This is a genomic window from Chryseobacterium salipaludis, assembly GCF_022968825.1.
GTDB lineage: Bacteria > Bacteroidota > Bacteroidia > Flavobacteriales > Weeksellaceae > Kaistella > Kaistella salipaludis.
Genome location: NZ_JALHKS010000005.1, coordinates 114,934 through 216,662, shown reverse-complemented (window position 1 = coordinate 216,662; position 101,729 = coordinate 114,934). Strand labels below are relative to the sequence as shown.

Sequence of the window (101,729 nt, the reverse complement as noted above, 5' to 3'; positions counted from 1 at the left end):
TCCCATTCCGAACACAGAAGTTAAGCCCTCTAGCGCCGATGGTACTGCGAATAGCGGGAGAGTAGGTCGCCGCCAGTCTTTTTAAAAGCTCATCAATCTTTTTTGATGAGCTTTTTTTGATTGCGGGTAGTCTGTAAAGTTATTGGCTTTTAAGTTCTAAAGCGACGTTAGAACAGCCTTTTTAGGAAAGATTAAGAGAGACCTGCGTTCGTGGTTATTATCCTTTTTTCGGTGAATATTTTTTAGTTTGCTGGATGGCAGTAATGTGAACGGTTGCTCGGAATTTTTTTCAAAATCTCCATTTAAAAATGATTTGGAAATTTTGCATTTTAAAATAGCACTGGTCCAGACGTATTGGCTATAATCTAAAATAAGATAAAATGATTCCTCTCTTTAATCTTTTTATTTTTTATCCATACAGAACTGAGCCTTATACTTGCCATAAAATGCACATCTTTGCAAAAAGTATTACGTTGAATTACCGCTCTCATTTTACCTTATCGAGAAGCTCTGTGTACACAATTGCTGTAGTACTGGCTGCAATAGTCGTCATGGCGCTCGCTATTCTGAGTAGATTGATTACGGCGGAAGCCTTTCGCAGCAATGAAGAGTTTGCGCGTAAAGCTTTCCTAACTAAATACGAATTAGTAGAGCGCGAGTTTAAAGCAATACATACTTACCATCACTTGCTACAAAAAATGGTCAAGAGTAGTGCAAGTGACACTTACGAAATGCAGTTTTCCGTATTAAACAGATTGAATGACGCGCAGAATCTGGTACAATATAATTGGTACTTCCACGGTCAGAGCGATTGGGAAGCGAATAATCAGAAGTTATTGAAGGCAGCATTAAAGAAAAACGCCAGCGGTCATGAATGGCGAAAGGATTTTCCAGATGACAGTATCCGCAATTTTTTAATTTCGGGCGGTGGTGAAATAAACTGGATTTCCTATGACAGTGTGAGCTTAAGCGGTCGAAAGACGTATTTTGGGTCAACAATTAATCTTGATCAGCTGCATGAACATTTTATAAAGGTGGGACAAAATCAAAATAATTATGCATTTGTGTTTACCAAGGACGGAACTTGCATTACGCATCCCGAACAAAAGTTTATCGGCAAGAATATTTTTGATTTCACCGATATCAGACTAGAAGATTTACGCGATTTAGATTCGAATGCAAATAATGAAACCACTGCACTTTCAGAATATCTTGGTATCGACGTAACCCGATTTATCAAACCATTGAAAACTGGAAATTTCGACGGCTTCGTTGCCGTCAATTATGCCAACCTTCTCATCGATGAAAATGTGAGGCAAACAAGATTTTATACAGCGGTTATTTTCCTCTCCACTTTCCTGCTGATTCTGCTGATTTTCGTGCTTTTCTACAATGCAACAAACATCGCTTACCGCGCTAAGGAAAAAAGTGAACTCGAAAAGAGGCAGCTGCTCGTCGACAATGAAATTATGCACAAAGAGCAGGCATTAAGTCAGCTTCGGCAATTGAAAAGTCAGATGAATCCGCATTTCTTGTTCAACTCTCTCAATTCATTGTATATGCTCATCGGCTTCGATAAAAATAAAGCGCAGGAGTTTACAATGAACTTATCCAAAATTTACCGTTATCTGATGGTACCGCCCGAACATAATTTGGTAAAGCTGAAAGAAGAATTGGCTTTTGTAGAACAGTACATGGTTCTACAGCAGGCACGCTTTTCAGAAGAAATCGACTTTAAGCTAAACGTCACTAGTGACAAAGCTTTAACTAAAAAAATACCATACCTCGCGCTGCAGACTGCTGTGGAAAATGCCATCAAACATAATATTGCTACTGCGGAGCAGCCGTTGGAGATTAGCATAACCGTTGACGATTATTCCGTCACTATCAACAATACATTACAACTCAAAGATGAACTGCCGCAGGGAGAACGCTTCGGATTGCAATATTTACAACAGGCCTATCGATTTTTTGGGAAATACCATTTTAGTGCTGCGGCCAAAGACGGGTATTTCGTCTGCAAATTGCCGCTGCTGCACTGAAAGCATCCGTTCACTCCCATATTCTATCCGTTCACTCCCCAATATTTCATTTTCCCCTCGATTCGCCCTTACATTTACTCTCTGCCGACGGTGATTTTTGTCATTGTCGCAATTCAAACAACGGTAAATGAAGCAATATACATTAGCAATTTATTTCGGACTGGCGCTTTTTTCCACAGCGGTAAATGCGCAGCAGAAAGACAGCGAAAAAAGCGATAAAGAAAAAACGGAAAAGGCAAGTTCTTCCAAGAAAATGAAAAAGATGGAAGAGCTAATCAAAAAAGCGACCTACACCAAGGGGATGTTCAATACCATCGTTAAAGGAACGGATGTGTATTTCGAGATTCCCAATTCGCTAATGAATCGCCAGTTCCTGATTGTCAACAAAATTTCGCAGGTGCCGATGGAAGTGAACGAAGCCGGCTTAAATAAAGGGATGAACTATGAAAACAAAGTCATCACATTTCATCATGATGAAGTGGCGAAGAAAGTTTGGGTAAAAACGTCCACACCAAAAGTTTCGTCGCCTGAAAAAGATGCCATCACCCAATCCGTTAGAGAAAATTTTGCGGAATCAATTATTGAAGTCTTTGACGTCGAAGCCAAAAATGCGGATTCCACCTCAGTTGCCATCAAGGTCAATAAGATTTTTGACGGGAATAAAAAGAGCTTTAACGATGTCTTGGCCAGTACCGGCTTAGGCGGATCGGTAAAATCTGAACTTTCCTACATTGAGGCGGTAAAAACTTTTCCTGAGAATATTGTAGTTAAATCACAATTGACGACTTCAGTCAATGAGGGCGGAGTAGATCTGCCCGTGACTTTAGGGGTGACCAGCAATATCGTTCTGCTGTCCAAAACACCGATGCAACCGCGCTTCGCCGACGACAGAGTTGGCTATTTTACCGAGAACCATTGGTTTTTTAACGACAGTCAACAGCGCATGGAGGAAAGGAAGCTCATCACGCGCTGGCGTTTGGAGCCAAAAGATGAAGACAAAGAAAGATATTTGAGAGGTGAATCGGTAGAACCGAAGAAACCAATCGTTTACTATATCGATCCTGCTACGCCGCCGCAATGGCGTGATAAAATTATTGCAGGCGTTTACGATTGGCAGGTTGCTTTTGAAAAAGCAGGTTTTAAAAATGCGGTCATCGCCAAAATGCCGACCGAGAATGATAAGGATTTCGACATTGACGATGTGCGTTACTCCGTGATTACCTATGTTGCCTCTCCGAAAGCCAATGCTATGGGACCATCAGTTGTGGACCCCCGAAGCGGCGAAATTCTGGAGTCAGATATCGTTTGGTGGCACAATGTGATGACATCGTTGCACGACTGGATGCGCATCCAGACAGGCCCGATCGATCCAAAAGCGCGTGGCAATAAATTCAGCGACGAACATATGGGCGAGGCCATTCGATTCGTTTCCTCGCACGAAGTGGGCCATACTTTTGGACTCAAGCACAACATGGGCGCATCTTTCGCGTATCCCGTGGAAGCTTTGCGTTCGAAAGAATTTACCGATAAAATGGGCGGCACCGCACCATCCATCATGGATTATGCGCGTTATAATTATGTGGCGCAGCCGGAGGACGGTGTTACCGCCATTACACCGAAGATCGGTGTTTATGACAAATACGCCATAGAATGGGGCTACCGTTGGTATCCCAATATGTATACAGAAAAAGCGGCGCTCAAAAAGCTAATCGCCGACCATGAAAACGACCCCAAATATTTTTACGGCGAGCAACAAAGCTATCTGGATACGGTGGACCCGCGCTCGCAGTCAGAAGACTTGGGCAATGACGCTGTGCTGGCCAGCCAATATGGTGTAATGAACCTGAAAAGAGTGGTAGATAACCTGCTTGCGTGGACTTATGAAAACGGCAAAACGTATGAAGATGCGGGTAGATTATATTATGGTGCGGTAGGACAATGGGACTTATACAGTCATCATGTGATGGCAAATGTGGGCGGGATTTATCTGGACCGTCTGGTATTCGGAAATAATAAAAAAGCCTACGAACCTGTGCCTGCGCAGATGCAGCGGAAAGCGGTGGATTATCTGAACAAAAATGTCATTAATCTGCCGAAATGGTTGTTCTTCAATCCGATTTTGGAGAAAACTTATGCGGTGAAGAAAACACCTGTCGGGCCGTATGAGCAGTCCCCGTACACGCTTGCGCGCGGAATGCAATATGCCGTCATTTATTACCTCTTTACCGACGACCGTCTTTTGCGCATGCTGGAAACCGAACTGAAGCGCGAAGAGTTGGGAACAAACGCAGAAATTTATACCGTTCAAAATCTGTTCAGCCAAGTGCGCGATGCAGCTTTCGGCAAGAAAGGAAACCTGGGTATGTTGGAACGGATGACCCAGAAAAATTATGTTGATGCACTGATTGTATCTACCAATAAACTGTTCGAGAAAACGGCCGTTAAGGCGCTTTCGGTACAGCAGACTTTGGGCGTGCCGATGCTCTGCAATTATCTGAGTGAAGACCAAATGTTGCGCAACATCAACTATTCATCGATGAAACGCGTCTCCGAAGTAACGACCTACAAAAGGGCCGAGCTGCAAAATGTTTTAAACCTCATTCGTAAGAGGAAAAACAGCGGAGATTCGGCAACGCGTGCGCACTACGCGGACCTGATCATCCGCATTGAAGAAGCTTTAAAATAAACCGTATTTAAACATAAGAAAGAACAGCCGTCAAAGTAACCACGATCACTCGTACAGAACAGGGAACGGCTAAAAAATACAGACCATAGTAAATGAAAAAATCATTAGTTCTTTTACCTCTGCTGGCTGCAAGCATGGCCTACGCCCAGCAGAAGAGGGTGATCACAGGAACTGTGCAGGACGTAACCACGGCCAAAGGCTTGGTAGGTGCTTCAGTGAAAATTGATGCACAGTCGGTTTCTTCTGCCACCTCGGAGGCAGGCATTATCGAAAGTGTTTCGGTAGGTTCCATCACGACAAAGGAGGGCCACTTCTCGCTGGAAATCCCTGCCGAAACCCAGTCCGTCACCATCAGCTTTCCCGGTTACGAAGCTGAGATTTTGCAGCTGTATCCGGGCCAGGTGCAGTACACTGTAAAACTGCAACCTGTCAGCACTTCAAATAAGGAATCGAGCATTCAGGAGGTAGTGCTTACTGGTTATCAGAGAATCGAAAAGCGCAAACTGACTTCTGCGGTGAATACCGTGAAGATGAACGATATTCAGCAGGCAGGTGTAGCCAGTGTGGACAAACTGTTGGAAGGTCAGGTGGCGGGTGTGGTCGTCACGCCCGAAACGGGAGCGCCAGGCAGTCCTGCAAAAATCAGAATTCGTGGTACGGCTTCGCTTTCTGGACCGCAGGATCCATTGTGGGTCATTGACGGTTTGCCGCTGGAAGGAAATGATGTGCCGGACTTCAGCGATAAAGACAACCTGGATCAGTTACAGAATTTCTCTATTGCGGGTTTAAACCCCAACGATATAGAAGATATTACGATATTAAAAGACGCCGCGGCTACGGCTATTTACGGCGCCAGAGCAGCCAACGGTGTGATTTCTATTACCACCAAAAAAGGCATGAAAGGTGCGATGAAGGTAAACTTCAGTGCCGATACTTTTGTAAACCTTCGCCCTGATTTCTCAAAACTAAATCTGCTGAACGCTTCGGAAAAAGTAGATTTGGAACTGATGCTCGCAGGCAGATCTGAGCTTACTTTCCGCGACGACAAAGGCGAAGTGATGCGCATCCTAAACGCTACCAATCAACTCAATGCATTCCGTGCAGGCGGTTGGGAAGCACTGAACCCGGAGGCACAAGCACAAATCAGTGCGCTGCGCAGCAACAATACCGACTGGGGCAAACTGCTGTACCGCACCGCCATTAACCATCAGTACGGCGCCAGCGTTTCGGGCGGCACCAACAATTCGGACTACTACCTGTCGCTGGGTTATTTCAACGAGCAGGGAACGACCATCGGTACGGGCTTCGAGCGTTTTAACCTGACTTTAAAAAACAATTATAAAGTCAACGATAGACTGAATGTTGGTATTTCCGTTTTCGGTACCGAGAGCGAGAGAAAATCCTTTGTGACCGATGCCGATGCGTCCATCAATCCCGTCAACTATTCCAGAAATGTGAATCCGTATCTAACGCCGTTCAATGCGGATGGTTCTTACCGATACGATCGCGACATCGACGGTTTCGACGATCGTTACATTCCGTTCAATTTCCTCGAAGAAAGAGAGAATACACATTATTCGCTGAAGAATAAATCGTTGAAAGCCATCCTCGATATTGACTATAAGCTGGCGAGAGGACTGAAGCTCGCTTCACAATTTGGTATTCAATACGATGTGAACGATAGCGAAAAATACGCTGCACAAAACACCTACTTCACCAGAAAGCTGAAAGAGGCTACGCGTTATTACCAGAACGGCGGCTATAAATATTTCCTGCCAGAGGGCGCCATTAAGCAAAATTGGGACAATGATTTCTTTCAATACAACTGGAAATTACAGGCCCTCTACAGCACCAAAATTGGCAGCCGTCATGAAATCGATTTGATGGCAGGTTCTGAACTGCGAAAAACCATGGACAATACGACGGTGACCAAAGCTTTCGGTTATAATCCCGTGACCAAAAGAGCGACCCCGATTGTCTTCCCAAGCTCCAACTATGCTTCGGATAAGCGATTCGAAGCTTACCGAGAAATCGCGCCGATCGAGAATGCATATGCTTCTTTCTATGCCACGGCATCCTACACTTTTGACCGGAAATATACCTTCTTCGGAAGCGCCAGATATGACGGTACCAACCTTTTCGGTGTAGATAAGAAATACCGTTACCTGCCGATTTGGGCGGCTTCGGCATCTTGGCTGGCTTCGCGCGAAGAGTTCATGCAGAATGTGGATTTCATCTCTAATCTGAGATTCCGTGGTTCCTATGGTTTGCAGGGCAACATCGACAGAAATACCTCGCCGTATTTCATCGGTGAATACAGCGACACGAGCATTTTGCCGGGAACGAAGGAAGACATCATCAATGTCATCAGTCCGCCAAACGGTAAACTGCGCTGGGAGAAAACCACCAACACCAATGTGGGCGTAGATCTCGGTTTGTTCAACAACAGAATCAACCTTACTGCAGACGTTTATCACCGAAAGGGTACCGACATGATCAGCATGAAGGAAACTCCACTGGAAACGGGTTTTGAATATACACTGGTGAACTGGGGCAGCCTGACTAACAAAGGTTTTGAACTTGCACTGTCCACAAGGAATATCAATAACGACAATTTCAAATGGAGCACCACCATCAACTTTGCGCACAATAAGAGCACGGTATTAGATGAGCAGGTGCGGGACAATTCTACTTTGCCATCCAGAGTCGGTCTTCCTGTGAATGCGGTTTTTGCGTTGAAAACGGCAGGAATAGATTCAAACGGCAACCCGCTGTTCTGGAAAGGCAACGACAAAGTCAGTGCTTCGGAATTCTTTCAATTGTTTGATGAGTGGGACGATTTTTACCCGGGTCAGCTGGTCGGCACGAAATTCAGCAACTCCGAAATCCGCGGGCTGTTCACCTACATAGGCGACCGCGACCCGAAGTATACGGGCGGTATCATCAATAATTTTAAATACAAGAATTTTGATCTTGCTGTTTCTGCCGCTTTTAATCTGAAGCAAACCGTGATGCGCTCACCGTCTTTCCGCGGTATGGAACTGGATCGTGGAAGAAACTATACTCAGGACATTTGGCAGGCGGGCAGTACATTGCCGGGCATCACCGGCGGTGATATCGACGCAAATCCTGACGGCTGGATGGCCAACAAATGGTTTGCCGACAACCGCGCCAACACCTATGCGCTGCTGGACATCTGGGCGAAAGAGATTTCATACCTGCGGATTTCCAGTATCCGTCTGGGCTATACGCTGCCGAAGAATTTTACCGATCAGGTAGGCGTTTCATCACTGCGGTTGAATGTGGAAGCCCGCAATTTGTTTGTTTTCAGCAACGGCTACGACGGTTATTTCGATCCTGAAACTTACGGGAACATCTACGCACAACCGATCCAGAAATCGGTGACGGTAGGACTGAACCTTTCATTTTAACACATTTTAAAAAGGCGACGGCTGTTCTGAATTTTTTAAAGACCGAACAGCAGTGGCCAAAAAAGCATACATCAGCAATGAAAAGAATATTCACCATAGCAGCCGCTACCGCGCTCAGTTTGAGCACGGTAAGCTGCGACCGCTTCCTCGACATTCAACCCGAGGGAAAAGTGATCCCAACCTCTACGGAAGATTACCGCGAGGTACTTACTTCGGCTTATGCCAAATATCCTGCGCACAAATCGCTCTCAGCACTGCGCACTGATGAACTGAATCTGGATGAATACAGCATGGATTTCCCTAACTACCGTGAGATCACCATGTGGAAGGATTCCAACCTCGACGCGGTAACCACACAGTTTCCGTGGGTCAGCTTTTACTCCACCATTTTTTATCTCAACCAAACCATCAATGAGGGAGTCAAGACCATGGCTGCAGGAGATGAAAAAAATCAGATTCTAGCCGAGGCTTATGCGTTAAGAGCTTACTCTTATTTTGATTTGGTAAACCTTTATGGCAAGCCATACAACGAGACAACGGCAGCTTCGGACAACGGCGTTCCGATCAGCCTTGAGATCGATCTTGAGCAGGTATTACCCGCTTCCTCGGTGCAGCAGGTGTACGATCAGATTCATGCAGACCTTACACAAGCTGAAACTTTAATGGTGAAAGCAAAGCAGGAGCAGTCTACGCGTTACCGTTTTTCAAAAGCGGCTCTCGAAGCATTGCAGGCGCGCGTGGCACTGTATCAGCAGAATTATGATGCGGCGCTCACTTTTGTCAATGCCGCTTTGTTCATCCAAAACGACTTGGTGGATCTGAATGCTACGGCTGCCACCGTGCCGAGCCGTTTCGACTCAAAGGAATCGATCATGTCACTGGATTATGCGTTTAACAATGCGGTGCAGAATGTGTCTTTTGCTTCGCCTGAACTCATCGGCAGTTATGACCAAACAAATGATAAGCGTTTTGGACTTTACTTTGAAAAATCGGGCAGTAAATATAAATTGAAAAAAGGCGGAAGTACTGATTTCAGAGTATCATTCAGAACGGCTGAACTGTATTTCATTAAATCGGAAGCGCTGCTGAAACTCGGACAGCTTTCACAGGCCAAAGATGCGCTAATGACGGTTCTGTCGAAAAGGTACACTGCAGCAGGATTTGCGAACATCCAAACCACGGTAGCCGCGATGAACGCCACAGACTTCATGAAGTTCATCCTCGATGAGCGTTTCCGCGAATTTACTGCCGAAGGGCACCGGTGGTTCGATCTGAGAAGAGCCGACCAGAAACAAATTACCCATACCGTTAGCGGAATGCAGTATGTGTTACAGCCAAACGACGTGCGCTACACCATTGAAGTGCCGCCTGCTGCGAAGGCAAACAACCCCAACCTGTAAATTACTTCATATCATTTTTTTTACAGCAACCGCTCAGACGAAAGTTTGAGCGGTTTTTATACTTTTGCACTGTATGAGAGTTGCAATTGTAGAAGATGAACTGCTGGCGCTGAACTATCTGAAAGAGATTTTAGAAAGTCAGGACGTCATCGGGTTTTCCACAATCACCAGCTTACGGTCGAAAAAGCAAGCTATTGAGTTCTTCAAGGAAAATATGGTGGACCTAATTTTTATGGATATTCATTTGGGAGACGGTAAGAGTCTTGGCATTTTTGAAGAGGTGGAGCTTCGTACGCCAGTGATCTTCATTACGGCTTATGATGAATATGCTATCAAAGTATTTCGCCATTTCACCATCGACTATATTCTAAAACCGTTTGAGCCTGAACAGCTCTACGCTGCCCTGGAAAAATTTATAACAATCCGACAGAGCATGAAGCCCGCAAATACACTGCAAGCCTTGGCGAACCTGAGCAAAACAGGGGAGAGCATCATCCGGAAGTTTGTGGTGACAGACGGTCATAAAATAAGGTCGCTGGACGAAAGGCAGATCGCGTACTTTTTTGCATCAGGTAAATACTTATTCATCACATCGACGGACGACCACACTTATCTCTACGACGATACGCTGAAAGATATCATCACCAGAATTGACCCAAAGCTTTTCTTTAAAGTGAACCGCAAGTTCATTGTAAACACAGCATCCGTCAAGGAAGTCATAAAACATTCAAGCCAAAAAATAGAGCTCGTTCTTCAACCAGCGCCCGAAACGGATGCAGAAGTCTTCATCAGTAAATTCCAGATTGCAGAATGGAAGCAGCGAATGCAAGGATGAGAAACAACAATTTTGCAAGATCGATTTTAAAATCTGCTCACCACACCCCAGTGTATCTTCGTGTCTGCAAATCGCAGCGTGTTGCCGAATTCATTGCCGTTAGAAATCTGAAGGTTAAGAATACCAATAGGTATTTTAAGGTTAAAGCCAAGCCCGAAACTGTAGAGTCCGGTGGATAAATTGAACGCTGCATTTTGCAAATAGCCTGATTGTATAAACAAATCAAAAAAGGCATCTTGATTCGCCAAATATCGGTATTCTGCGCCACCGTATAAATATGTATCGGCGAAAAGTGACTGTTCGTTAAAACCGCGCAGGGAGTTCCAGCCACCGAACCGCAGCATTTCATTTCGTCCGGCGTTTTGTGCAGAAGTAAGCAGAGCGCCTTCAGCCTTTAACTGCAGAAAGTGTGGAGTGCCAAGCGAAATTATATGTTCTCCATGAGCTGAAAAATTCCCCTGGTGAGAAGTTTTAGCGTCATCCGCCGCATAACTTGTTAATAGCCAGTCGCCCGACGCAGTAATTTTTGTTGAATGTATAAACAGCGGCACCTCCGACGGAACTTTATATTCATACCAGATACCCACACCTGCACGTGAAAAGTCTCTGGCCTGGGTATATAATGAATCTAAAACGGCTGATGTCTCAAAGATTCCGCGTACGCCTGTTTTCTGCTTTAATCCGCGCAACAGGTACAGAGAAGGAATAACTTTCACATTAGCATACGTAGAATCCTGTCTGAAAATTCGCACATCCAGCTGCCCGCCTACATTCGAGCGAAACAGGAACGGAACATCTGTTTTCAGATCGAAATTCTGTCCGCGGTCCGGGCTCCGCTGCCAGTAAATATCAATACTTTCGAAGCTGTTAAAAACATTCCGGAACTGCAGATTCAGGCTGCCGTTGAACGTGAACTTTTCGTTCTTATCATTACCAAAGCCGACAATACCATCGAAAGTGTTGGATTTCTTCTTTTGTAGAGTTAAAAATACCTGGGTGGAATCTTTAGTAAAAAGCGTTTCCGGGCCTTTGATTAAAGCAACAAACGGATGGTTGCGCAATTCATTTTGCAGACGTCGCAGTGTATTCGTCTGATACGGCTTGCCGAGATATTGCAATTCCAGATTTCTGCGAAATCGCCAGGGAACTTTTTCATATTCTTTAAAAACAAGCGCATCAATAGTCCGACGGTCGTTTTTTTCCACCGAAAGATGGATTAGCGGCGCTCCGTTTTTCATGCCGTCGTAATCGCTTTTAACACGGTTAAAGAGATACCCCTGATCTGCGAAGTAACTGTTGATGGTGCTTCGGAGCGAGTCAATGTTCTTTGTATATATTTCTTCCGGCCAGGAAAAAGTTTGCTGTAGTTCCTCATCCGGTTTTATATATCCAGTGTTGAAACTTTTGCCTTTATCATATATAATAAGAGTGCCTGTATCTGTATTTTCGACGGACAGGACTTTAGTAAGATAATATCTGTTCTGCGCCAGTGAATCCAGAAACTGAACCGCAGCCGCAGAATCTTTTTTAACGACCTCTTCGCCCGACGAAGAATCCCGCAGTCGCAGGCCTTGCTGTGCGGCGCAGAAAAACGTAATCCAAAAAAGAAAAAAACTGAAGCGAAGTTTCATTTGCAGGCTGTCTCTATCAAACCGGTAAAAGTACGGTTTCGTATGTATCGTTTTAATTATCTTTATAAAATTATAATTAATTGTTTCAGCTGCAGGTCAGCAGATTTCTTTCTATGAAAAAAACCGGTTTATTTTTCGGCAGTTTCAATCCTATTCATATCGGTCACCTCATTCTTGCCAACTATATTTTAGAAAATACAGATATGGAAGAACTGTGGTTTGTGGTAAGCCCGCAAAATCCTTTTAAAAATAAAAAATCGCTGCTTAATGACCATAACCGGCTGGATATGGTACAGCTCGCGGTGCGCAACTATCCGAATATGCGCGCCTCCAATATTGAATTTTCGTTGCCGGTGCCGAGCTATACGATTGATACGCTGACCTACCTGAAAGAAAAACACCCTGATCATTCCTTCGCTCTCATCATGGGTGAAGATAATCTCAACAGCCTGCACAAATGGAAGAACAGTGAGCAGCTCGTCAGCAACCACCAGATCATTGTGTATCCGCGGCTGTTTAGTGAAGCAAAAGAAGACCATCCTTTGAGTAAGCATGCCAATATTTCGGTGATCAGTGCGCCGGTAATTGAACTTTCTGCCACGGAAATCCGCAATATGATAAAGGAAGGTAAGAATGTGCGGCCCATGTTGCCTCCGGAAGTTTTTGAATACCTGGACGGCAGCAGCTTTTACCGCTGAAACGAGTTTTAATTTCCGTACTTTTGCAGGGTCTTAATCATCGGATATTATGAAGTTTATCGAAGCGTTTTTCGCAAAGTATTCCACGGAAAAAATCATAAAATGGTTTAAGCAGATCTGTCTTGCCGAGGCGGTCTCCTGTTTTCTGCTCTACTGTGTGGCCATGGTTTGGAAGCGTTATGACCCGGATGGATTAGCTTCCACCATCTTCATTATTGTTATCGGCAATATTCATGGTTTGTTCTTTACACTGTATTTGCTGCTTTTAATTCCTGCGCGCAAAATTTTTGAATGGGATGATGAGGATACCGTTTTCGCGTTGCTGGCTGCATTTTTCCCCTTTGCCACCATCTGGATTGATAAGAAGCTTGCACGCTTCGACAGAGAATAAATTTTAAATTTCAGAAAAACTTTTGATCCGGATGTAACATTCCGGATTTTTAATTGTCTTATTAAGTAAGAGCAGAAATGCTAGCTGTTGTACATATGTACTTTGTTTAACATACTACTGTGTTATAACATTAAATTAAAATTAATAAAACTTAAACCACTGTTGCCATGAAAAAAATAATTGTTTCTCTGATTGCCCTTACCTCGGCGCACTCGGTCGCACAAACCAAAACCGATACGACCAAAACGCAGACGATTCAGCAAGTCAAAATGACGAAAAAAGTCCTTCAGCGTAAAAGTGACCGTTTCGTGTATGATGTTGCTTCCACACCCGTAGCAAAAGGGAATACCGCCTTTGGTCTTCTAAAAGAAACGCCGCTTGTTTCGTCCACCGATGATAAGACACTGCAGATTGCCGGAAAAGGCAATGCCATCATCTACCTGAATGGCCGGCCGACACAGATGGATGCGGATGCGCTGGAACAGTTCCTGAAGAATACACCCGGCGAAAATATTCAGAAAATTGAAGTCATTACCACGCCCGGCAGCGAATACAGGCTTGAGTCATCCGACGGTATCATCAATATCGTGCTGAAAAAGAAATCTTCTGACGGGCTCAACGGAAACTTCCGGATGTTCAACAAGCAGAACTACTACAACAGTACCGGTGCCAGCACCAGCTTGAATTACCGCAAAGGGAAACTGGGCATCAACGGCAGCATCAATACCAGCGAGAATATCGAGCAGCAGTTTTATGAACTTGAAAATGGAAATGCCCAGGCGGCTACCCGCACCCAGGGTTTCATCACGGACCCTAATAAAAACCTGGGCGGATACCTTAACATAGATTATGAGCTTAATGACCGCAGTTACCTGGCGCTTTCCTACAACTCCTGGGCAAACCGCAGCTACGGAGCAACCAGCAGTTTATTTAACACGGACAAAAACCTGGTGGACAATACCACGCGTTATACCTGGACTGACAATAATGAAGATGCAAGAAGCTATAATAATTCACTGAACCTGAATTATGAACTGAAGATTGACTCCCTGGGCAGTAAATTAAATTTAAATGTGGCCGGGCTGCTATACCGCCGCTTCCAGGTTTCTGACAATATTACAACTGCTGCAGATGCCACCGGGAACAGGTTCGGGAGACTCCGCCTTATCGAGCAGGACCAGCCTCAGTATATTGATAACTTTTCGGCCACGGCAGATTATATTAAAAAGTTTAAAAAAGATTTTACCGCTTCAGTTGGCTTAAATTATAATAAGACAAAAACGGACAACGACACAAAATACCTGGCATACAACTATATGTTGGGTACCGAGCAGGATAATCCAAACCATTTCGTATACGATGAAAATATTGCCGGTGCGTACCTGACGCTGGAAAAAGTCTTTTCACCTAAGTTTTCAGGAAAGCTCGGTTCCAGACTGGAGTACACGCAAAGTGTCGGCACGTCCGACAATGCGCAGGATGAAAGTTTAAGAAAAATCACACAGGAATATTATAAAGTGCTTCCGTACGTGAGTTTCAATTATGCCATCAACGATCAAAATAATGTGTCTTATGCTTTTTCCAGCAGAATGCGGCGGCCGCGTTTCTGGGAACTGAATCCGGTACGGCATATTCTCACGGAGAATAACTACATTCAGAATGATCCTTTTGTGAAGGCTTCCTCCATCTATTCCCATGAGTTTACGTATATGTACCGAAACGCATACTTCCTGATTCTGCAGCACAGCCTGGTAAAAGATAAGATTACACAAGTGCCGCTTCAGGGTGTGATCAACGGGAAAAACCAACTGCGTTATATCCGGACCAATTTTGGTGATACGCAGGAAATGTCTGCCATGCTGGGCACCAAGAAAAGTTTCTTTAAAGGTATCTGGACTTTAGGGTTGAATGCAGGTGTGCAGCACAATATTAACAAAGGCAGTCTGAACCGCGATCCACTGACCGGCGATATTTTCCCGATGTATGAAAACTACCGCGAGTCTACCTCTTTTGTCCTGCAAACTAACCACAACATTCAGCTTGATAAAAAGAAAACCTGGTATCTGGGTGCCAACTACTTCTATGTGGACAAGCAGCAAATCGATCTGGGTCAGCTGGAAAGCCTGATGCAACTGGATCTGAATATCAAGAAAATATGGGAAAACTGGACTTTCTCGCTGGAAGCCACGGATGTTTTAAACACATTCAAGACCAACATTTATGATGTACAAGATAATGGCAACTACAATATTATCCGCCAAAACCAGTATCGCCGCGGTCTGCAGTTCACGGTAGTGTACAATTTCGGCAACCAGAAAGTAAAAAGAATCCGCAAAATCGACAGCGCTGCGGATGATATAAAATCACGTACTAATTAATTTTTTTCATTCAACAGAACTGCCCGCACCATTTGGCGCGGGCAGTTTTATTTGGAAGTTGAAAATTTATTGTGCAGCAACTTCTTGTTGAACTTTTTCTTTTTCCGCTGATTCTGCTTTGGGCAGGAAGACTTCCGCCAGCATACAGCGCGCGCTGCCGCCGCCGTTGGTTTCAATCGTATGCAAATCTGCATGCAGGATTTCGCAGTACTTTTCAATACGGCTGATTTGGTCCTGTGTTAAAGACTTATACGCCGTTTCACTCATCACCAGGAATTTTTCTCCTTCCGTATTCTGTACCTGGAGCATGTTCCCAGCGAACTGTTGCATTTGCGCTTCGGAAATTTCGATCACTTCTTTGCCGGAAGATTTAATCATTTCCTGCACTTTTTGGCGTTCCAGTTCATCATCAATACAATCCAGGCAAATCACGGCGAATTTGTCGGCAATGCACATCATTACATTGGTATGATAAATCGGCAGGCGCTGGTCTCCCACATGCTGATAGGAGTGAAAAACAACAGCCTGATATCCGTAATCTGCACAGAATTTGCGAAACAGTTCCTCATCTAAACGAAGAGAAACCGAGCCGTAGGCGATTTTATTCGCGTGGTCAAAGATCATACTGCCGGTTCCTTCCAGAAATTTTTCTTCCGCTTCACTCCCGGAACGGTCATCAATTTTAGATAGGGTAAAACCAGCCTGGCGCACTGCTTCCAGAATATCATCACGTCTTTCTACCCGGCGGTTCGGGGCAAACATCGGATAGGTGACTGCCGTACCGTTCGGGTCAAAACTCACCCAGTTATTTGGAAAAATACTGTCGGGCGTATGCGGTTCCACTGTATCTTTCACGGTGATTACCTGAATTCCCTTGCTGCGAAGTTTCGCCACGAAATTATTGAACTCTTGCAGGGCGCGCTCCTGAATGTTTTCTTCTTTCTGTTCTACCTGGAAATAATTATTTTCTGCCGTTTGTGCATTGTACCCGAACGCAACCGGTTCGATCATCAGCACGGTATCAGCTGTTTGCATGGTTAAAGGATTAAATAAAGTTGGTTTTATATGTACACAAAATTACTTAAATTTAAGCATAATAAAAACCTGTTATGCTCGAGATCTTGTGTGCTGAAATTACCTCTGCTGAAATTGCTTTACAATCCGTGGCAGACCGCATTGTCTTTGCACCCCAGACCGGCACAGAAGCTCTGGTGCCGGATTTCTACGAGTTTCAGTACCTGAAAAGAAATTACCGTAAGCCCATCCATATTTTCATCCATCCGCGCGGCCGTTCTTTTTATTATTCCGATGAAGAGTTTAAAAGAATGAAAAATGAAGTCATCACCTTTGGCCAGGCAGCGGCAGATGGTTTTGTTTTTGGCCTGCTGACTGCACAGGGCAAAATCGAAGTTAGCCGTTGTCGTGAGATGCTGGAACTTGCGGGTGAGCTGCCGTGCAGTTTTTATCTTGCCGCGCACCGCTGCGATTCTTTAGAGGCCGAAGTGTATGAGTTAATCCGGCTGGGTTTTCGGTCGGTCGTTTTGCCGGCGCGGCATTGCAGAACCGAAGAATTAAAGGAGATTATTAATAAATATCAGCACAGAATTCAGATCATTATCGGTGGCATTGACAGCGCGGAAGAAATTTCCTACCTGGCTGAAAATGCAGATGCCCGCTGCTTTCAGGCAACAGGCATCAGTAAATATGACTCGTATGCCACAGCCGATGAAATCAAAAGACTGAAGCAGTACAGCAGTGTGAACTATTAATCGCGAACCAGCGGCATGGTAGAGCAACGAAGCAAACCGCCCATTTTAGAAATTTCACGGTACGGAATTTCTTCAACCAGGATTCCCCAGTTTTCACGTAAGTGCTGATTCAGTCTCGTGAAGGCGCTGTCGGATACAACGATATCCGGCGCAATGGAAAAGATATTCGGCACCATCTCAAACATTTCCTGTCTGGTAGCATGGAAGCAGTTTTCCTCACCGAAGATATCCAGGATTAAATGGTAATCACTTTCATCCACGAAACCGTCTTCGTAAATAATACACTTATCTGTTCCGACCGGGTTGAACGTGCAATCCAGATGCAAAATTCCTTCGAACGGATCGCGGTCGTTTTTATTTAATTCAAAATCCAGGATACGCTTTTTCGGAAAATATTCTTTCAGAATTTCGATGGCGTATTCGTTGGTACGCGCGGTTTTAAAGTTTCGGTAATCTTCAGAAAAGCAAGTGCCGATAAAAAGGAAATCATTCCACACAATCACATCACCGCCCTCGATATGTGCAGTATCCGGCAGGTTGATAATGTCGCGCCATTTCACCTGTTCAAAAATCGACTTGTAGGCATCCTGCTCGTCAGCGCGGTCAGCAATAACATTGGAGATAATCATTTTATCTTCAATCACAAACGCTACATCACGCGCGAAAACCTGGTTATAATTTAAAATAATTTCCGGCCGGAATACTTCCACACCGTGTTTTACCAGAACCTGCTCGAAGATATCCATTTCGCGGACCACCTGTTCTTCTGTCGGGTAATTTCCCTGCAGTAAGGTATGGTAGGATTTTGCATCGTAACTGTCTTCCAGTGCGGGTACGCCACCCAGCGAACCCGGCTGTCCCAGTACGACGGAGCGCAGGCGGCCGGTTTCATTTTTTATATTTAATTTCATAAAAACGTTTTAGTCACTGCCAGCAAAAATGACCTTTTTGGCAGCTTTTGCAAAGATACAAAATCGCGCAGCGCTGTTAAAATTTGAGAATTTAATGAGTCGGTTTTCTTTATTACAGTTGATCTTCTTAAAAATAAATTAAAAAACGGCAGGCTGCTGTTAATTAATAGTTAAACTTGAAACAACCTGTTTTATCCTTATACTTATTTAGCATTAAATTTGTGATACAGAGAGTATCCAACTAATGTTTTAAATTATTTAATGACGATGAAAAATACTTTTAAGAAGCTGGTTCCGTACGCAGTAGTGGGCGTAATGTCGGGTGCCACCACCTTTGGCGCTATTCATTACTATGGCGAAAAAGCGCAGGATTCAGAATTTTCGTATTTCGCACCGAAGAATACGGACGCGAAATATGCTTCCTTTAATATGACAGGAGTGGGTGATGATTTCGTGCAGGCTGCCAAACTGACAGTTCCTGCCGTGGTGAGTATTACCAACTTCTCCAACAGAACGCAGCGCGGACGCAGCGAAAGCGATTGGTTTGATTTATTCTTTGGTCCCCGTGGCGGTATGCCGCAAAGACAACAGACGCCACAGGACGCACCTGCCATGCCGAGCGGGATGGGTTCCGGTGTGATTATTTCTCCGGACGGCTATATTATTTCCAATAACCACGTGGTGGCCAACGCCAGTAAGCTGGAAGTAGTGCTTTCCAATAAGAAAACCTACGTTGCCAATTTGGTGGGAACCGACCCGACAACTGATATTGCGCTGCTGAAGATTGAAGATAAAGGATTGCCTTTCCTGAACTTTGCCAACTCTGATAATGTGGAAGTAGGACAGTGGGTTTTGGCTGTCGGTAACCCGATGGGACTGAACTCCACCGTGACCGCGGGAATTGTTTCTGCAAAAGGACGTTCCATTGATTTGCTGAGCCAGCAGTCGCGTACGCCGATTGAAAGCTTTATTCAGACAGATGCGGCGATTAATCCCGGGAACTCGGGTGGTGCTCTGGTAAATCCGCAGGGTGAACTGATTGGCATTAACTCCGCGATTTCTTCCAAAACAGGATATTACGAAGGCTATGGTTTTGCCGTACCATCCAACCTGGCGAGAAAAGTGGTGGAGGACCTGAAGAAATTCGGTTTGGTACAGCGCGGCTTCCTGGGCGTGGTTCCGTTGGATTTATCTGATCAGCGTGCCGTGGCGGCTTATAACCGTGAAAGAAATGCCAAGATAAAAGGCGGAAACGGTGTACTGCTGTTGCAGGTGAGCGAAAAAGGAGGCGCAGAGGATGCAGGCCTTCGCACAGGTGATATTATTACCAAAGTGGATAACGTGGAGATTGGCAGTTATTATGATCTTTCCTTCGTGGTTGGCAGCAAGCGTCCGGGCGACAGAGTAGCGGTAACCTATAACCGAAATGGTAAAACATATACAACCAACGTAACACTGAAAGATGAAAAAGGGGGAACTTCCCTGAGAAGTAAAGCAGACCTGACCGTAACGGAAAAAATCGGTTCGGAATTCGAGCCACTGAGTGAGCGGTATAAAACCGACTATGGACTGGATTCCGGCGTAATTGCCAGAAATGTGGTGGGCGGCAGCCTGATGGCGGAGATCGGTGTAGTGGACGGATATATTATTATTGAAGTAAACGGAAAACCGGTGAATTCCCAGAAGGATATTGAAAAACTCCTGAAGTCACATACAGGAAATGTCCAGATTAAATATGTGGATGCCTATGGCCGGATTAACACCCGGGGATTTAAAATGCCTTAAGCGATATAATTGATAATAAAAAACGCAGCACTTTTTTAAGATGCTGCGTTTTTCTTTTGTTAAAGTTTAACCGAGTATTGTTTTATTCAAATAGTATTTAGATATTTGTCTAAATAACTAAGTAGATGAATGCGCTTTTTAAAGCCTTAAATGATGAAACACGCAGGAAGATTGTCGAGTTACTGAAAGAAAATGATATGACGGCAGGCCAGATTGCGGATCACTTTCAGATTTCCAAACCCAGTATTTCACATCATCTGGATTTGCTGAAACAAGCAGGACTGATCACCAGCGAGAAAAAAGGACAATTCGTACAATATTCACTTAACACCAGTATCCTGGAAGATATCCTTGCCTGGATTTTAAATCTTAAAAATTAAAAGTATGAAAACAAAAAAAGAAATTTCGTTACTCGCCGTTGTTCTGCTGCCCTTCATTTATATTAGCCTGATCTGGCACACGCTACCGGAAAGCGTACCCATTCACTGGAATATACATGGTGCTCCCGATGGATACGGAAGCAAAATGACTCTGCTGGTTTTGTCTGGTTTGTTACCGGTTTTCACCTATGTCATCTTTTCCATTTTGCCGGTCATTGATCCAAAAAAGCAGATAAACAGTATAGGATCAAAATATTACGCTCTGAAATTTATAGTTACCTTGTTAATGTCAGCATTGGCTATTCTCATTATTTATATGTCAGGCAACAAAAATACGGGGGAGCAAAGCCTGATATTCCTGCTGCTTGGCGTGTTTTATACAGTACTGGGAAATTATTTTAAGACGATTAAACCCAACTATTTCATCGGGATTCGTACGCCGTGGACATTGGAAAACGAAAATGTTTGGAAGAAAACCCATGTGCTCGCCGGAAAGTGGTGGTTCGCGGGTGGATTGGTGGTAATTATATTGACATTAGTATTAAATGAACAGATGATCAGCATAGCTTTTATATCAATCACTGTAATTATTGCTGTTGTCCCTGCGGTCTATTCCTATATTCTTTACAGACGCGAAAATAAAGTGATCGACACTATTTAAATAATAATCCCAAACTGCTAGAGATTTTCAGCAGTAAAAATCTTTAAACCGTTTAATATGCTATAACTGATTTAACTAACAAAAAAACGCAGCACTATTTTAAGATGCTGCGTTTTTCTTTTGCAATAATTTCTTCTCCCGTCTTTTCTTTCGGAGGTAAATAACCTCGGTAATCTTTCCGCCGATCCAGGCAAAGGGAAAGAAAGTGAGGAAAATCAGGATTTTATAAAAAGTAGGATGATACGGGAAAATGATGATATCCAGCATCGCCATAAACAAGAGGATAAATCCAATCAGAATTGCGTACGCTACCTTCGCATATTTCACAATAATCGCTGTAACCACCCCGCCAACCGTGGCTGCAATTCCGGAGGAAATCAGAAGCGCCACAAAAAAATAGGGTTTGTGTTCCATTGATTTTAGCAGTGACTCCCACCGCTGGAAAGGCGCAAACTCATCATAGGTAATCCATGATGAATTGAGCCGGATCCCCAGCGAAATCAGCAGGCCTGCAACAGCCAGCCCGGTGAGGACCGCAAAAGTATTTCGCAGAAAATTCATTTAGAACTGATGTGCAATCATCGAAATCTCGATATCTACATTGCGTGGCAGGCAGGAAACCTGCACCGTTTCGCGCGCCGGAAATTGTTCCGGATCCAGGTAAGAGGCATAGATTTCATTCATGGCTGCAAAATCATCCATATTTTTCAGGAAGATGGTAGCTTTCACCACATTGCTGAAAGTCAGGCCGGCGGCTTCCAGAATAGCCTGCAGGTTTTTCATTACCTGATGCGTGGCTTTCTCGATGCCTTCCACTACTTTTCCGGTTTCGGAGTTAAACGGAACCTGGCCGGAGATATACAGTACGCCGTTAATCATATTTCCCTGAGCATAGGGACCAATAGCGGCAGGTGCATTCTGAGTAGAGATGATTTTTTTCATAACAGGAATTTGGGCAAAGATAAAACTTCTGTGGTACACCTTAAAATTTAAAACGGTGCATTCGGCTGTGTAAAACTGCGGTCGCGGTATTTCAGGGCATCCCGCAGGATATTGGCTTTAATACCGATAAAGAAGTCATAGACTTTATACTGGCCAAACGGGATCCAGTTGAAATTAATAGTAAAGCTCCGCTGGTCCCGGGAAAAACCGAGTTGTGTATTGGCAATTTCCTTGGTGATAATATCATAATACAGATTGCCGGTGAGGCTCCAGTAGGGCGTGAGTTTCAAGGTCCCGTCCAAACCGAGCGAGGCCACCTGATTTCCGAAGCGTGTCAGGTTCCGGGTGTAGCCATATTGAGCATTAATATTCAGTGTCCACGGCTGCTGGAAGTGTGCATAATCATCATCATCAAAATAATAATTTTCATTCCGGATTTCTCCTTTTTTGGAATATTTTTTCGAAGGGTCTTCGCGCTCGCCAAAAATAGCTTCACTCAAAGGATAAGAGAGTTGCGCATTAAAGCCTTGGATGCTAAAATAGCCAAACCGATCTGTCCGGATGCCGCGCTCTTCGCCGGGCGCAAATAAAATCTTGTATGGTTCCAGTGTCAGGCTGGTGTTCAGGTTCAGCTTGTCAAATAAAGTGGTTTGCCCGTTGAAACTGAAAATCGACCATTTGTATTTCGGTGCTGCGAAGTTATAGCTGGTGTTGAAATTCAGGCTTTCAAATATTTTAATTTTCTTAATACCGGTAGAATCTTTTTTGCTGCGCACTTTCATTTCTAGGTTATTGTTCACACTGAATGTCAGCGCCTGCACCAGTCCCGAATTCGGTGTGCCGATAATGCCGCGATCGAAAATGGAATACATCGTCATCTCTCCGCGCTCATTATAATAGTTGCGGTAATAGCCAAACGACGGCGCAGAAAAATCCGGCGAGTAGCTAAAGCCTACCTGAGGCGTCATCATGTGGCGAATGGCCTGTACGGAGGAACCACGTTTAAAATTCATCTGCCCGTATAAAACCGTCTGCAAGCTCGTGCTGGTTGAAAAAGAAGAGTAGCCGGCTATTTTTTTATTTAAAATATCTTCGGTCGTGTTGGTCACCGGGTTGTAGGTCCGCGTAAGTGTTTTGGTCGTTAAGGCATTATCAATATTTGCTGAGAGCGAAAACGTGAAATATCGCGCAATGGTTGTATTGGTCCCGAGGGCAATATTATTTTTCAGGCCGGTCTGCATTTTATCCCACATGGCGCTGGTGAACAGTTCGCCTTCATTGGTCTGCACATAGTTATTTAAATTCAGTCCGGTATTTACGGTTATATTTTCCAGCAACCCTTCGCGGATGCCGTTTTTAGGTTTAAATAAATAAAACTGATTGATCGCCACATTCAGTACCGGCAGTTTTAAATCTGCCAGACCGGTGGAAAAGTTCTGTGAGTAAGATGAAGTCCCGGTGATGGTTACCGGCAAGGTCAGGAAACGCTTGACTACACTGATGGTAGAATTCTGCTGCGCATTCAGGTTATTCTGATTGAAGGCGTAGTTGTTATTAACTGTGTTATTATAGAACCGGTTGCTCACCACGTCCACTGAGGCAGAAAAAGTCAGGAACGGATTGGCTTTCGGATCCTGCTGGTGGCGCCACGCGATGCGATAGGTGCCCGTCTTGGAATAATCATCCAGCCCTTTGATGCCCCGCACCGTTGTTCCGATATCGGCGGAGAAGTTTCCGGTATAGCGGTAGTTCTTGCGGTAGTTCATTTCCGGCCGCAGGTTCCAGCTGCCTTTGGTGTAAATATCAGCCAGCACTTTCAGGTCAAAGTGTTCGCCGATCGGCTGATAATACCCCAGCGAGTTCAGGAAAAAGCCCACATCTTCGCGTTCGCCGAAACTGGGAATCAAAATTCCGGCACTTCGCTTATCCGAAAATGGCAGAATGGCAAACGGCATAATCAGTGGAGTCGGGACCTGCTCAATATACATCTGAATCGGGCCGGTAATGACCTGGGATTTATTCTTTCCTTTAACCAGTTTAATATTGGGTGCCAGCAGATAGTAATCAGCGATGGTGTCTTTCTTTTGAATGAAATATTCATCAGTCGTGTACTTCCCACGGCGCATAAAAAAGACCGAGTCGTTGTATTTCTTGGTTTTCTCCGCTACGATGACTCCTTCGCTTTCTTCCGTTCTGGCATTGAAGGCAATCGCCTGGCGGGTCTTTATATTATAAGTGAACTCGTCGTATTCATAAGTCTTTCCGCCTTGCAGGGCAACGGCCGGTTTGCTGATGCGCCCCAGCGAATCCAGTTCGCCACGTGCAAAAACCAACGATTTATTCCAGTCAATCGAAATGTAATCTGCATCAATCTGCATGTCCTGATACTTCACCTGTGCATTGGTGTTCAGGTACGTCATTTTTTTGGGAATATCGTTGCGGATACGGTCAGCCTTGCTGTACACAACGGCTTGCAGCTGCTCAGGTGTGCGCAGCGTATCCGGGCGGATAACCGTATCTTTAACTGCCTTATTTTCAGACAAATTTTGAGCCTCAGCGTGTGCTAAAAAATTGTTAAAAATTAGGATAATTAAAATGAGTGGTATATTTTTGAAGCCAATTTTGACCAAAGTGCTCTGTATATATGGGGCTCAAAATTAGCATAATTTTTAAAATCAGAAGATGACAGCGGACAGTTTTTACCTTAAAAAATATTTCCTACTTTTTTTCTCTTTATTCTTCTTCCTTCCTTTTGCTCAAAAAAAATTCACCATCGTTCTGGATGCCGGCCACGGCGGCAGTGACCATGGTACAAACCGAAAGTACAGCGACTTAGGACATGTAAGGGAAAAAGATATTACATTGGCGATTGTTCTTAAATTAGGACGCATGCTGGAAAAGAATAAAGACTTTAAGGTGATCTATACCCGAAAGATTGATGAGTTTCCATCGCTTACCCAGCGGACTACGCTGGCGAACCGCAGTAAAGCGGATTTATTCCTGTCGGTGCACGTGAATGCCTCGCCGGCCAACAGCACTTCCACCCAGGGAACCGAAACTTTTGTTCAGGGACCGGCGCAAAACAGAGCTAACCTGGAGGTGGCCAAAGCGGAAAATGATGTGATTTACCTGGATGAAAAAGACCGGGAAATGTTCGCTTCTTATGATCCGAAATCACCGGAGTCATTAATAGCACTGAAAATGCAGCAGGCAAAATATCAGGAGAGCAGCCTGCTCATCGGTAGTTTCGTCGAGGAGAACTTCTCGGTTAAAAATAAAAGAAATTCACGGGGCATCAAGCAGGCGGATTTGCACGTACTGCGTATGAACGCCATGCCATCCATCTTAATAGAAACCGGCTTTGTGAACAATTATGAAGAAGCCAGCTATCTTTCCTCGGACCGCGGCCAGGCTGAAATTGCTGAGAGTATTTATGATGCGGTGATACGGTATAAAAAAGCACTGGAAAGAAACGGCAACGCTCCGGTGGCTGCACGCGAGCCTGAGAAGCCGGCAGAAAATCCGCTGAAAAATGATTTCCGTATCCTGCTGATGTCAGCACCGAGCAAATATGTGGCAGGTGATCCGGCACTGAAAGGACTGAACTACATCCTGACGATTAAAGAGAACGGATTATATAAGTATTATTATAGTGTAACGAATTTCGCTTCCATTCGGGATCAAAACCTACGTACGGCCAGAGATGCAGGCTTCCGGAATGCAGCAGCGGTTTCCTTTATGCCGAATCAGCGGCTGGGAGTAGGGTATTATACACTCGAAGTTGCTGCCACGGATCAGAAGCTGAGTTCCAATTCACCCATCTTGAAAACGCTCGGCAACGTAAACCGGGTTAAAGAGCGCGGCCGTTTCTATTACACGTACGGAAAATTTGCCAGCCTGGAAGAAGCGGTTAAAACTCAGAAAGAGCTGGAAGCCAAGGGGATTCTGCATACGGTGATACAAAAAGTGACGCGCTAAGCGAAAAACGCTTGTGGGAATAGAAAACATTTTCTATTTTTGCAGTCCTTAAAACAAAGGCCTATTCGTCTAGTGGTTAGGACTCAAGATTTTCATTCTTGCAACAGGGGTTCGATTCCCCTATAGGCTACCAAAGGATTGAAAGTTTTAAAAAAAAGTTTTTGAAAAAAGATTTTGTAATTAAAAAAGGTTTTATATCTTTGCACTCAAGTTTTAGAAAAGGAAATGGCAAATCATAAATCAGCTCTGAAGAGAATCAGACAAAACGAAAAGAAAAGATTACGCAACAGATACTACCACAAGACTGCGAGAACAGCTCTGAAGGTATTGCGCAATGAAGAGGATAAAGCTGTAGCTACTGAGCAGTTGCCAAAAGTAATCTCTCTGTTAGATAAGCTTGTGAAGAAAAACATTATTCACAAAAACAAAGCTGCTAACCTGAAGAGCAAACTGACTAAGCACGTTAACAAGTTAGCGTAATTATAAAAGGAATGGCCCGTTCGTCTATCGGTTAGGACCTCAGATTTTCATTCTGGTAAGAGGGGTTCGATTCCCCTACGGGCTACCAATAAAAGTACCAAATACTTTACTCATAGGCACTTACATATTTTTGTAGGTGTCTATTTGTATTATAAATGTATTATTTATTCAAAAAGCATATATTAGGACTATACGTATAAGGCGTAGTACGCTAAATACACTCTTAGTATAAATCTCCCTAAAATTAAACACTTGTTTAAATTTTATAGACTCTTATAGGGAACATTTTATTTCTGAAATTCTATAAATATAAACTCATAGTAGGCGTATAACGCGTATAATGCGTATAATGATATTTAACCTATTAATAATCAATACTTTGCGCTTCAAAATTTAGGCGTATAATAGGCGTACTGGCGCGTATTTAGGGCGTATTTGCAGCATTTTACGGCTAAATCTCTACTTCTGAAGTCAAAATAAAAGGTTTTGTTTTAGGGTCGCTTTCGTCACCTGCGTCACCTTTCCCGAAAATCTGTATCTTTGATCTGTGGCTATATGCTAAACCATTCTACTCATTGGCCCGGTCTTTTTTGGATCGGGTTTTTTATACACCAAAATTGGCTATGAGGAATATTTTAAAAGTGCTGGCACGGCACTTTTAGAACCGACCGCCGGAATTCCGACCTCGCTGATTAGCAATGGATTAAATACCGCCAAAAACGGCATTATAAAAGCCAAGCGTGGTAAAGGTGTTCCATAATTCTGTGGAGCAGGTTTTCAACAAATTCATGAAAGCGGAAGTAATACAGGGTGTAAAGTTTTTTACGGCCTCGTTCACATTCCCAAAGGTGATTAAAACTAACCTTTCAGGTTTTCGACTTAATGTCGAACGTGCACAAAAAAAGCCCTAACGTTTCGTTATACCTAACTTTCCACACCCTCAACTTCATGTTGAACGTTCACAAAAAAGCCCTCCGTATGGAAGGCTGGAAGTGCTGTAGTAGCACTACTCTTGGAAGTGGTTCAGGGCCACTTTGCTATAATGCATTATAATTTACATCCATTTTAAATCTTCTAGGTTCCTAGAAGATTCTCTACTTTGCTATAAAGCATTATAATTTACCTCTTGCTTCTTCAATATAAAATCCTTATCGTACTGAAAAAGGCTCACAAACGTAGCGCGTGGGGCCGTTCCCTTAATCATCGCCATAATTTCGCTGACTTTCTCAAAGGCTTCTTGGTGCAGATCATACAATTGCTTTGCTCTTGGGGTATCCAGGCTTTCCTCAAACTTACTTCTCAGTGCTTCCAGCGTTTCCGGCAATACCGCTACCGCTCCTTTTTTTACGCTGAATTTTTCCCGCTGATAGGTAATGCCGTGCAGTTCCTGAATGTGCCGCAATTCGGCTGCTGCTGCTTCCTGCGCTATTGCCCTGATCGTGGGCGACTTGGTTTCAGGATAGAAAGTTGCAGCCAGCTGCGCCACCGGCTCGCTGTCAATAAAATGTGCATGGATCTGTTTATCTGTCAGCTTCAGTTCGTATTCCTGCTGGAAGTCCTGGAGGGCATTGTTCAGATTATCGGCTTTTTCTTGCAGTTCCTGTACCGCATCCATGTAGCCGGCTTCGTTAAATTTTAAAATTATTCTTTCCATGTTTTTACTGTTTTTTAATTAATCCGTTTTCTTTTCTGATATCTGCGAACTTTCTGTCGAGAATATCTCCGATTTGCAGCCAACTGCCGGTGATGACGTCTTTGCCATTATCTTCGACAAATCGCGCGTAACTCATTCCAGCGACCAACACGCCTATGAAACCATTGTTTCCCGCGTCCTGAGCGGCTTGTCTCGCTATCTCCAAACCATCCTGCTTTCCTTTCGCGCCATCACCTTTCGTGCCTTGACCATCCTGTGAAAAATGACTACCAACTATTTCACCATTGTAATACAGCACGTAGCCTATTGAAGACCGCAGGTTATTGGTTTGATCTTTATATGTATTGGTCTTTTTCGCGAGAATAACCACTTCCATAAGCGACTGTTCTATCGCTTCCTGTATGCTGGTGATTGCGTTTCTCACGATATTTTCATGGTTCTTTTTGAAGTCAGGATATGTTACTTTTAATGCCATGACTTAGTGTGTTTTTCTCGTTGTAACCTCGTTGTAATCTGGGTCGCTGCTTTTATCAAAAAACGCCTGCAATTCTTCCAAATTTAAGTGCCTGGCGACTGGTGCTGCTGGCCGGTGGGTGATACGCTGCTCCGGCTTACCAAATACAAAATCTCTCATATCTGTAATTACATGGTGGCGGCGTTTCGGATCGCTTAATTCTGTGAGTATAATCCGTAGAACGTACGGCGTGGAAGGGCTCTTTGCGAGTGCTTTAATCTCGCTCTCTGTTGCGTTCATGATCCGGGTCAGCAATTCCGTGTACTCGGCGCGGTCAAGGTTATCAAATCCGTTCTCTGCGAGCTGTGCATTTACTTTGCTGAAGGTTTTTCTTGGCCGTCCTTTCCGGTTGATATTCTCCGGCTTGGCATCGAAGCCCTTACCGATTAAATTGTGTTCGTTTGCCATGATATTAGTTTACGCTTGGGTTCATGTATGTTTTCAGGGTGTTGCGGACAATCTTCATTTCCTGTTCGGTCGGCAGTATCTCTTGGGTAAACACAAGACCACTCTGCAAGCCTTTTTCAGTTGGCGCAAGTTCGTCGTCAATCAAGCCGTTTTTCATGAGCAGCAAAAGAAAAGTGGGATAGTTTAACCCGAATACCACGCAATAAATAAACAGTGATGCCAGCGGCGGGAAATTATCTCTTTCCTCTTGGGTCCACTTACCTACGATCTGCGCCACTTTTTTCAGTTCCGCTTGCAGATCCTCTGTGTAGGTTGGGAACTGCTCCTCTAAATAAAGTTTCATTTTTACTTTTTTTTTCGTTGTTAATTGCTAAAATACACCGTTATTCCGCGTTTTTTTCGTTGCAAAAAATAAAGTTTTGATAATTTTTAAAGACCTCCGGCGCGTCTACCACCGTCGTCTGACATTTTACTGTTGATGCTGGAAATATCTAGTGCTATTCCGTGCAACTTACTGGTGTTATATTCGATTTTAGCGAGCATCATCAGGCTTTCTCTGAGTGTATTGTCATTTGACATCGCAATCTCAAACATCTTACCCTGTATAATTCGCATAGCATTAAACTGCGCTACCAATTCCCCGGCTTCCTGGCTGGTGATACTTTTAACCGCGCCTTCCATTCCTTTGTTTATCGGCCCTGCTTGGTCGCCCCCAAGCATAGGCTCTAACATCGTTATAAGATCTTGTCCGGCCTGCCCGATGCTCTTTAGCCAATTTTTATAAAACTCCATTTGCTCAGGAGTTAAAGGCGTGAACGCACCAGAACCGTTTTCATTAAATCCGATATCAGCCATCAATTCGTTAAGGAATTTATCAATGAGTGGCTGTAACTTCATAGCAACCGCCTGTTTGACAATTCTCTTAAATAGATTATTGGTAAAGTCTTCCAGCGCACTGGCTGCATCTTCTCCACGAGCGAAGGCTTCCACAAGCGCATCACCTAACTCTCTGGCTGCATCCTTAGCGGTGGTTTGCAAAATAGTTTCTGCAATATTGTCTTTTATATTTTCGATTTCCTGATCGATACCCTGAAGCTGTCGCGTCCACTCGTCAATTTTACCCTGATCTGCTTTCTTCTTGCTGCCTTCCGCATTGATGGCGTTTTGCAGTGCTACTTTCTGCTGTTGCAGGTTCTTAATCATATCAGTCTGGCCGCTATACCTTTTATCTCCCAGCGCCTTATTTGCGGCGTGTGATAATCTGTCATAGGCGGCTGTAAGTTGCGCTAATTGTTGCAATTCTCTTTTAACATTGCGCTCTTTTTTCTTATCGCCGTTTATGGCTTTCCAGAGTGATCCAATCAGCTGAACGCCTGCTTTAATCATTCCGGCAATGTCGCCTTTTGCGATTGAGGTTCCCAAGTCAAGTGCTGCATTTCCGACTTCCATAATGCTTTCAATCGCATCATTTGCCGCATCATCAAAACCGCCGAACATTTCGCCAATAGTCATCACGCCCTCGCCTACAGCGTTGAAAATCTCTTTTGACTTATTGAGGTTGTCAGTGAGTTTTTTCTTTTTTGCGGCTGCCTCCATTTCGGCCTCACTCAATCGTTTGGCTGCTGCCGCTGTTTTGTCAGTAGCGTTGCCGTTGGCATCTAATGTGGCGTTATATTCTTCCGTAGCTATACGAACCGCATTTACAGCATCTTTGAGGTCGTGATATGAACTGATCACATCTTTGAAAGGATTTCTTAGTTGCGCATCCTGCACTCTGTTGATAGCTTGTTCCAGTTCGCGCATTTCGGTAGGCTCCAATGTTTCGCCCATGGTCCGCTTAAACTCCAATAAACTTGCTTCAATTCGCTTTAAGGCAGCCTGAGAAATATATTCCATATCACCGAATGCCATTGACCAATCAGCCGAACCCTTGAAGGCTTCCATCATTAGCTTGGAGTTTTCTTCGGCTTGCCTGCGCATCGCTTCTGCTGATAACCTCGCTTTTTCTTCTGCTGTTGTACTTGCATCAGCTTCAATCTGGGCCCTCAATAAGGCGTATTTTTCCGCAATGGCTGTTTGTTGTTGTTCCAGGCTTTCCGCTTCTTTTACAAATGCCTGATAATCCTGTTTACGCTGCTCCAATATTTCGCGCTCACGTTCTGCAATTGCCGCAGCATAACCGTTGCTTTTGTCGTCTCCGGAAAGATTGCCTCGCTCTGCTTCCAATTCCTCCGGTTTTTTAAGGGCGGCAATTTTCTTGGTAAATTGACTGAGTGCAGATTCTTTACCCAATAGTTCGTCTGACTGCTTAATTGCCACACCCAGTAAAGTGCGTTCTTCATCTGTCAAACTGTCTTTGCCTGACAATTCAGCTATTGTTTTCTGCAAATTATCGAACATTGATCCGTCCGGAAGCAATCCCTTATAAATCTCGTCTGCTTTATCTTTGCCCAAACTTTCTACTGCCGCGTAATAATCAGCCCACAAAGATTGCTCACGGTCAAAGGCTTCTTTCAGTGAGTCGATGCGGATTTTTGCTTCGGCGGCGGCTAATTCCTTGACAGCTGCCAGTCGTTTGGTCTTTAAGGCTGCAATTTGTTCCGCACCGGTAGCCTTTGAAAGTGCCTTGTCGATTTCCGATAAGCGTTTTTGAATTTCGGCAACAGATCCGGGTGGTAAAAACTCGTCGGCCTTTTTGGGTTTCGGTCCTTTTTTCTCCTTTTCCTTTTTTGTGGTGCCGGGCGCTCTAAACCCTGCTTTAGCGAACGCTTCATCTGCTTCTTGCGTCGCTTTTACTGCAACTTTAACCATGCTCTCATAGCCGTTTTTCATGGCATTCATCTGAGCGGTGGATTTTGGGCCAATGCCTAAAATATTCGCACCAAATTCATTTACGGATTTGTTTATTTTTCCAAATAACCCATCATTTGCGTATTTCTGCTCGCGCTGTTGGTGTTCGTCAAAGTTCTCTAAATATTCCTTATACTTTTCAGATGCAATTTGCATGGCGGCGGCGGCTTTCGCTCGCGCCATCATAGACTTTTCAAAGGCTGCTGTCTTATCTCGTAATACGTTTTCGGCATCATTTACATTATTAACCTCAACACCCAGCTTATTAAATTCGTCTTTATTGTCTTTAATAAACTTTTCCTTGGCTTTCAGATCACTACCGAGCGCGTTCCATTGCGCTTGCAGCATCTTATATTGAATCATCGGTTCAGCTACAGAATCAGCGACTTGCTTATTCATTGCCTTCATATCTTCCGCTGCTTGCTGTGACTTTTTAGTCATCAGCGCAATAGCACCCACGACCGAAATAATTGCGGCGGCCAGTAACACATACGGATTGGCTTTTGCGACCGCGTTAAATGCTCTTTGCGCGATTGTCGCCTTTCCGGTGCTTGCTGCCGCCAGCGCGTCAGCTTTAGCCTTAGCTTTAGCTTGCAGCGCCTGAATACCTTGGATTAATGCGCCCTCTTTGTTTACCGAATTATGTAACTGCTCCACTCCAATTGCCGCCGCCATGACTCCCTGTAAGTTTGTCATGATTTTAGTAAGGTTCTCGTTTTTGTCGGAAAGCAAGGTTATTACCCCCATAAACGTAGATGCTGCCCCCGTAGCTGCGCGAAGACCGCCAACCAACACGTCTAACCCACCACTCCGGTTTATGGATTTCATGTCAGCATTGACCGCGTTTATTGCTCTTTGGTATTCGGCTGCTTTCGTGGCCAATTCATTGTACTGTGCGCTATTTTTCTGACCGTTAGCGACTAATTGTGCCATTTCGTTGCGTACAGCGAGGAGTTTCGTGCGAAGCGTGTCGTGCGCGGCGCTGCTGGATTTCACATACACCTCAAGTTCTGCAAGCGCGTTTTTTTCACCTTCAATCTCCGTTTTGATTTTTGCCGCTTCCTGCATCATCGCTGCTTTAGCGTTTCCAGGTGCTACCTTATCCAGCTGCTTTTGCAATTGCTTATACTCGCTTTCAAGGTCTTTGATGACTTGCTTTTGAATAACTAAATTTTCTTTAGTCACATCCATTAAATTGTCAACACTGCCGGCTTGTCGTGAAACTACCTCCGAAAACCCGCGTAATTTCCCCTCGCCGTCACGAAGCGCTGATTCCAACTCGCTTTTATCAATGCCGATTTTATATCTTATATCTCCTCCGTTGTTATCAGCCATGATCTTACAGTTTTATTGGTTAAATTGTTTTTCCTCCTAATCCGCCTCCACGCAATTTTTCTTCAATGTACTGTCGAACGCCTACACTTAATTGCTCTTTGGTTTCCGGTTTCTTCTTCGGTTCGTCCGGATACAGGAAATCCCGCATTTCTTTTTCGATCTGCTGTTTCACAGCTTCCTCAATATTTCCGGTAGAATAAAATTCTTTGCCGTTGAGGTTGTATTTCTTCAAGCCTTGAACTTCAAAATACTCTTTTCCGTTAATCGTTACTTTTTCCATTTTTACATTTTTTTTAATTGATTTTTAATATTCTCCAAAGTTTCCTGAAGGATCGCCACTGCTTCACTTACTGTGCCGGCTGCTTTCGCTTTTTTGTCCGCGTATGAGTTTAGGGCGTGCGATAATGTGTTGAAATACCATTCGTTGCGGCTGGTGCTTTCCTTTCCGGTTTTCTCATTCAGGTATTTTTTTTCGTATCTCAATACCCATTGCTGCTCCGTAGCTTCCAGGCTAAAATATTCATCTAATTTCATAATCTGTCGTTGTTAAGTGTTAATTTACAGCGAGTTTCACTACTTATCACGTTGTAAAAAATAAAGTTTTGATAAAATTAATTCTGTTCACCTGGAGGGCGAGGGTACGCGCCTTAATTCTGTGGAGCGTGAAAAATATAGTACGGATATTCCGTTGCGGTGATAATCCCTTGCAAGACCATTACATCCATCAGATCCGGCACATCATCGCCGATAAGGCCGCCAGCTTCAAGGGATTGCCGTAACTGTTTGCCGGTGGCTCTGCCTTCCGTAAATGCCGGATAAATCATCTCTGCGACTTCCTGTACCGGAAACTGCATTCCGACTGAAATACGCTGCTCCCGGGTGTGCTGGTGATCTTTACTCCGGAGTAAAGATTGCGGAGGTGTGGCTTCTTGTGCCCGGGCACAAGATTCCGGCTGCTGCAATTGCTCCAGAATAAAATCTGCTACATCGTAACCGGCTGCCTTTTGTTCTTCTGTGGCCGTACATTCCAAAAAGTCCAGCATCTTAATTTGAAGCCCTTTGTCTGCTGCCTGCTGGCGTACATAATCCCAGGTGTCAAACGCTACATTATTTACTGAAGTATCAGGCAGTAGTAATATTTCCCGCCCTTTCAGATTTTGCAGTTTGCGTACGTTTAACGTGCTTAATGATCCTGAAGCCAGCCAGAGGTATTCCGGCATAAATACCGCGCCCAAAATGGCGTTTTTCGGACTTTCCGCAATTATGATCTGTTTGTCCGGGTGTTCCTCCAAAAGGTGTTCACCGAAAAAACAGCGGGTCTTAATTTCATTCTGATAATAATCTGCAAGCCATTGGGGTACTGTTTTGTTTTTGGCTTTACGATCCTGGTATATTATAGAATGCAGCCAGGTTGTGTGTGTGGTCTTACATTCACTGTTAAATGTCTTCACCTGCACGGAATGCACTCTGTCAAATCTGTCAATAAACGGAAGGCAAACTGCATCTTTAACCGCTCCGATCCTGTATATCTTTAGCACCTTATCCAATTGCTCCGCCGGTGCGCCTAATGCCGTTAAAATAGCCTTCAGTGGGTTATTATCCTTTAGTGTGCGGTGAAATACTTCAGCAGGAAAATAGACCTGTGGTTTAGGTGGTGGCGGTGGTGTGTACGCTGTTGGCGTGTATTCGCTCTCCGGGTAACGTAGGTAGCCACAATTGTCTGCGCGGTCGCATCTGCCATACTCTCCACTTTGCAGCGTTCCGCCCTGATCCCGGTACAGGACAAAGGTTTTCTTTCCACATTGGGGGCATGGGTATTTCTTTGGCGACTTATCCAGCGTATAACGGAAATTATTCGTCTTCGTCATCGCTCAGTATTTTACGATAAACACCTTTGCTGACTTTGGCAAAAAGTCTTTTATTTTTCAGAAAGGTACTAAACGCCGTATGCTGGAGCAAATTGTTTTCTTTGCTGATTGCCGCGCCCTCTGCGGTGGTAAATTCTTCAGGCAGGCGGCTGTATAGGTCTAATTTTACGCCTTCCAGCCCTTCCAATGGATCATCCAGATTAAGCCGCTGAATGAATTTCAGGGCATTTTTTCTGAAGTAGGCGGCCAATGCCAGCGCGTCCTCTGCCGTCTGCTTATCAATCTTATCAGCATGGTAAAACGTGCCTTCTGTGGCTCTCCGTAAGGTGTGCAGAATGAGCGCGAACCGTATGGCGTAAATTTGCAATTTCGCATCAAATAGGCGCGTAGTGTAATTGTTAGACCGCTCCTGGTTATTCCGCCAACTGACCATGACCTCCGCCGCTTCTCTCTCAAATGTGATAAGGTTATTCTCTACGTGTGTATTTTCCAGGGAATTAATATGCCGGATAATGGTATCCCACCGCTGCATCATGCTGTTATCTACCGGCTCCAGGCTCCACCGTCCGGGCGGTACTTTGTCGGCCAGCACGTAAAGGAAACGCGGCGCAAATCCGTCTGTAATCATATTGCCGAATACCTCCCGGGCTTCCTCTTTTTGGATCCCGCCCAGCATCGACAAAAAAGCATTTTCAATAAAAATACTGTGGGTTACGCGGTCGATCATGGCTGCGCTGCCATTCCATACCTGAAGATAGAACTGCCGGTCGTTACCTTTGCCGCCTTTGTACTGTCCTTGCCCCGCTACAAATCCCTTTATTTCATCAACGAAGGCGATAACGCCGTTTTTATTTCGGCTCATTATGTTGGCATACGCTTCGGCAGTAAATTCCTGAATTACGCGCCTTTTGCGTTCCGGTGGCTGCTGGTCTATCTTTTCCCTTTCGCTGTACGGTAGGGCATTGTTTTCGCTTACTGCGGCATCATACGCCGCCTGTTGCTCTTTGTAGGCGCGGTGCGCTTCAGCTTCAAGTTTTATAAGCGGCTTTAAGAAGGTTTCCATACCTTCCGTTTTGCCGTCGCCACTGTCGGCCACTACTGCCAGCCATAGGGCGGCGTTGGTAGGCCTGCCAGGAATAAGTTCTACCTTCAGGGCGTTACCGATCGCGCCGGATACTGCCGCCAAAACAGACGAAAAAAGAAAATCTATTGGTAAGCTTTGTTTGTGTTTCTCCTGGATAATCTGCTGCACCTCTGCCGGAAAAATGTGTAGCGGTGGAGCGTTCTCTGTGCCGTTGGCCGTATCTTTTATAGATTGTCGTAAATCTTGAAGAAAATTAGTATCTTTGCTCTGAACCTTAACCAACTTTGGCTCCTCATGCTCTGCGTGTGGGGCTTTTTTATTTCTCATGGCGGCTTAATTTGGGAATTTATAATACCTTTTACCGCCCACCTGAACCGGAACCACCAAGCCGCGTTTTTCCTCCCGCCATAGTGTGGTGTGGCTGATCTGCCGCTTTTGCAGATATTCTTTTTTCGTCAGTAATTGGTCCGGCTGCTGATCTTTAGCCTGAAGCAGCAAATCCAGTTTGCTCTGAAGTGCATCTATCTTAGAAGATAGTTCTGTGAATGGATTGTCCATTGCGTAAAATTTAAGTGTTAAACTTTACCGCCTTTTATGGACACCTTTGGGAAATTTGTATCTTTGTTTCAGCCTTTGACTTCCCCAAGTTATGGCTTTTTGGTACAATTTTTCCCGCTGGCATCCCCGGCGGTTTTTATTTCTACTTCAAAACTATGGCACTTTGAAAATCTTTGAAATACGCTGTACTACGCTAATGTATATACGTACCTCTTTAGATATATTTAAGTATTTCATTCTCAATAATTTGTATTTTATCCGGTCTTTCGCGCCATTCTATGTCCAGGGCTGAAAATCCGTCGTCATCCAACTGGAATAAGTTCTGCACGGTACGCGGCTTTATTGTTTCATTTATAGCCCTTACGATTTCGCTGACTGTTATCACTTCAGGTAGCACACCCTGTTGTTGCAGTGCGAAAATTGCCCTGGCTACCTCAGCCGCTCTTAATTCTTTCAGGTAGGAATGAAGGCCGGCTGCATCTTTCACCGGTATTTTTAGGCACTGCTCAAAGTTTCTTTTTTGTGCTGACGTTTTCGCCTGGAGCGGTGCAGCTTCCTTTTTTCTCTGAACCATGTCCCGCAAAACAGCAAAGTATTCGGCGGCATCCGTGTACGCTGAATTAAGGTCGGCGTGTAATTGATGTATATCTGCTGGAGCATCCAAACGAAAACTTTTGTACTTATCAAATGACTGCTGTACATTCGCTGGCATTTCGTGTAGCAGTGCCGGATCACTTTTAAACCGCTGCCGGTTCCTGTGGGTGAAGCTGTTGAATGTTACTATCAGCTGTGTAAGTTCCTGCTCTAAATCATCATAATACGCGCGTGTCATTCCTATTTGGTGCGCTGCTGATTCTAAATACCCGACTTGTTGTTGTACGCGCGCTAATTGGTATTTTAGCCTTTCGCGTTCGTCATCATACTGTATTTTCATTTCTACTCATTTAAAAATTAAGGCCCAGCGAACCGGGCCGGATCATTAGGGAAACACCACCGCCGAAAATTGGCTTCTGATCTCCGGATTCCACCGGTTAACGAAGCGCGTGCCGTCCGGTGCTATATCAGCCATTGCAGACCGCATTTGCTTATAGTCATTGTCTTGGCTGTACTGTTCCAAAATGGCCGCTGCTGCGGTGCTGTATTGGTCTGTGTAGGCGGAAAGGCTGTTGATAAGGTTTTGAAGTTTCATGATTTAAGATTTTAAAGAGTTAAGAATGTTTTGATTCGTCTCGGTTGTGTTGGTGTCATTCAGCTTTATTTTGCTGATTACCTCTGCAGGTTGGCCATCAATATCTATATATGATTTTCCCGGCTGCTTTTCCTTTGCGTATCTGTATTTTAATTGGAACGCATCGCCATTTTCGTAGAGTGTGGTTGTTGAGGTTGGTGTTTCCATTTTCAGTAAGGTGATTAAAAATTAAAGTGAATTTTCGATTTTTTCGCATTTCTCCAGCGCGGCGGTCAGTACCGCTTCAAGGCCCTGCGCTGCGTGGAGCATGGTTTTGTTTTTTTCTGCTGCTGCCATGTCTGCCAGGCTGTCTGCTGTGTCGATCGCGTTTCGGATCAGTGCGGTTAAGCGCGTTGCATCCAGGTCAGTGAATTGTGTTCCGGTGTTCTGTTGTTGGATTGTTTCTGCCATGATGTTTATAAATATTGGTTTTTAATCTTTTGTATAATCTATTGAGCCGTATAAATCGCTTATCATTTTGCTGTTGGTATTGTCTTTCTTTCCAATGTATTGAAGCAGTGTCCGTTCCTCCGTGTGTCCTGATACTTCAAGAATTAAAGGCGTAGGAATTTTGCCGTAAAAATTTGTGCAGTATGACTTCCGGCCAATGTGGCTGCCAATCAATTTATATTTAGGGTGCTGACCGGCTATCCTGCGCCATACACCGGGCTTTACTTCAGTTAAGAGTGTTCCGGTAATTTTCTCTGTGATCCCGGCTAATTTGCAGACTTCCTTTATTTTTTCGTTATACGTTGTTTCATCTATCCGGGCCGGGAAATTCATATCATTGGTCTGCAATACCTCCAGCACCGCCGGGTGTAGTAGCAGATGCATTTTCTTTCCGGTCTTTTCCTGTACGAAGTCGATAAAATAATTTCCATTTTCGCGGCTTATCATTGACTTATTGAAGCGCATGAAGTCTGAAACCCTCTGCCCTAAAAAGCAACTTAAATAAAGCCATGTAGCGGCGTTTTGCAGCGGTTCCGGCACGTTGGTATTCTTTATCTTTTCTATCTCGCTAAATGAAAGGTAAACCACATCTTTATCTGTGTACGGCTTTATGAAGTCGCAATATCTCAGGCTTAGCTGAATGCCGTAACGTGTGGCGTAATTGCAGATAGTCCGGGTAACTTTGATAACCTTTGCCACAGTATTAGGTGAGTAATGCTGCACATCTTCAAGGTAAGCCACTAAATCCCGCTTTAGTTCCTCATCCACTTCAGGAATAAGTATTTTATAAGTAAATCCTTTTTTGGCGGTTTGGTGCGCTTCAAATGCTGTGAGAATATTTTTCACATCGTGCAGCTTCAGGACTGTACGCGGTTGCAGATCGCGCCCTTTGATATTGATATAATTTTCAAAATGCCAAAGTAAATCCTGCGGTTTGTTTTTCGCTTTCTCATTAGCGGCGGCTTTTCGCTGGTCGCTGTAAAATTCATTTACTACTGACTGAAGCCATTTTTTATCCGGTAGGCTTTCGGTAAATGCTTCCTCAAACTTTTCAAGAATGAAAGCGCGTACATCTTCCTGCTGCTGCTTTATCCTGCTGATACGCTCCTTTATCTGAAGGTCTGCACCTTTGTACGCTTTTAATTCTTTCCAGTAGCGGCGGCCATCCAGCAAAGGACTTTCTTTCACCTCATCAGGATTAAAAACATAAATCTCTGTGTGCGCTTCCACAAAGTCAAGACCGCGCGGGTTTTTCGCCGTTTCTTTTTCCTGATTATAAAATTGAAGTCGTGCCGTGAAAGGCGCGTTTTTCTTTGTCAGTGATCGCAAAAGGAAGTTTACTGAAGCCATTTTATGGTCTTTTTCACGGTTAAAATTTCTAAATACGCTCTAAATACGCCCTAATACGCCTATTATACGCCTGTTTTTCAGTTTGTAATAAGCTGTAATACAGTGCGTTATATGTCTAAATACGCATTATACGCGTTATACGCCTACTGTGTGTATTTATAATTACGAATCAGGATAAATTTAGAACGTCATCTCTTTATATGTTCCAAAGGTAAGAATAAAATGTATTACAAATGTATTATATAATACAGTAAATGAAATAATATGAAAAGATTATATATCAGCAAAAGAGTATAAATACTTACTTTATAGGCATTTAGTTTCAAATCTTATAATAGTGTTTCATTTATATTAGTTCCCTACGGGCTACAAGCCAACTGGCTTCTTAAACACTCACTTTTTAGTGGGTGTTTTTTGTCTTGTACTAGTTTATGCATCGTTAATTTTTTCAATACTTATACCTGCACAAGAGCTGTGATAATGCGAAAGCAACAGCTTTTTGTAAAAATCGTTATCATATCGGTTTTTTATTTGGATATTTTTTATAACTTTAAGCATCAAATTTTAAAATGTATTGTTATGAAAAAAATTCTACTTACGGCAGCCTGCTCACTGGCTGCAGTTTATGCCAACGCGCAAATCACTCTTTTTGAGGACGGGTTTGAAACCTACGAAGACTTCACGATTACTAATATCGGTTCCTGGGGCACTGTGGATGGCGATGGCCTCGGAACGTATGCCGGCGGAGTGGATACAACCCCAGGTGTGAAACCCTGGGTGAATGCTTACGAGCCTATGGCAGCGCAGGTATTTAATCCGTCAGTTGCAGGAGTACAAAACGGTCATGACGGAGAGAATTCAAATTTTAATCCACACGGTGGGCAAAAGTATATCGCGTTTTGGGCAGGAGTGCCTGCCTCAGGCGTAAATAAGAACAATGACTGGCTAATTTCACCAAAAATTAATCTGGGAGATACCGGAAATCAGCTTAGCTTCTGGGTGAAATCGCTGGCCTCCGATTACGGACTGGAAAAGTACCGTGTCTTAATCTACGTAGGAGAAGATGCTCCGGCGAATGTGTCTGTATTTACCCCTATTTCAGGATCAACAGCGTTATCGGCACCGATTAATTGGACGCAGGTAAATTATAACCTGGATGCATATAAAAATCAGCCGGTACGTTTCGCTATTAATTACGTTTCATCTGATGTGTACATGATGATGCTTGACGATGTGAAAGTTACCGCAACCACGGTTTTGGGAACAAACGAAGGCGCTGCCAAAAAAGGAGTGCGCGTTTATCCAAATCCATCCAAGGGTGTCTTCACTCTGCAATCAGCCAAGAATGTGAGCAAAGTACAGGTCTTCAGTGCAGACGGGCGTTTGGTTGCCGAGAGCAAAGATGCAACCCAGGTTGATCTGACCGGTAAGGCAAAAGGAGTCTATATGATGGTGATTACGCACGATGATGGCAGCACCACCAAACAGCAGGTGATCAGAAACTAAATCATTCACTGCAAAAGAGTAAACCGGCGCCAGGCCGGTTTTTTTTATGCCATAAAAAAATCACACTTCTGAAAGAAATGTGATTAAAGTGCCCGGAACAGGACTCGAACCTGCAAGCCGTGAAGCACTCGCACCTGAAACGAGCGTGTCTACCAATTTCACCATCCGGGCTTCATATGGAAGTATGAATTGTAGGCTGCAAAAATACATTCTTTCTGGAAACCATGCAAGCCTCTGCCTTTTAAATTTAAATTAATATGAAAACTTTATAATATCAAAAATGTAAACCGCAGGGAGGCAGCGTATTAAGGTCTTTATATAAATTTGTATTTATGCCTCTATGTTTTCTGTACCCTGCAAAGATTTCAATTTTTCCAGTTTGCGGTCCTGTGATTCGCGGTAGAGTTTGGCCTCGCTCCAGCGCGCATGTTTGGATGGACGAATATGATAGCCTTTCTTGCGCGCATATACCTGCGTAAATTCAGCACCAAAGAAAATTAGCATACAGGAATAGTTGATCCACATCATAATTAAAATAACCGTTCCTGCCTTGCCGAAAGCGGAGGTCGGTTTTAGTTCGGCGAAATACAAGCCCAGTAAAAACTTACCCACTGTAAAAAGCACCGCCGTCAGAAACGCGCCACTCCACACGGAACGCCAGGAAACTTCCACATCCGGCAGAACTTTAAACATAAAGGCAAAAACAAGCACCACGACCAGAAAACCGATCACATAATTAATGAGTTCCATGATCAGATAGGTTTCTAAGCCTAACTGTGCGGTAATAAAATTATTCAGCAAACTGATGAGGGAAGAAAGCACCATCGTAATCATCAGCAAGAAACCGATCACCAAAATCATCCCCAGGGAGTTGGCCCGGTCCAGCAGGAATTTCACAATCGCTTTTTTAGGCGCGGCTTCCACTTCCCAAAGGTCATTCAGTGATTTCTGCAGTTGGAAGAAAATAGTCGTGGCACCAAACACCAGCGAGAACACCCCCACGATTTTCATAAAGATATTTTTCTTATCGATCAGGGCGCTGGCAATCATCTCTTGGACGCTGGTGGCGGCGTCATCTCCCATCACGCTGCTGATCTGGCTGGTAATCTCGCCGCGTATCGCTTCTTGGCCAAAAAAGCCGCCCGCAATCCAAATAATGATTATTAATAATCCCGGAATCGAGAAAATTGCATAGTACGCCAGACTTGCGGCATCTGTGGTTGCAGATGATTTACTCCAGTCCTCATACGCAGCTTTCAGCGTTTCCCAGTAAAACTTAACTTTCTTCTTCATATCATCATAGTTTAGAACGGATAACCGATGGCAATGTTTAAAATAAGGTTGTCTTTTCTCCAACTGCTGCTGCCAAAATTAATTTTGTCAAAAGTCCAGCGGTCACCTTCCTCAAAATAAGGAACGCGGATCGGCATTGCGAGGTCTAATCTTAATATCAGAATAGAAAAATCGAGCCGAAGGCCAACACCGGCGCCCACGGCAATTTCTTTCAGGAAATCCTTTGAAAATTTACCGCCCGGTTTAGTAGGATCTTCATTCACCAGCCACACGTTTCCGGCATCAGCAAAAACCGCTGCATTCAGGAATTTATATAAGTTCGCCCGGTACTCCGCATTCAGTTCCAGTTTAATGTCCCCCGACTGGTCAAAAAAGAAGGTGGCATTTTGTGTTCTGGGATCATAGCTGCCCGGCCCGAGTGTTCTGGCGCGGAAAGCACGGATACTGTTGCTGCCGCCCACGAAGAACTGTTTCACATACGGAATATGAATCGAGTTCCCATACGGATACCCGACACCGGCGATAAACCGCGAGGCAAACATACTCTTGTCACCGAGTTTGCGGTAGTAGCGAATGTCATGCTCCATTTTAGCATACTGACTGAACGGAATTCCGAAGAGTTCTTTCTGATCTCTTTTCTTGGCATTTGCGCCGCTGAACAAACCGGCCAGTGTACCCGCAAGATCCAGACTTCCTTTGTAATACCACGTATTCTTTTGCGGCAGCATGGTATTCGTGTACGTAAAACTGTACGAAGGCCCGAAAATAAGCTGCCGGTCAATCACACGCTGCAACGAGGGATTCGGTGATATTCCCTTTTCCGGATTGCCGGTGATTTGCTCCCGGTATTTATCGGTCACATTTTGTGGCGCGACCACCGTCACATCCAGCACTTTCAGGTTATGTTCCTTTCGCTCATTTTCTTTCCATAGATAGCCAAACGAGGAATTAAAATTGTGAAGTGTATATAATTGGGTACGACTCAGATACTCATATCCGAGTTCAATATTGGTTCGCGGCACATAGGCGCTGGAGGAGCGGAAATTAAACGGAGCTACAATTCTCGGAATTGATAATTGTGCATTGGCTCCCACACGGATGATATTGTTTGCGTCTTTCGGACCACCTACCTGCACATCAAATGCTCCATAGACTGAACCTTTTAACTGCTCGGCGCCGCGGAACAGATTCCGGTGGGTCCAGTTCAGGTTGACTTCACCGCCGGTATAGTTTGCGGAATTGGTTTTTCCTAATGTTTCAAGTCGTAACGACTGCAGCGGGCGCGGTGTCAGCAAGTAATATGCATCAAACGCATGATTGGTCGAATCCGAAACAACAAATTCATTTTTCACAAATTTAAAAACACCCATGCTGATTAGGCGGTTCAGCGACAAATTATGGTCTGCCCGGTTATAGAGGTCACCGCGTTCAAAGTATAAAGCACGGTCGAAAATCTTAGGTTTAAATTTATCGTTCGGGTCAATAATGTATTTGTCATTGTAGATTTCCAGCGAATCCGTATTGTAAGGGATTTCATATTTCCCCAGCTTCACATCTTCAATATTATAATCCGCAAAGACAACCGTTTTATCAATCGTCCACTGTTCTTTGGAAACTGCCGGCGTGTTGTCTTTTAACTTGACGAAGAGTTCCACTTTCGGCTCGCTGGTCACCGTGCTGTCTGCCTGCACAATAATATTATCCGGGCTGAAGTAATAGAAGCCTTTGTTTTTAAGATGTTCATCAATGCGCTGGCGTTCTGCTTTAATCACATCCAGGTCAAAGGGTTTTCCCTCCTTTAAAAAAGTCTTGTCTGTAATGGACTGGATTTCCGAATTAAGAATGGTGGAGTCCGTCGGGAAGTTCACTTTACTGATGAGGTAGCGCGCGCCGGTTTTCACATTATAAATTACCTGTGCTTTCTTATTCTTACTAATGGTATCCGAGGACGCTCTTGCATTAAAATACCCTTTATTCTCAGAATAATTTACCAGGATTTTTTCGTTAAAACTCCGGTCCACATCGCCAAGCAGAACCGGCTTTTCACCAATGCGGTATTTCAGCCAGTACCCGATTCCTTTTTGCTTCTTTGGTTCTTTGGTAATATTATAAATATACAAACGCGGACGCAACCCGAGAAAAGAGGAATTAGGCTTTGGCCGAAGTTGTTCCTTCAGCGCATCCCGCAAATTGGATTTTTCTTTCTTGCTCAGCGTATCATTTTTAATATTCACTTTTGCGCCGGTGTACAGCAGTTCACCCTCACGCAGAAATTTTGTGTTGCTGCAGGAGGCTGCCACCAAAGCCAGGGACAATAAGCCAAGCGCGGAACCATATGTTTTATTCAGATATGCCATTATTTTGAAGTCGTAGTTTGTGTATTTTGTTCTTTTTTCTTGCGTGAGCGCTCGAAGATTTGTTTGAACTTATCGTAATCCAGTGTAATGATAAAGCCAATTCCGGTTTCGATGATCTGCCCTTGCAGCGCTACCTGATAATCATTTTTGCGGTAAGCGCGCAGCATATACCGGCCATCTTTGCTCAGGCTGTAGTCCAAGGTAATATCGCCGGCAATGTTCGTCATCTGCTCATTCTTTCTTGCGTCTCCTTCCAAAGCGAAGTTATTACCCACAGTTACTTTCAGCCGGTCGTCAAATAATCTTTTGGAAACTCCGATGTTCAGGTCTGTTCTTTCGTTTTTCTCTCCACTGGAATAATCTTCAGTAGATTCCAAATCAAAATTCAATTCCACGCCACCAATTAAATCGGCAGCCAGATTGTTCAGCTGCTCCGAAAGAATGCGGCTCACACTCTGTTTCGCCAGGGTAGAAGCAGACAGCCCGGTTTCACTCTGGAACGGATTTTCACCGATGAAGCGGTTCAGCAGCAGTAAGGCAAATACCTGTTTGTTCAGTTCAGACTCCTCGCGACGCAGCATGCTCAGTTTCGCTTTCGTATTATCCAATACCGTAGCCGAAACGGAACTGTTCTGGTCTTCGGTGGTAATATCAAACGTAATCACCGGTTTCAGCAATTCGCCCTTCATAATCAGCAGAGTGTTGAACGGGATTCTTTGCTTATACTGATTCAACTCGCCCGGTGAGGCACCGGTCAGCTGCTGTTGCAGGAGATCCAGCGGCGCTGCATTGGTTTTATATACTGCCGTAATATCCAGGTTGGCCGTGGTTGGTTCCCCGGTCCAGGTGATGGTGCTTCCTTTTTCGATTTCAAACTTGCGCTTCAGCAGACTCACGGACATTTCATACGCACCGCTGTCCACCACATAGGTTCCTACCAAAGTCGTTTTACCGGACGGATCAATCCCGCCGGTTAATTGGGCATCTCCCTGGAGTTTAACGAAATCGCCATTCGCCTGGTCTATAATTAATGAAAGCTTGGCTTCTTTGGTAATCTCAATATTCACATTGACATCAAGGCCTTTGACATCACTCTGGCTGTCAATAGAATCGGTTTTAATGGTTTTCTGCAACGCAATCTGGTCCTGATCAATAAACTCCACAATGCCGGCGCGCTCTTCCAAAGCTGGAGACGATTGCGGCAACACGATGGTGAAATCAGTAACATCAGTCACTGCCAGGTTTCCATCGACTTGCGGCAGGTCCAGGTTTCCGCGGATGCGGAGATCGGTATCTACCGCCAGTGTACCGTACATGAGTTTGTCATTATCCTTCTTGGAATCCACCACTTTGAAATCACGGCCTTTCACATCCAAGCGGAAAGCAAAGTCGCGGTAGCTTTCCGTAAGTACTGCACCATCGATGGTAAGTGCATTTCCGGCTTCGTCTTTAATTTTAAAATTATCAAAATCAATCCCGCGGCTGGTAAATTTAAGTTCATCATTAATGTGGCGGAAGTTGCTGCCCAGCTGGGTGATGCCCAGTCCGACATCATTAAACTTTAATGTTCCCAAGACGGAGGGAGCCGACGTTGTTCCGCCGATACGTAAGTTCCCGGACAGATAACCTTCCGGATTCTCGATGGCTTTCCCGGCGAATCCCTGTACCGTTTGCATCTGAAGCTGGCCGAGGTTGAGGTTCATTGCCAGCGCATTGGTTTTGGTATTGATGGTGCCGCCGAGGGTCATGTCATTATTATATCCGCTCAGCATGACATTCGCACGAATCAGGTCTGCGCTTTCGTTCATTGCTTTCACATCGAGGTTGCCAACCGGGCTGCCGTACACATACAAATCCGTAATGTCCATATCTGCTGTGAACCGAAGGTTGTTCTTCAAATCACGCAGCTGTGCTGTTCCGTTAATGGTTCCTTTTGCCAGAAGCGAATCTTTTTTAATAATTTCCGTTAAAGATTCTATTTTAAAATCACGGATCGAAACATTCAGCGGGCTGTTCGATACCTGAGTCTCACTTTGGAGTCGAATTTCGCTGCCGCCGTTGGAAAGTGCAAAGTTATTGGCCACAATACCGCGGCTGCTCAGTTCGATGGAGTTGTCGGGAGCTACCGTCCAGTCTGTGTAATTCAAAGTAAGTCCTTTCGGGTTCAGGCTGATTTTCGTGAGGTCACCGGCTTTCTGCACATTTCCTGCTACAAGAAACTGCGTCGCATCTTTATCATCTTTCGTGGTGGCGTTGTAGGTGATGAGATTGTCTTTAATATCACCATTCAGCCGTACTTTCTGCAGCGCTATACTTTCATTTTTAAACTCTGCGAGATTTACATCATAAACCAATGCCTCATTTGCATTATTAATCACAATTTTTCCTTCGCGGATTACATTTTCGCCATACTTCACTTCGGGAATATCTCCGTTGATATCTAGTAGTCGGGTGTCGGCGTTATAACTCCCGGCTAAGGTAATGGGTTCAAACTCTTTCAGATCCGGCAAAAAGGTGTGCAGCAGATTGTCATCTTTAACTTTGGCGTCAAAGGTGAAAAACTGTCCCGGATCCACGCGCGTTTGTTTGGTGCCGGGCGCCTGGAACTGATAATACTGGTTTATCGTTTGCTGCAAAGAGCCCACAATTTGCGTGAGTTTATACTTTCCTTTCAGGTCCAGATCCGCAATCTGTGACTGTAGCGTAATGCGGTTACTGTCTGCGGTAGACATCGCCCGAAGCAAAACGTCCTGAAGCGGATAAACATCTTTGGTATCGGAAATGGCAAAGTTCTGTAACTGCAGATAGCCATTCGGTGCATCAGGGTTCAGGCTGGTGAAATCACCATCAATATCTCCGGCAAGAATCATCTGGTCCTGATAAAAACCCAGCTTATTTAGATCCAGTTTTCGAATGGTTCCTTTCACTTTTACAGCCGGTTCTTTACTCTGCAGTGTTCCGGAAGCCAGCAGTTTCAGATTAGCGTTGGGATCCTTGGAGTCGAGGTTGATGACATAGGCACCGTTATTGATACGCCCGTCCAGCGCCATATTATGATAGGTGTAGTTATTATAATACACCGAAGAAATATCACCCTTCAGCGTGGCGGTTGCCTGTTTGTAATCGAAGCTTTGGCCTTTCACCGCAATCTGGCCGGTGATAGAACCTAAATCGTTGTTCTGAATAATTTTTCCGATCTGCAGGTTCTGCAAATTGGCCAGCACGTCATACTTTTCCTGATTCTTTCGGCGCATGTCCACGGCGGCACGCACGGCTGCATTTCCCAGCGTGGATTTCAGTTTCAGATCGGCGTTGACGACCTGCGTGCTGCCTTTCGCCGTACCTGAGATGCTAAAGAAGGAAGGCAACGAAATATTCGATGGAATGGTGTTCTTCGGAACAAGGTTAAAGATAGTATTAGCGGAAGACGAAAGCTCGCGCACATTTAAATCGTAGTACAGTTGGTCCGGGTTCATGGCATTCTTAACCGTGCCGGAAGCGTTTACTTTCAGCCGGTCGATGCCCGACAGTTGCAGGGTCTGTATCTCCAGGTTATTTAAAGTTCCTTTCAGCCGTGTATTCACATCCAGAATGGCATTCGGATATTTATTAAAAGGAACTGTGCCGCGCAGTGAAGGCACCAGCATCAGAATATCGCTAAACCCTACCCGCGAGTTTCGCAAGTTGGCAGAGATTTGTACAGCACCGGGGTTAGCGGAAAGCTGTTCGATGGAATTGTAGTTTAAAATCACTTCATCCCGCAGCAATGTTTGGGATGTTTTCAGATACAGGTCTTTCAGATACGCCTGCTTTTCTTCATAAACAAAATCTGTTTCAAAACGCTGAATGTCGAGTCCGCGCGATTCTTTAATTTCAGCGGATCTGACGGAGCCGGCGAAGGTGCCGTTCTGCATTTTAAAATTACGTACTTCGGTATCGAGTTTTGAGAAATTAAGATGATTGAAGTCCATCCCGGCGCGGGCGCGCGGCATCGCAGTGTTGTCATACGCGACCTTCACATCTTCCAGCAATAATTTTTTTAAAGTTAAAGCGAGCGGTGCATCATCCTTCTGTTCCTCTTTATTTTCAGGTTCAGGATTGGCATTTTTACCGGGCAGGTGTAATTTCACATTGATATCAGCGCCTTTCAGAGCGAGGTTCCCGATACCAAAATCATTTTTCTGCAGGTCCAGTTTATTGATGTTGGTACTGAGTTCCTTAAATTTCACTTTTCCAAAAGTCCGGGTATTCTGGTCGCCGTAATCAATGTCAAAATTTGTGAATTGGATTCTGTTCAACCCAATGGTCATCGGCTTCTGCTGGTTGAGTGAATCTACTTTCTGCTCGACTTTATCGGCTACTTCTTCGATGAGGTCCTGCTGGAGCTGGAGCCTTAGGCCGTCCATTGTAATGTTATCCGCAGCGTAGGAATTATTCTGCAGATCAAATGTTTTCACCCGCGTATCAAACGCCTTAAAATACACTTCCAGATCATTTCTTGCCTGCTGATCGATAAACGAAACCCGGATGTCACGCAGTTTAATTTTATCTAGAGAAATAATAAAAGGTTTGGAGGGACTTTCTTCGGCTTCTTTGGTTGCAAAGGCGTCTATAATATAATCGAAATTAAAGCTGCCGTCCGGGTTGCGCACCACATTCGCCTTCACACCTTCCAGATCGATGGACGTAAGGTCTGCCGTATTTTTTAACAACTTCATAATATGCAGGCCCACATCCAGCTTTTTTGCATACAGAAGCGTATCTACTTTTTGGCCTTGCAGATAAAGATTTTCCATCACCAGACTGTTCGGAAAATCCACGTAGACACGGTCCAGGCTGACTTTTGTATGAATTTTCTTTTCTAAGTAATTCACGAGTTTTCCCTTGGCGTAGTTTTGTACGCCGGGCAATTGCAGGCTCAGGACTGCCAGAACAATAATCAGCAGCAATGAAGCAATTACAATTCCTGTGTACTTGAGGATTTTTTTGTAAATGTTCACGTGTATAAGATAAGATTTCAGGTTATAAAAAATGACCGGAGCGCCAGTGGAAGTTGACTTTACGGCATAATCACAGCTCTTGCAGCAGTTTCAATGCCAATTTTTGTTAAAAACGGTAATTTGGAAAAAAAATTATCTTTGTAAAAACGATTCTATGAAAATACTTTTGCTAAATGGCCCAAATCTTAATCTGCTAGGCAACCGCGAGCCGGCAATTTACGGCAATACAGATATTGACCAGGTCATGAAAGGGCTGCAGCAAAAGTACAGTGACCATACGATTGAATATTTCCAGTCAAACACGGAAGGCAGTATCATCGATCGTTTGCAGCAGGTGGATTTTGAGGCGCTGATTATTAACCCCGGTGCCTACACTCATTATTCACTGGCTATTGCAGATGCGCTCCGCAATCTGGCGGTCCCGAGAGTAGAAGTGCATATCAGCAATATTTATGCGCGGGAAGAGTTTCGCCAGAAGTCTGTAACGGCACCGCACTGCGATGGTGTGATTACCGGTTTCGGAATACGTGGTTACGAATTGGCCGTAGAAGCTTTGCAGTTGAAGTAAGACGCTGTTGCCGGATATTAATCCATTTTGTTGTACTTGCGCATCAGCTTTTCATAGAATTTTTGCGGCAGGAACCATTTGAGCGGCACCCCGATCCGCTGCCCGAAATGCCCGAAATAATAGTGGGCTTTCCAGTGTTTTTTCTGCAGTAATTTATCGATATAAACGGCTACCTGCTGTGGAGGCGTTCCTTCATCCACGTGTGCGTTCATGACTGAATATACTTTTTGAAAGAGACCGGTGTAAGCTTCGGAAACATCGGTCTTCACACGGTTGTCCGCAATATTGGTAGCGATGTCGCCCAAATGCAGCGAGCATACTTCAATATTCCAGGCCGAAACCTCGTAGCGCATGGCTTCCGTGACTTTATCCAGCGCTGATTTCGAGGCAGAATAAAATCCGCGGAAAGGCAAGCCCATTTCGCTGCCGATACTGGAAATGTTGATGATTCTTCCTTTCTCTTGTGCACGCATCGAAGGTAAAACGGCCGTCATCATTTGCACCGCGCCCACCAGATTTAAATTAAAGAGTTTTAAAATATCTTCCTTGCGCGTATCTTCCACGGCGCCAACCATGCCCATGCCGGCATTATTAATTAACAAATCAATATGCGGATGTTTAGAAGCAATTTGACTCATCGCCTGGGTAATCTGTTCAGCATCCGTAATATCGGTCGGGATAGAGGTAAAGTAATCAGACTGTGTGAGCTTACGGCTCAACCCATACACCGTGTGGCCCAGTTTGCCGAAATGTTCAGCCAGTGCCAGACCGATTCCGGCCGAAGTTCCCGTGATAATGATTGTCATAAAAGTATATTAATCTTCCTGTAAAACCTGTTCGAGATCAGACCAGAACCGCGGATAGGATTTTTCTACCACCTCAGGATTCTGGATTTCAAGCGGCTGCACTAGAGAAAAAGGAGCAAAACTCATTGCCATCCGGTGGTCCTGATACGTTTCAATTGAGATCTGTTCGTTCGGTTCAAAAAACTTCACCGAGCGGATGCTGTCTTCCGTAATTTCCGCGATACACCCGATCTTAAATAATTCGTTCTTCAGCGCAACGAGCCGGTCCGTTTCTTTTACTTTTAAAGTGGCCAGTCCGGTAATGTGAAAGGGAACCTGCAGCGCTGTTGCTGTTACGCACAGCGTTTGCGCGATATCCGGGCAGTCATTCATATCCAATGAAATCAGCGCGGGGAAATTAACGTTCTCCTCTGCCAGCAGTGAAATCTTACTTTCAGCATCTTCAGAAATGGTGTTAACACCAAAGAATTTCCAGTAGAGTTCGCGAATAACAGAATCCCCCTGCAGCGAATACGGCCGGAAGTACCGCAGGTTAATGCTTTTGCGCCCAATAGCGGCCAGCGAGTAAAAATAGGACGCGGAACTCCAGTCGCTCTCCGCCACGACCTTCATAATCTGCGAACTTTTGGTAGCCGGCAGAACCGGGGAAATGTGAATGGTCTGGCCGTCCCATGAAGTTTCTGCACCAAACTTTCGCACAATTTTGAGGGTCATTTCCAGATACGGCCGCGAGGTTATTTCTCCGGTCAGATGAAGGGTTAAACCGTTGGGCAACGCCGGTGCAATAAGCAGTAAAGACGAAATAAACTGGCTGGAAACAGAAGCCGCAATGCTTACTTCATTGGAGCTGAAAGCACGCCCGCTAATTTTAAGCGGCGGGAAACCGTCTTTTTCCAGGTATTTAATATCCGCACCTAGGCTGCGGAGTGCGTCCACCAGTGGTCCGATCGGCCTTTGCAGCATCCGTGAAGAGCCGGTAAGAACAGTGGTTTTACCTTCCTGAATAGAGAAATAGGAAGTAAGGAAGCGCATGGCCGTCCCCGCATGATGGATATCTACAGTTTCAGCAGAACTTTCCAGTGCCTGTTGTAGCAGTTCCGTGTCATGCGCATCCGACAGGTTTTCAATGATAACATTGTCGAATAAATACTTCAAAATCAATAAGCGGTTCGAAATACTTTTGGAACCACCGATTTCTATTGTTTCATTATCCTTCAATACAGATTTTTTCAGCTGCAGTACCTTCGTCATAAAGTGCCTATTTAAGCTTTTCGTTATTCTGATGCCGGTCGCGGTCGCGGTCGGTTTTTATTTTTAATTTCCGGTCAAAGGCCTGTTGCAAATCTGTGCCGGTCTGGTTCGCCGGGCAGAGCGTTACAAACAGTACATCGGCCAGTTCCTCGCCCAGATCTTTTTGACTGTCACTTTCTTTTTCGCTTTGTTCACCGTAGCGCCGGGCGATAATACGTGCTACTTCGCCTACCTCTTCGGTAAGCATGGCCATATTGGTAAGTTCATTAAAATAACGAACACCCACATTCTTAATCCATTCATCTACTTCCTGCTGAAGCCGGGTAATTTCCATTTTTTTTAATTTTATTGGTAGGCGCCTAAAGTGGGATTGTTCACCCTGCTTTGTTGTGCTATATCGAGCGGAACAGAAGCCGCTACTGTAGTGTTTCCTTTACCGCGGGCTGGTGAATCGTCGGCTACGCGCAGATTCATTTTGTGGGTAAAGTAATTGATGAACTTGGGATCTTCATTTTTAAGGGAAGCGGTAATGGCGGGGTTACCCTCAAAGGCGAATCCTGCCTGCTCGCTGTACTTTAATAAAATGTTATTAAACGTATAATTAAGATTGCCGGAACCTGCTGGTTTAAGAACCACCGCATTATTCGAATGTCCATACAAAATGGAGTTAGCAAAGGTAAGCGTCATGTTGCCGGTTTCTTTGTCATATTCATTACTCGCAAATAAACTAAGGCCGGGCAGGGTACCGTTCAGCTGCCAATAATTCGCCAGCGTAGCATGTTTAAAATTATACGTGCCGCCACCGAAGAGCCCAACGCCGGCCTCGCCGCAATTATTGACGACCAGATTCTCCGCATTAACTACAGAATTAATTGCTAAAATCCCATATTCCTGGTGGGTGTGGATAATTGTATTTTTAATATTTGCCTGCGCTTTCTGCAGTTCCAGACCGGTGGTGCCACCCATGATTTTTGTGTAATTTAAGTCTACTGTCGCGTTTTCATCTGCGTAGATGCCGTTCCAGTTTTTGGGAATGGTATCGTAGCGGGTATCATTGCGGTCGCCGCGGAAAATAATTTCTTTACCGAGGCCTCCGTTTGCAGTAAGTTTCGCTGTCTTCTCCAACTGCAGGCCGCTGTTTTTATGCAAATAGACCTTTGTGCCTTCTTCAATCTGCAGGGTTTTTCCGGCAGCCACTTTTAGATTTCCAAAAATAATCTTGGCTTTATTGGCGGTCCAGGTGGTGTTTTCGGTCAGGATATTTGGATTGGTTTCCGTTTCAATAAAGAATTCTGCATCCTGCACCACGGAAAATAAAGTGATGTGCTGTTTCCCGGCCGGTGTTTCCACCAGAATGCGGTCTTCCGCAATGGCTTCAGTAGCAGTGGCAACCGGCGCGATTTCCACGAAAATATAAAGACTGTCTTGCCGGCGCAGCGGCACATTATGAAAAGAGGTTCCGGCGCGGCCATCCATATTAATCCGATATAGTGAACTGCTACCGGATTCTAGCGCAATCTGAGGAATCATGATATCGCGGTCTTCCGTGTTGTACAGCTTTACCGCATAGGTTTCGGAGCGTACCTGATTATAAACCGTATCCAGAAATACCGTGTCCCGCGAAAAACGCAGCAATTCGGAAGGTGCGTCGAATTCTATATCATCACGAGTGCAGCTCAGCACAGCCAGCAGGAGCACGAAAGCCGGTGCCAGCAGTATTTTTATATGTTTCATGGAGAATAAACGGTAAGTTTTTCAAAAGTAACCAAAATTGTTGAACCCGGAAATTGTAAATTTAACAATTGCTAAGTTGTTGGAATGAAAAACTATTTGTATTTTTGCGGTCTAAAATTTTAGCAGAGAAATATCCATTACTATTTCGAAAGCAAAACTTTAATTATTAATAGTAAATTTAGTTATGAAAAACGGAATCCACCCAGAAAATTATAGACTCGTTGTTTTCAAAGACATGAGTAATGATGAGATGTTTCTTTGCAAATCTACCGCAGAAACCAAAGACACCATCGAGTACGAAGGCCAGGAATACCCATTGGTAAAAATGGAAATTTCTTCAACTTCTCACCCGTTCTACACCGGTAAAGTGAAACTGGTTGACACGGCAGGTCGAGTTGACAAGTTCATGAACAAATACAAAAAATTCGCAAAATAATTTCGGATTTTTATTGAATATAAAGTCTTTCAGGAATTTCCGGAAAGACTTTTTTTATGCTATTTTCACCCGTAAATAAATTTTCTATGCAACTCGTATTTTCAGATGCCCGATTCTGGCAGGATTTCTTACCGCTTACTTTTACACGCCCGGTGGCCGAACTGCGCTGTGGCATCCTTACGTTTGCAGAACGGTGGCAAAAATTACTGGGCTTCACGGAGGTTGCCTATCTCACGGAAGATTACCTGCAGCAGAAATTCCGGGAACCGCTGAAAGAAGAAAGTTTGTTTCTCGTGCCCAACTTTTTACCGACCGCTGAAATTCTGGCTCAGATTAAAGAATTAAAGTTGGGCGAAGCGCTGGTTTACCGCGATGAACTGTTGGCTGTGCGTATTCACATGGAAAACTTTTCGCTGAACCAGATTGAGAAAATGACGGATATTGAAGGTGAAATCCGCTTTTACAGTCAGCCGACCGATTTGTTCAGTTATAATAAGGAAGCCATTGATTTTGACTTCCAACTGTTAACTGGGGGACGCCAGTCCGCCGCGTTGTCAACCACCAACGGACTCCTTGGAAATCCGGAAGACCTATTTATTGAAGAGGGTGCCGAAGTGGAGTTTTCCACCCTGAATACAAAGACCGGCAAAATTTATATCGGGAAAAATGCAGAAGTAATGGAAGGTTGCCATTTGCGCGGACCTGTTGCGTTGTGTGAGGAATCTAAATTTAATCTCGGTGCTAAAGTGTATGGGCCTACCACGATTGGTCCGCACAGCAAAGTGGGCGGCGAGGTGAACAATATTGTTATTTTCGGATACAGCAATAAAGGCCATGATGGTTTCGTGGGAAATTCAGTGATCGGTGAGTGGTGCAATCTGGGCGCAGATACCAACTCATCTAATCTGAAGAATAATTATGCAGAAGTAAAGCTTTGGAATTACGGCATCGGAAAGTTTGTGAATACCGGTTTGCAGTTTGCGGGCGTCATCATGGGCGACCACACGAAAACAGCCATTAACACCCAGCTCAATACAGGAACGGTCATTGGTGTGGCAGCGAATATCTTCAAACCCGGTTTCCCGCCAAACCTGGTGGACAGTTTTTCCTGGGGCGGTATGAAAGGCGATCCTAAATTTAAACTGGAAAAAGCCAACGAAGTGGCTGAGCTTGCCATGGCCAGAAGAAAAGTGGCGTTTACGGAAGAGGACAAAAGTATCTTGAAACATATTTATACCGAGCTGTAAAGAAAATATTCGGACAGCCTATTTCTGTATGGAACCTTCGACAAAAAAGATCTTACAAGACTTTAACAATATTCTAAATGATTTAAATCTTAAGGAACTGGAGGATCTTCAGGACTTGCTTACGGTGAAGATTTTTCGCTTGACTGACACGGGTGAAAGAATTTCACTGGATAAAGTGAAAAAAGATTTGAACATCCGGAGGTCTTCTACTGAAATTTAGGAGCTACACTTACGCTCGGAGGAGTCTGCAGCCCGACGTGAGCGGAGCTCTTTTTTGCGCAGCGCAGCGGAGCGAAAAAAAGCGGGAGCGGACGGCGGAAATGTCTGCCCAAATACTTTTTATTGAATACTTCCTGAGTACTTTCATATTCTAATTGCCTTTCCTTAAAAGGCATTTTCGTACCTTTGCGGCTTTATAATTCTCACTTAATCTGTTGATAGCATGCAACTGTATAACACGTTAAGCGCAGAAGAAAGAGCTCAGTTAATCAATGAAGCCGGTAAGCAGCGCCTTACCCTGTCTTTCTATGCGTACGCTAAAATCGAAAACCCAAAACAATTTCGCGACGAACTTTTTGTAGCCTGGAACGCCCTGGATGCACTTGGCCGTATTTATGTAGCCCACGAAGGGATCAATGCCCAAATGAGTATCCCGGCGGACCAGCTGGAAGCATTCCGGGAAACCCTGGAAGCGTATGACTTTATGAAGGGAATCCGCCTGAACGTGGCGGTGGAGCAGGATGATTATTCTTTCCTGAAACTGACCATTAAAGTCCGACATAAAATTGTGGCTGACGGTCTGAATGACGACACTTTTGATGTAACCAATAAAGGAATTCACCTGAAAGCTGACGAGTTTAACACCTTGCTGGAAGATCCGAATACTATTGTGGTGGATTTCCGGAATCATTATGAAAGTGAAGTCGGTCATTTTGAAGGAGCCATCACGCCTGATGTTGAAACCTTCCGCGAAAGTCTGCCGATTATCAATGAGCAGCTCCAGGAGCACAAAGAGGATAAAAACCTGCTGATGTACTGCACCGGCGGTATCCGGTGTGAGAAGGCGAGCGCTTATTTCAAGCATCAGGGTTTTAAAAATGTATATCAGCTTGAAGGCGGTATCATCGAATACACGCGCCAGATTAAGGAACAAAATATTGAAAGTAAATTTATCGGGAAGAATTTTGTCTTTGACCACCGGTTAGGCGAAAGAATTACGGACGATATTGTTTCCCAGTGCCACCAGTGCGGTAAACCCTGCGATGACCATACGAACTGTGCGAATGACGGGTGCCATCTGCTTTTTATTCAGTGCGATGATTGCAAGGCTGCGATGGAGAACTGCTGTTCTGCCGAATGTCAGGAAATTATTCATTTGCCAATAGAAGAACAGATCGCGTTGCGCAAAGGAAAAGATATCGGCAATAAGATCTTCCGCAAAGGAAAGTCAGAAGCCTTGAAGTTTAAAAATTCAGGCGCGCAGCCGGCAAAACCTTTAGCAAAAGCAGAAACCAAAAGTATTCGTCAGCAAACACCGGTGAAAAAAGTGTTTTTGGGCAAGGCAGAACATTACTATACAAAATCGAAAATCAGTCAGTTTCTGCTGGAAGAAGGCGAGTTGTCTTTGGGTGACACCATTCTCATTTCAGGTCCGACTACCGGCTTGCAGGAAATAAAAATTACGGAGTTGTTTGCCAATGGTACAGCCTGCGAAACGGCAAAAGCCGGCGACCAGATTACCTTTCCGGTTCCGTTCCGTACCAGATTGTCTGACAAACTTTATAAAATCGCAGAGTAATGACCAGGTCAGGAAAAATAGAACTGATGGCGCCCGCGGGAGATTTCACTTCCCTGCAGGCAGCTTTGGATAACGGAGCCGACTCTGTGTACTTTGGTGTGGAGCAGCTGAACATGCGCGCCCGCGCTTCGATGAATTTTACCATCGATGATCTGCCGGAAATTTCCCGCAGATGTTCTGAAAAGGGAGTGCGCACGTATTTGACTTTAAATACGATTATTTACGATCACGATTTATCGTTAATCAAAACCCTGCTGGATAAAGCCAAGGCAGCCAACCTGACTGCAGTTATCGCGATGGACCAGGCCGTGATTTCGTATGCGCGCCAGATCGGCATGGAAGTTCATATTTCCACGCAGATTAATATTACCAATATCGAAACGGTGAAGTTTTATGCCCTGTTTGCGGATACTATGGTGATGAGCCGCGAACTTAGCATTACCCAGATTAAAAAGATCTGCGACCAGATTGAAAAAGAACAGGTCAAGGGACCTTCCGGCAAACTGGTGGAAGTTGAAATTTTCGGACATGGTGCTTTGTGCATGGCGGTATCCGGAAAATGTTATCTGAGTTTGCATTCTCATAATTCTTCCGCGAATCGCGGTGCGTGCAAACAAAACTGCCGCAAGAAATACACGGTTATCGATCAGGAAACCGGCTTTGAGATTGAGCTGGAAAACGAGTATATGATGTCTCCGAAAGACCTGTGTACGATTCCTTTCCTGGATCAGATTGTGGATGCCGGCGTACAGGTTTTGAAAATTGAAGGCCGCGGCCGCGCACCGGAATATGTTGCGACTGTTACCAAATGTTACCGCGAAGCAATCGATGCTATTGCAGACGGAACGTATGATAAGGCGAAAGTAGAAGGCTGGATGAAACGTCTGGAGACGGTGTATAACCGCGGATTTTGGGCAGGATATTATCTGGGGCAGGAATTGGGCGAGTGGTCGGCAAACTCCGGCAGCAGTGCTACCCAGAAAAAGGTGTATGTCGGGAAAGGCCGGCATTTCTATCCAAAGTCCAATGTAGCGGAATTTATGATTGAAGCGTATGATCTGGCCGTGGGAGATAAAATTTTAATCCAGGGCCCGACGACCGGTTCACAGGAAATGGTGGTGGAAGCCATGCGCGTGGATCAGAAACCGGAAGCCACGAAAGCCTCAAAGGCCGACGTGATTACGTTCAAAACAGAATTCCGGGTGCGCCCGTCCGATAAGTTATATAAAATTGTGGCAGCAGAGTCGTAGCAGTATTGTATCAAAAACAAAGTGTAATGGTTATTGTAACGCTGCAGCGGGAAAAATGTATCGGATGTAATTACTGTGCGGAATTTGCACCGGAGTATTTCCGGATGTCGAAGAAGGACGGTAAATCAGTTTTATTGAAGACCGAGAACAAGAAAGGCTTTTATACGCTGAAAACGCCAAACATGGAAGCATACCAACCGTGCGACAAAGCATCGCGCGCCTGTCCGGTGAAAATTATTTCGGTTAAGCTCACTTAAAAAACATGCGTTCGTTGAGGAACGCATTTTTTATTATATTTAAGTATGACGAAAGCTGCACTGAGAACTTTATATAATGCCCGCAAAAAAGAATTGACCACGAGTGAAACTGCAGAGAAGTCTGCGGAAATCTTTACGCAGTTTCAACAGCACTTTTCTTTCAAGCCGGGTGATACGGTACACTGCTTTCTTTCCATCGCCGAGCGGAATGAAGTGGATACGCGCTTATTTCTAGACTATTTTTTTGAGCGGGGTGTGCGAGTGTTTGTGCCCAAAGTGTCCGGTGCTGATATCTGCTCGGTCGAAATTTTTCCGGATACGGTTTTTATTAAAAGTAAATGGAATATTCCCGAGCCTGAAAGCAATACGGACTGTGGACTGAATTCCTACACCATGATTCTGGTGCCGCTGTTATATGCAGATGCCAATGGCAACCGGGTCGGGTATGGTAAAGGTTTTTATGACCGTTTCTTTGCTACACTGAAAAAGAATACACCAAAAGCTGGACTCAGTTTTTTCTCACCGGAAGAACCGGTAGAAGATGTTTCTGAATGGGATGTGCCGCTGGATTATTTGGTTACTCCCACAGAAGTACTGTCGTTCGCGGGCGGAACATCGAATTTTACAAAGTAAAATTTAAACTCTTTTTTAAATTTCACCGGAGAGCGTTGCAATTTATACTGCACATTTTTATCGCGGGTGCCCACACTTCGGTTAAATCCATCGAAGTATTCCACATTGAAGTCGGCAAGATCGAGCGTATCTGTCCCGCGGATCTCTTTTCGCACAGCGATGTTCTGCACTTTAGCACTTTTCGCTTTCAGGCTGTCCAGTTGCAAAAGCAGCGGATTGAGTTTTAAGGAATCAGGTTCCAGAAAATAGCCTTGCATTTGCGCATAAATGACAGAGTCGATTTCAGTGTCCCGGTTGCCAGCGGTATACAAAGCGGCCAGGTCCAGGATTTCCTGAATCTTTTGCCGTGTAATATTTTCGATGGCCTGCGCGCTGTCAATTTTTGTGACGGGATAGGATTTCTTGTTATTGTTGTTTCGGACAATCTGTAAATCAGATACCGTTTTTGGTTCCTGATTACAGGCCAGTAGCAGCAGAAAAGCCAGAAGCAGGCAACTTCCTATTTTACTGAGCGTTTTCATGGGCGGTAATTTTAAACTTTATCAGGTTGATTCTGTTGTTTTTATCGTTTCGGGTGTCAATCACTTCCAGGTTTTCGAGTGCCGTGGACGGCAAAGTTACCAGGTTAATGTAACGTTGTTTATCCATAGTTTCCACACCATAGGTTTCATTTTCGTACACCTGGTAAATAAGGGCCTGATCGCTGATCAGCTGGTTCAATGTCTCGCGTTTCTTTTTCAGATCCTTTATTGACTTGGAATAATAGAAAAGCATAATCGCATAGTCATTGGGTTTCAGTTCTATCGTTTCAGCTTCCGGTGCGGTTTCCAGATTTCGCTGAATCGTGTCCGTGCGGTAATAAGGCGACGAAACAACCATTGTCAGATCTTTAGATTTCGTGGTATAGACAAAAGGTTCATTCGGTTTTGCCGTGTACAAAATGGGTGATTCGTTTTCTTTTAAAATCTGTACCTGAAGTTCTGCATTAATTTTAGAATTACGGTCAGCATCCACGAAACTGTAGTAAAACTTCTTCGTGAACAGTTCATCCTTAAAAAACAGTATCCCAACCAAAAAGCCGAGCACAACTGAAAGCCCGGACCACAAATATTTTCGCCAGGCGGGAATGCCGGAAGTTTTTTCAGGTACTGGTGTCACCACATTTTCAGCAGAAGGTTGATTTACAGGAGTGCTCGTTTGTAAAATCTCTTTATCCGGTGTCGGTTCCGGCTGCTTTTCAACCGGTGGTATGGCCGGTTTTACCGGCGTAGTTTCCTCGCTAATTTGCAGTTCAGTCTGCGGAACAGCAATTTCAGCAGGAGCAGTCTCGTCTTCTTTTAAAATCTCATCAGCAAATAGGTGTTGTTTTTTAAATTCATACCAGGACTTGTAACCCGCATAAACAGACAGCAGGTTCAGCGTATCAATCCGCGGCAGCTTGGTTACAGGACTGGTTTTAAAATAGGTGTAAAACGTTTTTTCGCTGATATTGCCTTTCGCGATTTTGCGTAAATCTTCCTGGAAATAAATAATATCAATTCCTTTCCACCGGGAAATATCGTCATCAGACGGGGTGTGCTGCTCGAGGTAGGTATGCTGTACCTCATTTTTCAGCTGTTCGAAGTGTAATAAATCTAAATCGCTCAAAAGGTGGAAATGTATAAATGATTGATTATCAGATATAAAAAATTGTAAAACAGTTTTACAAATATATTACAATTAATTTTCAGCAACAAATTTTTTTGCGGGTCTACCTTTGTCCTGTTCAAAGTGATGAACGAATTAAATAGAACAAACAAACTTTAATTTACTTTATTATGAAAAAGTCATTCTTTGTAGCTGCTTTCGCTGCTGTAGCTCTTGTAGCTTGTAACAAATCTGAAACTGTAGAAACTGCAAACGGTACTGATTCTATCGATGCAATGAACAACGCTGCTGAGGTTGTTGATTCTGCTGCTATGGTAGTTGATTCTGCTACTGATGTTGCTGTAGACGCTACTAAAGATGCTGCTGCTGCTACTACTGAAGCTGGTGCTGATGCTGCTAAAGATCAGGCTAAAGCTGCTGGTGATGCTGCAACTAACGCTGCTGACGCTGCTAACGATGCTGTAAAAGACGCTACTAAATAATTAGACGTTTTTGACAAACTCTTAAACCGCTTTCCTCAGGAAGGCGGTTTTTTATATCCGCTGGCGCAATATTTCATACGCCGCAATGGCTACTGCATTACTCAGGTTCAAGGAATCAATGCTTCCTGCCATCGGAATTAAAGTATTGTTTCCTTTACCGGTCCAGAAATCAGTAAGTCCTGAATGTTCCGTTCCGAACACAATCGCTGTTTTGCCCGTGAGCGTGTGTGCAGGCAGTGGCTGCGCATCGTGGTGCATGTTCGTCGTTAAAATCTGGTAGCCGTTATTTGATAAAAATGAAAACGTGTCCTCATTGCTGCTCTGGAAAATATTCATTCCAAACAAACATCCCACGCTGGAGCGGATGACATTGGGATTATAAAAATCGGTCTTTGGATCGGTGATGATTAAAGCATCAATACCGAAAGCTTCGCAACTGCGGAGAATAGCGCCCAAGTTCCCCGGCTTCTCAACACCTTCCAGCACGACAACAGCCGAATGCGCTGCCGGTGCAAAATCTGACAATACTGGTTTCACAGTTTCGTAAATGCCGAGGCAGCCTTCAGAAGTTCCCCGGTACGCAAGTTTTTCATATAGGTTTTTAGAAACAAACGTAATTTGCCCCGCAGGCATCTCACCGTCAAAAATATCGGGACAGATGAAAAATTCTTTTGCCTTAAAATGAAACTGCAGAGCGCGCTCATTTTCCTGACGACCTTCCACGGTAAAAACCTGCTCCCTGCGCCGGAAGCGGTTATCAGTCAGCAGGCGGGTCAGGTATTTTATCTTTTCATTTTTGGGGCTTTCAATAAGCATCATGATCATTCAGTTTATCATCAATTGCGTGGGCGGCCGCGTTTTCTTCGAGGGTGGGCGGCAGCTCCTTTTTGTTTTTAATGCCAAGGCTTTTCAGCTTGGTGGTTTGCACAATGAGATTATCATTACCGGTAGAAAGTTGTTTGAAGGCGTCATTGTACACATTCTTTGCCTGGTCCATGTGTTTGCCTACTTTCTCGAGGTTATCTACAAAACCAACGAATTTGTCATATAGCTTGGCGCCGCGCTCTGCGATTTCCATGGCGTTGCGGTTTTGGTATTCGCGCTTCCAAAGGTCAGCCACCAATTTCAAAGAGGTAATCAGGTTGCCGGGATTTAGCAGCAATATTCTTTTTTCATAAGCAAATGACCATAGGTTCGGGTCTGCCTGCATGGCGGCGATGTAGGCCGGTTCGCTGGGAATAAACATCATGACGAAATCCAGCGATTTATCATAGTCATCATATGCTTTGTCACTCAGCTGGCGGATATGATTTTTCACCGAAGCCAGGTGCTGATGCAACTTGATCTGATACACTTCTGAATCGGTTTCGTCCACGAGTTCGGTAAAGGCAGTTAAAGAAACTTTGGAGTCAATAATTACATTGCGCTCATCAGGATATTTTACCACGGCATCCGGACGCATTTTTTTGCCCGAAAATTCTGAGTAAAGCGCTTTGTTGTCTTCATCTCGCAGTTCATGCTCCAGAAAATATTCCCGGTTTTTCACCAGGCCTGATTTTTCCAGAATACTCTCCAGGATCATTTCGCCCCAGTTTCCCTGGGTTTTGCTTTCGCCTTTCAGTGCGCGGGTGAGTTTTTTGGCATCTTCCGAAATCTGCTGGTTCAGCAGGGCGAGTTCTTTCACGCGTTCGCTGAGCGAGAACCTTTCCTTCGATTCTTTGTCATAGGTGTCCCCAACCTGTGTGCGCAGCTCCGTAATCTTTTCCTGAAACGGCTCCAGGATATTTTTCAGGTTCTGATGGTTCAATGCCGTAAACTTCTCCGCTTTTTCTTCCAGGATTTTCTGCGCCAGGTTCTGGAATTCCTGTGCGGCCTGTTGCTGCAGGCGGAGGATTTCCTCTTTTTGGTTTTGCAGTGATTGTTTTAAACTTTCGTTATTCGCCTGGAGCTCCGCATTTTGTGCAAAAAGCGAACGGTACTGCGCAGAGAGTTGTGCGTGGGCGTCGGTCTGCTGTAGGTGTGTTTCTTTTAATTCTTTGTGCTGCCGGTGCGTGGCATTGAGCTCGGCGGCAATCGCTGCGGTTTCTTCTTTTAAATTATATAAATCTTGGAGGTGCTGCTGTGCCGTTTCTTTTTCTGATTTTATATTTTCCCGCGCTTCATCGAGTAATCGCTCGTTATGGTGTAAATCGGCCTGTGACTGGATATGCCGTTGATTTATTTCATCCAAGGCGGTTCGGGAAACCATGGACGATTTGCAATAGAAATACGCACCAGCCGCGCCGGCAAGTACGCTAAGGAAGACGATAAAAATAAAAGTTACCTCCATTTATATAGTAAAAGAATAGCCCGGAATTAATACTTTAGTTCTTTTCTGCGCCTTGGCTTGTATTATTTAAGATAACTGATTTTAAGATTTTGTCTTTTATCTTTTTTATTCGACATTAAAAATCATCAGGTCAGCAGTAAACATACAACCATTCCTTATACAAATGTAAACTCCATCCTGGAAACTGATGAAAAAAGCTTAATCTTTAATTTTTAAAAACTCTTTTGCCAGTTCAATCATCCTCGGGTCGCCGGTATATTTCCCATGCTCATCTGAAAGTTTCACCGTGGATGTCCAGTCACCATTGATGGTTTGCGCTTCTGTGAGTTTCATTACAATATTCATAGGTTTTAAACCCACATCGTTTGTCAGGTTAGTGCCGATCCCGAAAGAGATGCCAATGCGTCCCTCGCAGGCATGGGTAATTTCCTCCACTTTCTCCAGATTTAAACCATCTGAAAAGATGATGTATTTAAACAGCGGATTGATGCCGTTTTTGCGGTAATGCTCAATCGTTTTATTGGCAAATTCGATCGGGTCGCCGCTGTCGTGCCGCACGCCATCAAAAAGCTTCGCAAATTTCTTATCAAACTGCTGGAAAAAAACCTCGGTCGTGTAGGTATCCGAGAGCGCCACACCCAAATCACCGCGGTAAACATCTACCCAGTGTTCCAGAGACAGGGCGTTGGCCATCTTAAAACCATACGCAGCGGCGTGAAACATAAACCACTCGTGCGCGTGGGTGCCAATAGGTTTAACACCGTATTTCATGGCAAAGTGTACATTAGAGGAACCGATGAAGTTACCCGATTTATTATTGCGTACCAAAGCATCCACCACCAAATCCTGTACTTTGTAGGAGTGGCGGCGCCGTGTTCCGAACTCAGCAAAAGTTACTTTCAGCGCATCGAGGTGCGCGGCTTTATCCAAAGTGCGGCTGACAACCTCCTCATTCGGACTGCGCTGCATGCCGTTCAATTCATAATGCAGTTCCGAAATCAGCGAAAGCAAAGGAACTTCCCAAAGGATCGCGCGGTACCATTGTCCCTCCACCGTTACTTCCAGATCCTCGCCGTGCTGCACAACGGTTACCTCAGAGGGATCATAATGATAGCCGCCCAAAAAATCCAAATACGGCAAATCCAGATATGGACAGGTGATGCGCAGGAACTCTTTCTCATCGCGTGTAAGTTTCAGTTCCGCCATGGCGTTAATACAGCGGCGCAATTCCTCGGCAAAGCCCGGCGGGAAAGAATGGTGGCCTCTGTTAATAAATGTGTAGCGCACTTTTTCATTCGGGAAAAGTTTAATCACCGCGTTCTGCATGGTGATTTTATAGAAATCATTGTCGAGAAGCGATTTCAGCCGGACATCAGTCATAGGGTAGATATAAGAAGCAAAGGTACATAATCCCAATAAAAATCGCTCCGACAGCGGAGCGATTTGCAGATGATGTATAAAATAATTGCACTATTTGCCCAGATAGGAGTTGTACATCCAGACTTCTTTTTCCTGTTCGGTGATGTAATCACTCATTTGGGAATTGGTTCCTTCGTCACCGGCTTTATCAGTTACGTCCAGCAGATCGCGCTGCAGGTCAATCACCGTTTGGAAGGAAGTTAGAATATTGCGTACACACTGCTCGGCATCAGAGAGTTCCCGGCTTTCCTTAATGGTAGAAACGGCCACGTAATCCGAATAGTTATGGTTAGGCGTAGCACCGAGGGTTAAGATGCGTTCTGCGATTTCATCAATTTTCAGTACCAGGTTATTGTAGAGTTCTTCGAACTTCGGGTGGAGCGTGAAAAACTGGTCACCCTTGATATTCCAGTGCGCACCGCGGGTATTCTGGTAAAAAATAGAGTAATTGGCCAGCAGCACATTCAGTTTTTCTGCAATCTGTTGGCAGTCTGCTTCGTTCAGGCCGATAATTTTAGCGTTGTTCATAATTTTTATCTTTCTTACAAAGTTACCGAAAAGCAACTGCAATTCCTATTGACTGAAGCTATAGCGGTTATGGAAATGGTTTTGAATATCTTTAGCTTTATAAAAAGTAAAATAACAACAAAAATGCTGCTGGTAAAATGTACGGGTAAGATAAGACGGGATACGATATTACCAAGGACGTACTTTTATCGCGTAATGGTATTTAAAGAGATGGACAATCTTTAATAATTTGCATATTTGCGCCATGAAAAAATATCTTTATTTCTTATTGCTGGCGTTCACCATAATTACAGGTTTTTATTTCGTGCTTGGCTGGGCGCAACTACCAGCTGGCCATAGGTATATTTATATTTTGGATGATGTGTATATCCACATGGCGCTCGCCAGGAATTTTGCGGAGTTAGGGGTTTGGAGTGTTAATACATCAGGTTTCGACAGTGCTTCTTCGTCCATACTTTATACCCTGCTGCTGTCCTGCCTTATTAAGGTATTCGGAGACTGGGAATATTACCCGCTTTTGCTGAACGTACTTTTTGGGTATCTGACAATTTTTGCGGTGTACCGCTACTTCAGAGATTTTGGAAAGTCGCGGGACCTGCCTTGGGTATTGTGGCTTTTGCTTCCATTTTCTTTATTATATATGATGGCGCTTATTGGAATGGAGCATACCATACATATGTTCCTGATCGTGCAGGCGCTGTACTATATTCAGGCTGGCGTTCAAAATGAATTTAAGGGTAAAAACCTGTTTTTTATATTGTTCATTACTTTTCTTCTGTCATTGGTACGGTTTGAAAGCATGTTTTTCACCGCAGCGCTGGCTTTTGCCTTATTTCTGAGAAAAGATTTTTTACCGGCGTTTGCTGTTTTGGTGGCTGGTTTCATTTCGATTCTTATTTTCGGACTTATTTCTGTGGACCAAGGAGGCTACTTTTTTCCTAATTCCGTAATGGTGAAAGGTAACTATCCCGAAACGGATCATTTTCTCCTTAGCGTGTGGCGAATATTCTCGGAAGGGATACTGTTTAATACCACTTTTTATAAATGTTTGTTTTTTCCTTTCTTAATTCTCGCTATTCATCTCCTGCAAAAATACCGGCGAGACTCCTGGAAACATTTATTAAGAAACGAAACAGCTATCATCGTTGTTATTACGGTAGGTGTGCTGCAGTCTTTATTTGCTTTTATGAAATACAGGTATGAGAATTATATCATGATCGCCGTTCTGCTTTTGGTGATTCCGGTCATTTCCAAAGCTTTTAACAATGTCAAAAAAACCAGGTGGACGATTTCGAAAACACTTACGATCGGAAGCACGGCGGCACTCGTACTTATATCTATTTACCGTTTCGGTTATCATCACCAGCCGTTACAGTTTAGCAGCAAAGGAATTAACGAGCAGCAGGTCGAAATGTCGCGCTTTCTGTACCGTTATTATAAAGGAGAAAAAGTTTTAGCGAATGATATCGGTGCGATCTCCTATTTCAGTCACGTACAACTTATCGATATGGTAGGGCTGGGAAGCACTGATATTGCGAGCATGAAGGTGGCCAATAAACACAAATCCCGCCAGGAATATGTCAGTGAGAATAAGAAATTTATAAGAAGGTATGTTACTAAAGAAAACTGCCGTGTAGCTGTAATTTATCCCGAATGGTTCCCCGGCGGCCCCCCTGCTGAGTGGATTCCCGTGGCATCATGGCGAAGCCGTGGAGCATACGGACCCGCGATAGAACGCATCGTTTTTTATGCTATTTCGCCAGCCGAAGTGCAAACCCTGCAAAGACACCTGAGTGCTTTCGATTTAGATCCAAATGTGGAGCAGTGGTTTTATGAAGTGAAATAATAACTTAAAGCCTTAAAATCAAAGAAATAAGCAGTATTAATATTGTAGCTTTAAAAATTATTCTTATTTTTGCACCCTAAAATAAAAAGCAATTAAATGCCTACTATTCAACAATTAGTAAGAAAAGGAAGAGCCACGCTTGCCAAGAAGAGCAAATCGGCTGCCCTTGAATCCTGTCCACAAAGACGAGGAGTATGTACTCGGGTATATACTACTACCCCTAAGAAGCCGAACTCTGCACTGAGAAAAGTAGCGAGAGTAAGACTTTCCAATGGGAAAGAAGTCAACGCCTACATCCCGGGCGAAGGACACAATCTTCAGGAGCACTCGATAGTATTGGTACGAGGCGGAAGGGTGAAAGACCTACCGGGAGTACGTTATCACATTGTTCGTGGAGCACTGGATACTGCAGGAGTAAACGGAAGAACGCAGAGAAGATCCAAGTACGGAGCTAAGAGACCAAAACCAGGTCAGGCAGCTGCAGCACCAGCTAAAGGTAAAAAGAAGTAATCATTAAACTTTAAGAAACGAAACAATGAGAAAGACAAAAGCGAAAAAAAGACCGTTGTTACCGGATCCTAAATTTAATGATCAGCTGGTAACAAGATTCGTAAATAACCTGATGCTGGATGGTAAAAAATCCATCGCGTTCCGTATTTTCTATGATGCCCTGGATATCGTGGAAACTAAGAAAGGAGACAGCGAAAAAACATCACTGGAAATCTGGAAAGATGCCCTGACCAACGTAATGCCGCACGTAGAAGTACGTTCACGCAGAATCGGGGGTGCTAACTTCCAGATCCCAATGCCAATCCGTGCCGACAGAAAAATTTCTATGGCAATGAAGTGGCTCATCAAATACTCCAAAGCGAGAAATGACAAGTCTATGGCTCAGAAGCTGGCGGCTGAAGTGATCGCTGCGGCTAAAGAAGAAGGTGCTGCGTACAAAAAGAAAACCGACACGCACAGAATGGCGGAAGCAAACAAAGCATTTTCACACTTTAAATTCTAAGCTCACATGGCAAGAGATCTTAAATACACAAGAAATATCGGGATTGCCGCGCACATCGATGCCGGTAAGACCACCACTACCGAAAGAATCCTGTTCTATACCGGGAAAACACACAAACTGGGTGAAACACACCAGGGGTCTTCTCAAATGGACTGGATGGAGCAGGAAGCTGAAAGAGGGATTACCATTACTTCTGCAGCAACAACCTGTAAGTGGGTATATCCGCGCTTCAACGGTCAGCCGACTGATGATGCACACGAGTACCACTTCAACATCATCGATACTCCCGGGCACGTTGACTTTACCGTAGAGGTAAACCGTTCCCTGCGTGTATTGGACGGACTGGTGTTCCTTTTCTCCGCTGTAGACGGGGTAGAGCCACAGTCTGAAACCAACTGGAGACTTGCGGACAACTACAACGTTGCACGTATGGGCTTCGTGAACAAAATGGACCGCCAGGGTGCAGACTTCTTGATGGTAGTAAACCAGGTGAAGGAAATGCTGGGTTCCAATGCAGTTCCAATCGTTCTGCCAATCGGTGCTGAAGAAGACTTCAAAGGGGTAGTTGATTTGATTAAAAACCGCGCCATCATCTGGCATGACAACACACAGGGAGCTACCTTCGACGTAGTGCCAATTCCTGAGGATATGCTGGATGATGTACACGAATACAGAGAAAAACTCGTAGAGGCTGTTTCTGAATATGATGAAACGCTTATGGAGAAATTCTTTGAAGATCCGGATTCCATTACCGAAGAAGAAATCAACGCAGCGCTGAGAGCAGCGACCATCGATATGTCTATCATCCCGATGACCTGCGGTTCTTCTTTCAAGAACAAAGGAGTTCAGTTCATGCTGGATGCTGTATGTAAATACCTTCCTTCTCCAATGGACAAAGAAGCGATCGATGGTACAGACCCTAAAACTGATGAGCCTGTAACAAGAAAGCCGGACGTAAAAGAACCATTCTCTGCTTTGGCATTTAAGATTGCTACAGACCCGTTCGTGGGCCGTTTGGCATTCTTCCGTGCATATTCCGGTCGTCTGGATGCAGGTTCTTACGTTCTGAACACCCGTTCCGGAAACAAAGAAAGAATCTCCCGTATCTACCAGATGCACGCTAACAAGCAAAACCCGGTAGAATATATTGAGGCTGGTGACATCGGTGCAGCGGTTGGATTTAAGGACATCAAAACAGGGGATACCCTTTCTGATGAGAAAAACCCAATCGTTCTGGAATCTATGATCTTCCCGGATCCTGTAATCGGGGTAGCCGTAGAGCCTAAAACGAAAGCTGACCAGGATAAAATGGGGAATGCTTTGGCGAAACTGTCCGAAGAAGATCCAACTTTCCAGGTGAAAACAGACGAAGCTTCCGGCCAGACGATTATCTCCGGTATGGGTGAACTTCACCTCGATATCCTGATCGACCGTATGAGAAGAGAGTTCAAAGTGGAAGTAAACCAGGGAGAACCTCAGGTAGAATACAAAGAAAACCTGACTCAGGTTGCGGCACACAGAGAAGTGTACAAAAAGCAATCCGGTGGTCGTGGTAAATTTGCGGATATCCAGTTTGAAATCGGGCCTGCAGATGAAGGAAAACCAGGACTGGAGTTCATTAACGAAATCAAAGGAGGTAACATTCCGAAAGAATTCATCCCGTCCGTGGAGAAAGGTTTCAAAGAATCTATGAAAAACGGTCCTTTGGCTGGTTTCGAAGTAGAGGGTATCAAAGTAACCTTGAAAGACGGATCTTTCCACGCAGTAGACTCCGATCAGCTTTCCTTTGAACTTGCAGCGAAAATGGGCTTCCGTGAAGCTGGTAAGAAAGCCAAGCCGGTGATCATGGAACCAATCATGAAGCTGGAAGTGGTAACACCGGAGGAATACATGGGTGATATCGTGGGTGACCTGAACCGCAGAAGAGGAACTGTAAACGGAATGGACGACAGAAACAATGCAAAAGTGATCAAAGCTTTTGTGCCGCTGTCTGAAATGTTCGGCTACGTAACTTCCCTGCGTACGCTGTCTTCCGGTAGAGCAACCTCTTCCATGGAATTTGAAAAATACGAAGCGGCGCCTACCAACGTAGCCGAAGCAGTAATTGAAAAAGCAAAAGGATAATATGGCGTCTGGCCAATGGCGAATAGCTCTTGGCCTTTTGCTACAACAATTAAACCCACGCAGAAAGCAAATAGCCATTTGCCAACTGCCATAAGCTAAAAAACAATGTCACAACGAATCAGAATAAAATTAAAATCCTACGATTACAATCTGGTAGACAAATCTGCTGAGAAAATCGTGAAAACGGTAAAAGCTACCGGCGCTGTTGTAAACGGGCCAATCCCTTTGCCAACGAATAAAAGAATCTTCACTGTACTGCGTTCGCCGCACGTGAACAAGAAAGCAAGAGAGCAGTTCCAGCTGTCTGCGCACAAGCGCCTGATGGACATCTATTCTTCTTCTTCCAAAACGGTAGACGCGCTGATGAAGCTGGAGCTTCCAAGCGGTGTAGATGTAGAAATTAAAGTGTGATGAACAGCAGTAAGCGGTAAGCACTATGCTTTAAGCTGCTGCAAAATACACTTTGCTATGATTGAAATCCCTTTTCGCGAGAAAAGGGATTTTTTTGTTGTTTAGAACGGATATAAAACACAACGTATATGATTTTTATCATATAAATAGTTGCACAGTTTTAGTCTTAGTTTTAGTTTTAGTTTCGTGATACATTAACAACCAAATTTTATGTATTATGAAAAAATTATTATTAGCAACTTTTGGAGTTGCGGGTCTGGTAAGTGCAAACACTATCAAGGATGACCTATTAAATTTTGAAAATGCCTCAATAGAAGATGCGAAATTAGAAATAATTGTTGAAACAGCAGAACATGACTGGATCATCGTTGAAACTTGGTGCGGAAAGGTATTCTATTTAGATAATAATCATTACTCCAATTTTCAACAAATAGATGCTGACGCATATTATTTTACACAGCAGCAATGCGGACCCCTTTAAAGATTGAAAGAGCTGAAAAGGCAGCTGATAAATAAGTATGAAATGCTGTTTGTGTAAACAGCATTTATGTTTTAAACGAAACACCCAAAGTCCATAATGAAAAATATTTTATTTATTTTAGTTTTCTCGGTTTCACACCTTACCGGTCAAATTAAATTCAAGTCAGATTTTACAATCCCCCACGAACCACTTAAAGTTGAAGAACTAGGCTCAAGCACGCATAATTTTTTTTATAAGGTTACTTTCAGCGCGAATAGAGATTCTTCGCAGAAAAGAGAAACAGTATGTGTATTGCAAGTCGGCGAAAATATTTCGAAGTTTTCTGACCTTAATCAGCTGAAACAAGATTCTGCACTTCGCCGCTATGACCACAAGGATTTCCTTAACGCTGCAGAAGTTAGTGAATTATTGAAGTATAGGCCTCTGTGGACGAACATTGTTGTAAAAGAAAATAACAAGCTTACCATACAGGACCAGTTCAGAAATCTTTATCAATACGACGAGACGAAACCTGATTTTAAATGGAAACTAGAAGAAGGCTCAAAAAAAATTCTCAGTTTTAATTGCAATAAAGCAACCGCTGAATACAGCGGGAGGACATACACTGCATGGTATACAAGAGAAATACCTATAAATAACGGTCCTTTCAAATTTGAAGGACTGCCCGGTTTAATACTCGAAATGCACGATTCTAAAAATGATTTCAGTTTTGAAATGGTTGGTATCGATACGACTCCACAGTCCATTTATTTGCGCCGCGATAAAGGAATATTTTTAGTTTCCAAAGAAAAATTTAGAACTATTCAGTTGAGTTATTACGAAAACCCCGGCTTCTTTCATGGAACTGCATACAGTGCAGATGGTAAAGAATTAGATAAAAGCTCAAATAAATTGCCTTATAATCTGATTGAATTAGACTAGATTGGAATTGCTACAGCTTAATCCCTTTTCGCGAGAAGAGGGATTTTTTTCTTTTTTTAAGGGTTTTATTTTAAGAAGCCGGAAGACTACACTTATCTTCGAGAACCGTCGCCCTCTCCACTGTATCTTTTTCTTTTGCAAAAGAAAAAGGATGCCTGTTTATCTCGTTACAGACTGAGTTTTCGATCGCGGCTACTTTAGCGAGTTCAATTTTTACCGGAAAAGAAAGTGTATCATTAATTAAAAATACAATACCAAACCTTTAGATTTTATAAACCTTGAAGGTTTACTAAATTGCGATACAAGTCAGCTTTTCGTTATTTTACCTAATGAATTTCTTTTGGCTCATCTACTTCGCCACCGTCAACACTGTTACATTTTCTGCCTTTGCCCTGGACAAGCAGAAAGCCGTCAAACATCAGTCCCGGATTCCGGAAGCCCGCTTGCTTCTTTTCTCTTTTCTCGGCGGTAGTCCCGGCGCGTTGTGCGCTATGTTGCTCTTCCACCATAAAACAAGAAAAAACAGTTTTAAAATTAAAATGCTCTGCGTGCTGCTTGCTCAGGCTTTCATTGTATATTTATCTTCTTTATATTTTGCATGAAAAAACTTTTACCACTGCTGTTGTTGTTTCCTTTTCTGCTCAGTGCGCAGACCCACCGCTTCATCTATGAAATGAAATATAAAACAGATCCCGCCGGAGATTCGCAGACCCTTACTATGGTCCTGGACGTTAATCCCGACGAAGTGAAGTTTTATAACATGAAGTACATTGAAACCGATTCGCTGAACAAGGTGCGCAATACCCGCAACTACTCCTGGGATACTGAAGCGCCGGCCATCGTTAGGAAACGCGGTACCAACCGCAACACGGCATATCTGCTGATCGACGATTTATTTAAAATAGAATCAGATGATGCCATTTCCTGGAAATTAATTACAGAAACCATTGAAGTGAATGGCTATCGTTTGCAGAAAGCGGAAACCACCTTCGGTGGAAGGAATTGGACTGCCTGGTTTGCAAACAAGGTGAATTTGCAGGAAGGTCCCTATAAATTCCACGGTTTGCCAGGTATGATTTTCATTATCAGTGATGATCAGGGGCATTATAGTTTTAATCTTCTCAAAAGCTATCAGCTGCCCGGAACGTATGATACACAGGCCATCCTCGAACGCCATGCCGGCATGAAACCGGTTAAAATTTCACTGCAGAAATACAAAAAAATGCTGCTTGCCGAATACAATGAGCCCATGCGAGATATGCGGGAACATTTTCAGAATAATAAAACCGAGGATATGCATTTTTACTATAACAGCATAAGAATTACGGACCTGTCCCAGTTAAAAAAAATGGAAGACGAGGAAAGAGAATACCTGCGCAACAATAATAACCCCATTGAACTCACATACGTGGTGGAGTATCCCGACATAAAATAATTTTGCAGAAAGGGGCAGCAGTTCAGGCTTTTAACGATAAATTTTCTCTTTTCACCGAGGCGTTTTCCCGAATAAACTCTATATTCGTACACAAACACAAACCCGATGAAAAAGATTTCCTTACTGCTGTGGCTGTGCGCTGCCGTATTCAGCACGGCCCAGGTGCATTACCTGGAATATCATGTGTATACCAAAAGTCCCGTCAGCGAGCAGACCTATCATCAGCTGGCGCAGGTAACCATGAATGACGAGGGCTGCAATTATATACTTTTACCGGTCGATAATCTCGATAAAGGCGCAACTTCGCGCAAAATGGTAGTGTACGATAAAAGCAATTTTTCATACACTCAATACACCAGTAAAGACGGCGCATTGATCTCCGATCGCCTCCAGGGAAAAAAATATTTGCTCAAAGACCCGCACACCGAAATGAACTGGACCTTATCCGACCGTACAAAAATTGTTGATGGTAGGACATTAAAGAAAGCTTCCACCGCGTTCCGCGGCCGGCACTACACCGTGTGGTATGATGAAAATGTGAAGGCTGCTTTTGGTCCCTGGAAATTTCACGGGCTGGGATACCAGATTGTAGAAGCATCCTGCCACGACGGAAACTTCCGCTGGGTACTCAAAAATTCGAAGGAGCTGCCGCAGGCAAAATTTGCACCGGCGCTGGCTCAAACAGAAAGTACTTCTTTTCGTCCGTACACAGATTATCCCAAACTGGCATACGGTCTTTCACCGGAACTGAAAATGGCTTCAAGCAAAAATCCACACAACACAATGATCGAACAGGAGCGGCATCAGCTTGAAACTAAGTTTGATTGGGAAGAGTAGTTGGTTAATAAAATCTGTATGGCAAAACAAAATCTGGTCTTTTACTTCATCATTAAATTGTTGTTTGCATTACTGTGGTTGATTCCAGCTGTATTGTGGGCACAGAATAAAAAAGAAAACCTGGCTGGGCCGCTGACTTTTTATTACGAAATGCAGTACAGCGCAGCCGGCGATACCCTACAGTCGGATTATCGGGAAACTTTTTTACTTCATGTAAATGGTCGTAACTCGTTATTCGCAAGTGAAAAAACGGTGCGCCAGGATTCGGTGAAGGCAGCACAATTAATTGCGTTACGGCAGGGGGCGCGCAGCTTCTCAATGCAGGGAGTTCCAAGCTCTGCCTTTAGCTATTACATTACAAAAGAGGACTTGACCGCACCGGTCGTAGTGTACGATCAGATCGGCGGTAAACATTTTAAATACGATGAAGTTGAAACCGCTGACTGGCAAATCACTGGCGCTCAGAAAATCTTTCACGGGCAATCTTGCCAGCAGGCAATCGCCAGGCAGTTCGGCCGAACCTGGATCGCGTGGTTCGCGCCGCAGATACCGCTCAGCGATGGTCCGTATAAATTCCGCGGGTTGCCGGGCCTGATCGTTGAGGTGTATGACGAAGCATTGCAGTATCGCTTCAAGCTGACCAAATTTGATCCTGCGCTTACAACTGTTATTTCCATCCCGGAATTTCGTAAATATAAGATTGTGCACACCAATCGTAAGCAATTCTTAAAAGCACGACAAAGCTACCGCGAAAATTTACCGGAACTTACGCGGTCACTCGGTCTGCAAATTTCGGAGGAGCGCGTACGGCAGTTGCGGGAAAACGCGAAGAAAAAGGTGATTCCACTTGAACTGGATTAACTGCAGAAAACATGACTCAACCGATTATCAGCAGAATTCTGTTGACCTTCATCTGTTTGGTCACTATCACAATCTCAGGTCAGCAACAGGATGTCTGTTCCCGGTTTACGTATACATTCACTTATCAGCCGGATTCCAGCGACGTACAATCAAAGCAGCTTCCGCCTTTGCGGACGCGGAAACTGCTCGCCACCACGCGTCCTAAGTTTCGTGAAGTTGAAAAAGCCTATCGCGAGGGAACGGTCGCGCGCATTATGAACGGTCCTTTCGGGACGGGAGTTCCCGCCAGCCGCCTGCAGCAAATCCGCGAAAGAATAAAAAAGAATAACAATACACTGGAGCGACGGTAGTAAAAAATAGAAACGGTATGATGTGGCTTAAATAACTTTTTTTAATACACCCATTAGCATTAGGCAGGTTGCGCAGCGCGGGTTTATGTTAGCTTATATAAGAGACTCAAAGCTTCAAGGTTTCGGAACCTTGAAGCTTTAAATAAAAAGTGAAATAACAGCTTTCTCAACACTCAGGAGAGTCCGCTACCAATTTCCAAGACCTTAAAGATTTTTAAAATTAAACACAGCCCGCCATTCTCCTCTTTTCTGCCTTCACCCGCCTGCACATTCCGCAACAATGCATGGCTTCCTTACAGGAAAATCAGCAATTCCTTTCTTTTTCTTCTCGATGTGTGCATTTTCCGCCGTGCCCGCTGACGAAAAGTCAAAAAGTTTTAAAATATTTTTAAGACTCTGATTGTCAATCAAAAAATTCTTCATACATTTGCACACTCAATTTAGGGAAGAGGTGTGCCTATTTCAGACGTAGAAATCACCCCGCCCGGAGTTGATTAACAGTGAACTTAATAGATATATTTAAATAATGTCAGGTATTATTGGTAAAAAAATCGGGATGACCTCATTGTTTAACGAAGAAGGGAAGAACATTCCCTGCACCGTTATCCAAGCTGGTCCTTGCTCGGTTTTACAGGTCAGAACCGTAGAAAAAGATGGGTACAAAGCTGCTCAACTTGGTTTCGATGACAAGAGTGAAAAGAACGTTGGTAAAGCGTTAGCCGGCCATTTCAAAAAGGCAGGTTCTGCTCCAAAAGCGAAGTTGGTGGAATTCTATCATGAATTCGTAGACAAACTGAGCATCGGAGATGAAGTGAAAGTAGATCTGTTCGCAGAAGGCGAATATGTGGATGTTACCGGTACTTCAAAAGGTAAAGGTTTCCAAGGGGTTGTTAAAAGACACAACTTCGGTGGGGTAATGCAAGCGACTCACGGACAGCACAACAGATTAAGAGCTCCTGGTTCTATCGGTGCAGGATCCGACCCGTCTAGAGTATTCAAAGGAATGCGTATGGCAGGTAGAATGGGAGGTAAGCAAGTTACTGTACAAAACCTTCAAGTGTTGAAAGTTGATCAAGAACAAAATCTTTTGGTTGTGAAAGGTGCTGTTCCGGGAGCTAAAAATTCTTATGTAATTATCAGAAAATGGAACTAGTAGTATTTAATACATCAGGAAAAGAAACCGGAAGAACTGTTGAGCTGGACGAAGCAATCTTCGGTATTGAGCCAAACCAACACGCGGTTTACCTGGAAGTGAAGCAATACCTGGCAGCACAGCGCCAAGGGACGCATAAATCAAAGGAAAGAAGCGAAATCACCGCTTCCACAAAGAAACTGAAGAAGCAAAAGGGTTCCGGCTCTGCGCGTTACGGGGATATCAAGTCGCCAATCTTCAAAGGTGGGGGTAGAGTATTTGGTCCTAAACCAAGAGATTACCGTTTCAAACTGAATAAAGCGCTGAAGAGACTGGCTAAGAAATCAGTACTGTCTCAGAAGATGAGAGATAACTCAATCAAGGTTCTGGAAGCTTTCAATTTTGATGCTCCTAAAACCAAAGAGTTTATCAACCTGAACAACGCGTTAGGATTCGAAGGGAAGAAGTCACTGTACATCCTTCCGGAAGCAAACAAGAATGTGTATTTGTCTTCCCGAAACCTGCCGAAAACAAGAGTACTTACCTACAATGAAATCAGCTCTTACGATCTGGTAAACGCAGGTGAAATTGTTTTCCTAGAAGGCGCTATCGAAAAATTCCAGGAAAATTTAAGAAAATAAGTCATGTCAGTAATTATCAAACCCGTTATTTCAGAGAAAGCCAACTACCTTACTGATCTGAGAGGAGCGTATTCTTTCCTGGTAGATACCAGAGCGAACAAGATCCAGATCAAAAACGCGGTAGAGCAGGCATATGGTGTAAAAGTAGCCGATGTACGGACCATGATTTATGCACCGAAAGTTTCTTCTAAATACACGAAGAAAGGATTGCAGGTAGGAAAAACCAATAAGCTGAAGAAAGCCGTGGTTTCCCTGGCAGAAGGTGAAGTGATCGATATCTTCGCAGCAATCTAAAAGAACAAAGAATTTTATATAATTATAAATAATAGTAATGTCTGTTAGAAAATTAAAACCTATCACCCCGGGACAGAGATTCAGAGTTGTGAACAACTTTGAGGAAATTACTACCAACAAGCCGGAGAAATCCCTAACCGTTGGTATTAAAAAGTCAGGTGGACGTAACAATACTGGTAAAATGACCATGCGTTACACCGGCGGTGGACACAAACAAAAATACAGAATTATCGACTTCAAGCGTAACAAGTTCGACGTGGAAGCTACGGTAAAATCTGTAGAGTACGACCCAAACAGAACTGCTTTCATCGCACTGTTGGAATATGCAGACGGAGAGAAGAGATACATCATCGCTCCTGCAGGAATCAAAGTGGACCAGAAAGTAATCGCTGCTGAAACAGCTGAGCCAAACGTAGGGAACGCCATGAAACTGAAAAACATTCCTTTGGGAACTGTGATTTCATGTGTGGAACTGAAGCCTGGCCAGGGAGCTATTCTTGCCAGAAGCGCAGGATCTTCCGCACAGCTTACTTCGCGTGATAAAAATTACGTAATCGTGAAATTGCCTTCCGGAGAATCCCGTATGATTCTTTCCGAATGTATGGCCATGATCGGCTCTGTATCTAACCACGACCACATGCTGACCGTGTCCGGTAAAGCAGGACGCAGCAGATGGCTGGGACGCAGACCTCGTACAAGACCAGTAGTAATGAACCCTGTGGATCACCCAATGGGTGGTGGTGAAGGACGTGCTTCCGGTGGTCACCCAAGATCGAGAAATGGTATGCCTTCCAAAGGGTACAAGACCAGAAAGAAAAACAAAGCGTCTAACCGATTCATCGTATCTAAAAGAAAATAATTATGTCAAGATCACTTAAGAAAGGACCTTTCATCGCACATACTTTAGATAAGAAGGTTCAGGCAAATATAGAGTCTGGTAAGAAGACCGTAATCAAAACATGGTCCAGAGCATCGATGATCTCCCCGGACTTCGTGGGGCAAACCATTGCAGTACACAACGGTAAATCTTTTATCCCGGTGTACGTTACTGAAAACATGGTAGGCCATAAGTTAGGCGAATTTTCTCCGACGAGATCTTTCAGAGGTCACGGCGGTAACAAAAACAAAGGCGGTAGATAATCATGGGATCAAGAAAAAGAGAAAGTGCATTAGCACGTAAAATAGCAAACCAGGATGTAGCGAAAGCTGCACACAAAGACTGCCCGTCTTCTCCAAGAAAGATGAGACTGGTAGCCGACATTATCCGCGGAGAGCAGGTAGACAAAGCTTTGGCTATCCTGAAATTCTCTAAGAAAGAAGCTTCCAACAAATTGGAAAAAGTACTCTTGTCTGCAATTGCCAACTGGCAGTCTAAGAACGAGGGAGCGGATGTAGAAGAAGCCAACCTGATCGTGAAGGAAATCTTCGTGGACAGCGCTAAGCAACTGAAGAGACTGAGACCAGCTCCACAAGGAAGAGGTCACAGAATCCGCAAGAGATCAAACCACATTACACTAATCCTCGGTACTAAAGAAAATATTTAAGGTATGGGACAGAAGACAAATCCAATTGGTAACAGGTTAGGAATCATCAGAGGATGGGATTCTAACTGGTATGGAGGTAAAAACTACGGCGATCGTATCGCTGAAGATTACAAAATCAGAAGATACCTTGAAGCAAGACTTTCTAAAGGCGGAATCTCTAAGATTTTTATCGAGAGAACCCTGAAGTTAATCACCATCACCATTACCACAGCCCGTCCGGGTCTGATCATCGGTAAAGGTGGCCAGGAGGTTGACAAACTGAAGGAAGAATTGAAGAAACTGACGGATAAAGATATCCAGATCAACATCTTCGAAATCAAAAGACCTGAGTTGGATGCTGTACTGGTAGCAGACAGCATCGCCAAGCAAATCGAAAACCGTATTTCTTACCGTAGAGCTGTGAAAATGGCAATGCAAAGCACCATGAGAATGGGTGCTGAAGGAATCAAGGTAATGGTTTCAGGACGTTTGAACGGAGCAGAGATGGCACGTAGCGAGTCTTTCAAAGAAGGCCGTATTCCATTATCCACTTTCCGTGCAGATATCGATTATCACATCAGCGAAGCACTTACACAGTACGGGAAACTGGGCGTGAAAGTGTGGATCATGAAAGGAGAAGTATATGGTAAGCGTGAACTTTCTCCGCTGGTAGGTCAGCAGAAGAAAACTTCAGGCGGCGGCGGACGCGACAGAAACGACCGTGGCGACAGAAGACCAAGAAGAAACAATAACAATAATTAATCAGAAGTTAGAAACGAGAAATTAGAGATTAGAGCTTCCGTTACAAGAACTGATTGAAAATTTATCTAACTATCTAACATCTAACATCTAACATCTAATAGATTATGTTACAACCAAGAAGAACCAAGTTCCGCAAAGTCCACAAAATGAAAATGAAGGGCAATGCACAGCGCGGTAACCAGCTGGCATACGGAACTTTCGGAATCAAAGCCACGGAAGGCGCTTGGATCACAGCTCGCCAGATTGAGGCAGCTCGTATCGCCGCTACCCGTTATATGAAAAGAGAAGGACAGCTGTGGATCAAGATTTTCCCGGATAAGCCAATTACCAAAAAACCAGCCGAAGTACGTATGGGTAAAGGTAAAGGTGCTGTGGAATATTGGGTATCCGTAGTGAAGCCTGGTAAAATTATGTTCGAAGTAGGCGGCGTACCTTACGAAGTAGCAAAAGAAGCATTGCGTCTGGCTGCTCAGAAACTGCCTGTAGTAACTAAGTTCGTTGTTGCTAACGATTTTGTTCAACCTCAATAAACCGTAACGGAATTATGAAAAAAGCTGATATTAAAAATCTTAGCAAAGAAGATCTTCAGGCAAAATTGGCGGAAGTGAAAGCAGACTATAACAAAATGGTCCTGGCGCACCGCATCAGCCCGATTGAGAATCCGATCCAGATCCGTGACATGAGAAAGAACATCGCGCGTATCCAGACAGAGTTAACACTAAAACAACAATAAGCAATACCATTTTATCATGGATAGAAATTTAAGAAAAGAAAGAATCGGCATTGTTTCTAGCAATAAGATGGAAAAGACCATTGTTGTAAGTGAGACGATGAGAATGAAGCACCCGCTGTACGGAAAGTTCGTTTTGAAAACGAAAAAGTACACCGCTCATGACGAGAACAACGAGTGCAACGAAGGCGATACAGTTCTGATTACTGAAACGCGCCCGCTGAGCAAGAACAAAAGATGGAGATTAGTACGAATCATTGAAAAAGCTAAGTAATGTTACAAACCGAATCAAGACTAAAAGTTGCTGATAATACAGGTGCCAAAGAAGTACTTGTGATCAGAGTTCTGGGAGGAACCAGAAGAAGATATGCTTCAGTAGGTGATAAAATCGTAGTGACTATCAAGGATTCTACACCTCAGGGGAACGCTAAGAAGGGAACTGTTTCTAAAGCTGTCGTAGTACGCACCAAGAAAGCAGTTCGCAGAAAAGACGGATCCTACATCAAATTTGATGACAACGCTTGCGTATTGCTTAACGCTGCTGGCGAAATGAGAGGAACACGTGTATTCGGTCCGGTAGCTCGTGAGCTGCGTGACAAGGAATACATGAAAGTGGTATCACTGGCTCCTGAAGTACTTTAATTTTTAAATTTAAAAAGAATGTCAAAAGTTAAAATAAAAAGAGGAGACAACGTCATCATCACCACAGGCCGCAAAGAAATTAAAGGCAAAACAGGTGAGGTGATCGAAGTGATCAAGAAGGAAGGTAAAGACGCACGCGTGATCGTAGCCGGACTTAATATTGTGAAGAAGCACACCAAACCATCTGCAGCTAACCCACAAGGGGGCATCGTAGAGAAAGAAGCTTCCATCCACATTTCCAACGTTGCCCTGATCGATAAGAACGGGAAAGCAACCAAAACAGGAAGCAAAATGGAGGGCGACAAGAAAGTGCGTGTAGCGAAATCAACCGGTGAAACCCTTTAATTGAGCAACAACATGGAATATATAGCAAGACCAAAGAAAATATATAAGGAGAAAATTGTTCCTGCAATGATGGAAGAGTTTGGGTATAAATCTGTAATGCAGGTTCCTAAACTGGAGAAAATCGTTGTATCTCAGGGACTGGGTGCCGCTACTGCTGATAAGAAGATCGTAGATTACGCTGTGGAAGAACTTACAGCCATCACCGGTCAGAAAGCAGTGGGAACCATCTCTAAGAAAGATGAGGCTGCGTTCAAACTGAGAAAGGGGATGCCGGTAGGAGCTCGCGTAACGCTGAGAGGAAACCAAATGTATGAGTTCCTGGACAGACTTACTTCATCTGCACTGCCACGTATCCGTGATTTCTCCGGAATCAAAGCAGACGGTTTCGACGGAAGAGGAAACTATAACCTCGGGATTACCGAGCAGATTATTTTCCCTGAAATCGTGATCGACAAAGTGAAAAAAATCCAGGGGATGGACATCACTTTCGTAACATCTGCAAACACGGATAAAGAAGCAAAATCATTATTAGCGCATTTTGGGATGCCTTTCAAAAAGAACTAAAAGATGGCAAAAGAATCAATGAAAGCGCGTGAGCGCAAAAGAGAAGCTACGGTAGCTAAATACGCTGAGAAAAGAAAAGCTTTGAAAGAAGCCGGAGATTACGAAGCGCTGCAGAAGTTGCCAAAAGATGCTTCACCAGTAAGACTTCACAACCGCTGCAAGCTTACCGGAAGACCAAGAGGATACATGAGAACCTTCGGTCTGTCCCGTGTAACTTTCAGAGAGATGGCTAACAAAGGCCTGATCCCGGGAGTGAAAAAAGCAAGTTGGTAATAATTATTAACTAATCTGGATAGTCAAGTTGAAGGTGCAGATTTAGGGAAAATAAGAGAATAGAAGAAAGATTAAAGCATAGTCTTTATCCTTTCTTCTTTTTCCTTACCTTTGCCGCGCTTCAAAACTGACTGTCGTCAACCAATAACAACCAAAAAACAACAATGGTAACAGATCCAATTTCAGATTTCCTGACCAGAGTAAGGAACGCACAAAGCGCAGGCCACAAAGTGGTGGATATTCCTGCATCGAAAATCAAGAAGGAGATTACTAAAATTTTGTTTGACCAGGGCTACATCCTGAACTATAAGTTCGAGGAAGGTACTGTTCAGGAAAACATTAAAATCGCTCTTAAGTACGACAAACAAACCAACAAACCTGCGATCAAAAGCATCCAGCGTGCTTCCCGTCCGGGTCTTCGCCAGTACAAAGGTTCTGCGGAACTTCCACGTGTACTGAACGGTTTGGGTGTGGCCATCATCTCTACGTCTCGCGGCGTAATGACTGATAAAAAAGCCAGACAGGAAAAAGTAGGCGGTGAAGTAATCTGCTACGTTTATTAATTTTTTAATTTAAGGAAAATGTCAAGAATTGGTAAAGCAATTATAGAGATTCCTGCTAATGTTACAGTGACTGAAAAAGACGGTCTTGTAACGGTGAAAGGGCCGAAAGGCGAACTTACACAACAACTTAGCGACGGAATCACCCTTAAGCAGGAGGACAATGTCCTGACGCTTGACCGCCCGACTGAATCCAAGCAGCACAAATCACTGCACGGATTGTATCGCGCGCTGATCAATAACATGGTACACGGTGTATCAGAAGGCTGGACTACCAAACTGGAATTAGTTGGGGTAGGATACAGAGCTTCTAACACAGGGAACAAACTGGAGCTTGCTCTTGGATTCTCCCACGGTATCGTGATGGATCTTCCAAAAGAGATCACAGTGGAAACTCTTTCCGAAAAAGGTAAAAACCCGATCATTACCCTGTCTTCTTATGACAAGCAATTGCTCGGAATGGTAGCTGCAAAGATCCGCTCTTTCAGAAAGCCGGAACCTTACAAAGGAAAAGGAGTTCGTTTCGTAGGAGAGATTGTAAGACGTAAAGCTGGTAAATCTGCTTAATTTTTAAAAGTTTAAGAACATGGCACTGACCAAAGTAGAAAAAAGAAACAGAATTAAGAGAAGAGTTCGCGGGAAAATCTCCGGCTCTGCTGAATTGCCAAGACTTTCTGTATACAAAAGTAACAAAGAGATTTACGCGCAATTGATCGACGATAAAACAGGTAAAACCCTGGCTTCCGCTTCTTCCAGAGCACTGAACGCTACTGGTACCAAAGTAGAAATCTCTGCTGAAGTAGGAAAAGCAATTGCTGAAAAAGCAAAAGCAGCAGGTATTGAAAATATCGTATTTGATAGAAACGGTTTCGTGTACCACGGGCGTGTGAAAGCATTAGCTGATGGCGCAAGAGAAGGCGGTTTGAAATTCTAATCAATAAATTTCGGAAATTATGTTAGGACTAGATAATATAGAAAAAGTAAAACCGGGAGGATTAGAATTAAAAGATCGTCTCGTAGCGGTAAACCGCGTAACCAAAGTAACCAAAGGGGGACGTGCTTTCGGATTCTCTGCGATTGTAGTCGTAGGAGACGAGGCGGGTACCGTAGGTTTTGGTCTTGGTAAATCCAAAGAAGTTGCTTCTGCAATTGCAAAAGCAGTGGAGGATGCTAAGAAAAACCTGGTAAAAGTTCCTGTAATCAACCATACCATTCCTCACCAGACAACTGCACGCTATGGTGGTGCTGATATCCTGTTGCGTCCTGCAACTCACGGTACCGGTGTAATCGCTGGTGGTACAGTTCGTATGGTAGTAGAAGCTGCCGGTATTAAAGATATCCTTTCCAAGTCCAAAGGTTCTTCCAACCCACACAACGTGGTGAAGGCAACCTTCAAGGCATTGCTGGATATCCGCAGACCGGAAGAAGTAGCGAAGCTGCGTGGTATTTCATTGGATAAAGTGTTTAACGGTTAATTGAAAAACAATGGCAAAGATTCAGATCAAACAAGTAAGAAGCGCTATTGGCAGAACCAAAACGCAAAAGAGAACCCTCGAAGCATTGGGACTTAAAAAACTTCATCAGGTAGTGGAGCACGATGATTCTCCTGCAATCCTGGGAATGGTAGCTACCGTAAGCCACCTGGTAGAAGTAAAAAAATAATTTTCAGTAGAAGTTGGAATTTAAAAATCAGATCGGGATTCAGTTATAGGATCACATCTGGTTTTTGTTCTGACCTCGACCTTAAAAATCTACATCAACAATGAAATTAAATACAATCAGACCAGCTTCCGGCGCAACGCACAACTCCAAGAGATTGGGTCGTGGCCAGGGAAGCGGGAAAGGAGGAACTGCAACGAAAGGACACAAAGGACAGAAATCTCGTGCAGGTTACTCACAGAAAATCGGTTTTGAAGGTGGACAGATGCCACTGCAAAGAAGATTGCCGAAATTCGGTTTCAATAACGTGAACAGAAAAGAATATAGAGGAATTAACCTGGATACCCTGCAATTGCTGGCGGATACCAAAAACATTACGGAGATTACACATGATGTATTGGTGGAAAACGGTCTGGCAAAGAAAAGCGAAATGGTGAAAATCCTGGGCCGTGGTGAGCTTACAGCAAACCTGACGGTATCAGCACACAAATTTACCAAAACTGCTGAGCAGGCTATTACCAATGCAGGCGGAAACGCTAATACTCTATAATCACCGCGATGAAGGAATTTATACAAACACTGAAAAATATTTGGAGTCTAAAGGAACTGAGAGAAAAGATTCTTTTCACACTCGGGATTATCCTCGTGTATAGATTCGCATCTTATATTTCCTTGCCGGCTATTAACATGGCAGAGGTGGGGAACTTATTGGAGATTTATAAAGACCAGGGAGGCAACAAACAAGGAGCAGGACTCCTTGGGTTGCTTTCTTCGTTTACAGGAGGTGCGTTCAGCCGGGCTTCTATTATGGCGCTCGGAATCATGCCCTATATCTCTGCTTCGATTATCGTGCAGCTGATGGGGATGGCGATTCCATATTTGCAGAAACTGCAGAAGGACGGGGAGAGCGGGCGAAACACCCTTAACCAGATTACGCGTTGGCTGACCATCGCGGTTTGTTTGGTTCAGGCGCCTTCTTACCTGACTTCGATCACGCAGATGTTCCTGCCCTACGGCCAGTTTGCTTCAGCATATTACGTGAATCCGCAATCCGTGATGTTCTGGTTACCAAGCATCGTCATTCTGGTAGCAGGTTCCGTTTTTGCCATGTGGCTTGGCGAGAAGATCACCGACAAAGGAATCGGTAACGGTATCTCTATCCTAATTATGGTGGGGATCCTTGCAGACTTCCCGGGATCTTTCGTGCAGGAAGTAGCAACGCAAAACGGCAAAGGTGGTTTCGGAACCATCATGATCCTGATTGAAGTGCTTGCCTGGATGCTGGTCGTATTGCTGGCAATCATCCTTTCTGTAGCCGTGCGGAAGATTCCGATTCAGTATGTAAGTCGTGCGCAGGCACGGGGCGGCGTTAACCGTAACCTGATGCAGGGTGCAAGACAGTGGATTCCCCTGAAAGTAAATGCTTCCGGAGTAATGCCGATCATCTTTGCCCAGGCGCTGATGTTCGTACCGGGTTTATTGACGAAAGTGGATGAGTCCAATACCTTCCTGGCCGGATTCAAGAATGTTTTCAGCTGGCAGTATAACGTGCTTTTTGCCATTCTGATTATCATTTTCTCCTTCTTCTATACAGCAATCACAATTCCTGTAAACCAGATGGCGGATGATCTGAAGCGCAACGGCGGCCTTATTCCTAAGGTGCGTCCCGGTAAGGAAACCTCTGATTATCTGGATGATATTTTGTCAAAAATTACTTTGCCCGGTTCGTTGTTTTTAGCTATCTTTGCAATCCTTCCGGCACTTGTGTACGGAGCGTTTGTTCAGACGGATAGATTTGCGCTGTTCTTCGGTGGTACCTCCCTTTTAATTATGGTGGGTGTGATCCTGGATACAGTACAGCAAATCAACACGTATTTACTGAATCACCACTATGATGGCCTGATGCAGTCTAAATTATCACGAACAAACAACAACTTGTAAAATTAATGGCAAAACAAAAACATATCGAGCAGGATGGTGTCATTACAGAAGCACTCTCCAATGCGCAGTTCCGCGTGGAGCTGGAAAATGGGCATATTCTTATCGCTCATATCTCTGGCAAGATGCGTATGCACTATATTAAATTACTACCCGGCGACAAAGTGAAGCTGGAGCTGTCCCCTTACGATTTATCGAAGGGGCGGATTACTTTCCGCTACTAATACGGCGGCATAAGTGATGTCTACTGATGAAATCATGTTGCACTGCAGCTGGTTTCATTTAAAATAAAGGTTCGGAGAAGCGTACTGTGCTGCGGTGCAGTACTTCTCTTCGGACGAAACAGAAAAACAGATGCGATCCCGGATTGCATTATACATTTGAATAACACACATAACAAATGAAAGTTAGAGCATCTATTAAAAAACGAAGCGCTGATTGCAAAATTGTTCGCAGAAAAGGCGTTCTGTTTGTAATCAACAAGAAGAACCCAAAATTTAAACAAAGACAAGGTTAAAATTTATTATGGCGAGAATTTCCGGTATTGATTTACCAAAGAACAAAAGAGGCGTTATCGGCCTCACCTACATCTACGGGATCGGAAGAAGCACCGCTTCTGAAATCCTGAAAAATGCAGGAATCAGCGAAGACAAAAAAGTCAACGAATGGAATGACGATGACTTGGCAGCAATCAGAAACTATATCACTGATAACGTAAAAGTAGAAGGTGAACTGCGTTCTGAAACCCAACTGAACATTAAGCGATTGATGGACATTGGCTGCCAACGAGGAATACGTCACAGACTCGGATTACCTTTAAGAGGCCAAAGAACCAAAAACAATTCTAGAACCCGAAAAGGAAAAAGAAAAACTGTTGCTAATAAGAAAAAGGCAAGTAAATAATCGGTAAAGAATTATGGCAAAACAGACTAAAGCAGTAAAGAAAAGAAAAGTTAAAGTAGAGGCGATCGGGGAAGCACACATCCAGGCGTCTTTTAACAATATCATCATTTCTTTGACGAATAAAAGCGGAGAGGTGATCTCCTGGGCTTCTGCCGGTAAAATGGGGTTCAGAGGTTCTAAGAAAAACACACCTTTTGCAGCACAGATGGCTGCGGAAAACTGTGCTCAGGTTGCGCATGAAGCAGGCCTGCGCCGTGTGAAAGTATTTGTTAAAGGTCCGGGTGCAGGTAGAGAATCTGCTATCCGTACTATTCACAATTCCGGAATCGAAGTAAGTGAAATCGTTGACGTGACTCCAATGCCACACAATGGTTGCAGACCACCTAAAAGAAGAAGAGTATAATTAATAATTTTTAAATTCTAAATTATAGGTTTTAGATGCAATGCATTTATAATTTAAAATTTATAATCTAAAATTTATAATCTCAAAGAAATATGGCAAGATATATTGGACCAAAAACGAAGATTGCACGAAAATTTGGTGCTGCAATCTACGGAGACGATAAAAACTTCGAAAAAAGAAAAAATCAACCACCAGGACAGCACGGACCAAACAAGAGACGTGGTGCGAAGAAATCCGAATACGCAGTACAGCTGGCTGAAAAGCAAAAAGCAAAGTACACGTACGGCATCCTGGAAAAGCAATTCGCAAACCTGTATGAAAAAGCCCAAAGAGCAAAAGGCGTAACAGGGGAAGTATTGCTGCAATTGTGCGAATCCCGTCTGGATAACGTGGTATACCGTCTTGGTTTTGCGAAAACTAGAGCAGGTGCCCGTCAGCTGGTTTCCCATAGACACATCACAGTAAATGGCGAGCTGGTAAACATTCCGTCTTATTTGTTGAAAGCTGGTGACGTAATCGCTGTAAGAGAGAAATCTAAATCTCTTGGGGTAATTGCTGATTCCCTGGCGTACAAATCAAACTACGAGTGGTTGCAGTTCAACGATGAGAAGCAGTCTGGAACTTTCGTTTCAGCACCTGAAAGAATCCAGATTCCGGAGGACATCAAGGAACAGCTGATCGTCGAACTTTACTCTAAATAATAACTTTTTTCAAATTTTTGCTCAACCTAATTATATGGCAATTTTAACATTTATTAAACCCGATAAAGTAATCCTGCTTAATTCCGATGAATTCAAAGGTCAATTTGAATTCAGACCATTGGAACCGGGCTTTGGGCTTACCATCGGTAATGCTTTGAGAAGAGTATTGCTTTCTTCTCTGGAAGGATATGCTATTTCATCTATCAAAATAGAAGGCGTAGAGCACGAATTTTCAACTATTCCAGGTGTAATCGAAGATGTAACAGAAATCATTCTGAACCTGAAACAACTTCGCTTGAAAGCTAAAACCGAATCGGCAACGACTGAAGAAGTTACTGCTAAAGTTTCCGGGCAAACCAGCATTACGGCCGGTGACCTTGGGAAAAACATGCAGGAGTTCGAGGTGCTGAATCCGGACTTGGTGATCTGTTCAACAAACAAAGATGTTACTTTTGAAATTACCTTTAACATTGATAAAGGCCGTGGATATGTACCATCCGAGCAGAACAAATCTGCCAATGATCCCATTGGAACCATCGCGATCGATTCGATCTTTACGCCGATCAAAAAAGTGCAGTATAGTGTTGAAAATTACCGTGTCGAGCAAAAAACAGACTACGAAAAACTGATTCTGGATATTGAAACGGATGGCTCCATCAGTCCGCAAAACGCGTTGACGGAAGCTTCCAAGATCCTGATCTATCACTTCATGCTGTTCTCCGATGAGCGTATTACGCTGGAAACAGAAGCAGTGAAAGCATCTATTCAGTACGACGAAGAAACACTGCACACCCGTCAGTTGTTGAAGTCCAAACTGGCAGATATGGATCTTTCGGTTCGCGCCCTGAACTGCCTGAAGGCAGCCGAAGTGGAAACACTGGGCGAACTGGTTTCTTATACCAAGTCTGATTTGATGAAATTTAGAAATTTTGGTAAAAAATCCCTGACAGAACTCGAAGAATTAGTGCACGCAAAAGGTCTTAACTTCGGTTTCGACGTTGCAAAATATAAATTAGACGCTGATAAATAACAAACAATGAGACACGGTAAAAAATTCAATCATCTAGGAAGAACCGCCTCGCATCGAAGCGCAATGCTCTCCAACATGGCTTGTTCCCTGATTGAGCATAAAAGAATCAACACTACGGTGGCCAAAGCAAAAGCTTTGAGAGTATTCGTGGAGCCTATCTTAACAAAAGCTAAAGAAGATACAACTCACAACAGAAGAACTGCTTTCTCTTACCTGCAAAGCAAGGAAGCTGTAACGGAACTGTTCCGCACAGTAGCTCCGAAAATCGCAGAACGTAACGGAGGGTACACAAGAATCATCAAAACCGGATTCCGTCCGGGCGATGCTGCTGATACAGCAATGATCGAATTGGTAGATTTCAATGAACTGTACAACCCGAACGCAGAAGAGAAGAAAACAACCAGAAGAAGCAGAAGAACAACAGCTAAGAAAACCGAAGCTGTTGCGGAAACTGTGGAAACACCGGCAGCTGAAACTGCAACTGAGGCTCCTGAAGCATCTGCAGAAGCGCCAAAAGCAGATAACGCTGACGATAAAGCAGCTGAATAATTTTCACGCTGATGCTTATAGAAACCGTTCACTTTTCGTGAGCGGTTTTTTTGTTTTATAACTGATTCGGCGAAGACTGTCGAAATAGCTGTAAAAGGTGATTGTCAACCTCCGCTGTTTGCACTACATTTGAATAAAACTTAAGGTTATGAAAACTCCTCTGTCGTATCTGTGTTTCCTCGCAGCTTTTGTATTCATTTCTAAAGTAAGCGCACAAACCATAGCCAACCAGCAGTTTGCCGTTTCTTCCGCGAACTACACTGAGTCGCCCAACATTATTAAAACAAATGTGACTGCCTATCTCTTCCGCAATATCAATCTGTCCTACGAAAGAATTTTCACCGAAAAGTTTGCAGCCCAAATTTCTTACAGTACCATTCCGAACGGGAGCATACCTTTCAGTGCTTCCACCTTAAAGATTCACAACGTGGAAGAGCTTGCCACAGCAGAAATGAACTACAGTTCTTTTACGGTGGAGCCCCGTTTTTATTTAAATAAGAAAGGGTATGGCCAGGGCTTTTACCTCGCATCATATTACCGCCACAGCCATCTGGAAGTTTCTAACCTCATTTTCGAATACGATGCGGATGGAATACGAAATACGGCTAATCTCTCAGGCAAAGTCAATGGAAACAGTGGTGGTCTTGCGCTTGGTATCCAGTGGAATCTGGGGCAAAGCCAAAACTGGATTCTTGATTTTAATATGATTGGCGCTCATTATGGTGCCGCCAGAGGAGATCTCGTCGCTGTTTCCTCCCGTCCGCTAACGGCACGTGAACAGCAGGTGCTGCAGGAAGAACTGAATGCCCTCGATGTTCCTTTTGTTAAAATTAAGGCGCAGGCAAATGCAAACGGAGCCACTGCACAAATTAGCGGGCCGTGGGCTGGTGTGCGATTTGGTTTGTCAGCCGGATATCGGTTTTAAATAAAAAGAACACCTGCAAGAAGTGTCCTTTTATAATTATATAAATACAAAGAACTAGTTACTTCTTGCTCTTTTGAGACTGATCACATTGTCACCTTGCGTAATGGTAATGCTGTCCTTCTTTGATACGATTTCAAAATCGTAATTGCCGTACACCGTTTTGTCAGCCTCAGCTTCTTTCAGGGGCGCCGCAATCGTTTTATTATTGCTTCGGATGCTGATTGATTTTTCTCCACCTGCTTCTTTAAAAGTAACAAGTGCAGAAGAGCCGTCTTCAGCCACATAACGGTCTGTCCGCTCATTTACCGCTTCTTCAGATGAATTTCCCGTTACTGCCGTTGTTTCATCCGCCTTCAGCACGCCCGCATTTCCGCTGTTCTTTTTATCGCAGCTTCCCATCGTGAAAAGAACAACTGCCGCCGGGAGAATTAATAATTTCTTCATCGTTATCTTATTTTAAATTTAAATATACAAAACTGTCAGAGATTTCTAACAATAATCTACGCGCCACACAGCAAAAAGCAGCTGCCATATTCTGCGTGGTCAGGCTTTATTTCTTAAATTTGTACGTAAATCATAACATTTAAAAAAAGAAAAAAATGAGTTACATTTCCTACATCGATGCGCGCCAGATTCTGGATTCCCGCGGTAACCCAACTGTGGAAGTAGATGTATTTACAGAAAGTGGTGCCATGGGCCGCGCTGCCGTTCCCTCAGGCGCTTCTACCGGCGAGCACGAAGCCGTGGAACTGCGCGACGGCGGTTCCGATTATTTGGGAAAAGGCGTACAGAAAGCCGTAGAAAATGTAACTGATGTCATCGCGCCGGAACTTGTCGGCATGCCGGTGTACGACCAGAATTTTATCGATCAGATAATGATCGACCTGGACGGTACCAAAAACAAGAGCAACCTGGGCGCCAACGCGATCCTTGGTGTCTCCCTGGCTGTAGCCAAGGCAGCAGCTACGGAACTGAGACTGCCTTTGTACAAATATGTAGGCGGCGTAAATGCCAATACGCTTCCCGTTCCGATGATGAATGTCATCAATGGCGGTTCACATTCCGATGCACCCATCGCATTCCAGGAATTCATGATTATGCCGGTGAAAGCAGAATCTTTCTCTGATTCACTACGCAAAGGCACTGAAATCTTCCACAGCCTGAAATCCATTCTGCACGACCGCGGACTTTCAACCGCTGTAGGAGATGAAGGTGGTTTCGCACCAAAATTTGCCGGTACCGAAGATGCGTTGGACACCCTTTCACAAGCCGTGGAAAAGGCGGGCTACAAGGTGGGCGATGATATTATGTTCGCGCTGGATTGTGCAGCATCTGAATTTTATGTGGACGGAAAATACGACTACCGTAAATTCCAGACTGCTGATGCTGCCGTGTACAGCAGCAGTGAACAAGTGAGCTACCTGGCTGAGCTCGCCGGCAAATATCCGATTATTTCCATCGAAGATGGCATGCATGAAGATGACTGGAACGGCTGGAAAATGCTGACCGAAAAAATCGGTGACCGTGTACAGCTGGTGGGCGATGATTTATTTGTGACCAATGTGGAACGCCTGTCCCGCGGAATCAAAGAAAATATTGCAAATTCCATCTTGGTAAAAGTGAATCAGATTGGTTCTCTCTCCGAAACCATGGCAGCCGTACAAATGGCACAGCATAACAAATATACCTCCGTAATGTCGCACAGGTCCGGTGAAACCGAAGATTATACCATTGCAGATCTGGCCGTAGCCATGAACTGCGGACAGATCAAAACCGGTTCTGCTTCGCGCTCAGACCGTATGGCCAAGTATAACCAATTGCTGCGCATAGAACAGGCTTTGGGAGAAACGGCGATCTTCCCGGGAATGGACGCGTTCAAGGTAAAACGTTCATAGATAAAATTAATCAGGAACGCCGCTGCAGATTTGTAGTATTGTTCCTTTATCATTAAATTAGTAAAAAATTAAATTATAATGTCAGATAACAAAGTTGTATTGAACTACGACGGGAAAGCATTTGAATATCCTATCGTTGACAGCACCCTCGGTGACAGAGGAATTGATATTTCCAAACTGCGGGACCAGACCGGTCTGATCACCTTAGACCTTGGTTATAAGAATACCGGCGCCACCATCAGCGAAATTACGTACCTGGATGGCGACAATGGTGAACTATTCTACCGCGGATACCCAATCGAGCAAATCGCCGAAAAATCCAATTTCACCGAAGTAATGTACCTGTTGCTGAACGGCGAACTTCCGACCGAAGGCCAGTTCCAGAACTTCGAAAAAGGAATTAAAAAATATAACTTCGTTGCCGACGAAATGAAGCGTCTTATCGACGTATTCCCGCGTTCTGCGCACCCGATGGGCGTTTTGTCCTCCCTGACGTCTGCTTTAACTGCCTTCAACCCGAAAGCAGTGGATGTGAACTCCAAGGAAGATATGGACCACGCTGCGGAAATGCTGATTGCGAAATTCTCGCACCTGTGTGCCTGGACTTATCGCAAGAAAATGGGCTTGCCAATTAACCACGGCGATAACAGCCTGAACTACGTTGAGAACTTCTACCGCATGTGCTTCCGCCGTCCGAATGAAGAGTTTGAACTGGACCAGACAGTCGTCAATGCACTGGACAAACTGTTAATCTTACACGCTGACCACGAGCAAAACTGCTCTACCTCTACAGTAAGAATGGTAGGTTCTGCGCACACTGGATTGTTTGCTTCCGTATCTGCCGGTATTTCTGCGCTTTGGGGCCCGCTTCACGGTGGTGCTAACCAGGCTGTCATTGAAATGCTCGAAATGATTGAGCAGGATGGTGGCGATGTAGCCAAATATGTGGAAAAAGCGAAAAACAAAGACGACAACTTCCGTCTGATGGGCTTTGGTCACCGCGTGTACAAAAACTTCGACCCGCGCGCCCGCATCATTAAGAAAGCAGCAGACGATATCCTGAACGCACTCGGCATCGAGGACAAAGCACTGGACATTGCAATGCAGCTGGAGCGCGTAGCTTTGGAAGACGATTATTTCGTAAGCCGCAAACTCTATCCGAACGTGGATTTCTACTCCGGAATTATTTACCGTGCGCTGGGCATCCCGACCGAAATGTTCACCGTAATGTTTGCGCTGGGCCGCCTGCCGGGCTGGATTTCTCAGTGGAAAGAAATGCGCCTGAACAACGACCCGATTGGCCGTCCGCGTCAGGTGTACAAAGGAGCCGAAAAACGCGACTATGTAGACATGGGCAACAGATAACTGGAGCTCTCACCCTAAATTCCCTTGCAGTATCTACTGTGAGGGATTTTTTTTTGGGCGCACATTTCCGTCTTCCACTCCCGCTTCCCGCGCCTGCTTAGGCGCAGGAGAGCTTCGTTCCAGCCGGGGCGCAGGTCCGCGTATTGGGAATTCTGTTCTTAAAATCACTTAATATTCAGCAACGGCCGATACCTATTTTCCGCTTTCGCTTAGAACTAATTAGCAGCAGAAAAGTCCGGCTGGCTGTTCAGCTGTAACAGATTTTGTATAGAGCAAGGCTGATTGTCCTGCAGAAAAGACCAGTTTTTACAAAAACTTATCGCCGCCGAAACTTCACGTTCATAATGACAATCGCTGCCAGGATCAAAAGGATTCCCAACCACTGGATAGCGGTCACCTTTTCATTCAACAGGAAAAATGCCATCAGCACGGAAACCGGAAGTTCCAGCGAGGATACGATGCTTCCCAGGCCTAAACCAACTTTCGGAAAGCCGGCGTTCAGCAGCAGCGGCGGAATGATCGTACCGAAAAGTGCCAGGATAAAGCCCCATTTCCAGAAGATTGAAAAGTTAAAACTACCCTCGTAGCTATACAATACAAAACAAATAATCACCGCAAATCCGCCTAACAGCATGAGTAAGCTTTTCTTGTACGCGGGCAGATACACCGCAATTCTGTTAGAAGTGTACATGGTGGTGGTAAAGGATGCCGCCGCCATCAACCCCCAGAACAGTCCGTGCCAGTCCAGCTCAATCTTTTGCCCGATCAGGTTGGTAGCCAGTAAAGTTCCAAAAAGTACAATCATCACCGACAGGGTTTTTCTTGCTGTAGGCCATGTCTTAGATAAAATTGCCTCCAGCAGTACGCTCATCCAGACGGTTTGCATCAGCAGCACAATTGCTACAGAAACATTGATGTACACCACGGATAAATAATAGAACAAACTCGTGAAACCCAGCGAAGTTCCCGCCAGTAGCAATTTTGGCAAATCTCCTTTCGCGATTTTTGGAGTCTCTATCTTTTTTATTTTTGTCTGGAATAGGGTAATCAGCAACATGCCCAAAACACCCAGCGACAACTGTGCAAAAGTGACCTCCGCTGTAGTATAGCCTTGGCTGTAAGCCAGTTTTACAAATGTAGCCAGCATACCGTAACTGGAAGCACCCAGGGCAACAAATGCAACCCCTTTTATTAAATCTTGTCTCGTCATTCTCTCTAAATTACAAAAGCCTGCAAAGATACTTACATTAATTGCTTCCAAAAAGTAATGCAGACTCTATTTTGCCCGGCAGGCCCGAACTCACGTAACTGGTGCAGAAAATCTGACTGTGCAATTAACAGAGTTGGCCTGCTGAATATCCGTAAATCAAACTCTTAAAAAACGCCTTATATTTTGGCGGCAAGCATCTCGTTAATCTACTAGGAAATTCCGCTTGATCGCCACATGGCAAGAATGCCATATTTCTAAATTTCCTTATCTTAACGCTCGCGAAAATTTATCACAGAAACCGTACTTCAAATGAAACGCTTTAATCAAATTATACTGCTCGCAATTTTGGGGTTCATCTGGTCTTCCTGTACTTCCCGGCAGGCCATAAATACGGAGCTCAAGAAAGAATTGGATTATATTATGTTCACCGATCAGGCATTTCGGAGACAGTACGAACCGGATATTTCCGAGCAGGAAAGAAGAGATATTGCTGACAGCCTGAAGATGGACTATGACACAATGAGACGAGATCTTCTGGTTCTTATGAATAAATATGACAGGGAAAATATTAAGAAGATCGGGAAAATCATATCAAAATATGGTTACCCGGGAAAATCCTTGGTCGGCGAACCCACCAATCAAGCGGCCTATTTAGTCATCCAGCACTCGAACGAAATTCCAAAATACTTACCGCTCGTGAAAAAAGCCGCCGCAAAAAAAGAATTGCCTTTTAGGAATTATGCCACAATGCTAGATCGTTATCTCATGAACAAAGGAAAAGAGCAATTGTATGGTACACAGGGCTTTGGCGTGGGTGATATGGAGATTATTTGGCCCGTGAAGAATCCGCAAAAGGTCAATAGATTAAGAAAGAAAGCGGGTTTCACACAGACAATCGAAGAATCTGCGAAAGAAACATTCCGGGAAAGTTTTGAATATAAGATTTACACCCTTGAAGAAGTGAAAAAAATGTTTTCCGGATATATTATATATGATGAGTGAAGTGCGACCCATCCAAATAAATTTCACCCAGACGAATGCATTTGAAAAATAAAAAAATAAAGGTTGTTGCGATTGTTATTTTGATTGCCTTAAACGTGCTCGCCTTTTACTTTATTAACAAGGGAATAGAAACAGAAAAACTGATCCGGCAGACACAGGATGCCGGTCTTGTGGCGAAAATGCAGCAAGAGCAGTTGCTGAATGATGTGCTGCCATCACTGGTCTTTACCCTTAATATCGCGCTGGTGTTATTGCTCGTCATCTTGGGGATTCGCTCATTAATTAAAAAAAGAAAAACTGCTTAAAAACATGAAGCTCAAAAACTATATACAGGGACAATGGATAGAAGGAAACGGCGCCGAAGTTCCGTTGCATAACGCTGTAACCGGCGAATTGGTTGCTATTTCCGATACCGGCGGAATCAATTTTGAGGAAGCATTGCACTACGGCCGCACGGTTGGTTACAAAAATCTGTCGTCCATGACCTTTTACGACCGCGGCGAAATGCTCAAAAAAATTGCGCTGTACCTGCTCGAAAGAAAAAAGAAATATTATGAACTTTCCTATAAAACCGGTGCTACCCACGCGGATTCCTGGGTAGATATCGAAGGTGGCTTTGGAACTTTCTTCACCTACTCGGGTTTAGCTAAAAGAATGCTGCCCAACACACCATTTTGGGTGGATGGTGATACCCAAAAAATCTCTGCCAACGGAACTTTTCTCGGGACCCACATCCTGACGCCAAGTGAAGGAGTTTCGGTGCAGATTAATGCCTACAACTTCCCGGTCTGGGGAATGCTGGAAAAACTTTCCACGTCTTTACTGGCAGGTGTGCCGGCTGTTGTAAAACCTGCCGTTCCCGGCTCGTATCTCACCAACGCTGTTTTCAGCGATATGATAGAAAGCGGACTGCTGCCGGAAGGTGCGCTGCAACTGGTGTGTGGGGAACCTGGAAACATTCTGGATTATGTGCAGGATGGTGACTCCGTATTATTTACCGGCTCTGCTGCGACTGGAAAAAAACTGAAGTCGCTTCCGTCCGTTGCCGGAAATGCCGTACGTTTTAATCTGGAAGCCGACTCTTTGAACGCGTCCATTCTCGGATTGGATGCGAAACCCGGCACCCCCGAATTTGACTTATTTATCAAAGAAGTGCGAAATGAAATGACCACCAAAGCCGGGCAGAAATGTACCGCCATCCGCCGGATTATTGTTCCCGAAAATTTAGTTGGTGATGTTCAGAACGCACTTTCCAACGCACTGGATCAAACCAAAATCGGGAATCCGCTCAACCGCGAAACCAGAATGGGTTCAATTGTGGGGAAAAAAGAACAGGCAACTTTGCACGAGCAGATCAACAAACTGAAAGCCGAAACCGAACTTATCTACGACGGTCAGCATGAACTGCTGGATGCAGATTATGACAGCGGTGCCTTTGTGTCTCCTAAACTCTTTTATAATGACAAACCGTTTGAAAAAAATGTGTCCCACGAGGTTGAAGCCTTCGGCCCGGTTTCTACTTTGATGCCGTACCGTGATGCAGAAGAGGCAGCAGCGCTTGCCAAACGCGGAAAGGGAAGTCTGGTAGGATCCATTATCTCCCGCGACGAAAAGTTTGTCGCTGAAACTTCCTGGAAAATGGCGACCTCGCACGGACGTATTTTTATCCTCAACCGTGATAATGCCAAAGAATCCACCGGCCACGGCTCTCCGCTGCCTACACTGATGCATGGCGGCCCGGGACGCGCCGGCGGCGGCGAAGAAATGGGCGGCCTGAACGGGCTGCACTTCTTCCTGCAGAAAACAGCGGTCCAGGGTTCACCGGATATGCTCACGGCCGTGACCAAAATTTATCAGCCGGGAGCCACCTATCAGTTCTCCGATAAACACCCGTTCAATAAATACTTTGAAGAGGTGGAAGTGGGTGATTCGCTGGAAACGGCCGGCCGTACTGTTACCGAGGCAGATATTGTCAACTTTGCCAATGTTTCCTGGGATCATTTCTACGCGCACACGGATTCCACCTCTTTAAACGGAACCATTTTCGAAAAGGTAGTGGCGCATGGATATTTTGTTTTATCCGCCGCGGCAGGATTATTTGTTTCCGGCAAGAAGGGGCCGGTGATTGCAAATTATGGTCTTGAAAATGCGAGTTTCTTTAAGCCTGTCTATGCCGGCGATACCATCACCGTGTACCTGACCGCAAAAGAAAAGATAAACAAAGGCGTAAAAGGAAGAAATATTCCGAGTGGTGTTATTAAGTGGCTGGTGGAGGTCGTGAATCAGCGCGAAGAAGTGGTCTGTGTTGCCACCATCCTGACGCTGGTCGCCAAGAAGTCAGGCTTTATGCCGCTTTCTGTAGCTGCCGTTAAAAATGCTTTAAACAATCTCACTGAGTCTTCGGAAAGAACATTCGGTGAAATGACGCCGCAACTGATGGTGGAACACATGGAAGAAGTGGTGCGCAACGGCATGGGCCAACTGAAACCAGAAAATTTCCCGGCCCTTCCGGAGGAAAAACTGGAAAAGCTGCAGGACTGGCTTTACACCGAAGACGAAATTCAGCCGGGCGCAAAATATCCTTTGTTGCAGGAAGATGAAACCATGCAGCCCAAATATAAGAACCTGGACCAGGCCAAGGAAAAACTCCTCGAAGCCGTGAAGGAATACAACGTCCATTACCGTGAAAACCCGTCCGCAGAGACTTATCATCCACGCTTCGGTATGCTGAACAAAGAAATGTCTGAACTCTTCCAAAGAAAGCATTTCACGCATCATTTTAAACAGTTTGGGTTGGTGTAATCTTGTGTTATTATTTCATGTTACAACATATTTCAACTTTTTTATGACTGAAAATGAAATAAGTTATAGCATCAGAAAAGCAATTTTTGAAGTTTATAATTCGCTTGGACCGGGTTTACTTGAAAGTGTGTACCATAAAGCCTTAGCAATCGAATTAAGACAGCAAGGCTTACACGTGGAGATTGAATTTCCTGTTTCTGTCATTTATAAAGAAAAGGATTTAGGTTTAGCTTTCAGGATTGATATTTTAGTGGAGAACCGTGTGCTTATTGAAATTAAATCTGTAACGGAATTACTGCCGCTCCATCATAAGCAAGTTTTGAATTATTTAAAGCTAACGAAAATGCACCTGGGTATTCTGGTTAATTTCAATACGAAAGAGCTTCCCGATAATATTGTAAGAATAGTTAACGGATACAATTAAGTTCATTAAGATCTGTGCATAATAAGCCGTACCGCCCTTAAGCTGTCATGTAAATCTGTGTAGATCTGTGCGCAATAATCAGCACACGGATTTCACAGATTACCACAGATGCTGTGTGCAATAACATAAACGTTCTTACGCTTCTATGTTAATCTGTGTAGATCTGTGCGTAATAATCAGCACACGGATCCCACAGATTGCCACAGATGCTGTGTGCAATAACATAAACGTTCTTACGCTTCTATGTTAATCTGTGTAGGTCTGTGCGCAATAATCAGCACACGGATCCCACAGATTGTCACAGATGCTGTGTGCAATAACATGAACGTTCTTACGCTTCTATGTTAATCTGTGTAGATCTGTGAGTAATAATCAGCACACGGATCCCACAGATTACCACAGATGCTGTGTGCAAAAGGAGATCTCATCCTTACGTTGTCATGTAAATCTGCGTAGATCTGTGCGCAATAATTAACATCATTGTTGCATCATGATCATGCTCAATAATTTTTTCATTAAATTGCACTTGCACCCAAATTTCTTTTTTCTTGAAAAAAACTTTCGGACAAAACGTCGTTGCTTTTAATCAACAGCTGAATTTCAGTGACCCGTTGCCGGCAGGCTTTCAGGTGATGAATCCCTTTTTGGAAAATCCGGAAACAGTTCAGGTAATGCAGCGGTTCTACGATAAATATTATAACGACCAGCACATCCGGAAATTTATTATCGGAATCAATCCCAGCCGTCATGGCGCGGGTGTCACCGGCGTACCTTTCACGGATACCAAACGGCTGCATTCAGTTTGCGGAATTAAAATGGAATCAGCGTATACCCATGAGGTTTCCTCGGTTTTTGTACATGACGTTATTGAAGCGTATGGCGGTGCGGAGCTTTTCTTTCGCGACTTCTACATCAATTCACCATTCCCGCTGGCAATCGTA

108 protein-coding genes, 3 tRNA genes and 1 rRNA gene (1 of these 112 running past the window's edge) are annotated in these 101,729 nt (G+C 44.2%); 74 read left to right on the top strand and 38 right to left on the bottom strand.

The annotated features are described in order from the left end of the window. From rrf to MVI27_RS09940, 6 genes are all read left to right on the top strand, one after another. Positions 1 to 78 (top strand): 5S ribosomal RNA (gene rrf, locus MVI27_RS09965); the annotation flags it as partial. A 395-nt stretch (positions 79 to 473) separates the two neighbouring features. After that, a complete protein-coding gene (locus MVI27_RS09960) occupies positions 474 to 2,042 on the top strand; it encodes a histidine kinase (protein ID WP_246961415.1) in 1,569 nt (522 codons plus the stop codon). A 127-nt stretch (positions 2,043 to 2,169) separates the two neighbouring features. After that, positions 2,170 to 4,728 carry a zinc-dependent metalloprotease gene (locus MVI27_RS09955; RefSeq protein ID WP_246961414.1) on the top strand — a complete coding sequence of 853 codons (2,559 nt, stop codon included), beginning with the start codon at positions 2,170 to 2,172 and terminating at the stop codon, positions 4,726 to 4,728. 92 nt (positions 4,729 to 4,820) lie between these two features. Further along, positions 4,821 to 8,159 carry a SusC/RagA family TonB-linked outer membrane protein gene (locus MVI27_RS09950; RefSeq protein ID WP_246961413.1) on the top strand — a complete coding sequence of 1,113 codons (3,339 nt, stop codon included), beginning with the start codon at positions 4,821 to 4,823 and terminating at the stop codon, positions 8,157 to 8,159. A gap of 77 nt (positions 8,160 to 8,236) precedes the next feature. Further along, positions 8,237 to 9,559, top strand: a complete 1,323-nt coding sequence (locus MVI27_RS09945) for a RagB/SusD family nutrient uptake outer membrane protein (protein ID WP_246961412.1) — start codon at positions 8,237 to 8,239, stop codon at positions 9,557 to 9,559. Positions 9,560 to 9,632: 73 nt separating this feature from the next. Further along, entirely contained in the window at positions 9,633 to 10,394 is a 762-nt protein-coding gene (locus MVI27_RS09940; protein WP_246961410.1) for a LytR/AlgR family response regulator transcription factor, read from the top strand. Between the two features lie 26 nt (positions 10,395 to 10,420). Here MVI27_RS09940 and MVI27_RS09935 read toward each other — a convergent pair whose 3' ends face one another. Further along, complete coding sequence (locus MVI27_RS09935) at positions 10,421 to 12,025, bottom strand: BamA/TamA family outer membrane protein (RefSeq protein WP_246961408.1); 1,605 nt, start codon at positions 12,023 to 12,025, stop codon at positions 10,421 to 10,423. Positions 12,026 to 12,138: 113 nt separating this feature from the next. Here MVI27_RS09935 and nadD point away from each other — a divergent pair, with 113 nt between their 5' ends. The 3 genes from nadD to MVI27_RS09920 all read left to right on the top strand — a co-directional run bounded on the left by nadD (position 12,139) and on the right by MVI27_RS09920 (position 15,492). Next, positions 12,139 to 12,723, top strand: coding sequence for a nicotinate (nicotinamide) nucleotide adenylyltransferase (gene nadD, locus MVI27_RS09930; RefSeq protein ID WP_246961406.1), 585 nt, complete (start codon positions 12,139 to 12,141; stop codon positions 12,721 to 12,723). Positions 12,724 to 12,772: 49 nt separating this feature from the next. After that, positions 12,773 to 13,114 carry a DUF3817 domain-containing protein gene (locus MVI27_RS09925; protein ID WP_246961403.1) on the top strand — a complete coding sequence of 114 codons (342 nt, stop codon included), beginning with the start codon at positions 12,773 to 12,775 and terminating at the stop codon, positions 13,112 to 13,114. Positions 13,115 to 13,281: 167 nt separating this feature from the next. Beyond that, entirely contained in the window at positions 13,282 to 15,492 is a 2,211-nt protein-coding gene (locus MVI27_RS09920; RefSeq protein WP_246961401.1) for an outer membrane beta-barrel family protein, read from the top strand. A gap of 66 nt (positions 15,493 to 15,558) precedes the next feature. On the opposite strand, the gene ctlX is transcribed toward MVI27_RS09920, so the two are convergent. Then, positions 15,559 to 16,527, bottom strand: coding sequence for a citrulline utilization hydrolase CtlX (gene ctlX, locus MVI27_RS09915; protein WP_246961400.1), 969 nt, complete (start codon positions 16,525 to 16,527; stop codon positions 15,559 to 15,561). 74 nt (positions 16,528 to 16,601) lie between these two features. Here ctlX and MVI27_RS09910 point away from each other — a divergent pair, with 74 nt between their 5' ends. After that, positions 16,602 to 17,261, top strand: coding sequence for a copper homeostasis protein CutC (locus MVI27_RS09910; RefSeq protein WP_246961398.1), 660 nt, complete (start codon positions 16,602 to 16,604; stop codon positions 17,259 to 17,261). On the opposite strand, the gene MVI27_RS09905 is transcribed toward MVI27_RS09910, so the two are convergent. After that, positions 17,258 to 18,172 carry a dimethylarginine dimethylaminohydrolase family protein gene (locus MVI27_RS09905; RefSeq protein WP_246961396.1) on the bottom strand — a complete coding sequence of 305 codons (915 nt, stop codon included), beginning with the start codon at positions 18,170 to 18,172 and terminating at the stop codon, positions 17,258 to 17,260. The genes MVI27_RS09910 and MVI27_RS09905 overlap by 4 nt on opposite strands. Before the next feature lie 267 nt (positions 18,173 to 18,439). Between MVI27_RS09905 and MVI27_RS09900 the strand changes: the two genes are divergently transcribed. From MVI27_RS09900 to MVI27_RS09890, 3 genes are all read left to right on the top strand, one after another. Next, positions 18,440 to 19,957, top strand: coding sequence for a trypsin-like peptidase domain-containing protein (locus MVI27_RS09900; protein ID WP_246961394.1), 1,518 nt, complete (start codon positions 18,440 to 18,442; stop codon positions 19,955 to 19,957). Positions 19,958 to 20,082: 125 nt separating this feature from the next. Further along, positions 20,083 to 20,337 carry an autorepressor SdpR family transcription factor gene (locus MVI27_RS09895; protein WP_246961392.1) on the top strand — a complete coding sequence of 85 codons (255 nt, stop codon included), beginning with the start codon at positions 20,083 to 20,085 and terminating at the stop codon, positions 20,335 to 20,337. 4 nt (positions 20,338 to 20,341) lie between these two features. Beyond that, positions 20,342 to 20,998, top strand: coding sequence for an SdpI family protein (locus MVI27_RS09890; RefSeq protein ID WP_246961390.1), 657 nt, complete (start codon positions 20,342 to 20,344; stop codon positions 20,996 to 20,998). 99 nt (positions 20,999 to 21,097) lie between these two features. Here the strand turns inward: MVI27_RS09890 and MVI27_RS09885 are convergent, their stop codons facing one another. The 3 genes from MVI27_RS09885 to MVI27_RS09875 are packed head-to-tail and all read right to left on the bottom strand — an operon-like array spanning position 21,098 to position 24,570. Beyond that, entirely contained in the window at positions 21,098 to 21,559 is a 462-nt protein-coding gene (locus MVI27_RS09885) for a hypothetical protein (protein ID WP_246961388.1), read from the bottom strand. Beyond that, a complete protein-coding gene (locus tag MVI27_RS09880) occupies positions 21,560 to 21,940 on the bottom strand; it encodes a RidA family protein (RefSeq protein WP_246961386.1) in 381 nt (126 codons plus the stop codon). 47 nt (positions 21,941 to 21,987) lie between these two features. Beyond that, on the bottom strand, positions 21,988 to 24,570 hold the full coding sequence (locus MVI27_RS09875; RefSeq protein WP_246961384.1) for a putative LPS assembly protein LptD: 2,583 nt from the start codon (positions 24,568 to 24,570) through the stop codon (positions 21,988 to 21,990). A gap of 52 nt (positions 24,571 to 24,622) precedes the next feature. Here MVI27_RS09875 and MVI27_RS09870 point away from each other — a divergent pair, with 52 nt between their 5' ends. The 4 genes from MVI27_RS09870 to MVI27_RS09855 all read left to right on the top strand — a co-directional run bounded on the left by MVI27_RS09870 (position 24,623) and on the right by MVI27_RS09855 (position 26,486). After that, positions 24,623 to 25,918 carry an N-acetylmuramoyl-L-alanine amidase family protein gene (locus MVI27_RS09870; RefSeq protein ID WP_246961382.1) on the top strand — a complete coding sequence of 432 codons (1,296 nt, stop codon included), beginning with the start codon at positions 24,623 to 24,625 and terminating at the stop codon, positions 25,916 to 25,918. 58 nt (positions 25,919 to 25,976) lie between these two features. Next, a tRNA-Glu gene (locus MVI27_RS09865) sits at positions 25,977 to 26,051 on the top strand. A 92-nt stretch (positions 26,052 to 26,143) separates the two neighbouring features. Continuing rightward, positions 26,144 to 26,398 carry a 30S ribosomal protein S20 gene (rpsT, locus tag MVI27_RS09860; protein WP_246961380.1) on the top strand — a complete coding sequence of 85 codons (255 nt, stop codon included), beginning with the start codon at positions 26,144 to 26,146 and terminating at the stop codon, positions 26,396 to 26,398. 13 nt (positions 26,399 to 26,411) lie between these two features. After that, positions 26,412 to 26,486: transfer RNA gene (locus tag MVI27_RS09855), tRNA-Glu, on the top strand. Between the two features lie 1,014 nt (positions 26,487 to 27,500). On the opposite strand, the gene MVI27_RS09850 is transcribed toward MVI27_RS09855, so the two are convergent. From MVI27_RS09850 to MVI27_RS09780, 15 genes are all read right to left on the bottom strand, one after another. Beyond that, the gene (locus tag MVI27_RS09850; protein ID WP_246961378.1) at positions 27,501 to 28,052 is read right to left on the bottom strand and encodes a hypothetical protein; all 552 of its coding nucleotides are present in this window, start codon (positions 28,050 to 28,052) and stop codon (positions 27,501 to 27,503) included. A gap of 4 nt (positions 28,053 to 28,056) precedes the next feature. After that, positions 28,057 to 28,527, bottom strand: coding sequence for a hypothetical protein (locus MVI27_RS09845; RefSeq protein ID WP_246961376.1), 471 nt, complete (start codon positions 28,525 to 28,527; stop codon positions 28,057 to 28,059). A 3-nt stretch (positions 28,528 to 28,530) separates the two neighbouring features. After that, positions 28,531 to 28,974 (bottom strand): hypothetical protein, encoded by a 444-nt coding sequence (locus MVI27_RS09840; RefSeq protein ID WP_246961374.1) that lies wholly within the window; start codon positions 28,972 to 28,974, stop codon positions 28,531 to 28,533. Between the two features lie 4 nt (positions 28,975 to 28,978). Continuing rightward, positions 28,979 to 29,317 carry a hypothetical protein gene (locus MVI27_RS09835; protein WP_246961372.1) on the bottom strand — a complete coding sequence of 113 codons (339 nt, stop codon included), beginning with the start codon at positions 29,315 to 29,317 and terminating at the stop codon, positions 28,979 to 28,981. An 86-nt stretch (positions 29,318 to 29,403) separates the two neighbouring features. Continuing rightward, on the bottom strand, positions 29,404 to 33,159 hold the full coding sequence (locus MVI27_RS09830; RefSeq protein ID WP_246961371.1) for a hypothetical protein: 3,756 nt from the start codon (positions 33,157 to 33,159) through the stop codon (positions 29,404 to 29,406). A gap of 19 nt (positions 33,160 to 33,178) precedes the next feature. Further along, positions 33,179 to 33,439 carry a hypothetical protein gene (locus tag MVI27_RS09825; protein ID WP_246961369.1) on the bottom strand — a complete coding sequence of 87 codons (261 nt, stop codon included), beginning with the start codon at positions 33,437 to 33,439 and terminating at the stop codon, positions 33,179 to 33,181. 2 nt (positions 33,440 to 33,441) lie between these two features. Continuing rightward, positions 33,442 to 33,693, bottom strand: coding sequence for a hypothetical protein (locus MVI27_RS09820; protein ID WP_246961367.1), 252 nt, complete (start codon positions 33,691 to 33,693; stop codon positions 33,442 to 33,444). A 113-nt stretch (positions 33,694 to 33,806) separates the two neighbouring features. Continuing rightward, positions 33,807 to 35,027 carry a DUF6371 domain-containing protein gene (locus tag MVI27_RS09815; RefSeq protein ID WP_246961365.1) on the bottom strand — a complete coding sequence of 407 codons (1,221 nt, stop codon included), beginning with the start codon at positions 35,025 to 35,027 and terminating at the stop codon, positions 33,807 to 33,809. After that, a complete protein-coding gene (locus MVI27_RS09810; RefSeq protein WP_246961364.1) occupies positions 35,011 to 36,438 on the bottom strand; it encodes a DUF3987 domain-containing protein in 1,428 nt (475 codons plus the stop codon). Before MVI27_RS09810 ends, MVI27_RS09815 begins: the two co-directional genes overlap by 17 nt. A gap of 6 nt (positions 36,439 to 36,444) precedes the next feature. Next, positions 36,445 to 36,669, bottom strand: a complete 225-nt coding sequence (locus MVI27_RS09805) for a hypothetical protein (protein ID WP_246961363.1) — start codon at positions 36,667 to 36,669, stop codon at positions 36,445 to 36,447. Between the two features lie 214 nt (positions 36,670 to 36,883). Further along, positions 36,884 to 37,603, bottom strand: coding sequence for a hypothetical protein (locus MVI27_RS09800; protein ID WP_246961360.1), 720 nt, complete (start codon positions 37,601 to 37,603; stop codon positions 36,884 to 36,886). Positions 37,604 to 37,648: 45 nt separating this feature from the next. Then, complete coding sequence (locus MVI27_RS09795; RefSeq protein WP_246961358.1) at positions 37,649 to 37,858, bottom strand: hypothetical protein; 210 nt, start codon at positions 37,856 to 37,858, stop codon at positions 37,649 to 37,651. 3 nt (positions 37,859 to 37,861) lie between these two features. Beyond that, on the bottom strand, positions 37,862 to 38,065 hold the full coding sequence (locus tag MVI27_RS09790; protein WP_246961356.1) for a hypothetical protein: 204 nt from the start codon (positions 38,063 to 38,065) through the stop codon (positions 37,862 to 37,864). Positions 38,066 to 38,086: 21 nt separating this feature from the next. After that, positions 38,087 to 38,308, bottom strand: coding sequence for a hypothetical protein (locus tag MVI27_RS09785; protein ID WP_246961355.1), 222 nt, complete (start codon positions 38,306 to 38,308; stop codon positions 38,087 to 38,089). 21 nt (positions 38,309 to 38,329) lie between these two features. Next, a complete protein-coding gene (locus MVI27_RS09780; RefSeq protein ID WP_246961353.1) occupies positions 38,330 to 39,697 on the bottom strand; it encodes a phage integrase SAM-like domain-containing protein in 1,368 nt (455 codons plus the stop codon). A 579-nt stretch (positions 39,698 to 40,276) separates the two neighbouring features. Here MVI27_RS09780 and MVI27_RS09775 point away from each other — a divergent pair. After that, on the top strand, positions 40,277 to 41,203 hold the full coding sequence (locus MVI27_RS09775) for a T9SS-dependent choice-of-anchor J family protein (RefSeq protein ID WP_246961351.1): 927 nt from the start codon (positions 40,277 to 40,279) through the stop codon (positions 41,201 to 41,203). 89 nt (positions 41,204 to 41,292) lie between these two features. Here the strand turns inward: MVI27_RS09775 and MVI27_RS09770 are convergent. The 4 genes from MVI27_RS09770 to MVI27_RS09755 form a co-directional block, all read right to left on the bottom strand. After that, positions 41,293 to 41,374, bottom strand: a tRNA-Leu gene (locus MVI27_RS09770). Between the two features lie 159 nt (positions 41,375 to 41,533). After that, positions 41,534 to 42,496 carry a YihY/virulence factor BrkB family protein gene (locus tag MVI27_RS09765; protein ID WP_246961349.1) on the bottom strand — a complete coding sequence of 321 codons (963 nt, stop codon included), beginning with the start codon at positions 42,494 to 42,496 and terminating at the stop codon, positions 41,534 to 41,536. 11 nt (positions 42,497 to 42,507) lie between these two features. Continuing rightward, positions 42,508 to 44,853 carry a translocation and assembly module lipoprotein TamL gene (gene tamL / locus MVI27_RS09760; RefSeq protein WP_246961348.1) on the bottom strand — a complete coding sequence of 782 codons (2,346 nt, stop codon included), beginning with the start codon at positions 44,851 to 44,853 and terminating at the stop codon, positions 42,508 to 42,510. Beyond that, positions 44,853 to 49,859, bottom strand: coding sequence for a translocation/assembly module TamB domain-containing protein (locus MVI27_RS09755; protein ID WP_246961430.1), 5,007 nt, complete (start codon positions 49,857 to 49,859; stop codon positions 44,853 to 44,855). The genes tamL and MVI27_RS09755 overlap by 1 nt, the downstream gene beginning before the upstream one ends. A gap of 148 nt (positions 49,860 to 50,007) precedes the next feature. Between MVI27_RS09755 and aroQ the strand changes: the two genes are divergently transcribed. Further along, on the top strand, positions 50,008 to 50,421 hold the full coding sequence (aroQ, locus tag MVI27_RS09750; protein WP_246961346.1) for a type II 3-dehydroquinate dehydratase: 414 nt from the start codon (positions 50,008 to 50,010) through the stop codon (positions 50,419 to 50,421). A 17-nt stretch (positions 50,422 to 50,438) separates the two neighbouring features. Here aroQ and MVI27_RS09745 read toward each other — a convergent pair whose 3' ends face one another. Genes MVI27_RS09745 through MVI27_RS09730 form a run of 4 tightly spaced genes read right to left on the bottom strand, consistent with a single transcriptional unit; the run spans position 50,439 to position 54,212 of the window. Continuing rightward, positions 50,439 to 51,227, bottom strand: a complete 789-nt coding sequence (locus MVI27_RS09745) for an SDR family NAD(P)-dependent oxidoreductase (RefSeq protein ID WP_246961344.1) — start codon at positions 51,225 to 51,227, stop codon at positions 50,439 to 50,441. A 9-nt stretch (positions 51,228 to 51,236) separates the two neighbouring features. Beyond that, positions 51,237 to 52,478 (bottom strand): 3-phosphoshikimate 1-carboxyvinyltransferase, encoded by a 1,242-nt coding sequence (locus MVI27_RS09740; RefSeq protein WP_246961342.1) that lies wholly within the window; start codon positions 52,476 to 52,478, stop codon positions 51,237 to 51,239. Positions 52,479 to 52,485: 7 nt separating this feature from the next. Then, on the bottom strand, positions 52,486 to 52,812 hold the full coding sequence (locus tag MVI27_RS09735) for a nucleotide pyrophosphohydrolase (RefSeq protein ID WP_246961340.1): 327 nt from the start codon (positions 52,810 to 52,812) through the stop codon (positions 52,486 to 52,488). An 11-nt stretch (positions 52,813 to 52,823) separates the two neighbouring features. Beyond that, on the bottom strand, positions 52,824 to 54,212 hold the full coding sequence (locus MVI27_RS09730; protein WP_246961338.1) for a hypothetical protein: 1,389 nt from the start codon (positions 54,210 to 54,212) through the stop codon (positions 52,824 to 52,826). 184 nt (positions 54,213 to 54,396) lie between these two features. Between MVI27_RS09730 and MVI27_RS09725 the strand changes: the two genes are divergently transcribed. The 6 genes from MVI27_RS09725 to MVI27_RS09700 all read left to right on the top strand — a co-directional run bounded on the left by MVI27_RS09725 (position 54,397) and on the right by MVI27_RS09700 (position 59,833). Beyond that, positions 54,397 to 54,648 carry a type B 50S ribosomal protein L31 gene (locus tag MVI27_RS09725; protein WP_246961336.1) on the top strand — a complete coding sequence of 84 codons (252 nt, stop codon included), beginning with the start codon at positions 54,397 to 54,399 and terminating at the stop codon, positions 54,646 to 54,648. Between the two features lie 86 nt (positions 54,649 to 54,734). Then, positions 54,735 to 55,895 (top strand): GlmU family protein, encoded by a 1,161-nt coding sequence (locus tag MVI27_RS09720; RefSeq protein ID WP_246961335.1) that lies wholly within the window; start codon positions 54,735 to 54,737, stop codon positions 55,893 to 55,895. Positions 55,896 to 56,337: 442 nt separating this feature from the next. Next, positions 56,338 to 57,693 (top strand): oxygen-dependent tRNA uridine(34) hydroxylase TrhO, encoded by a 1,356-nt coding sequence (gene trhO / locus MVI27_RS09715; protein ID WP_246961333.1) that lies wholly within the window; start codon positions 56,338 to 56,340, stop codon positions 57,691 to 57,693. Then, positions 57,693 to 58,943 carry a peptidase U32 family protein gene (locus MVI27_RS09710; protein WP_246961331.1) on the top strand — a complete coding sequence of 417 codons (1,251 nt, stop codon included), beginning with the start codon at positions 57,693 to 57,695 and terminating at the stop codon, positions 58,941 to 58,943. The genes trhO and MVI27_RS09710 overlap by 1 nt, the downstream gene beginning before the upstream one ends. Positions 58,944 to 58,969: 26 nt before the next feature. After that, the gene (locus tag MVI27_RS09705) at positions 58,970 to 59,200 is read left to right on the top strand and encodes a ferredoxin (RefSeq protein ID WP_246961329.1); all 231 of its coding nucleotides are present in this window, start codon (positions 58,970 to 58,972) and stop codon (positions 59,198 to 59,200) included. 45 nt (positions 59,201 to 59,245) lie between these two features. Then, on the top strand, positions 59,246 to 59,833 hold the full coding sequence (locus tag MVI27_RS09700) for a 5-formyltetrahydrofolate cyclo-ligase (protein ID WP_246961326.1): 588 nt from the start codon (positions 59,246 to 59,248) through the stop codon (positions 59,831 to 59,833). On the opposite strand, the gene MVI27_RS09695 is transcribed toward MVI27_RS09700, so the two are convergent. Continuing rightward, positions 59,770 to 60,354: a hypothetical protein gene (locus MVI27_RS09695; protein ID WP_246961323.1), complete on the bottom strand. Its 585-nt coding sequence runs from the start codon at positions 60,352 to 60,354 to the stop codon at positions 59,770 to 59,772. The two genes, MVI27_RS09700 and MVI27_RS09695, sit on opposite strands and share 64 nt — an antisense overlap. Next, entirely contained in the window at positions 60,338 to 61,480 is a 1,143-nt protein-coding gene (locus MVI27_RS09690; RefSeq protein WP_246961321.1) for a hypothetical protein, read from the bottom strand. Before MVI27_RS09690 ends, MVI27_RS09695 begins: the two co-directional genes overlap by 17 nt. 170 nt (positions 61,481 to 61,650) lie before the next feature. Here MVI27_RS09690 and MVI27_RS09685 point away from each other — a divergent pair, with 170 nt between their 5' ends. Further along, on the top strand, positions 61,651 to 61,962 hold the full coding sequence (locus tag MVI27_RS09685; RefSeq protein ID WP_246961319.1) for a hypothetical protein: 312 nt from the start codon (positions 61,651 to 61,653) through the stop codon (positions 61,960 to 61,962). Positions 61,963 to 62,013: 51 nt separating this feature from the next. On the opposite strand, the gene MVI27_RS09680 is transcribed toward MVI27_RS09685, so the two are convergent. The 4 genes from MVI27_RS09680 to MVI27_RS09665 all read right to left on the bottom strand — a co-directional run bounded on the left by MVI27_RS09680 (position 62,014) and on the right by MVI27_RS09665 (position 66,238). Further along, positions 62,014 to 62,778 (bottom strand): TrmH family RNA methyltransferase, encoded by a 765-nt coding sequence (locus MVI27_RS09680; RefSeq protein WP_246961428.1) that lies wholly within the window; start codon positions 62,776 to 62,778, stop codon positions 62,014 to 62,016. Further along, positions 62,768 to 64,291: a DNA recombination protein RmuC gene (locus MVI27_RS09675; protein ID WP_246961317.1), complete on the bottom strand. Its 1,524-nt coding sequence runs from the start codon at positions 64,289 to 64,291 to the stop codon at positions 62,768 to 62,770. Before MVI27_RS09675 ends, MVI27_RS09680 begins: the two co-directional genes overlap by 11 nt. Positions 64,292 to 64,489: 198 nt before the next feature. Continuing rightward, the gene (pncB, locus tag MVI27_RS09670; RefSeq protein WP_246961315.1) at positions 64,490 to 65,671 is read right to left on the bottom strand and encodes a nicotinate phosphoribosyltransferase; all 1,182 of its coding nucleotides are present in this window, start codon (positions 65,669 to 65,671) and stop codon (positions 64,490 to 64,492) included. A 90-nt stretch (positions 65,672 to 65,761) separates the two neighbouring features. Continuing rightward, positions 65,762 to 66,238 (bottom strand): Dps family protein, encoded by a 477-nt coding sequence (locus tag MVI27_RS09665; protein WP_246961314.1) that lies wholly within the window; start codon positions 66,236 to 66,238, stop codon positions 65,762 to 65,764. A gap of 244 nt (positions 66,239 to 66,482) precedes the next feature. Here MVI27_RS09665 and MVI27_RS09660 point away from each other — a divergent pair, with 244 nt between their 5' ends. The 12 genes from MVI27_RS09660 (at position 66,483) to MVI27_RS09605 (ending at position 76,516) form a co-directional block, all read left to right on the top strand. Beyond that, the gene (locus tag MVI27_RS09660) at positions 66,483 to 68,084 is read left to right on the top strand and encodes a hypothetical protein (RefSeq protein WP_246961313.1); all 1,602 of its coding nucleotides are present in this window, start codon (positions 66,483 to 66,485) and stop codon (positions 68,082 to 68,084) included. A gap of 96 nt (positions 68,085 to 68,180) precedes the next feature. Then, a complete protein-coding gene (gene rpsL / locus MVI27_RS09655; protein WP_048499091.1) occupies positions 68,181 to 68,594 on the top strand; it encodes a 30S ribosomal protein S12 in 414 nt (137 codons plus the stop codon). Between the two features lie 25 nt (positions 68,595 to 68,619). Further along, the gene (gene rpsG, locus MVI27_RS09650; protein WP_246961312.1) at positions 68,620 to 69,096 is read left to right on the top strand and encodes a 30S ribosomal protein S7; all 477 of its coding nucleotides are present in this window, start codon (positions 68,620 to 68,622) and stop codon (positions 69,094 to 69,096) included. A 6-nt stretch (positions 69,097 to 69,102) separates the two neighbouring features. After that, on the top strand, positions 69,103 to 71,220 hold the full coding sequence (gene fusA / locus MVI27_RS09645) for an elongation factor G (protein WP_246961311.1): 2,118 nt from the start codon (positions 69,103 to 69,105) through the stop codon (positions 71,218 to 71,220). Positions 71,221 to 71,325: 105 nt separating this feature from the next. Then, complete coding sequence (gene rpsJ / locus MVI27_RS09640; protein WP_002661363.1) at positions 71,326 to 71,631, top strand: 30S ribosomal protein S10; 306 nt, start codon at positions 71,326 to 71,328, stop codon at positions 71,629 to 71,631. A 217-nt stretch (positions 71,632 to 71,848) separates the two neighbouring features. After that, a complete protein-coding gene (locus MVI27_RS09635) occupies positions 71,849 to 72,112 on the top strand; it encodes a hypothetical protein (RefSeq protein ID WP_246961310.1) in 264 nt (87 codons plus the stop codon). Positions 72,113 to 72,208: 96 nt separating this feature from the next. Next, positions 72,209 to 73,033, top strand: coding sequence for a GLPGLI family protein (locus tag MVI27_RS09630; RefSeq protein ID WP_246961309.1), 825 nt, complete (start codon positions 72,209 to 72,211; stop codon positions 73,031 to 73,033). A gap of 329 nt (positions 73,034 to 73,362) precedes the next feature. Next, positions 73,363 to 73,635, top strand: coding sequence for a DUF1294 domain-containing protein (locus MVI27_RS09625; protein ID WP_246961307.1), 273 nt, complete (start codon positions 73,363 to 73,365; stop codon positions 73,633 to 73,635). Further along, the gene (locus MVI27_RS09620; protein ID WP_246961304.1) at positions 73,632 to 74,468 is read left to right on the top strand and encodes a GLPGLI family protein; all 837 of its coding nucleotides are present in this window, start codon (positions 73,632 to 73,634) and stop codon (positions 74,466 to 74,468) included. The genes MVI27_RS09625 and MVI27_RS09620 overlap by 4 nt, the downstream gene beginning before the upstream one ends. Before the next feature lie 105 nt (positions 74,469 to 74,573). Continuing rightward, positions 74,574 to 75,305 (top strand): GLPGLI family protein, encoded by a 732-nt coding sequence (locus tag MVI27_RS09615; protein ID WP_246961301.1) that lies wholly within the window; start codon positions 74,574 to 74,576, stop codon positions 75,303 to 75,305. A gap of 18 nt (positions 75,306 to 75,323) precedes the next feature. Further along, on the top strand, positions 75,324 to 76,166 hold the full coding sequence (locus MVI27_RS09610; protein WP_246961298.1) for a GLPGLI family protein: 843 nt from the start codon (positions 75,324 to 75,326) through the stop codon (positions 76,164 to 76,166). Between the two features lie 11 nt (positions 76,167 to 76,177). After that, positions 76,178 to 76,516, top strand: coding sequence for a hypothetical protein (locus MVI27_RS09605; RefSeq protein ID WP_246961295.1), 339 nt, complete (start codon positions 76,178 to 76,180; stop codon positions 76,514 to 76,516). Between the two features lie 255 nt (positions 76,517 to 76,771). On the opposite strand, the gene MVI27_RS09600 is transcribed toward MVI27_RS09605, so the two are convergent. Further along, complete coding sequence (locus tag MVI27_RS09600; RefSeq protein WP_246961293.1) at positions 76,772 to 76,939, bottom strand: hypothetical protein; 168 nt, start codon at positions 76,937 to 76,939, stop codon at positions 76,772 to 76,774. A 103-nt stretch (positions 76,940 to 77,042) separates the two neighbouring features. On the opposite strand from MVI27_RS09600, the gene rplC reads away from it, so the two are divergent. The 29 genes from rplC (at position 77,043) to MVI27_RS09455 (ending at position 92,090) form a co-directional block, all read left to right on the top strand. Further along, a complete protein-coding gene (gene rplC / locus MVI27_RS09595) occupies positions 77,043 to 77,669 on the top strand; it encodes a 50S ribosomal protein L3 (RefSeq protein WP_246961291.1) in 627 nt (208 codons plus the stop codon). Then, positions 77,660 to 78,289 (top strand): 50S ribosomal protein L4, encoded by a 630-nt coding sequence (rplD, locus tag MVI27_RS09590; RefSeq protein ID WP_246961289.1) that lies wholly within the window; start codon positions 77,660 to 77,662, stop codon positions 78,287 to 78,289. The genes rplC and rplD overlap by 10 nt, the downstream gene beginning before the upstream one ends. Positions 78,290 to 78,292: 3 nt before the next feature. Further along, on the top strand, positions 78,293 to 78,583 hold the full coding sequence (rplW, locus tag MVI27_RS09585) for a 50S ribosomal protein L23 (protein ID WP_246961287.1): 291 nt from the start codon (positions 78,293 to 78,295) through the stop codon (positions 78,581 to 78,583). A 37-nt stretch (positions 78,584 to 78,620) separates the two neighbouring features. Beyond that, positions 78,621 to 79,442, top strand: coding sequence for a 50S ribosomal protein L2 (rplB, locus tag MVI27_RS09580; protein ID WP_246961285.1), 822 nt, complete (start codon positions 78,621 to 78,623; stop codon positions 79,440 to 79,442). Positions 79,443 to 79,444: 2 nt separating this feature from the next. After that, positions 79,445 to 79,723 carry a 30S ribosomal protein S19 gene (rpsS, locus tag MVI27_RS09575; protein ID WP_246961283.1) on the top strand — a complete coding sequence of 93 codons (279 nt, stop codon included), beginning with the start codon at positions 79,445 to 79,447 and terminating at the stop codon, positions 79,721 to 79,723. Positions 79,724 to 79,725: 2 nt separating this feature from the next. Beyond that, on the top strand, positions 79,726 to 80,127 hold the full coding sequence (gene rplV / locus MVI27_RS09570) for a 50S ribosomal protein L22 (protein WP_246961281.1): 402 nt from the start codon (positions 79,726 to 79,728) through the stop codon (positions 80,125 to 80,127). Between the two features lie 3 nt (positions 80,128 to 80,130). Next, positions 80,131 to 80,868 (top strand): 30S ribosomal protein S3, encoded by a 738-nt coding sequence (gene rpsC, locus MVI27_RS09565; protein ID WP_246961278.1) that lies wholly within the window; start codon positions 80,131 to 80,133, stop codon positions 80,866 to 80,868. Between the two features lie 104 nt (positions 80,869 to 80,972). Beyond that, positions 80,973 to 81,398: a 50S ribosomal protein L16 gene (gene rplP, locus MVI27_RS09560; protein WP_246961275.1), complete on the top strand. Its 426-nt coding sequence runs from the start codon at positions 80,973 to 80,975 to the stop codon at positions 81,396 to 81,398. 14 nt (positions 81,399 to 81,412) lie between these two features. Further along, the gene (gene rpmC / locus MVI27_RS09555; protein WP_246961272.1) at positions 81,413 to 81,601 is read left to right on the top strand and encodes a 50S ribosomal protein L29; all 189 of its coding nucleotides are present in this window, start codon (positions 81,413 to 81,415) and stop codon (positions 81,599 to 81,601) included. Positions 81,602 to 81,614: 13 nt separating this feature from the next. Further along, positions 81,615 to 81,872, top strand: a complete 258-nt coding sequence (rpsQ, locus tag MVI27_RS09550; RefSeq protein ID WP_246961426.1) for a 30S ribosomal protein S17 — start codon at positions 81,615 to 81,617, stop codon at positions 81,870 to 81,872. Then, a complete protein-coding gene (gene rplN, locus MVI27_RS09545; protein WP_246961270.1) occupies positions 81,872 to 82,240 on the top strand; it encodes a 50S ribosomal protein L14 in 369 nt (122 codons plus the stop codon). The genes rpsQ and rplN overlap by 1 nt, the downstream gene beginning before the upstream one ends. 18 nt (positions 82,241 to 82,258) lie before the next feature. Continuing rightward, entirely contained in the window at positions 82,259 to 82,585 is a 327-nt protein-coding gene (gene rplX, locus MVI27_RS09540; RefSeq protein ID WP_246961268.1) for a 50S ribosomal protein L24, read from the top strand. 12 nt (positions 82,586 to 82,597) lie between these two features. Beyond that, entirely contained in the window at positions 82,598 to 83,149 is a 552-nt protein-coding gene (gene rplE / locus MVI27_RS09535; RefSeq protein WP_246961266.1) for a 50S ribosomal protein L5, read from the top strand. Between the two features lie 3 nt (positions 83,150 to 83,152). Beyond that, positions 83,153 to 83,422 carry a 30S ribosomal protein S14 gene (rpsN, locus tag MVI27_RS09530; RefSeq protein WP_125024482.1) on the top strand — a complete coding sequence of 90 codons (270 nt, stop codon included), beginning with the start codon at positions 83,153 to 83,155 and terminating at the stop codon, positions 83,420 to 83,422. Positions 83,423 to 83,586: 164 nt separating this feature from the next. Continuing rightward, a complete protein-coding gene (rpsH, locus tag MVI27_RS09525) occupies positions 83,587 to 83,985 on the top strand; it encodes a 30S ribosomal protein S8 (protein ID WP_246961264.1) in 399 nt (132 codons plus the stop codon). 18 nt (positions 83,986 to 84,003) lie between these two features. Further along, on the top strand, positions 84,004 to 84,549 hold the full coding sequence (gene rplF, locus MVI27_RS09520; RefSeq protein WP_246961262.1) for a 50S ribosomal protein L6: 546 nt from the start codon (positions 84,004 to 84,006) through the stop codon (positions 84,547 to 84,549). A gap of 19 nt (positions 84,550 to 84,568) precedes the next feature. Continuing rightward, positions 84,569 to 84,916 (top strand): 50S ribosomal protein L18, encoded by a 348-nt coding sequence (gene rplR, locus MVI27_RS09515; protein ID WP_246961260.1) that lies wholly within the window; start codon positions 84,569 to 84,571, stop codon positions 84,914 to 84,916. Between the two features lie 19 nt (positions 84,917 to 84,935). Then, the gene (rpsE, locus tag MVI27_RS09510) at positions 84,936 to 85,457 is read left to right on the top strand and encodes a 30S ribosomal protein S5 (RefSeq protein WP_246961258.1); all 522 of its coding nucleotides are present in this window, start codon (positions 84,936 to 84,938) and stop codon (positions 85,455 to 85,457) included. A gap of 10 nt (positions 85,458 to 85,467) precedes the next feature. Then, on the top strand, positions 85,468 to 85,644 hold the full coding sequence (gene rpmD / locus MVI27_RS09505) for a 50S ribosomal protein L30 (RefSeq protein WP_246961256.1): 177 nt from the start codon (positions 85,468 to 85,470) through the stop codon (positions 85,642 to 85,644). A gap of 100 nt (positions 85,645 to 85,744) precedes the next feature. Further along, positions 85,745 to 86,191, top strand: a complete 447-nt coding sequence (gene rplO / locus MVI27_RS09500) for a 50S ribosomal protein L15 (protein ID WP_246961254.1) — start codon at positions 85,745 to 85,747, stop codon at positions 86,189 to 86,191. An 8-nt stretch (positions 86,192 to 86,199) separates the two neighbouring features. Continuing rightward, positions 86,200 to 87,582: a preprotein translocase subunit SecY gene (gene secY / locus MVI27_RS09495; RefSeq protein ID WP_246961252.1), complete on the top strand. Its 1,383-nt coding sequence runs from the start codon at positions 86,200 to 86,202 to the stop codon at positions 87,580 to 87,582. A gap of 5 nt (positions 87,583 to 87,587) precedes the next feature. Beyond that, a complete protein-coding gene (gene infA / locus MVI27_RS09490) occupies positions 87,588 to 87,803 on the top strand; it encodes a translation initiation factor IF-1 (protein ID WP_015806726.1) in 216 nt (71 codons plus the stop codon). Between the two features lie 176 nt (positions 87,804 to 87,979). Next, positions 87,980 to 88,096, top strand: a complete 117-nt coding sequence (gene rpmJ / locus MVI27_RS09485; protein WP_007839480.1) for a 50S ribosomal protein L36 — start codon at positions 87,980 to 87,982, stop codon at positions 88,094 to 88,096. 8 nt (positions 88,097 to 88,104) lie between these two features. After that, positions 88,105 to 88,482: a 30S ribosomal protein S13 gene (gene rpsM, locus MVI27_RS09480; protein WP_246961250.1), complete on the top strand. Its 378-nt coding sequence runs from the start codon at positions 88,105 to 88,107 to the stop codon at positions 88,480 to 88,482. Positions 88,483 to 88,495: 13 nt separating this feature from the next. After that, on the top strand, positions 88,496 to 88,885 hold the full coding sequence (gene rpsK / locus MVI27_RS09475; protein WP_246961248.1) for a 30S ribosomal protein S11: 390 nt from the start codon (positions 88,496 to 88,498) through the stop codon (positions 88,883 to 88,885). A gap of 92 nt (positions 88,886 to 88,977) precedes the next feature. Continuing rightward, positions 88,978 to 89,586: a 30S ribosomal protein S4 gene (gene rpsD, locus MVI27_RS09470; RefSeq protein ID WP_246961246.1), complete on the top strand. Its 609-nt coding sequence runs from the start codon at positions 88,978 to 88,980 to the stop codon at positions 89,584 to 89,586. A 34-nt stretch (positions 89,587 to 89,620) separates the two neighbouring features. Then, entirely contained in the window at positions 89,621 to 90,616 is a 996-nt protein-coding gene (locus MVI27_RS09465; protein ID WP_246961244.1) for a DNA-directed RNA polymerase subunit alpha, read from the top strand. Positions 90,617 to 90,622: 6 nt separating this feature from the next. After that, a complete protein-coding gene (gene rplQ / locus MVI27_RS09460) occupies positions 90,623 to 91,165 on the top strand; it encodes a 50S ribosomal protein L17 (RefSeq protein ID WP_246961242.1) in 543 nt (180 codons plus the stop codon). 148 nt (positions 91,166 to 91,313) lie between these two features. Further along, complete coding sequence (locus tag MVI27_RS09455; protein ID WP_246961240.1) at positions 91,314 to 92,090, top strand: DUF3575 domain-containing protein; 777 nt, start codon at positions 91,314 to 91,316, stop codon at positions 92,088 to 92,090. Positions 92,091 to 92,144: 54 nt separating this feature from the next. Here the strand turns inward: MVI27_RS09455 and MVI27_RS09450 are convergent, their stop codons facing one another. Next, positions 92,145 to 92,534 (bottom strand): hypothetical protein, encoded by a 390-nt coding sequence (locus MVI27_RS09450; RefSeq protein ID WP_246961239.1) that lies wholly within the window; start codon positions 92,532 to 92,534, stop codon positions 92,145 to 92,147. A gap of 155 nt (positions 92,535 to 92,689) precedes the next feature. Here MVI27_RS09450 and eno point away from each other — a divergent pair, with 155 nt between their 5' ends. Further along, positions 92,690 to 93,985 carry a phosphopyruvate hydratase gene (gene eno, locus MVI27_RS09445; protein ID WP_246961238.1) on the top strand — a complete coding sequence of 432 codons (1,296 nt, stop codon included), beginning with the start codon at positions 92,690 to 92,692 and terminating at the stop codon, positions 93,983 to 93,985. A gap of 78 nt (positions 93,986 to 94,063) precedes the next feature. Beyond that, positions 94,064 to 95,350, top strand: coding sequence for a citrate synthase (locus MVI27_RS09440; protein ID WP_246961237.1), 1,287 nt, complete (start codon positions 94,064 to 94,066; stop codon positions 95,348 to 95,350). A gap of 316 nt (positions 95,351 to 95,666) precedes the next feature. Here the strand turns inward: MVI27_RS09440 and MVI27_RS09435 are convergent, their stop codons facing one another. Further along, the gene (locus MVI27_RS09435; RefSeq protein ID WP_246961236.1) at positions 95,667 to 96,560 is read right to left on the bottom strand and encodes an EamA family transporter; all 894 of its coding nucleotides are present in this window, start codon (positions 96,558 to 96,560) and stop codon (positions 95,667 to 95,669) included. A gap of 309 nt (positions 96,561 to 96,869) precedes the next feature. Here MVI27_RS09435 and MVI27_RS09430 point away from each other — a divergent pair, with 309 nt between their 5' ends. The 5 genes from MVI27_RS09430 to MVI27_RS09410 form a co-directional block, all read left to right on the top strand. Continuing rightward, positions 96,870 to 97,562: a DUF6624 domain-containing protein gene (locus tag MVI27_RS09430; protein WP_246961235.1), complete on the top strand. Its 693-nt coding sequence runs from the start codon at positions 96,870 to 96,872 to the stop codon at positions 97,560 to 97,562. Between the two features lie 35 nt (positions 97,563 to 97,597). After that, positions 97,598 to 97,867: a hypothetical protein gene (locus MVI27_RS09425; RefSeq protein ID WP_246961234.1), complete on the top strand. Its 270-nt coding sequence runs from the start codon at positions 97,598 to 97,600 to the stop codon at positions 97,865 to 97,867. A 4-nt stretch (positions 97,868 to 97,871) separates the two neighbouring features. Beyond that, entirely contained in the window at positions 97,872 to 100,364 is a 2,493-nt protein-coding gene (gene paaZ / locus MVI27_RS09420) for a phenylacetic acid degradation bifunctional protein PaaZ (protein ID WP_246961233.1), read from the top strand. 43 nt (positions 100,365 to 100,407) lie between these two features. Continuing rightward, complete coding sequence (locus tag MVI27_RS09415) at positions 100,408 to 100,788, top strand: GxxExxY protein (RefSeq protein WP_246961231.1); 381 nt, start codon at positions 100,408 to 100,410, stop codon at positions 100,786 to 100,788. A gap of 548 nt (positions 100,789 to 101,336) precedes the next feature. Further along, a protein-coding gene (locus MVI27_RS09410; protein ID WP_246961229.1) for an SMUG2 DNA glycosylase family protein crosses the window boundary here: on the top strand, positions 101,337 to 101,729 show its 5' portion. The gene runs 300 nt beyond the window's last position; the window shows 393 of its 693 coding nt (coding positions 1–393); the start codon lies at positions 101,337 to 101,339; its stop codon lies off the right edge, out of view.

Excerpts from the sequence above, each read along its gene's own strand:
- MVI27_RS09910 (WP_246961398.1), top strand. The coding sequence starts at position 16,602 with ATGCTCGAGATCTTGTGTGCTGAAATTACCTCTGCTGAAATTGCTTTA.
- MVI27_RS09815 (WP_246961365.1), bottom strand. The coding sequence starts at position 35,027 with ATGACGAAGACGAATAATTTCCGTTATACGCTGGATAAGTCGCCAAAG.
- MVI27_RS09455 (WP_246961240.1), top strand. The coding sequence starts at position 91,314 with ATGAAAACTCCTCTGTCGTATCTGTGTTTCCTCGCAGCTTTTGTATTC.
- MVI27_RS09745 (WP_246961344.1), bottom strand. The coding sequence starts at position 51,227 with ATGACAATCATTATCACGGGAACTTCGGCCGGAATCGGTCTGGCACTG.
- MVI27_RS09845 (WP_246961376.1), bottom strand. The coding sequence starts at position 28,527 with ATGGCATTAAAAGTAACATATCCTGACTTCAAAAAGAACCATGAAAAT.
- rplB (WP_246961285.1), top strand. The coding sequence starts at position 78,621 with ATGTCTGTTAGAAAATTAAAACCTATCACCCCGGGACAGAGATTCAGA.
- rpsH (WP_246961264.1), top strand. The coding sequence starts at position 83,587 with ATGGTAACAGATCCAATTTCAGATTTCCTGACCAGAGTAAGGAACGCA.
- MVI27_RS09605 (WP_246961295.1), top strand. The coding sequence starts at position 76,178 with ATGACTCAACCGATTATCAGCAGAATTCTGTTGACCTTCATCTGTTTG.
- MVI27_RS09790 (WP_246961356.1), bottom strand. The coding sequence starts at position 38,065 with ATGGAAACACCAACCTCAACAACCACACTCTACGAAAATGGCGATGCG.
- rplE (WP_246961266.1), top strand. The coding sequence starts at position 82,598 with ATGGAATATATAGCAAGACCAAAGAAAATATATAAGGAGAAAATTGTT.
- pncB (WP_246961315.1), bottom strand. The coding sequence starts at position 65,671 with ATGACTGATGTCCGGCTGAAATCGCTTCTCGACAATGATTTCTATAAA.
- rpsT (WP_246961380.1), top strand. The coding sequence starts at position 26,144 with ATGGCAAATCATAAATCAGCTCTGAAGAGAATCAGACAAAACGAAAAG.
- MVI27_RS09810 (WP_246961364.1), bottom strand. The coding sequence starts at position 36,438 with ATGAGAAATAAAAAAGCCCCACACGCAGAGCATGAGGAGCCAAAGTTG.
- MVI27_RS09700 (WP_246961326.1), top strand. The coding sequence starts at position 59,246 with ATGACGAAAGCTGCACTGAGAACTTTATATAATGCCCGCAAAAAAGAA.
- rplO (WP_246961254.1), top strand. The coding sequence starts at position 85,745 with ATGAAATTAAATACAATCAGACCAGCTTCCGGCGCAACGCACAACTCC.
- rplX (WP_246961268.1), top strand. The coding sequence starts at position 82,259 with ATGTCAAAAGTTAAAATAAAAAGAGGAGACAACGTCATCATCACCACA.
- rplW (WP_246961287.1), top strand. The coding sequence starts at position 78,293 with ATGTCAGTAATTATCAAACCCGTTATTTCAGAGAAAGCCAACTACCTT.
- MVI27_RS09795 (WP_246961358.1), bottom strand. The coding sequence starts at position 37,858 with ATGAAACTTCAAAACCTTATCAACAGCCTTTCCGCCTACACAGACCAA.
- MVI27_RS09710 (WP_246961331.1), top strand. The coding sequence starts at position 57,693 with ATGACCAGGTCAGGAAAAATAGAACTGATGGCGCCCGCGGGAGATTTC.
- MVI27_RS09730 (WP_246961338.1), bottom strand. The coding sequence starts at position 54,212 with ATGAAACATATAAAAATACTGCTGGCACCGGCTTTCGTGCTCCTGCTG.
- MVI27_RS09905 (WP_246961396.1), bottom strand. The coding sequence starts at position 18,172 with ATGAAATTAAATATAAAAAATGAAACCGGCCGCCTGCGCTCCGTCGTA.
- rpmC (WP_246961272.1), top strand. The coding sequence starts at position 81,413 with ATGAAAAAAGCTGATATTAAAAATCTTAGCAAAGAAGATCTTCAGGCA.
- rpsE (WP_246961258.1), top strand. The coding sequence starts at position 84,936 with ATGTTAGGACTAGATAATATAGAAAAAGTAAAACCGGGAGGATTAGAA.
- MVI27_RS09600 (WP_246961293.1), bottom strand. The coding sequence starts at position 76,939 with ATGAAGAATTTTTTGATTGACAATCAGAGTCTTAAAAATATTTTAAAA.
- MVI27_RS09630 (WP_246961309.1), top strand. The coding sequence starts at position 72,209 with ATGAAAAATATTTTATTTATTTTAGTTTTCTCGGTTTCACACCTTACC.
- rplF (WP_246961262.1), top strand. The coding sequence starts at position 84,004 with ATGTCAAGAATTGGTAAAGCAATTATAGAGATTCCTGCTAATGTTACA.
- trhO (WP_246961333.1), top strand. The coding sequence starts at position 56,338 with ATGCAACTGTATAACACGTTAAGCGCAGAAGAAAGAGCTCAGTTAATC.
- MVI27_RS09890 (WP_246961390.1), top strand. The coding sequence starts at position 20,342 with ATGAAAACAAAAAAAGAAATTTCGTTACTCGCCGTTGTTCTGCTGCCC.
- MVI27_RS09695 (WP_246961323.1), bottom strand. The coding sequence starts at position 60,354 with ATGAAAACGCTCAGTAAAATAGGAAGTTGCCTGCTTCTGGCTTTTCTG.
- MVI27_RS09945 (WP_246961412.1), top strand. The coding sequence starts at position 8,237 with ATGAAAAGAATATTCACCATAGCAGCCGCTACCGCGCTCAGTTTGAGC.
- MVI27_RS09610 (WP_246961298.1), top strand. The coding sequence starts at position 75,324 with ATGGCAAAACAAAATCTGGTCTTTTACTTCATCATTAAATTGTTGTTT.
- rplP (WP_246961275.1), top strand. The coding sequence starts at position 80,973 with ATGTTACAACCAAGAAGAACCAAGTTCCGCAAAGTCCACAAAATGAAA.
- MVI27_RS09435 (WP_246961236.1), bottom strand. The coding sequence starts at position 96,560 with ATGACGAGACAAGATTTAATAAAAGGGGTTGCATTTGTTGCCCTGGGT.
- MVI27_RS09820 (WP_246961367.1), bottom strand. The coding sequence starts at position 33,693 with ATGAAATTAGATGAATATTTTAGCCTGGAAGCTACGGAGCAGCAATGG.
- MVI27_RS09850 (WP_246961378.1), bottom strand. The coding sequence starts at position 28,052 with ATGGAAAGAATAATTTTAAAATTTAACGAAGCCGGCTACATGGATGCG.
- rpsM (WP_246961250.1), top strand. The coding sequence starts at position 88,105 with ATGGCGAGAATTTCCGGTATTGATTTACCAAAGAACAAAAGAGGCGTT.
- MVI27_RS09935 (WP_246961408.1), bottom strand. The coding sequence starts at position 12,025 with ATGAAACTTCGCTTCAGTTTTTTTCTTTTTTGGATTACGTTTTTCTGC.
- aroQ (WP_246961346.1), top strand. The coding sequence starts at position 50,008 with ATGAAAATACTTTTGCTAAATGGCCCAAATCTTAATCTGCTAGGCAAC.
- tamL (WP_246961348.1), bottom strand. The coding sequence starts at position 44,853 with ATGGCATATCTGAATAAAACATATGGTTCCGCGCTTGGCTTATTGTCC.
- MVI27_RS09425 (WP_246961234.1), top strand. The coding sequence starts at position 97,598 with ATGCATTTGAAAAATAAAAAAATAAAGGTTGTTGCGATTGTTATTTTG.
- MVI27_RS09685 (WP_246961319.1), top strand. The coding sequence starts at position 61,651 with ATGAAAAAGTCATTCTTTGTAGCTGCTTTCGCTGCTGTAGCTCTTGTA.
- nadD (WP_246961406.1), top strand. The coding sequence starts at position 12,139 with ATGAAAAAAACCGGTTTATTTTTCGGCAGTTTCAATCCTATTCATATC.
- MVI27_RS09830 (WP_246961371.1), bottom strand. The coding sequence starts at position 33,159 with ATGGCTGATAACAACGGAGGAGATATAAGATATAAAATCGGCATTGAT.
- paaZ (WP_246961233.1), top strand. The coding sequence starts at position 97,872 with ATGAAGCTCAAAAACTATATACAGGGACAATGGATAGAAGGAAACGGC.
- MVI27_RS09805 (WP_246961363.1), bottom strand. The coding sequence starts at position 36,669 with ATGGACAATCCATTCACAGAACTATCTTCTAAGATAGATGCACTTCAG.
- rpsC (WP_246961278.1), top strand. The coding sequence starts at position 80,131 with ATGGGACAGAAGACAAATCCAATTGGTAACAGGTTAGGAATCATCAGA.
- MVI27_RS09450 (WP_246961239.1), bottom strand. The coding sequence starts at position 92,534 with ATGAAGAAATTATTAATTCTCCCGGCGGCAGTTGTTCTTTTCACGATG.
- MVI27_RS09740 (WP_246961342.1), bottom strand. The coding sequence starts at position 52,478 with ATGACGAAGGTACTGCAGCTGAAAAAATCTGTATTGAAGGATAATGAA.
- MVI27_RS09955 (WP_246961414.1), top strand. The coding sequence starts at position 2,170 with ATGAAGCAATATACATTAGCAATTTATTTCGGACTGGCGCTTTTTTCC.
- MVI27_RS09840 (WP_246961374.1), bottom strand. The coding sequence starts at position 28,974 with ATGGCAAACGAACACAATTTAATCGGTAAGGGCTTCGATGCCAAGCCG.
- MVI27_RS09870 (WP_246961382.1), top strand. The coding sequence starts at position 24,623 with ATGACAGCGGACAGTTTTTACCTTAAAAAATATTTCCTACTTTTTTTC.
- MVI27_RS09415 (WP_246961231.1), top strand. The coding sequence starts at position 100,408 with ATGACTGAAAATGAAATAAGTTATAGCATCAGAAAAGCAATTTTTGAA.
- ctlX (WP_246961400.1), bottom strand. The coding sequence starts at position 16,527 with ATGCAAACAGCTGATACCGTGCTGATGATCGAACCGGTTGCGTTCGGG.
- MVI27_RS09940 (WP_246961410.1), top strand. The coding sequence starts at position 9,633 with ATGAGAGTTGCAATTGTAGAAGATGAACTGCTGGCGCTGAACTATCTG.
- MVI27_RS09665 (WP_246961314.1), bottom strand. The coding sequence starts at position 66,238 with ATGAACAACGCTAAAATTATCGGCCTGAACGAAGCAGACTGCCAACAG.
- rplR (WP_246961260.1), top strand. The coding sequence starts at position 84,569 with ATGGCACTGACCAAAGTAGAAAAAAGAAACAGAATTAAGAGAAGAGTT.
- rpsS (WP_246961283.1), top strand. The coding sequence starts at position 79,445 with ATGTCAAGATCACTTAAGAAAGGACCTTTCATCGCACATACTTTAGAT.
- rpsD (WP_246961246.1), top strand. The coding sequence starts at position 88,978 with ATGGCAAGATATATTGGACCAAAAACGAAGATTGCACGAAAATTTGGT.
- MVI27_RS09880 (WP_246961386.1), bottom strand. The coding sequence starts at position 21,940 with ATGAAAAAAATCATCTCTACTCAGAATGCACCTGCCGCTATTGGTCCC.
- MVI27_RS09705 (WP_246961329.1), top strand. The coding sequence starts at position 58,970 with ATGGTTATTGTAACGCTGCAGCGGGAAAAATGTATCGGATGTAATTAC.
- MVI27_RS09465 (WP_246961244.1), top strand. The coding sequence starts at position 89,621 with ATGGCAATTTTAACATTTATTAAACCCGATAAAGTAATCCTGCTTAAT.
- rpmJ (WP_007839480.1), top strand. The coding sequence starts at position 87,980 with ATGAAAGTTAGAGCATCTATTAAAAAACGAAGCGCTGATTGCAAAATT.
- MVI27_RS09775 (WP_246961351.1), top strand. The coding sequence starts at position 40,277 with ATGAAAAAAATTCTACTTACGGCAGCCTGCTCACTGGCTGCAGTTTAT.
- infA (WP_015806726.1), top strand. The coding sequence starts at position 87,588 with ATGGCAAAACAAAAACATATCGAGCAGGATGGTGTCATTACAGAAGCA.
- MVI27_RS09615 (WP_246961301.1), top strand. The coding sequence starts at position 74,574 with ATGAAAAAGATTTCCTTACTGCTGTGGCTGTGCGCTGCCGTATTCAGC.
- rpsK (WP_246961248.1), top strand. The coding sequence starts at position 88,496 with ATGGCAAAACAGACTAAAGCAGTAAAGAAAAGAAAAGTTAAAGTAGAG.
- MVI27_RS09825 (WP_246961369.1), bottom strand. The coding sequence starts at position 33,439 with ATGGAAAAAGTAACGATTAACGGAAAAGAGTATTTTGAAGTTCAAGGC.
- MVI27_RS09660 (WP_246961313.1), top strand. The coding sequence starts at position 66,483 with ATGAAAAAATATCTTTATTTCTTATTGCTGGCGTTCACCATAATTACA.
- MVI27_RS09925 (WP_246961403.1), top strand. The coding sequence starts at position 12,773 with ATGAAGTTTATCGAAGCGTTTTTCGCAAAGTATTCCACGGAAAAAATC.
- rpsL (WP_048499091.1), top strand. The coding sequence starts at position 68,181 with ATGCCTACTATTCAACAATTAGTAAGAAAAGGAAGAGCCACGCTTGCC.
- MVI27_RS09950 (WP_246961413.1), top strand. The coding sequence starts at position 4,821 with ATGAAAAAATCATTAGTTCTTTTACCTCTGCTGGCTGCAAGCATGGCC.
- MVI27_RS09625 (WP_246961307.1), top strand. The coding sequence starts at position 73,363 with ATGAATTTCTTTTGGCTCATCTACTTCGCCACCGTCAACACTGTTACA.
- rplC (WP_246961291.1), top strand. The coding sequence starts at position 77,043 with ATGTCAGGTATTATTGGTAAAAAAATCGGGATGACCTCATTGTTTAAC.
- MVI27_RS09675 (WP_246961317.1), bottom strand. The coding sequence starts at position 64,291 with ATGGAGGTAACTTTTATTTTTATCGTCTTCCTTAGCGTACTTGCCGGC.
- MVI27_RS09720 (WP_246961335.1), top strand. The coding sequence starts at position 54,735 with ATGCAACTCGTATTTTCAGATGCCCGATTCTGGCAGGATTTCTTACCG.
- MVI27_RS09440 (WP_246961237.1), top strand. The coding sequence starts at position 94,064 with ATGTCAGATAACAAAGTTGTATTGAACTACGACGGGAAAGCATTTGAA.
- rpsN (WP_125024482.1), top strand. The coding sequence starts at position 83,153 with ATGGCAAAAGAATCAATGAAAGCGCGTGAGCGCAAAAGAGAAGCTACG.
- MVI27_RS09725 (WP_246961336.1), top strand. The coding sequence starts at position 54,397 with ATGAAAAACGGAATCCACCCAGAAAATTATAGACTCGTTGTTTTCAAA.
- MVI27_RS09635 (WP_246961310.1), top strand. The coding sequence starts at position 71,849 with ATGAAAAAATTATTATTAGCAACTTTTGGAGTTGCGGGTCTGGTAAGT.
- MVI27_RS09680 (WP_246961428.1), bottom strand. The coding sequence starts at position 62,778 with ATGCTTATTGAAAGCCCCAAAAATGAAAAGATAAAATACCTGACCCGC.
- rplV (WP_246961281.1), top strand. The coding sequence starts at position 79,726 with ATGGGATCAAGAAAAAGAGAAAGTGCATTAGCACGTAAAATAGCAAAC.
- MVI27_RS09620 (WP_246961304.1), top strand. The coding sequence starts at position 73,632 with ATGAAAAAACTTTTACCACTGCTGTTGTTGTTTCCTTTTCTGCTCAGT.
- MVI27_RS09920 (WP_246961401.1), top strand. The coding sequence starts at position 13,282 with ATGAAAAAAATAATTGTTTCTCTGATTGCCCTTACCTCGGCGCACTCG.
- eno (WP_246961238.1), top strand. The coding sequence starts at position 92,690 with ATGAGTTACATTTCCTACATCGATGCGCGCCAGATTCTGGATTCCCGC.
- MVI27_RS09835 (WP_246961372.1), bottom strand. The coding sequence starts at position 29,317 with ATGAAACTTTATTTAGAGGAGCAGTTCCCAACCTACACAGAGGATCTG.
- rpsJ (WP_002661363.1), top strand. The coding sequence starts at position 71,326 with ATGTCACAACGAATCAGAATAAAATTAAAATCCTACGATTACAATCTG.
- MVI27_RS09785 (WP_246961355.1), bottom strand. The coding sequence starts at position 38,308 with ATGGCAGAAACAATCCAACAACAGAACACCGGAACACAATTCACTGAC.
- rpmD (WP_246961256.1), top strand. The coding sequence starts at position 85,468 with ATGGCAAAGATTCAGATCAAACAAGTAAGAAGCGCTATTGGCAGAACC.
- MVI27_RS09885 (WP_246961388.1), bottom strand. The coding sequence starts at position 21,559 with ATGAATTTTCTGCGAAATACTTTTGCGGTCCTCACCGGGCTGGCTGTT.
- MVI27_RS09900 (WP_246961394.1), top strand. The coding sequence starts at position 18,440 with ATGAAAAATACTTTTAAGAAGCTGGTTCCGTACGCAGTAGTGGGCGTA.
- MVI27_RS09780 (WP_246961353.1), bottom strand. The coding sequence starts at position 39,697 with ATGGCTTCAGTAAACTTCCTTTTGCGATCACTGACAAAGAAAAACGCG.
- rplD (WP_246961289.1), top strand. The coding sequence starts at position 77,660 with ATGGAACTAGTAGTATTTAATACATCAGGAAAAGAAACCGGAAGAACT.
- rplQ (WP_246961242.1), top strand. The coding sequence starts at position 90,623 with ATGAGACACGGTAAAAAATTCAATCATCTAGGAAGAACCGCCTCGCAT.
- secY (WP_246961252.1), top strand. The coding sequence starts at position 86,200 with ATGAAGGAATTTATACAAACACTGAAAAATATTTGGAGTCTAAAGGAA.
- MVI27_RS09800 (WP_246961360.1), bottom strand. The coding sequence starts at position 37,603 with ATGAAAATACAGTATGATGACGAACGCGAAAGGCTAAAATACCAATTA.
- rpsG (WP_246961312.1), top strand. The coding sequence starts at position 68,620 with ATGAGAAAGACAAAAGCGAAAAAAAGACCGTTGTTACCGGATCCTAAA.
- rplN (WP_246961270.1), top strand. The coding sequence starts at position 81,872 with ATGTTACAAACCGAATCAAGACTAAAAGTTGCTGATAATACAGGTGCC.
- MVI27_RS09735 (WP_246961340.1), bottom strand. The coding sequence starts at position 52,812 with ATGGAAATTACCCGGCTTCAGCAGGAAGTAGATGAATGGATTAAGAAT.
- fusA (WP_246961311.1), top strand. The coding sequence starts at position 69,103 with ATGGCAAGAGATCTTAAATACACAAGAAATATCGGGATTGCCGCGCAC.
- MVI27_RS09430 (WP_246961235.1), top strand. The coding sequence starts at position 96,870 with ATGAAACGCTTTAATCAAATTATACTGCTCGCAATTTTGGGGTTCATC.
- MVI27_RS09765 (WP_246961349.1), bottom strand. The coding sequence starts at position 42,496 with ATGAAGAAGAAAGTTAAGTTTTACTGGGAAACGCTGAAAGCTGCGTAT.
- MVI27_RS09895 (WP_246961392.1), top strand. The coding sequence starts at position 20,083 with ATGAATGCGCTTTTTAAAGCCTTAAATGATGAAACACGCAGGAAGATT.